The organism is Providencia sp. PROV197, assembly GCF_028479625.1.
Lineage (GTDB): Bacteria > Pseudomonadota > Gammaproteobacteria > Enterobacterales > Enterobacteriaceae > Providencia > Providencia vermicola.
In genome coordinates this window covers 57,672-150,956 of the sequence record NZ_JAMPNZ010000024.1, presented here as the reverse complement: position 1 = coordinate 150,956, position 93,285 = coordinate 57,672, and the positions used below count along the sequence as shown (strand labels likewise).

Sequence of the window (93,285 nt, the reverse complement as noted above, 5' to 3'; positions counted from 1 at the left end):
TTTAGGGGCGTAGTTCAATTGGTAGAGCACCGGTCTCCAAAACCGGGTGTTGGGAGTTCGAGTCTCTCCGCCCCTGCCAGTTACCAATTAAGTAATAATAAAAGAAGTATCTATTGATAACCCGGTTATATTAATCGGGTTTTTCTTTATCTAAATTTTACGAACACCCTTTCATTATTGCTCCTTGTTTATTATTACCACTCTTGCTTTCTTCAAATTCTCACAGAAATGCTATTAATTATCACTTTTTAGTGATTGATATATAATCAAATTACTCCATCGTATTAGTATGATACTCGATTCTTACTTATCTCTCTGGTCAGTTATATTTGAATATCAAGGACAGGGGCGATATCAGAATAAAGAAATCCGCGCTTCTGCATTTTGCTAAAAGGATTCAGAAAATTAAATTAAGGGTAAGGGTGCGATTGGAGTTAGTACGCCCTTATTTATCAATAAAAACCTATCTTAGGCTCTATTTTAATAGCTTTTGAGTTCACCTTAAGCAGATAGAATATGTTTTAGGGTATTTAATACCATCATCGAGAAACAGAATGAGCAAATAATTCATTTTGCTTAATTAGTTTCGTGCAACGGCGCATTTTTTATTGGTGTTTTAATTAATTGATTAATAAGAGCCTGTTGATCATTTTTTTGTAACCATACGGCATAGAGTGGCTTACTTATAGGGGATTCTGACAGCGTTTTTAGTGCAGGATATTGATGTATCCAATGTGCGGGTAAAAATGCCGCTGAAAGCGATACAGGAAGTAATTGACGGGTAATATGAGCGGATGTCGTGATCATCACTGGTGTATCATCTTGAGTTAGTGCAGATTCATTTTTTGGATGAAAATCAGCCCCCCACTCTAGTTTTATGTAATTGTAATTTGTCAAAGCAATATTTTTTTGTGAAGCCATTAGTTGCAGCTCGATAGTTCCAATAATCGTACTTTCGAACTCATCCATTTTTGGCGGCTCAGTGGCAATTAGCAAATCTAATTCTCTTGAGTGTAGCTGTTTTACGAGAGACTGTCGGGTCGACACTCGAGCTTCTAATCGTAATTCATCATGCTGAGTATAAAGCGCTTCCACCCAGTCAGTGAGGTAGCCTTCCCATAGAGAAGCGGTAGCACCGATTGAAAGCTCTGTATGCTGTGATGCGTGAGAAATTTCTTTTTTGGCTTGTAACCAGGTGTTCATCAACGATTCAGCATACGGTACTAATCGCTCACCAGCGGCGGTTAATCGAATATTATTTCTATGGCGAGTGAATAAACTGGTGCCAAGTTGAGTCTCTAACTGTCGGATACGAAAGCTGACAGCAGATTGCGTTAAGTAGAGTGATTCAGCTGCTCTACCAAAGTGCCTAGTCTTGCTTACCTCTAAAAAAGTTCTCAATAACTCGCTGTCCACATACATCTCCAATTATTTTTGTCGTGATGATTTAAATGTTTTGTTTTACAGATTGTCAATGCTGTCTAATACTCCGCGCCATATAGAGTTTGACTGCAATAAGTTAGGAGTGTGTCAGATGGCAGATAGCTTCATCACGACTAATCGTTTTTTTGATAATAAGCATTACCCACGTGGCTTTTCTCGTCATGGTGATTTCACCATTAAAGAAGCTCAGTTGCTTGAACGCCTAGGTCAAGCTTTTAACGAGCTTGATACAGGTAAACGTGCTGCACAAACTGACGAGGAAAAACTCTTCGTTGCTGTTTGCCGCGGTGAGCGTGAGCCAGTTACTCCAGAAGAAAAAGTTTGGGTAAAATATTCTAGTCGTATTAATCGTCCAAAACGCTTCCACACGCTATCTGGCGGTAAACCACAGATAGATCCTTCGGAAGACTATACTGATACAGATGACTAATATCACCATCGTATAAGATAAGGGACTTCGGTCCCTTTATTTTGTACGGTGGAGCATATTTTATTTCTCCTCTCCTCAGCTTACTTGTTTTTGCAAATGAAGCAATAACTTATCCATTGCTCTGTAGCCAAGAGCCTCTAATAAATGCACCCGTTCAATATTTGAGCATTCCTTAAGATCTGCAATGGTTCGAGAAACCTTTAAAATCTTATGCCAAGCTCGGATAGAAAGACCTAATTTGTTTAGTGCATGTTCTAAGAATAAAGCGTCTTTAGAGTTGAGAGCGCAAAACTGTGTCACTTCTCTCGATGTTAGTAAAGAATTGATTTTCCCTGCCCGTGCTAACTGTTTATTTCTTGCGTCAATGACGCGCTGTTGTATTTGCTCGCTAGTTTCTCCTTGAGGGTTTGGGGTGCTGAGTGAACCTATAGGCAACAAAGGAATTTCAATGGAAAGGTCAAATCGGTCCAAGAATGGGCCTGATATGCGGGAAAGGTAACGTAGAATAGATATTGGTGAGGAACGGCTCATTGCACCTTGATAATGCCCTGTTGGACTTGGATTTAGTGCGGCAATAAGTTGAAAATTGGCAGGGTAACAGACTTTTGCTTTTGCCCTAGAGATACTAATTTCTTTTGACTCAAGAGGTTCTCTTAATGAATCTAAGACAGCACGGCTAAACTCGGGTAATTCATCTAAAAATAAAATACCGTGATGAGCGAGTGATATTTCCCCTGGTTTGGGAAGTGAGCCACCACCGATTAGCGCTGCCACTGATGCACTATGATGAGGAGCTCTAAATGGCCTCATTGGCCAATCTATAGCACTTTGAGTAGCTTGACTTAAACTATGTAGCGAAGCGACTTCTAGTGCTTCCTGAGGCGTAAGAGCGGGTAATAGTGTAATGAGCCTGCTAGCTAACATTGTTTTACCTGTTCCAGGAGGCCCTAAAAGGAGTAAATGGTGTCCTCCTGCAGCACAAATTTCAAGTGCTCGCTTACCCTGTTCTTGGCCAATAATATCGTTGATGTTATCTTCATTTTTAGCTGATGGGGGTGGTTGATTTATCTGGTAGTTAAACTCAAGCTCATTGTTTCCATTAAAATAATGGCAAAGTTCTAGCAGAGAACTTACAAACTGAACGCTTTTATTGGGTAATAAATTTAATTGATGCCGATTTTTAGTTGAAATGATTAATATGCGTTGTTGTTTTAATGCGGCTTGTGCCGCAGGAATAGCACTATTGACGTAACGAATATCACCAGAAAGTGCCAGTTCACCTAAAAATTCATGTTTTTTTAATGCATCATGTGGGATCTGGCCTGATGAGGCGAGTATCGCAATTGCAATAGCAAGGTCGTAGCGACCACTTTCTTTTGGTAAATCAGCGGGTGCTAAATTTACCGTTATTTTTTTTGCGGGATATTCAAACCCACTATTGAGTAGCGCACTCCTGACTCTATCCCTGGATTCTTTGACGGCTGTTTCGGGTAAACCGACTAATGTTAGCCCTGGAAGCCCATTACTAATATGAGCTTCAACAGTGACAAGTGGTGCTTCCATGCCTATCGAAGCTCTAGTGTAAACAATCGCTAGTGCCATAAAACCTCCGATATAAATAACAGAGTAATATTCTGTTAAAAACTAGCTGATATTTAATGGATGAAAATACTATTTGCGAAGCCACTCGATAATTTATTTGTTTAGTGACTTAGCTGTTTCATTTTTTTGGGGGGTGCTTTGAGGGGTTGGTATATCTCGGCTTGATGTTTTTTTTGTCATTGTGCATTTTGATAAAGCATTGGATACGCTAAAGAAAAAATAATCAATTGGGAGAAGTGAGATTGAACCATTTTTATTAAAAGGTTATGGGGGATACAGCTGATTATGCTATCTAATTCATGGGTAATTACTGCTTTCTTACTATTCTTATAGCATATTGTTCTGTTTTTTACTTAACTGCATGAATTTATTTAAGATAAATATTTTGATAATAAATAACCTAAATAAAAGTTGTCAAAATGATTTTAAAATGATACCTCTTTAATAAGGACAACAAATAAAGTTAAAAAAGTAAAACTCATGAACGCATTTATCCAAGCAGTTAGCCTAATTATTATTAGCGTGGTGGTGATTATTATCCCACCGTGCGGGGCTGCACTTGGACGACGAAGGCTAAAATAACAGCCAGATCTTACGAGAACCCCGCACCGAAAGGCGCGGGGTTTTTTTTGACACAAATTTTGTTAATCCAAAAAAATATACAAAACATAATAAATACAAACAGATAAAAAGTAGGCAGACAGGAGAAAAGCATGAACGGAGCACAGTGGTTGGTTCAAGCGTTGCGAACTCAGGGAGTTGATACGGTTTTTGGCTATCCTGGGGGAGCAATTATGCCAGTTTATGATGCATTGTATGATGGGGGTGTAGAACATTTACTGTGTAGACATGAACAAGGTGCGGTTATTGCAGCAATTGGATATGCACGCTCAACGGGTAAAACGGGAGTTTGTATCGCGACATCAGGCCCTGGTGCAACAAACGTTATAACAGGATTAGCAGATGCATTGTTAGATTCTGTTCCCGTTGTCGCCATTACTGGTCAAGTGGCTTCTGAATTTATTGGGACGGATGCTTTTCAGGAAATTGATGTTTTAGGTTTGTCTCTGGCTTGTACAAAACATAGCTTTTTAGTTGAATCGATAGAAGATTTGCCTCGCATTCTTGCTGAAGCTTTCGCAATCGCAAATAGTGGGCGTCCAGGACCTGTACTGATTGATATTCCGAAAGATATTCAGCTACAACACGCAGAGCTATCACCGTTCTTAATGCCAGTAGAGCAAGAAATGTCATTCCCTGAGATTGAGATACAGCAAGCGAGAGCATTGTTGGAACAATCAGAAAAACCCATGTTATACATCGGTGGTGGTGTAGGGATGTCGGGTGCGGTTTCGGAGTTAAGGGAATTTATCGCCTACACTGGCTTACCCTCTGTTTCAACATTAAAAGGGTTAGGCGCGCCAGATCCAGCAGATGAAAATTACTTGGGAATGTTAGGCATGCATGGCACGAAAGCCGCTAACATTTCTGTTCAACGCTGTGATTTGCTTATCGCCGTCGGAGCACGTTTTGATGATCGTGTCACTGGGAAATTAAATACCTTTGCACCAAATGCCAAAGTCATTCATATCGATATCGACCACGTTGAATTGGATAAATTGCGCCAAACCCATGTAGCCTTACACGGTGATGCAAAAGTGTTATTGCCAAAGTTAATGCTGAAAAAAGCCATTGCACCATGGCAAGCCGAGGTTCAGCAGCTGAAAACAGAATTTGGTTGGCGTTATGACCACCCAGGTGAACCTATTTATGCACCACTCTTATTGAAACAACTGTCCGATAAAATGAAACCGAACACGGTTGTTACAACGGATGTAGGGCAACATCAAATGTGGTCAGCGCAGCATATTACGGTGGATGCCCCTGAAAATTTCTTAACATCAAGCGGTTTGGGCACGATGGGTTTTGGTATTCCCGCTGCTATTGGCGCGCAAGTAGCGAGACCTGAAGATACCGTTGTTTGCGTATCTGGGGACGGCTCGTTCATGATGAATGTTCAAGAATTAGGCACCATCAAACGCAAACAATTGCCTGTCAAAATTCTGTTATTGGATAATCAACGCTTAGGCATGGTTCGCCAATGGCAAGAGTTGTTCTTTGAACAACGTTACAGCGAAACGATATTAACAGATAACCCCGATTTTGTTGCTTTAGCCAGTGCGTTTGGCATTAAAGGGCAGCGTATTACGGATAAGTCGCAAGTAAATGCAGCATTAGATGAATTATTGAATAGCGAAGGTGCCTATCTATTACAGGTATCAATTAATGAATTAGAAAACGTCTGGCCGCTGGTTCCACCAGGGGCGAGTAATGAAAAAATGATGGAGAAACCATTATGATGCAACATCAACTCTCGATATTGGCCCGTTTCCGTCCTGAGGTTTTAGAGCGTATATTAAGGGTCACTCGCCATCGTGGATTTAAGATAAATGCCATGAATATGGGACAATCATCAGATGGCGATAATGTTAATATTGAACTGACTGTAAGTAGTCAGAGGCCGTTAACCCAGCTTTGCGCTCAGTTAACGAAGCTTTCCGACATTACAGAAGTTGAAGTGCTACAACAAGAATCACGACTATTACGCACACAAAGTGCAATGTAAGGAAGATTAAAATGACTAAGAAAGCTGACTTTATTTGGTTTAACGGTGAAATGACGCCATGGGCTGATGCAAAGGTTCATGTTATGTCTCATGCTCTGCATTATGGTACATCAGTGTTTGAAGGCGTCCGTTGCTATGATTCTCACAAAGGGCCTGTCGTTTTCCGCCACCGTGAGCATATGCAACGTTTGCACGATTCTGCAAAAATTTACCGTATGCCTGTCAGCTATAGCGTAGAAGAGTTAATGGAAGCGTGTCGTGCGACTTTACGCAAAAATAACTTAGTCAGTGCGTATATCCGGCCATTAGTTTTTATTGGTGATGTTGGCATGGGGGTTAACCCACCAGATGGTTATAACACTGACGTCATCTTAGCTGCCTTCCCGTGGGGTGCTTATTTAGGTGAAGAAGCCCTAGATCAGGGAATTGATGCGATGGTTTCTTCATGGAATCGCGTTGCACCGAATACCATTCCTACTGGCGCAAAAGCAGGTGGTAACTATTTATCATCTTTATTAGTGGGTAGCGAAGCACGTCGTCATGGTTATCAAGAAGGTATCGCTTTAGACGTTCATGGGTATCTCTCTGAAGGTGCTGGGGAAAATATTTTTGAAGTGAAAGATGGAATTTTATATACGCCTCCGTTCACATCATCTGCATTACCAGGTATTACTCGTGATGCGATCTTAACCTTAGCAAAAGATATGGGTATTGAAGTCCGTGAGCAAACACTATCACGTGAATCTCTCTACCTTGCGGATGAAGTCTTTATGACGGGTACTGCAGCAGAAATTACCCCTGTACGCAGCGTTGATGGTATCCAAGTAGGTATTGGTCGTTGTGGCCCAGTGACTAAACAAATTCAACAAGCATTCTTCGGTTTATTTAATGGTACAACGGAAGACAAATGGGGCTGGTTAGATCCAGTAAACCCTCAATAACTAAATTGAAATAGATGTTACAGGCGGACGTTCCCCGCCTGTTTTTAAACACGGGAGTTAAAGATATGCCTAAGTACCGTTCAGCAACAACAACACATGGTCGTAATATGGCGGGGGCACGCGCATTGTGGCGAGCAACTGGAATGACCGATGCTGATTTTGGAAAACCCATTATTGCAGTTGTTAACTCATTCACTCAGTTTGTACCTGGTCACGTACATTTACGCGATCTTGGCAAACTGGTTGCAGAGCAAATTGAAAACGCAGGCGGCGTAGCGAAAGAGTTTAATACAATTGCGGTTGATGATGGGATTGCCATGGGGCATGGCGGAATGCTGTATTCCTTACCTTCCCGTGAATTAATTGCCGATTCTGTCGAGTATATGGTTAATGCACACTGTGCGGACGCTATGGTGTGTATTTCTAACTGCGATAAAATTACCCCAGGTATGTTAATGGCGTCATTACGTCTTAATATCCCAGTTATTTTTGTTTCTGGCGGTCCGATGGAAGCAGGGAAAACCAAGCTTTCAGACCAAATTATTAAATTGGATTTAGTCGATGCGATGATCCAGGGGGCAAACCCGAATGTGAGTGATGCAGATAGCGAACAAATCGAACGTTCTGCTTGCCCAACCTGTGGTTCATGCTCTGGTATGTTTACGGCTAACTCCATGAACTGCTTAACTGAAGCATTAGGGTTATCTCAGCCAGGTAATGGCTCGTTATTAGCGACTCACGCTGACCGCGAGACCTTATTTATCAACGCAGGTAAACGTATTGTCGAGCTAACGAAACGCTATTACGAAAAAGATGATGAAAGTGCGTTACCTCGTAATATTGCCAATAAAGCGGCGTTTGAAAATGCCATGACCCTTGATATTGCGATGGGGGGCTCGACGAATACCGTTCTTCACTTGCTGGCAGCAGCACAAGAGGCTGATGTTGATTTTACGATGGAAGATATTGACCGTTTGTCTCGTCAAGTTCCGCATTTATGCAAAGTGGCACCAAGCACACAAAAATACCATATGGAAGATGTTCACCGTGCAGGTGGGGTTATTGGTATTTTAGGGGAGCTGAGCCGCGCAGGCTTACTGCAAGAAAATGTCACTAATATTTTAGGGCTGACTTTCCAAGAAACATTGGCGCAGTATGATGTCATGCTGACGAAAGACGAAAGTGTTAAGTCTATGTTTTCCGCAGGCCCTGCAGGTATTCGTACCACCAAAGCATTCTCACAAAATTGCCGTTGGCCTTCGCTGGATACTGACCGTGAAAATGGCTGTATCCGTAATATTCAGAATGCTTATAGTTTGGATGGTGGTCTTGCTGTCTTATCTGGAAATATTGCGGAAGATGGCTGTATCGTCAAAACAGCTGGGGTTGATGAGGGTAGCTTAACGTTCCGTGGCCCTGCAAAAGTATTTGAAAGTCAAGATGATGCAGTTGAATCCATCTTAGGCGGTAAAATCGTTGAAGGTGATGTGGTAGTGATCCGCTACGAAGGGCCAAAAGGTGGGCCAGGCATGCAGGAAATGTTGTACCCAACGTCCTACCTGAAATCAATGGGCTTGGGTAAAAGCTGCGCGCTTATCACTGATGGCCGTTTCTCGGGTGGTAGTTCAGGTTTGTCTATTGGCCATATTTCGCCAGAAGCAGCCAGTGGCGGCTTATTAGCTCTGGTTCAAGATGGTGATATTATTGATATCAATATTCCAAAAAGAACGATGGTGCTGGATGTCAGTGAAAGCGAACTTAACCAACGGCGTGAGGCGGAATTAGCCCGTGGTGATAAGGCCTTTACTCCACGCGATCGTCAGCGCGAAGTGTCTTTTGCACTGCGTGCCTACGCTTCCTTAGCAACTAGTGCAGACAAAGGCGCTGTGCGCGATAAGTCAAAATTAGGGGGCTGATGTGGCAGCGGCAAAACCATTACCCGCAGCACCTACAAGTGCTGATTATTTAAAGGCGGCGCTGAGTGCGCCAGTCTATGAAGCGGCTCAAGTTACGCCGCTTCAGCAAATGGATAAATTATCTGCACGTTTAGGCAATACAATTTTAGTTAAACGTGAAGACAGGCAGCCTGTACACAGTTTTAAGTTACGTGGGGCTTACGCCATGATCGCAACGTTAACGGAAGAGCAGAAAGCCAAAGGCGTTGTGACGGCATCAGCGGGGAATCATGCTCAAGGTGTCGCCCTGTCGGCAAGCCGTGTGGGTGTTAAAGCCAAAATTGTCATGCCAGTGGCAACCGCGGATATCAAAGTGGATGCAGTTCGTAGCTTTGGTGGTGAAGCCATTTTACACGGTGCAAACTTTGATGAAGCAAAAGCGAAAGCGATCACGATGGCGGCAGAAGAGGGATATACCTTTGTCCCGCCTTTTGATCACCCATCGGTAATTGCTGGGCAAGCCACTATTGCGCTGGAATTATTACAGCAAGACGTGCATCTCGACCGTATTTTCATCCCTGTTGGCGGGGGCGGTTTAATCGCGGGTGTGGCGGTTATCATCAAACAATTAATGCCTGAAATTAAAATCATTGGTGTCGAAGCGGAAGATGCAGCGTGTTTGAAAGCGGCGTTAGAAGCGGGTCACCCCGTTGATTTACCTCGTGTCGGGTTATTTGCGGAAGGTGTCGCAGTTAAACGTATTGGTGATGAAACGTTTAGATTGTGCCAACAATATGTCGATGATGTCATCACTGTGGATAGCGACTCTATCTGTGCAGCACTGAAAGATATTTTTGAAGATGTTCGCGCAATTGCAGAACCATCAGGCGCTTTAGCACTGGCAGGGCTGAAAAAATATGTCCAACAACATAACATCAAAGGTGAGCGTTTAGCGCATATTTTGTCTGGTGCGAACATGAATTTCCATGGGCTGCGTTATGTATCTGAGCGCTGTGAGATTGGAGAACAACGCGAAGCGCTGTTGGCGGTGACGATCCCTGAGGAAAAAGGCAGTTTCTTACGCTTTTGCCAGCTATTAGGCCACCGTGCAATCACGGAGTTTAATTACCGTTATACGGATGTAGACCCTGAGCGTGCCTGTATTTTCGTTGGGGTGCGCTTAAGTGGTCGTGATGGTGAACGTGCAGAAATTATCCAAGAACTCAGAAGCAATGGCTATGATGTTGATGATTTATCTGATGATGAAATGGCGAAGCTTCATGTACGTTACATGATTGGCGGTCGACCATCTAAACCGTTAGATGAAAGACTGTATAGCTTTGAATTTCCAGAGTCTCCAGGAGCGTTACTGCGATTTTTAGAGACGCTTGGAACCCACTGGAATATTACGCTTTTTCATTACCGCAGCCATGGCACGGATTATGGACGAGTGCTGGCGGCATTTGAACTTGCGGGGCCAGAAGTGCGCTTTGATAGGCACCTTGATGCACTAGGATACGAATACCACGACGAGACGGGCAATCCTTCTTTTCGTTTTTTCCTAGCGCCACAAGATAGTCAAAAAACCTTAGATTGAGTTGTCTGGGAGTAGCTCCCAAAATGCTTTAATTAGTGGCTCACTTAGGCGTTTGCTTAATAGGCAAACGCCGAGTTCGAAGGGTTCCACCATTGAAATATTGTCGAGCTGTGAGATACGGCTACGGACAGGCTCAGGACTATTATCCACAACGACACTTGGGATCAACGCGATACCACAACCAAGTGCAACCATAGATACAATCGCTTCATGGCCAGACACGGTGGCGTAAATCACAGGGTTATTGATGTGATGGCGGCGAAACCATAATTCGATACGTTTTCGTGATGGGCCATGTTCTGGCAGGATAAACGGTACCGTTGACCAATCAGGTTCTGCTTCAGTCACCATCGAACGTACAGCACAAGGCAGTGATGGTGCAATGAGCACCAATGGGATTTCACCAATTTTTGTGAAACGCACATTGTCGGGTAAACGCTCAGGTTTGCCTGCAATACCAAGGTCTGCCTCATGGGTTTCCACTTTTTCTACCGCATCCGCGGCATCGCCAGTGGTGAGCTTTATTTCGACTAATGGGTGCAAAGCACGGAATTTATCTAAAACTTGTGGTAAATGACTGTATGCGGCAGTGACTGAGCAAAAAAGATGCAACTCACCACTGAGAGATGGGCTTTGTTGGTTAAGGGCATGCTGCAGTTGCTGATATTGCAACAAAGTTTGCTGGGCAAATTGTTTTAGGTGCTCCCCTGCTTGTGTGAGTTTTACCGAACGATTATCACGGACAAATAATGGGTGACCCAATTGCTCTTCTAGGCGCTGGATTTGTCGAGAAAGCGTTGAAGGGCTGACATGCATGGCTTTAGAGGTACGGCCAAAGTGGCAGCTCTGTGCTAAATGCAAAAAAAGTTTCAGATCACGAATATCCATTTTGCCCTCGGATAAAGTCATTAACTACGTTGCGAATATTGCAACATTGTATTGTTAATATATCAATTTAAGCAATGCGAAACATCGCATATAGTAAATCCATAAACGCTTAAAAATAAGCGACAGGCAAATTGATTGCCTGACATAACGAACACAACAGAACAATGGAGTATGACAATGGCAAATTATTTTAACACATTGAATTTGCGTGAGCAGTTAGCTCAGTTAGGCAAGTGCCGCTTTATGAAACGTGAAGAGTTTGCGGACGAAGCTGGCTACCTGAAAGGGAAAAAAATCGTCATCGTCGGTTGTGGTGCACAAGGTCTGAACCAAGGCCTGAACATGCGTGACTCTGGTTTAGATATCGCTTATGCATTACGCGCAGAAGCGATTAGTGAAAAACGTGCTTCATGGCGCAAAGCCACTGAAAATGGCTTTAAAGTGGGTACGTATGAAGAATTGATCCCAACGGCAGACTTAGTTGTTAACTTAACGCCAGACAAACAACACTCTACCGTTGTTCGTGCTGTTCAGCCTATGATGAAACAAGGTGCAGCACTGGGTTATTCACACGGTTTCAACATTGTTGAGGTTGGTGAAGAAATCCGTAAAGATATTACTGTTGTGATGGTTGCACCAAAATGCCCAGGTACGGAAGTTCGTGAAGAATACAAACGTGGTTTCGGGGTTCCAACTCTGATTGCTGTTCACCCAGAAAATGACCCGAAAGGCGAGGGGATGGCGATTGCTAAAGCATGGGCGGCTGCCACAGGTGGCCATCGTGCAGGTGTTCTGGAATCTTCATTTGTTGCGGAAGTTAAGTCTGACCTGATGGGTGAGCAAACCATTCTGTGTGGTATGTTGCAAGCAGGTGCATTACTGAGCTACGACAAAATGGTTGCAGACGGTGTTGAGCCAGGCTATGCCGGTAAATTGATTCAATTTGGTTGGGAGACTATCACAGAAGCGCTGAAACAAGGTGGTATCACGCTGATGATGGATCGTTTATCTAACCCTGCGAAAGTCCGCGCATATGCGTTGTCTGAGCAACTGAAAACCATCATGGCACCACTGTTCCAAAAACACATGGATGACATTATTTCAGGTGAGTTCTCATCAACAATGATGGCTGACTGGGCAAATGACGATAAAAACTTGCTGACATGGCGTGAAGAGACAGGCAAAACAGCATTCGAAAATTACCCTGAATATGCAGGCAAAATTGCAGAACAAGAATATTTTGACCATGGCGTTCTGTTAGTTGCGATGGTTAAAGCGGGTGTTGAGCTGGCGTTCGATACGATGTTAGAAGCGGGTATCTTAGAGGAATCAGCATACTACGAGTCTCTGCATGAACTGCCACTGATTGCGAACACCATTGCGCGTAAGCGTTTATATGAAATGAACGTGGTTATTTCAGACACGGCGGAATACGGTAACTACCTGTTCTCATTTGCAGCTGTGCCGATGCTGAAAGACTTCATGACCAAATTACAAGCGGGCGATTTAGCGAAGCCAGTTGCTGATAATGGCACAGACAACGCGCAGTTACGTGATATCAATGAAGCAATCCGTAATCATCCTATCGAGAAAATCGGTAAGACGTTACGTGGTTATATGACGGATATGAAGAAGATTTCAGTTGGAAGTTAATTTTTCGTCGCTCTTCGCGTGATAGGTGCGTTGGCTACACTCGGTTACCCAAGTCACATACTCATGTATGCTCCTTGGGATAACCTCCTTTGCCGCCTTCCTCTAACACGAATAGCTTAGAAAAAGAACAATGCAAAAAATTTTTTAATGAAAGCCGTATAACAAAGTGTTATGCGGTTTTTTGTTTTTTATTGTATTCAAGCTGAAAAAATAGGGCGGGTGCGTTGGCTATACTCGGTTACCCAAGTCACATACTCATGTATGCTCCTTGGGATAATCTTATTTGCTTCCTACCTAGAACGCGAAATGCTTTGGATAATCATCATATTGTCTATAGTAATAGCTTAGGAAAATATATTTTTAATATAGCGACATTATTCTGGTGAATAGTGTAGTTTCTTTAATTAGATCTTTGAGGAAATAACTTTAGCGTACGTGTTAGTTGGATTGAAGTTGGCGATAATGAGTGACTCTTGAGTCTCGCTGGCTTCAGCCATTAATATGCCATGGTTATCCCAAATAGCACTTCTTCCTGTGCCGAGGAATGAACCAGATACGCCGCAATAGTTTGCCATAATGACAGGAACCTGATGGTTTTTAGCGTAATTTTGTAATTTTTTCGTGTCAGCGTCATAGCCATTGGCTGTAATCAATACAGAGCTTAAGTAAAAAGAGGCACCTTGATTGATGGTATCATCGGCGTGCTTTTCATGATTAGTATCTGCACATATTGCGAGTCCTAGCTGGTTTCCTTGACAATCAAAAGTGCATATAGCTGTACCTGGCGTGTAGCATTTGTCTTCCCCTGGATGTAGATAAATTTTGCTGTAGTGGAAAGTAGCTTGATGAGGAGAAAGTACGAATAACCCTATTTGCGGCTGATCTTTTCCTATATTAATCGGTGCACCGGCAATAATCGTTATATTGTATTGATCAGCGAGTATACGTAGTGCTTCTAGCCTTGGGTCATTGTCAGTGAAGGCTAATTTTTGTGCGACATCATGTTCATAGCCTGTTAAAGATAATTCAGGAAAAATAATGACATTAACCTGATTTTTGATTGCTTGAGTGATGAGCCGTTGGTGGATTTGGATATTACTACTAACATCTCCATTGATGGGAGCAAATTGTGCAGCGGCAATGATGAAATCGTTTTGCACCAAATATTCCTTAACAGATGTAATGAGCAGAAAAGTAATTATATGTGTATAAAACTAAAAATACACAACCAGGAATATGCTGGCTATAGGGAGCACTAAAATTCTCATTATAGTAACTGCTCAAGACTTTATGGTGTTTCTGCTATAATGCGTTTTTCAGTCTTCTTTGTATGAAAGAGTTCCCATGCGATTAAACCCAGGCCAGCAACAGGCAGTTGAATTTGTCGATGGCCCTTGCCTTGTATTGGCAGGGGCTGGATCAGGTAAAACCCGTGTTATTACCAACAAAATTGCACACTTGATCCGCCAATGTGGTTATCAACCACGGCAAATTGCTGCTGTCACTTTTACCAATAAAGCCGCGCGGGAAATGAAAGAGCGTGTGGCACAAACATTAGGTAAAAAAGAAGCGCGTGGGCTCATCATTTCAACCTTCCATACATTAGGTTTGGAAATTATTAAGCGTGAATATAAAGCATTGGGTATTAAAGCCAATTTTTCGCTGTTTGATGACCAAGACCAAATGGCATTACTTAAAGAACTGACGTTTGATTTACTTGAAGAAGACAAAGATCTGCTACAGCAGTTGATCTCTTCGATCTCAAACTGGAAAAACGATCTGATCTCACCACAACAAGTTGTTGGGCAGGCACGAACGGAAAAAGAACAGCATTTTGCGGAGTGTTACCGTCGTTATGAATTACACCTAAAAAGCTGCAACGTATTGGATTTTGATGATTTAATCAGTAAGCCAACGCTTCTATTATATCAAAATGAAGAAGTACGAGAGCGCTGGCAGCAAAAAATTCGTTATTTGCTGGTGGATGAATACCAAGATACCAATACCAGTCAATACCAACTTGTTAAGTTGCTAGTGGGACAACGCGCTCGCTTTACGGTGGTTGGGGATGATGACCAATCTATTTATTCATGGCGTGGCGCAAGGCCGCAAAACTTGGTGCTACTTAGTCAAGATTTTCCTAAGTTGAACGTGATTAAGCTTGAGCAAAATTACCGCTCTTCAGGCCGAATATTAAAAGCGGCGAATATCCTAATTGCAAATAACCCTCATGTATTTGAAAAGAAACTCTTCTCAGAGCTGGGCTACGGTGCGCCGTTAAAAGTTTTAACGGCAAACAATGAAGATCATGAAGCAGAGCGGGTGATTGGTGAGCTCATTGCCCATCACTTTATCAACAAAACGGAATACAAAGATTATGCGATTTTATATCGAGGTAATCACCAGTCGCGCATTTTTGAAAAAATGTTGATGCAAAACCGTATTCCATATCGTATCTCTGGCGGTACTTCATTTTTCTCACGTCCTGAGATTAAAGACTTACTGGCTTATTTACGAGTGTTGACTAACCCTGAAGATGACAGTGCTTTTTTGCGTATTGTGAATACCCCACGTCGGGAAATTGGCCCAAAAACGATTCAAAAGCTAGGGGAATGGGCGAACCAACGGGGAAAAAGCTTATATCAAGCCAGTTTTGATTTAGGGCTAGAGCAAACCCTAAAAGGAAAAGGATTAGAGGCATTACAACGGTTTACCCAGTGGATGGACAGTATTGTTCGAACGTCAGAGCGGGAGCCGTTGATTGCGGTGCGTGATTTACTGCGTGAAATGGATTACGAAAGTTGGTTGTATGAAACATCAACCAGCACTAAAGCTGCTGAAATGCGTATGAAAAACGTCAACCAATTATTTACATGGATGAGTGAAATGGTTGAGGGGGATGAACTAAACGACCCGATGACGCTTGGCCAAGTAGTCACGCGTTTTACATTACGCGATATGATGGAACGTGGCGAAGATGACGAAGAATCAGATCAAGTTCAGTTAATGACATTGCATGCATCAAAAGGCCTTGAATTTCCTTATGTTTTTTTAGTCGGTATGGAAGAAGGGTTACTGCCTCATCAAAGCAGTATTGACGAAAACAATATTGATGAAGAGCGTCGCTTAGCGTATGTGGGGATCACTCGAGCACAAAGAGAGTTGTTTTTCACTCATTGCCGTGAGCGCCGTCAATATGGCGAATTAATTCGACCTGAGCTTAGCCGTTTCCTACTTGAATTACCGCAAGATGACCTTGAATGGGAGCAACAGCGAAAAGTGGTAAGTGCCGAAGAGCGTATGCAAAAGGGGCAATCTGCACTAGCTGATATCAAGGCGCGTTTAGGACTAAATAAGAAAAGCGAGCCATAATCATTTATTGAGCTTCCACACTAGAGTGACTCTAGTGTGGAAATAATTAACAATTTGAACTGTTACGTTCTTCCAATTCTAGCATCCAATTTACATAACCTTGCCATTGCACTTCCTGTTGCAGGTTTTCTGCTCGCAGTGGATGTTCAGATAACCAGCGATATGGCAACACAATCGTGAGTCTATCTGCATTTGCATTTAATCTTAAAGCAGGCAATGTGTCATCACGTCGTCGGCTTGCAAAAATAATGGCTAATCGAAGTAAACGGCACAAACAATAGGCTTGTTGCATCGGTAGTGCATTTTGTTGGCTAAGCGGCGCTAAATCGACGGGGCCTTGTTGATTTTTTAATAAAGCCGCCAATAGCCGTTTTTGTGCAGGGGTATAGCCAGGTAAATCCAAGTGAGTGATCAAATAGCTGGCATGTTCAGAGCCTTTGCGAAAATCAACACTTAGGCCAATTTCATGCAACGCACATGCGCTTGATAATAAATCACGACAGCGGGTATCGAGTTGCCAATCTTTCGCCACTTGCAGATAAAAATATTCGGCTAACTGACGAACGCGGCTAGCTTGTTCGATATCGACTTGGAAACGACGCTGGATATTGCGTACAGTGCGAGCGCGAATATCTTGCTCAATCGGCAGTTCTAACATGCCATAAACGAGCCCTTCCCGTAGAGCACCGCCTGCAAGTGTCATACTATCAATATCTAGCGCTTCAAAAATGGCAATTAAAATGGATAAGCCGCTTGGAAATACTAAAGCACGCTCGAAGGTTAAACCTTCAATTTCAAGCTCTTCAAGTTTTTGGCATTGAATGGCTTTGCGTTTTAGTTGCTGCAATTTAGGCAATGTAATAAGTTCATCCATGCCTTGTGCAATCATAATTTCTTGGATTGCTTGTACAGTACCTGATGCGCCAACGCAGATTTTCCAGCCGTGAGCTTTTAAGGTATCGGCAACGGGTTCGATAACCTTCCTTGCGGCTGCTTGTGCGGCTGAAAAATTGTCTTCTGTTAAGCTTCTATCACTGAAATAGCGCTCAAGCCATGTCACACAGCCCATCTCAAGGCTATAGAGCTGCTGTGCTTTTGCGCCAGTTCCTGTTACAAGTTCAGTGCTTCCCCCTCCAATATCCACCACCAAGCGTTGGTCGGGGCCGCCTGTCGTATGTGCAACACCTTGATAAATTAAGCGGGCTTCTTCTTCCCCTTGAATGACTTTAACGGGATTTCCTAGGATATTGCTGGCTTTTTCGATGAAAATATCGGCATTTTTCGCTAAGCGTAGTGTTGCAGTCGCGACCACACGAATTTGTGTTGTCGGAATATCTTGTAGATGTTCCGAAAAAAGTCGTAGACATTGCCAACCACGTTCCATCGCTTGTTCAGAAAGGTGATTGTTTTTATCTAACCCAGCAGCAAGACGGACTTTTCGTTTAACCCTAGAAATAACCTGTATGCTGCCAGCGGTTTCACGTACGACAAGCATGTGAAAACTGTTAGAACCTAAATCGATAGCAGCATAAAGAGAAGAAGATTTCAGCATAGCGTTTTTACTCAGCCTGGACGTTTATGGTTATTACGCGGACCATTGTGGCGGCGCGGTGCATTTGAATTGCGGCGCTGGCCTCCAGGGCGTGGGCGATGACGACGTTTAGGTGCGGGTAAGTCACTTAATAATGCATCGCTGTTATATTTACTCACTGGAATCGAATGTTGAATGTATTCTTCGATTGCAGGCAAGTTAAGTGCATATTCTTCACAAGCTAGGCTAATTGAATTACCACTTTCCCCTGCACGACCAGTGCGGCCTATACGGTGAACGTAATCTTCACAGTCGTCAGGTAAATCGTAGTTAAAGACGTGGGTCACTGATGGAATATGTAATCCACGTGCAGCGACGTCCGTTGCCACTAAAATATCCAGTTGGCCCTGTGTAAATTGTTCTAAAATACGTAAACGTTTTTTCTGTGCCACATCGCCAGTCAGTAAGCCAACACGGTGACCATCGGCCGCTAAATGTGCCCAAATGTCATCACAACGGTGCTTAGTATTGGCGAAAATGATGCAACGCTCAGGCCACTCTTCTTCGAGAAGAGTCTGAAGTAAACGCATTTTTTCTTCATTTGAAGGATAAAAAAGCTCTTCTTTAATGCGATGGCCCGTTTTTTGTAAAGGCTCAACTTCAACATATTCAGGGTTATTCATTTGCTCAAAGGCGAGTTCTCTCACGCGATAAGACAGTGTGGCAGAAAATAACAGATTTAGTCTGTCAGCGGCCTCTGGCATACGACGGAATAACCAACGAATATCTTTAATAAAACCAAGGTCGTACATGCGGTCAGCTTCATCAAGTACAACGACTTGAATGGCGGCTAAATCTACATGGCCTTGTTTCGCATAGTCAATAAGACGGCCAGTCGTTCCTATGAGGATATCGACACCGTTTTGTAACACTTTTAGCTGTTCATCGTAGCCATCGCCACCATAAGCGAGCCCCATTTTCAGACCCGTATATTCTGCCAACTCTTTGGCATCAGAGTAAATCTGAACAGCGAGTTCACGAGTCGGTGCCATCATGAGTGCACGTGGCTGATTCGCTTTTTTCCCTTCAATAGCAGGGTGAGTTAATAGATAATGAAACGTTGACGTTAAGAATGCTAACGTTTTACCTGTACCTGTTTGCGCTTGTCCCGCAACGTCTTTGCCTTCGACAGTGAAAGGCAATGTTGACGCCTGTATAGGCGTGCAATAATTGAAGCCTTTCTTGTTCAGAGCTTCAATGACTTTAGGGTGCAATGCGAAGTCGGAAAACTTCTTTTCTGTCAAGTGTGCTTTACTCATAGTATGTTAGAATATCAGTTAACGGTTGGTTTACGAAAGTGTATCTTTTGAAATAAAGCATACTGCTGCCAATAATGTTACACTAAGTCTGCAAAAAGATGATTCTTTGGAGTACAACATGAGCGACAAAATTATACATATAACTGATGCAAGCTTTGAAACTGCAGTTCTGAAATCAAATTCACCTGTTCTCGTCGATTTCTGGGCAGCATGGTGTGGTCCTTGTAAAATGATCGCGCCTATTCTTGATGAAGTTGCTGAAGAATATACAGGCAAATTGACCATCGCAAAACTGAATATTGATGATAATCCAGCTACTGCTCCAAAATACGGAATTCGTGGTATCCCGACATTATTATTATTCAAAAATGGTAGTGTAGCAGCGACAAAAGTTGGTGCATTATCTAAAACGCAACTGAAAGAATTTCTAGACGAAAATCTGTAAGTTATCGTTATATGTGATCTAAAACGTTTAGCGGCGTATCTATTTTATCAAGAGAGTCGCTAGACGTCCTCATCTAAGCATGATAAGTTATCACTATTCCTCGTGTAGCACCCGTATGAATTACTCTGTATTCCATTGCTCTTATCTTATATATCAAGCTAGTTAGTTCAGTATTTTAATGATTTTTGATTATCAAAACTAATGGCACAATGATTTTAAATATGAAAACTGAGAACATAGACATTGAGTTAAGCACCCGCTAGATTCAATATTGTTGTTTCACATGAATTTTTCATATACCTTAAAGATAGTGCATAAGCAGTAGTATGACATAAGACGTTGTTAAGTCTTCGGATGTAAAAACGTATCGGGAAAAATTTAGTGTGCAGGGAATGTGTTTTTAAATGCGAAGCTGAACCTAAATTTGCGATCTTGGGATAGATGTTGTCCTAAATGTACAAAAAACTATTGCTAATGTTGCGTGTGTTTCTAATAATATGCCAAACATCGTTCAGATGAGCTATGGTCATATGTTAAAACAGATTTAGCAGTGGCTAGCACAAATTTTTATGCATTGTTGTTGGCTTTATTGAGTTGGCTACCAACAGGGCAGTTAAGTTAAACTGGCACTTAATAAATAAGTTGCCGTCAATTAACGTTCATAGTTCGAGAATTACCCCGAGTTAAAGAACCCACCATTATGAATCTTACCGAATTAAAAAATACGCCAGTATCAGAATTGATTACGTTAGGCGAAAATATGGGGCTAGAGAACTTAGCCCGTATGAGAAAGCAGGATATTATTTTTTCCATTTTGAAGCAGCATGCGAAAAGTGGTGAAGATATTTTCGGCGATGGCGTACTGGAAATATTGCAGGATGGATTTGGTTTCCTCCGTTCCGCAGACAGTTCTTACCTCGCAGGTCCCGATGATATCTATGTTTCTCCTAGCCAAATCCGCCGTTTTAACCTACGTACAGGTGACACCATTTCAGGAAAAATTCGACCTCCTAAAGAAGGCGAACGTTATTTTGCTCTCCTGAAAGTCAATGAAGTTAACTTCGACAAACCTGAAAACGCACGTAGTAAAATCCTTTTCGAAAACTTAACACCATTACATGCAAATAGTCGTCTTCGCATGGAACGTGGTAACGGTTCAACAGAAGATTTAACGGCGCGAGTTTTAGACTTAGCTGCACCAATTGGCCGTGGTCAACGTGGGCTGATTGTTGCTCCGCCAAAAGCAGGTAAAACGATGTTGCTGCAAAATATTGCCGCTAACATTGCACACAATTATCCAGATTGCGTTCTGATGGTTCTGTTGATCGATGAGCGTCCTGAAGAAGTAACAGAAATGCAGCGCTTAGTTAAAGGTGAAGTTATCGCTTCTACTTTTGATGAGCCAGCTGCGCGTCACGTTCAAGTGGCTGAAATGGTTATCGAGAAAGCAAAACGTCTGGTTGAACATAAAAAAGACGTCATTATCTTACTCGACTCCATTACACGTCTTGCTCGTGCGTATAACACCGTGGTTCCTTCATCTGGTAAAGTTTTAACAGGTGGTGTGGACGCAAACGCCTTACATCGTCCTAAACGTTTCTTCGGTGCTGCCCGTAATGTCGAAGAAGGTGGAAGCCTGACAATCATTGCAACTGCACTGGTTGATACAGGTTCGAAAATGGATGAAGTTATTTACGAGGAGTTTAAAGGTACAGGTAATATGGAACTGCACCTTTCTCGTAAAATTGCGGAAAAACGTGTATTCCCAGCGATTGATTACAATCGTTCTGGTACGCGTAAAGAAGAATTACTTACTTCACAAGACGAACTGCAAAAAATGTGGATCCTACGTAAAATTATTCATCCAATGGGTGAGATTGATGCGATGGAATTCCTCATTAGTAAGCTCGCAATGGCAAAAACTAACGAAGAGTTCTTTGATTTTATGAAGAGAGCTTAGTTGTTTTGGTTTCTAGCTTCAACGAAAGGTGCCTACATGGCACCTTTTTTTGTGCGTATATCACATCATGATATATTTGAATTAAAATCTTTTTGAAAATCCATCACTCATATTAATTTGATAGATTAGTATCTAATTTTAAGATGAGAGTATTGATAATAAGTATTGTTGGAGTAATTCAATGCTGTTTATCGGGTTTACTATTTTGACTGAAATTAGTTTTTTGGTTTATTAAAAGATGTGGGGTGTCGTGAAGGCTACTAATTGATTAACACTATTTCAGTGTATTGCTTTTATGGCATGCATCTTGCAGCTATTAAGTATAAAATGTGTCAGATTCCATTATTGAATGAGCAACACGAATAAAGTGTGTTTTTTAATAATGTTACAGTTATCTCTTTATGAATATAGATTCGTCTTATAGTAGATTTTATTACTGAGATGATAATGCAGTAGCGATTGCATTTTTATCGGCATTCGCCAATAAAAGTTTAGTATTGATAGTTAAATAAAAATATTAAGAGAGTCAAACAGTGGACACCATACACTTTGTAACCAACCTCTTCTACGTCTTCTTGTTTTCGTTAGTTTTTATTTTCTTCGCCCGTATCGTTGCGATAAAAATCGGGTTAGTTGATAAGCCTAACTTCAGAAAGAAACACGTAGGGCTTATTCCTCTTGTTGGGGGAATATCCGTTTTCTTTGGGATCTGTTTTGCATTTTATATCACAGAGGAATATATCCCTCATAAGTGGTTATACATTGCGAGTGCTGGGTTATTGGTTTTTATCGGTGCATTAGATGACCGATTTGATATTAGCGTGAAGTTAAGAGCAGGGGTTCAGGCGATTGTCGCGGTCGTTATGATGACAGCTGCAGGGCTTAAACTGGAATCATTGGGTCATGCTTTTGGCCCGTGGGAATTAGTATTGGGTCCGTTTGGTTATATTGTCACTTTATTTGCAGTATGGGCGGCGATAAATGCCTTTAATATGGTGGATGGTATTGATGGGTTACTTGGCGGGCTTTCTTCTGTTTCCTTTGGAGCACTAGGTTTCTTACTGTATCAAAATGGTAACTATGCATTAGCATTTTGGTGTTTTGCTTTTATTGCAGCTATTCTTCCTTATATCCTTTTAAATCTAGGTGTATTAGGCCGTCGATTTAAAGTCTTTATGGGGGATGCGGGAAGTACTTTAATTGGGTTTACGATTATTTGGATTTTGGTGGCTTCAACACAGGAAGAGGTTCACCCAATCAACCCAGTTACAGCACTATGGATTATCGCAATCCCTCTGATGGATATGGTTGCAATTATGTATCGTCGAATCCGTAAGGGAATGAGTCCGTTTTCTCCAGACCGTCAGCACATTCATCATTTGATTATGCGCTCAGGTTTTACACCAAAAGGGGCTTTTGTTCTGATTACGTTGTCAGCCGCATTTTTAGCTTGCATTGGTATTATCGGTGAACGCTTAGCATTTGTACCAGAATGGGTAATGTTGGCATTATTTTTGCTTGTATTTATGATGTATGGTTATTGCATCAAACGAGCTTGGAAAGTCGCCCGTTTTATTAAACGAGTTCGACGCAAAGCGCGCAGGGGTGCAGTACGGTAACGAAAAAACGAAAATAGAGGTTCTGTGCAGTGAATAACTCAGAAACACAACCGAGTCAGCATCAAACACCAATAGAGCCAGAGTTGGATATCCGCGGTTTATGCCGCTCCTTGTGGCAAGGAAAAGTTTGGATCGTTGCATTTGCCGTGATTTTTGCGGCAATTGCATTGGGAGCATCCTATTTTATGCAGCCCAAATGGAGTGCGACAGCGATTACGGATTTACCAACTGTAAATAATTTGGGAAGTTATTACTCTCAGCAACAGTTTCTGCGCAACCTCGATTCCCGTATTAATAGTACTGGGCAAGAAGGGCAATTGCCGACAATTGCAAAAGAAGCTTATCAAGAGTTTACTAAGCAACTCGGCTCTTACGATACCCGCCGCCAATTTTGGTTGAGCACAGATTATTACAAGCAACGGTTAGAAAATGATCCAAAAGCGGATGCTGCATTATTGGATGAGCTCATCAATGATATTGAGTTTACACCCGCTGATGAAGTGAAAAATCTAACGGATAGTATTAAATTAGTGGCTGAAACATCAACAGACGCAAACCAGTTGTTACGCCAATACACGCAATTTGCGAATCAACGTGCAACCGCGAATCTGAATGATGAAATTAAAGGCACTTGGGCAACTAAAATGCAATCAATGAAAGCGTTGGTTAAACGTGAAGACATGGTGGCAACTGCCGCTTATGAAAGACGATTAAACGCGTTGGAACAAGCACTAAAAGTTGCTGAAAAACAAGGTATTGTGCGTAATCAAAGCGCAACACCAGTCGATGAAATCCCTGATTCTAAAATGTTTATGTTAGGCGCCCCATTATTACAGGCACAAATTGAAACATTAAAAGCAACGGGCCCAGATCATGACTCAGATTATGACCAAAACATCGCAATGTTATCAACATTAAGCGTTGGGCCTACTCTCCAAGATAATTTTCAAGCTTACCGTTATTTGCGTACGCCTGAAGATCCTGTCAAACGTGATAGCCCACGTCGAGCCTTTATGATGGTTCTATGGGGCGCTATAGGGTTATTAGTGGGTGCCGGAGTGGTACTTTCTCGCCGCCGTCCATCTTGATTTTGGGATAAGCCACTGACACATTTATCAGTGGCTTGATAAAGTCATTAAGCTTAAATAAGCAGCACACTGCAAAAGATAAATATAAGAGAGTCATCGTGAAAGTATTGACTGTATTCGGCACTCGACCAGAAGCCATCAAGATGGCGCCGTTAGTTCATGCACTGGCGAACGATGCTGATTTTGAAGCAAAAGTTTGTGTCACTGCACAACATCGTGAAATGCTTGATCAAGTACTGAAATTATTTGAGATCACACCCGATTACGATCTCAACATTATGAAACCAGGGCAAGACTTAACGGATATTACCTGTCGTATTCTTGAAGGGCTGAAAAGTGTTTTTGCCGATTTCCAGCCTGATGTTGTTCTTGTTCATGGCGACACTGCAACTACTATGGCAACGAGCCTCGCTGCGTTTTACCATCGTATTCCTGTTGGGCATGTTGAGGCAGGGTTACGTACGGGGAATCTTTATTCGCCATGGCCTGAAGAAGCTAACCGCAAAATTGCGGGGCACTTAGCGATGTATCACTTCGCCCCAACAGAAAACTCACGCCAAAATTTATTAAAAGAATCGATCCCTGATAGCCACATTTTTGTGACTGGCAATAGCGTGATTGATGCGCTGTTATGGGTGCGAGATAAAGTCATGAGCGACCAGCACATGATGGAAAAGTTGGGTGCAAACTACCCATTTATTGACCCTAATAAGAAAATGATTTTAGTGACAGGCCACCGCCGAGAAAGTTTTGGTGGCGGTTTTGAGCGTATTTGCCACGCATTGGCTGACATTGCTCAGGCTCACCCAGATGTACAAGTTGTTTATCCTGTGCATCTGAATCCAAATGTGAGTGAGCCTGTAAAACGTATTTTGCATAATATTGATAATATTATTTTAATTAGCCCTCAAGAATATCTTCCATTTGTCTACTTAATGAATCATGCCTACTTGATTTTGACTGATTCAGGGGGAATTCAAGAAGAAGCGCCTTCTCTCGGTAAACCCGTTTTAGTCATGAGAGATACCACTGAGCGACCTGAAGCCGTTGACGCAGGTACAGTTCGTCTTGTGGGAACAGATACACAAAAAATTGTTAACGAAGTTAATCGGTTACTGACAGATGATGCGGAATATCATGAAATGAGCCGCGCACATAACCCGTATGGGGATGGTCATGCTTGTCAGCGTATTCTTACAGCATTAAAAAGTAATCAGGTGAAATTATGAGTTTTGAAACTATTTCTGTTATTGGCCTTGGTTATATCGGTTTACCAACAGCAGCAGCCTTCGCATCACGTAAAAAACAGGTTGTCGGTGTGGATGTTAACCAACATGCGGTGGATACTATTAATCAAGGGAAAATCCACATCGTGGAACCTGAACTTGATATCGTGGTGAAGAAAGCCGTTGAAGAAGGTCATTTGAAAGCTTTTACAAAGCCACAGCCTGCCGATGCTTATTTGATTGCTGTTCCAACACCATTTAAAGGTGATCACGAACCCGATTTAGCTTATGTCCGTTCTGCGGCAGAGTCGATTGCGCCTGTGCTGAAAAAAGGTGATTTAGTGATCCTTGAGTCTACTTCTCCAGTAGGTACAACGGAGCAAATGGCACAGTGGATGGCGGAAGCTCGCCCAGATTTAACGTTTCCACATCAAGCGGGTGAAGACGCGGATATTGATGTTGCTTACTGCCCAGAGCGTGTATTGCCAGGGCAAGTGATGGTCGAATTAATTAAAAATGACCGTGTTGTGGGCGGCATGACACCGAAGTCTTCACTGCGAGCGAGTGAGTTATACAACATTTTCCTTGAAGGGGAATGCGTGATCACCAATTCAAGAACCGCAGAAATGTGCAAATTAACGGAAAACAGCTTCCGTGATGTTAATATCGCATTTGCGAACGAATTATCATTAATTTGTGCAGAGCAAGATATCAATGTGTGGGAGCTGATCAGCCTAGCAAACCGCCACCCGCGCGTGAATATTTTACAACCAGGCCCTGGTGTTGGTGGTCACTGTATTGCCGTTGACCCATGGTTCATTGTTGCTCAAAATCCGAAACAATCACGTTTAATCCACACCGCACGTTTAGTGAATGACGGCAAGCCAATTTGGGTCGTTGATCAAGTGAAAGCGGCTGTTGCGGATTGCTTAGTGGAAACAGGCAAGAAAGCCAGCGAAGTGACGATTGCGTGTTTTGGGCTTTCGTTTAAACCGAATATTGATGATTTACGTGAAAGCCCAGCAATGCATATCACTAAAATGGTGGCGAACTGGAACCTAGGTAAAACTTATGCGGTTGAGCCACATATCGAAGAATTACCAACATCGCTGAAAGGCATTTCTGAATTAGTTTCAATTGAAAAAGCGGTGAATGAAGCGGATGTGATCCTGATGTTAGTTGACCACAATGTTTTTAAAGGCATTCAAGGTTCAGCAATCCCACAAAAATGGGTTGTGGATACAAAAGGAGTCTGGCGTTGAAACGCATTCTAATCACTGGAGGTGCGGGGTTTATTGGCTCCGCAGTGGTGCGTCATATTATTGAGAATACGAACGACAGTGCGATTGTGATTGATTGCCTGACTTATGCAGGCAACCTTGAATCCCTCGCGCCTGTCGCGAGCAGTGAACGCTATGCGTTTGAGCAAGTGAATATCTGCGACCGACAAGCACTTGACCACGTTTTTGCTCAATATCAACCCGATGCTGTTATGCATCTGGCGGCGGAAAGCCACGTGGACCGTTCTATTGACGGTCCTGCCGCTTTTATTGAAACCAACATTGTGGGTACTTACACACTGTTAGAAGCCGCGCGTCATTATTGGTCTGCGTTAGATGAAGGGAAAAAAGCGGCATTCCGTTTCCACCACATCTCGACAGACGAAGTATACGGTGATTTGGATGGTCCTGAAGGTTTCTTCACAGAAACAACACCTTATGCGCCAAGCAGTCCATACTCTGCCTCTAAAGCATCCAGCGACCATTTGGTGCGTGCGTGGCAAAGAACTTATGGTTTGCCAACGATGATCACCAACTGCTCAAATAATTATGGGCCATATCATTTCCCTGAGAAATTGATCCCCTTAATTATTTTAAACGCCTTAGCGGGCAAACCACTGCCAGTGTATGGCAAAGGTGAGCAAATTCGTGATTGGTTGTTTGTGGAAGATCATGCACGCGCTTTACATTTGGTGGCAACAACGGCGCAGCCAGGCACAACGTACAATATCGGTGGGCATAACGAACGCCGTAATATTGAAGTTGTTGAAACCATTTGTGAGCTGCTGGAAGAGTTGCATCCGCAAAAACCACAAGGTGTAGCACATTACCGCGATTTAATTACTTATGTGAAAGACAGACCTGGTCACGACATGCGCTATGCTATTGATGCAGCAAAAATTGAGCGTGAATTGGGCTGGAAACCTGAAGAAACTTTCGAGTCTGGTATTCGCAAAACAGTGTTGTGGTATTTGAATAACGAAACGTGGTGGCGTCGTGTACAAGATGGCTCCTACGCAGGTGAACGCTTAGGCCTTGGCAATTAGGTGAAACCATGAAAGGTATTATTTTAGCGGGGGGATCGGGAACGCGTTTACACCCAATTACCCGTGGTATTTCTAAACAATTATTGCCTATCTATGATAAGCCAATGATTTATTACCCGCTTTCTGTCTTGATGTTAGCGGGTATTCGCGAAATTTTAATTATTTCGACTCCCGATGATTTACCGATGTTCAAGCGCCTATTGGGGGATGGACATGAGTTTGGTATTGAACTGAGTTATGCAGAGCAGCCATCACCAGATGGATTAGCACAAGCCTTTATTATTGGTGAAGAATTTATCAATGGTGATAGCTGTTGTTTAGTCTTAGGGGATAACATTTTCTTTGGTCATTCGTTTAGCCCGAAACTGAAATCAGTCGCAGAACGCCCCCATGGGGCAACGGTATTCGGCTACCAAGTCATGGACCCAGAGCGCTTTGGTGTGGTGGAGTTTGATGATAATTTTAAAGCGTTATCTATCGAAGAAAAACCGACAAAACCGAAATCAAACTGGGCGGTAACAGGGTTATATTTCTACGACTCTCAAGTGGTTGAATTTGCTAAGCAAGTCAAGCCATCTGAACGCGGTGAATTAGAAATTACGTCTATCAATCAAATGTATTTAGAGCGCGGGCAGTTAAATGTTGAACTGCTTGGCCGTGGTTTTGCTTGGTTGGATACGGGCACCCACGACAGCTTGATTGAGGCAGGTACATTTGTACAAACCGTTGAAAAACGACAAGGTTTTAAAGTTGCCTGCTTAGAAGAAATCGCATGGCGTAATGGTTGGCTAACCGACGAACAAGTCGCAGCTTCCGCGCAGCAACTGAAGAAAACCGGTTATGGGCAATATTTAGAGGATTTACTCCGTGTCCGTCCGCGCCAGTATTGATGGTTTGCAGTGGGAGAGCGACTTCTTTCATCGCTCAACCGCAAAATTAAATTTCTCGGGGGAGAACCTCGAAACTGTCCTTGCTTATCAAATGGATGCGTACGATATCATCCAAGCCAAGGTTGCAGCATCTGAAACGTTATTGATTGATGACTTAACCAGTATGGGGTTTGCATTTGTCGAAGGTGAAATTGATTTTGCCCTCACTATTGGCACAGAAAATGCTTATCTAAAGGCGGGGTTAACGGTGGCAGATAGCATCGTTGCGGCGCAAGTGGATGACGTCCCTTTACTGCAACAAGCAGCTGCCTCTGTCTTTAGTAATAGCCGTTTTCGCGCGCCTTGGTATCGTGAAGGGGACAGCGGGCGGTTTTACGCGTTGTGGATAGAAAAAGCCGTGCTTGGTACGTTTGACCATACTTGCTTATTAGTCAAAGACGCCTCTGACCGCATTTTAGGTTTTGTGAGTTTGCGCCATATTGATGATGATACTGCACGCATCGGGCTTTTAGCGAAAGTACCTGAAGCGCAAGGGCGAGGAATAGGTCGCAAGTTAATGTCTGCGGCATTCGACTGGTGTGTGCAACACCAAAAAAGACAGTTAAATGTTGCCACCCAAATCAGCAATGTTGCGGCATTAAATCTTTATTCACGTAGCGGTGCGGCGATTGCCAGTACCGCCTATTGGTTATACAGGGGACAACATGATTCCATTTAATAAACCACCCGTTGTAGGCACTGAATTAGAGTATATGAGACAAGCCATGGAAAGTGGCAAGCTGTGTGGTGATGGTGGTTTCACAAAACGTTGTGAAGAGTGGATGGAAAAACGTTTTAATTGCCCAAAAGTGCAGTTAACACCATCTTGCACCGCGTCATTAGAAATGGCGGCAATCCTGATTGATATTAAGCCTGGCGATGAAGTGATCATGCCGAGCTTTACCTTTGTATCAACCTCAAACGCATTTGTTCTGCGCGGCGCGAAAATTGTGTTCGTTGATATCCGTCCAGATACGATGAATATTGATGAAACGAAAATCGAAGCGGCGATTACTGAGCGTACGCGTGCGATTGTGCCTGTTCACTACGCAGGGGTTGCCTGTGAAATGGACACCATCATGGATATTGCCAAAAAACATGACCTATTCGTCATTGAAGATGCGGCACAAGGCGTGATGTCAACCTATAAAGGCAAGGCTTTAGGGACAATTGGCCACATTGGTTGTTACAGTTTTCATGAAACCAAAAACTACTCTTCCGGTGGGGAAGGTGGCGCGACGTTAATCAACGATAAAGACTTAATCAGCCGTGCTGAAGTGATCCGTGAAAAAGGGACAAACCGTAGCCAATTCTTCCGCGGACAAGTGGATAAATACACATGGCGTGATATCGGTTCAAGCTACCTGTTGTCTGATTTACAAGCGGCTTACCTGTGGGCTCAATTGGAAGAAGCAGACAAAATCAACGAACGCCGTTTATTGCTATGGAAACGTTACTACGAAGCGTTGCAACCGCTGGCGGATGCAGGCCGTTTAGTATTAGCGACTGTGCCTGAAGGTTTAGTGCACAACGCCCATATGTTCTACATCAAATTGAAGGATGTGGAAGAACGTACTGAATTCAATGAGTTTATGAAATCTCACGGTATTTTAACTGTATTCCACTACGTTGCACTACACACAAGTCCTGCGGGGCTGGAGTTTGGTCGCTTCCATGGTGAAGACAAATACACTACGAAAGAAAGTGACCGACTGGTGCGTTTGCCGATGTTCTACAACATGACGGATGCAGAACAACAAACAGTTATCGAACAGATTAAGGCGTTCTTTGCCTAATGTCGTTAGCTAGAGCCTCTGTTTGGACTGCTGGGTCTACCCTGATTAAAATCGGGGCAGGCCTGCTTATCGTTAAATTACTGGCGATTGCATTTGGCCCGAGCGGTGTTGGGTTGGCGGGGAACTTCCGCCAATTGATCACCGTTCTGGGTGTATTGTCTGGTGCGGGGATTTTCAATGGTGTCACAAAGTATGTGGCAGAGCACCATCAAGACCCCGTCAAGCTTCGTGCTGTTTTAGGGACATCATCAACGCTAATCCTCGGCTTTTCAACGCTGTTAGCCATTGTTTTCTTATTATTCAGTGGTGCTATTAGTCAGGTATTATTTGATAGTCCTGATTACGCCTCTGTGATTTATGCTGTGGCTTTTATTCAGATGGGGATAGCCTACGCAAACTACTTTTTAGCCATCCTAAAAGGTTATCGAGACGCATCGGGTAACGCTCAAGCTATCATTTTAGGGAGCTTAGTGGGTGTTGTTGCCTATTATTTGTGCTATACCTTGGGAGGATATGAAGGTGCGCTTGCAGGCTTAGCCCTTGTACCAGCCTTAGTTGTCCTGCCCGCAGGCTTGATGATTATTCGCCGTAAACAATTTGCACTGTCAATGCTTAAACCCGCGTGGGACAAAGCCATTGCAACGCATTTAGGTAAATTCACTGTTATGGCGCTATTAACGTCAGTGACATTACCTGTTGCTTATATCGTGATGCGAAATCTATTGGCGGAGCGTTATAGTTGGGATGATGTCGGGTTATGGGCGGGGGTTAGCACCATTTCAGATGCTTACTTGCAGTTTATTACCGCATCATTTTCAGTGTATTTGCTGCCAACACTTTCCCGTTTACAGCATAAAAGCGAAATTTCATCTGAAATTATCAAAGCATTAAAATTTGTCTTACCCGCTGTCGCGGTGGCCAGTTTTATGGTTTGGCTCCTGCGTGATTTTGCCATTTGGCTGCTATTTTCTGAGAAGTTTACAGGAATGAGAGACCTTTTTGCTTGGCAATTGGTGGGGGATGTCCTGAAAGTTGGCGCATATGTGTTTGGTTATTTGGTGATAGCCAAAGCCGCATTGCGTTTTTATGTTCTGACAGAAGTGAGTCAATTTGTGTTGCTGATGGGTTTTGCTCACTGGCTTATTCCTGAGCATGGCGCAGTTGGTGCGACACAGGCCTATATGGCTACTTATATCGTATACTTTATTTTATGTTGTTGCGTATTTTTGATTTACCGTAGGCGAGCATGACAACCTTAATACATGTACTGGGATCGAACCTCCCACACCATAATCAGACGGTTTTGACGTTTTTTAATAGCGTAATTAGCCAGGAAATGGCGCCGTCACAAAAACTGCATTTTATGGTCGTAAGCGATGATGCGAGGCTTGCTGACGCTTATCCGCAGCTCGAAATTGATATTTTTGAGAGTAAAAAAGCCATTGCAAATAGTGTGATCAAGCGGGCGAAAGCAGATCGCCGTACCCGTTTCTTCTTCCATGGGCAATTTAATGCACCGATTTGGCTGGCACTGTTATTTGGCCAAATCAAACCTCATCAATTTTGGTGGCATATCTGGGGTGCGGACCTGTACGAAGAATCCAATTCACTGAAATTTAAACTGTTTTATGTTTTACGCCGCTTAGCGCAAAAAAAAGTTGGGCATGTTTGTGCGACGCGTGGCGATTTATGTTATTTCCACCAGTCGAACCCGAAAGTGCCTGCTTCAGTGCTGTATTTTCCAACACGGATGGATCCTGCTTTAACGATAAGCGAACGTAAGCCACGTGAAGGCGAGCAATTGACTATCTTGCTCGGTAACTCAGGTGATCGCTCTAATCGCCATGTAGAGGCTCTGATTGCGATTAAACAGCAGTTTGGTGATAAGGCTCGCGTGATTATCCCAATGGGGTATCCTGCGAACAACCACGTTTATATTCAACACGTGGAAGACGCGGCAAATAGCCAATTTGCAGCGGGCCAGGTAGAAATCCTTAAAGAGCGTATGGAATTCAGTGATTATCTTAACGTGTTGAAGACCTGCGATCTCGGCTATTTCATTTTTAATCGCCAGCAAGGTGTTGGGACGGTTTGTTTATTAATTCAATTTGGCATCCCATTTGTGATCAGCCGCCAAAATACGTTTTGGCAGGATTTAACGGCACAAAACGTGCCTGTATTTTTTTATGGTGATGAATTGACGACCTCGCTGGTGGATGAAGCGCAGCGTCAAATGGCTTTGTTGGATAAAGCTAATATCGAATTTTTTGCTCCAAACTTTACTGAGGGGTGGAAAACCATTCTCAGTATCGCGGAGGGGCGAGCATGACGCTAATGGAGTTAGGTGGCTTAGCGTTGGTCTACCTGATATCAATCATCTTTATTGGCACTTTGCTCTATAAAGAGTTTTTACGTGTCCGCTTTAACTTCAACATTTTCTTTTCAATGTTGTATTTATTGACATTTTATTTTGGTTTTCCGTTAACCTGCGCCTTAGTGTTCCAGTTTGATGTGGCGGTTGTGACAGCCGATTATCTCTTGTATGCGCAGCTTGCGGCGACCAGTTTTTATGCCATTTATTACGTGGCTTATAAAACGCGGCTATCGCGCAAAGTGGAGACTTCACGGCGTGCGCTGTTTAGTATGAACAAAGTCGAAACCAATCTCACTTGCATGTTATTAATCGCTATTGCGGTAGTGACGGTAGGTATTTTCTTCATGCAGAACGGTTTTTTACTATTCAAGCTGAAATCCTACAGCCAAATTTTCTCCAGCCAAGTTTCAGGGGTCGCATTGAAGCGGTTTTTCTACTTCTTTATTCCTGCCATGCTGATTGTGTATTTTCTGCGACCAACACAAAAACGCTGGATTTTCTTCCTTGTCAGCACCGTAGCTTTTGGTTTTTTAACCTATGTTATTGTGGGTGGGACAAGGGCGAATATCATCATCGCTTTCGCACTATTTTTATTTATCGGTATCGTCAGGGGGTGGATCACTCTGTGGATGCTGGGTGCGGCAGGTGTCGCCAGTATTGTTGGGATGTTCTGGCTGGCATTAAAACGCTATGGCTTGGATGTGAGCGGCTCCGAGGCGTATTACACTTTCTTATACCTGACTCGAGATACGTTCTCGCCATGGGAAAACCTCGCTTTATTACTCAGCCATTATGATGAGATGGATTTCCAAGGACTTGCACCGATTATTCGTGATTTTTATGTGTTTATCCCATCGTGGGTATGGCCAGAGCGACCAGATACCGTACTAAACTCGGCGAACTACTTCACTTGGGAAGTGCTGAATAACCATTCTGGATTAGCCATTTCACCGACTTTGATTGGTTCATTAGTGGTGATGGGTGGGGTGATTTTCATTCCGCTCGGTGCAATCGCGGTGGGGTTGATCATTAAGTGGTTTGACTGGATTTATGGCATGAGTTTGCAAGAGCCAAACCGCTATAAGGCCGCGATTATGCAGGCATTTTGCTTCGGTGCGATTTTTAACATTATCGTATTAGCGCGTGAAGGCGTCGATTCTTTTGTCTCACGGGTGGTTTTTTTCTGCTTAATTTTTGGGTTATGCCTGATTCTAGCAAAACTCCTGTATTGGTTATTTGAAAGTGCGGGGCTTATCCGCACAAAAACAGCTTCTTTTTTAAGAAGCCAACAACGTGAAAGTCGTTAAGGAAGCATCATGGAACCGTCATCAACTCAATCTTCATCTGTTCCTCAGTATTCGATTCGTGGACATAATATTTGGGGCTTCAAAGATATGGCCCACTTTTTGAATTATTTGTTTGCGAATGGTGAAACCAAAACGGGTACTTTGGTCGCGATTAATGCGGAAAAAGTGATGATTGCGGAGAAAGACACCGCGTTAAATACCTTATTAGGCCAAGCTGAATATCTGTACGCAGACGGGATCAGCATTGTGCGCGCTATTCGCCGTAAATACCCAGAAGCTCAGGTTTCCCGTGTTGCAGGTGCAGATTTGTGGGAAGGACTGATGGAAAGAGCTGGGCGCGAAGGTACGCCTGTATTCTTAGTCGGTGGTAAGCCAGAAATCCTCGAACAAACCGAAAGTAAACTGCGCGCTCAGTGGAATGTGAACATTGTTGGTTCGCAAAATGGCTATTTTACCGCCGAAGACCGTGGTGCTTTGTTTGAACGCATTCATGCGAGTGGCGCTAAAATTGTCACAGTCGCGATGGGGTCACCAAAGCAAGAACTCTTTATGCGTGATTGTCGCGTTATTCATCCAGACGCACTGTATATGGGTGTTGGCGGGACTTACGATGTTTTTACAGGTCACGTGAAGCGTGCTCCGAAAGTGTGGCAAAACTTAGGCTTAGAATGGCTATATCGCTTATTATCACAACCTTCACGTATTACTCGTCAGTTTAAATTACTGAAGTTTTTAGGCTACTATTATGGCGGTAAGCTGTAAGTTTATTTCCGAGTAATAATGTATTGATAAAGCGGGATTTTTCCCGCTTTATTTTTGTTTACTTATTAGGTTTTTTATCTTTCCTTGCTGATTGTAAAATCACTCAGTGGCGTATTCGCTGGTCTCTTTCCTCAAATATTTCTATAATTCATCAAAAATAAATGTAGATCATGGTTTTTCTCTATAATTTGGGTCTATGACATGCTTTTCAGTCGACAAGTCGGCTGTTTTTAATAAATTACAGTAATTATGACTAATTTCGTTCCAATTCACGCTGTGGTTTAACGATAATAATTGATGACAGGGGTATTTATGGGGAATCCACAACAGGGACTTCAGCGCGGGTTAGAAGCTCGGCATATTGAGCTTATTGCGCTAGGTGGAACAATTGGCGTTGGGCTATTTATGGGCTCAGCCAGTACGCTAAAATGGGCAGGGCCTTCCGTACTGCTCGCATACATCATTGCGGGTATTTTTGTTTTCTTCATCATGCGTTCCATGGGTGAGATGCTGTTTCTGGAGCCTGTCACTGGGTCGTTTGCTTCTTTTGGTTATAAGTATCTGAGCCCATTTTGGGGGTGCCTCACCGCATGGGGTTACTGGTTTATGTGGGTGGCTGTTGGGATCTCAGAAATTACCGCCATCGGTGTTTACGCCGAATATTGGTTCCCAGATGTACCTCAGTGGATATTTGCCATTGTTGCCGTGGTTTTAGTCGCATTGGCCAACCTTGCCGCCGTTCGTTTGTATGGCGAGTTAGAGTTTTGGTTTGCGATGATCAAAGTCACCACCATCGTGGTGATGATCCTGATTGGTTTAGGGTTAATTTTTTTTGGCCTTGGGAATAACTTCGAGCCGATAGGGCTGGCTAACCTGACGGAACATGGTGGCTTCTTTGCTGGGGGCTGGAAAGGCTTTTTATTTGCCTTGTGTATCGTTGTGGCTTCCTATCAAGGCGTTGAATTAGTAGGGATCACCGCAGGCGAAGCGAAAAATCCGCAAGTCACGCTGAAAAAAGCGATCAATAACATTTTATGGCGCATTCTGATTTTTTATGTTGGTGCGATTTTTATTGTTGTTACCTTATTTCCGTGGACTGAAGTCGGGCAGCAAGGGAGTCCATTTGTCTTAACGTTTGCGAAAGTGGGGATTGTCTCTGCGGCAGCGGTGATCAACTTTGTAGTACTCACTGCGGCGCTGTCTGGGTGTAATAGTGGGATGTACAGTGGCGGTCGTATGTTGTACGCATTAGCGCAAAATAAGCAGCTTCCCAGCGGGCTACTGAAGCTCACAAAAAACGGAGTTCCTGCACGTTGTGTTGGTTTTACAATACTGTGTCTCGTTGCAGGCTCTAGCTTGAATTATATTATTCCAAATCCAGAAAAAGTGTTTGTGTACGTGTACAGCGCAAGCGTTTTGCCAGGAATGGTACCATGGTTGGTCTTGCTCACCAGCCAAATTCGTTTTCGCCAGCAAAATAAAGAACAATTAGTGGGACACCCGTTTAAATCAATTTTATTTCCATGGGTCAACTATGCGACGTTACTCTTTTTGGCCTGTGTATTAGTGGGCATGGCGATAAACCCAGATACACGGATGTCATTAATTGTCGGAGCACTCTTTTTAGGGGCAGTTTCCCTGCTTTATTTTTTAATTCAGGCGTTAAACGGCCGCAGTAGAAAAGCCTAGGCAAGATATTTTCTCGGCGCTTTTATGGGTGTCGAGCAAAAAAGAGGGCAAAAATGCTCTCTTTCTCGGCGAAATGGATAAAAGGCAAGCAATCGATATTTTTATTTCAAAAAGGACTAGACAGCGGGTAGATAAATCCGTACTATCCTCTCCCGCAACGGCGTTAAGCGCCCGTAGCTCAGCTGGATAGAGCGCTGCCCTCCGGAGGCAGAGGTCTCAGGTTCGAATCCTGTCGGGCGCACCAGTTTTAGCACGTCGCTACGGTTGGCAAAATGACGTTGTATGTAGTATGATAGCAACGCTTTGAAAAAAGTGAAGTTATGGTGGCTATAGCTCAGTTGGTAGAGCCCTGGATTGTGATTCCAGTTGTCGTGGGTTCGAGTCCCATTAGCCACCCCATTTTTTTTGTGACATTGCGAGGGTGGCGGAATTGGTAGACGCGCTAGCTTCAGGTGTTAGTGTCCTATGGACGTGGGGGTTCAAGTCCCCCCTTTCGCACCACGAAAAAAATTAATGTGAAGCAGTACATTTCGGCGAGTAGCGCAGCTTGGTAGCGCAACTGGTTTGGGACCAGTGGGTCGGAGGTTCGAATCCTCTCTCGCCGACCAATTTAAAGAACCCCGCTTAATAGCGGGGTTTTTGCATTTTTAACCCGATGTTGATTTTTTTATACTCACTGTTGGACGAGCTTGCTCGCTATCTTTTAAACCCCTTCTTTTCTGTTCCTTTTGAGTGCATGCACGTCATTAATTCGCTATATCACACCATAATCTTTAACGCATTGTTTTTTATGTAAAAAATAAGTGTCGTAATTTTTATACAAACCCATACTTCTGTGTCGCCAAAAAGAGACATTTTACCTATTGATTTATAAGGTTAAATTTATAAGTGAGTTAAGGTGTCTCTATATTGAGACAAAGAAATACGCTTTCATTCATGCTAAAGGTTAAAAAAAGTGAGGTGAAGGGAGCGTGCAAATTTTCTGGGTTCAAAATACCCCGTAAAACTAAGATATACAGAAACGTTAGGAATAGCAGGGAAAAAATAGGATGATGGAAAAAGTTGGCACGCATCCTGCATTATTAAATATGTAGATGCTCATCTCACTTCTTATGATAGCAATGCTTCATAAACCCAGAGATGACGCAAAGCCGATTATCGGTGCCTATTGTCCAACTTAGATGATCAAGAGCTCATCCTCTTACCATCAACGAACGGGCGAAACGTTGAGTGAGGCACCATCCGTCTGTAGACCTGATTGTATTTTACACCTGCCTAGTGCAGGTGTTTTTTTTGCATTTTTTATGGTAGGCCTCTTATTTATAGGAATAAGAGGCTGAAATCAAATAGGAAGACTAATTTTTACCTTTGCTAAACCATTTGCTGAGCCAGCGAGTAATGTAGGTATAACAAAGAATAATAAACGTAATGATGAAAATATCTTTACTGAGGTCTTCAGTATTAAAGCCGATGATCATGATAAAAACAAAAGGTGATAAAACTAACAGAAGTAGGTCAAAAAAGATTTGCAAACGGTTTGGTGTCGCGATAATCCAGCGCCAAATAGCTTTAACTACATTCATATATATTTCCTAAATTCATTCAAGGCAAAAATGCATATAGTGTTTTATACACTATGTGTTTGTTTTATGACATAGCTGAACTTGTTTTGTTTGCAATGAATTGATTATGTTTTTTAGCGATAGGCATTTCTTCATGCGGTATACCGACGATAATACTTTATTTGTCTTTTTTAGATATTAATGGAGTCACAAAGTGGGGCGAAATGACCCTTTTTGTCAATTTATCGGCAGTTAGAGGACGAAATAAAAACGCCACTTCAGAGTGTGGCGTTTTTATTTTGAGGAATAACTAAGTGCGTTCTTGTTTCAAGGAATGCGTTAGGGCTTCTTGGCGGATCTTAGCGGCTTCGTTTGGTTTATGTAGCTTATCGTAGGTATCGGCGAGCCATGAAGCATCTTGAACATCAAAGCGTTGTGCTAAAGCTGCTTTGAAGTAGGATTCTGCTTTTTCCCATTGGGCATTATGTAACGATAAAACTCCTAGTGTGCTGTTTAATAAAGGTGTGGCACCATTTTGTTTTTGCAAATGCAGTAACGTTTTCTCAATAGCTTCAGGGTGATCGCTGTTAACTTTTGGTATTAACAAGAGTAAGCGCTCATCATATTGTTGCTTTAAGCCATCAATAATCATTTTCTCTGCACTTTTGGTATCACCACACTCAATCAAGTGTTCAGCCAAGAAGGCTTGAAGTGCGGTTTCATGGCGGACACGGCGAGGTTGTGATTTCCACCAATCTTTAAGGCCATCACTTCCACCTTCAGCCATACATTGGTTCATTAACCCTTTGTAAGCTTTAAGTTTTAATGCATCAAGCTCGTCTTCATTATGAAACTGAACTTTTGCCATCACGGGAAGTAATTCGATTAATGCTTGGTAAGCGCCTGAACGTAAGTAAGCTTGTTCGGCAAGGCGTAGAACTTCGGGATGCCTTGGGGCTTTATCAATTAGTTTATCGATACCATTACGGGCAGCGTGGACTTCACCTTCAGCAAGCTGAATACGCACACGGCAAATATCGACAGGGAGTTGGTCACTACCAGCGGCTTCAGCCGCGCGGTCTAAATACTGGTGAGTGCGGAACTCATCACCACGTTGCTGCGCCGCTTCAGCGGCCATCAAATAGTTAATCACCGGCTGCTGAGAGAAATCAGCGTGCTTACTCATCAGCTTTTCAACTTGCTCAAAATCACCTTCAGCTAATTTCAGCAATGCTTTTTGAGTTTGAGTGTGGGCTTTATGGTATTTACGACCGCTTACCCATCCTTTCGTGCGTGAAGTGGTGCTCATAAAACGGCGATAACACCAACCAAGGAATAGCAGTACAAATTGCAGCAAGATGAAGCCTAAAACTAAACTCGTGACGCTGGTAGTGATGTCATAATTATCTGTACGAATAAAGACATACCCTTGGTGACCTGCCAAGAGAGGCCCTAAAATCACACCTGCAATTAGGACTAGAAAGAGGATTAATACTTTAATCATCATTACCCCCTATTGCCCGCAGGCTCTGCGGATTCAAAAGGGTGCTCTGTATCCGAAGTTTGTGCATCCGTAGCAGGCACTGCATCTTCCGCGGCTTTTGTCGTGTCTTTTACCGCTTCAGCTGCTGCATCAACTGCGCCATCAGTCGATGGGCTTGTTTCAGACTGTGAAAGCAAACTGCGAACGCGTGTTTGCATCAGTTTTTCCAGCTTTTCTTGGCTTTCGAGCGCCTCTGGCATGTCAACATCAATAGGTTGATTGATGAGCTCATCAATGGTGGATAAAAAAGCTTTCGTAGCTGGCGCCTCAGTATCAAAATAAGCCCTTACCCAGGTAGAAGCTTGTTCTAATGACTGTTTATATGTTTCTTCTTGGTAACGAGGAACAGCTTGAGCGGCAATTAAAAGCTGAGAACGAATATTTTCACGTAAATAAATATCTTGGTTTGGTGCTAATAATGGTGCTTCTGAACCATCACGTGCTCGGACCGTAATAAAGTCACTGGTGAAGCTTTTCCAACTACGTGACAAGTTTTGTTTCCAATCGGAAATATCATCACTCACGTCACTGTTATTGTCGTCTGTTGCATCACCGCTGTTTAAATCCGCGAGACGTAAGTTATCAACTTCATTACTGAGCTGGTTTAATTTTAAGATAATGCCGTCATAGTCAATTTGGTTAATTGCAGCCAGTTTTGCCATGTCATTATTGATGGATTTACGAATATCAAGCAGGCTTGGGTCGTTCATTTCCGCTAAGCTGGAGTCTGCGCTTTTTAGTAAAACAGCCGCAGTAACAGGATCATGATCATTCCACAATTTACGGCCAGCCATTTTTACCATGAAATCCGCTTGGGCGATTAACCAGCTTTTGACATCGGTACTTGAAAGCGCCGTAACATGGGCTTGCAGCTCCTGCATACGGCGATTTAGTCTGTCTTCGTATTCAAGTGCATGATTTTTGATATCTTTATTTGCGGCAATTAAAGCATCTACACGTTGCCTATCTGAGTTTTGCTGGTCAATTAAATCACTTAGCTGCTGTTTTAGTTCATTGTTTTCATTGACTAATTTTGCATTGCTTTGCTGAGTGAAATAATAGAGACCACCACCAATGGCGATGATAACCGCAATCGCAATAATCCCGCCTACGAGACCAGAACGTTTTTGTTCCGAAGAGGGCTTAGTTCCGCGATGAACTGTTGATTTTTCATCTGTTTTTGGCGTCACCGTCTCGGTTGTTTTATCGTGTTCCGTCATAAATTAGCATCCCATATCGGTTGAGATTAATGCTTTAATTAAAGCATTATTATCTGCGCTATTCGCTACACAGACCTTCTGCCATCCACTTTGGCGGGCGAGATCTGCAATCCGTTCACTGACAACAAGCAGGCGGCGGGAAAACCACCATACCCGATATTCATCGGTGATTAATTCTTCAAGTAAGGCTAACATTTGCCCGCTGGTGATCACGACATCAGTAATATCGGTTTGCACCCATTTCTGATTGAACTGTGTTTTGTCGTAATGCACTGGCAACCTTGTGTAACATTCGCAATAATCAACGTGGGCACCACGTGAGCGTAATGTGGATGCGAGAAGCTCTCGCCCACCATTTCCCCTCAATAAAAGGGCGCGTTTACCCTCTAAAAATTGGAGTTCAGGAAGCGTTAGAAGTACTTCGCTGGTTTCCCCATGTTCAGCCCAACGTGCTATTTGCCCAGTCGTGTGCTGAAAATACTGCCCAGTAGAACGACCTATTCCATAGTAAGATAACTTATCAGACCAGCTACGTCCTATTTGTTCAAGTGCTAAATTTGCGTACTCGACTGCATTTTTGGACAAAAGAAAGACCAGATCGTTCGTTTCTAAGGCATCTAGCTGGGTCGTTAAGGTATTGAGCTCAGCACCTGGCCCAATACAAATTAAAGGAGCAGCATAAGCTTGCCCACCCATTGAGGTAATTGCCGTTATCAGCTCTGAACCAGCGGGCTCAGGGCGTGTGACAAGGACTCTCATGCAGGTGGATTTCCTTTATAGACCTCAGCCAAAATTTCTCTCGCGCCTTGTGCTAACAGCTCTTCAGCCAGTGAAATACCTGCTTGGCTAGCCTCTTGTGGCGCGATAAGGCGTTCACCGCGAATAATTACGCTACCATCTGGCGCACCGACAAGGGCACGCAACCAAATTTTATCATCCTGCCAAATCGCATAGCTACCGATAGGCACTTGGCATCCGCCTTCTAATCGCATATTCATCGCACGTTCGGCAAGTACACAAATAGAAGTATCATCATCGTTGAGTACCGCAAGTAACTCACGGGTTACCACATCATCCAAGCGACATTCAATGCCAACAGCACCTTGACCAACAGCGGGTAAACATTGTTCAGGTTCGAGCGCAGTACGAATACGCTCTTCAAGCCCTAAGCGTTTCAAACCAGCAACGGCGAGGATAATGGCATCGTATTCGCCGTTATCAAGTTTTGATAATCGTGTGCCCACATTACCGCGTAAATCACGAATGACTAAATCAGGGCGAAGCTCTCTGAGCTGGCATTGGCGGCGTAAGCTTGATGTGCCAACGATACTGCCTTTCGGCAAAGCGTCAATATTGTCATATTGGTGAGACACAAAAGCATCGCGAGGGTCTTCGCGTTCACAAATAGTGACTAAACCAAGCCCTTCAGGGAATTCAACGGGTACGTCTTTCATTGAATGAACGGCAATATCAGCACGTCCTTCTAATAGTGCAAGCTCTAGTTCTTTAACAAATAACCCTTTCCCACCGACTTTTGCCAGTGGGGTATCAAGAATGATGTCACCCTTTGTGACCATTGGGACAAGTTCAACCTGTAAGCCAGGGTGAAACTGCTCTAATTTGTCTTTGACAAAGTGCGCTTGCCATAAGGCGAGAGGGCTTTTACGCGTTGCAATACGCACGATATTTGTTGATGTCATTTTGCTGTTTTCTCTGGCGAAAATTGCCGTGTATTAACCATACAATTGGCATTAGTTTTAACATGTTAAGGATTTTTTTTCCAGTTGGGCACAAAATCGCCATTCAGATTATTTGTAACAGATTTATATTTGTAATCATGATGCAGGAAAGTGATTCAAAAGATGATGACTTGAGATAGCTATTCGATTATTTTTTTAGCTTATCGTGCTATTTATTGAGTTGGCAGGAGGGAAGGCAGTATAAATTTGTGTTGAAGCGTGCAAGCACAGGCTCTGTGCGTATTGTACTTAATATCGTTTTGAATTGTTGCTTTATTAAACAATTCACGTGAGTGATATTATTCCATTGAAAAACAAGGGATATTCTATCGAGTTAAAAAATAAAAAGTCTTTTTATACAATATGTTGAAAAGCATTTTGTATCAAAAATAAGCGTATAAAATTATGTGATCTACTTTACCCTTTTGCTCCAAGGTGTTAAATTGATCACGTTTCCGACAATTCATTTGAAAACTTTTTTAAATCTATCTCTATCTGTTGGGTGCTGGGAAATTTCCAGATTTGTATTACATTCATTACAGTCAGGCGTAACCTTTGTATCTCTATATTGAAACCTTAAAGCAAAGACTTGATGCGATAAACCAATTACGGTTAGAGCGCGCGACGGCGTCTATGAGCGAGACTTTTTCTCAGGTTTATAGTTTGCTGCCAGTCTTGTTTCATTATCATCATCCAATGATGCCTGGTTTTATCGAAGGTAGTGTGCCCCATGGTGTGTGTTTTTTCTCCCCAGATACAGAACAGATGAAATGGTTAGGGCAATTTGAACGCTTCTTACCTATTGATTCAAGTGCAAATGGTGAATTACCTATCACTGGAATTTATTCGATGGGCAGCACATCTTCTGTTGGGCAGAGCCACTGTTCTGATATTGATGTGTGGGTCTGTCATCCTTCATGGCTCGATCACGAAGAAAAACGTTTTTTGCAAAAAAAATGTACATTAATTGAGCAGTGGGCAGCTTCTTTAGGTATTGATGTCACTATCTTTTTAATCGATGAAAACCGTTTTCGTCATCATGCGAGTGGGCATATTGGTGGGGAAAACTGTGGCTCAACGCAGCATATCCTGTTATTAGATGAATTTTATCGCACAGCAGTGCGCATGGCAGGAAAACGTTTGCTATGGACGATGGTGCCTGTCGAAGAAGAGCAACATTACGATGAATACGTTATTGGGTTATATGCACAAGGTGTGTTGACGCCCAACGAGTGGTTAGATTTAGGGGGGTTAGGTGAGCTATCTGCTGCTGAATACTTTGGCGCTAGCTTGTGGCAGCTATATAAAAGTGTCGATTCCCCTTATAAGGCCGTCCTGAAAAGTATTTTGCTCGAGTCTTATTCTTGGGACTATCCGCATGGTAAATTGCTGGCAATGGAATTTAAACGCCATTTACATGCAGGTGAAATTGTTAGCTACGGTTTAGATTCATACTGTTTGATGTTAGACCGTGTTACGCGTTATCTCACTGAAATCAATGATTCTACCCGCCTTGATTTGATCCGCCGCTGTTTTTACCTCAAAGTCTGTGAAAAACTCTCTGAAGACGATGGCAACGCCTGCTCTGGTTGGCGCCGTGATGTGTTATCTCAACTCGTTGAGTCATGGGGATGGAGTGCGGAACGTTTAGCATTACTTGATTCGCGTAATCAATGGAAAATTGAACGGGTTCGTGAAGCGCACAATGAGTTACTCGATACGATGATGCAAAGCTATCGAAACCTTATTCGTTTTGCTCGTCGAAATAATTTAAGTGTTAGTGCGAGCCCACAGGATATTGGGGTATTAACACGTAAGTTATATGCGGCTTTTGAAGCCTTACCAGGTAAAGTAACATTGGTGAATCCACAAATTTCACCTGATTTAAGTGAATCTCACTTAACTTTTATTTACGTACCTGCAGGGCGCGCGAATCGCAGTGGTTGGTATTTGTATAACCAAGCTCCAAATATTGACGCGATTATTGGTCATCAGCCTCTTGAATATAACCGCTACTTGAATAAGTTGGTGGCGTGGGCGTATTTCAACGGGTTACTCACTGAAAACACGCAAGTGTATATGCACAATGGGAAATCCCAGTGTGATGAGCGAAAACTGCTTGAGTTAATGCATGACGTTTCCAGCCACTTCCCGATCCGTTTGCCTGCACCTACACCAAAAGCGTTGTATAGCCCATGTGAAATTCGCCACCTTGCCATTATCGTTAACTTAGAAAAAGATCCAACGCAGGTTTATTCTGAACAAGTGGTACACGTGGATTTCAGAAAGCTTGATATTTTCAGCTTTGGTGAGACACAACAATGCCTTATCGGCAGTATTGACTTGTTGTACCGCAATTCATGGAATGAGGTGAGAACTCTGCATTTCAGTGGTGAGCAGTGCATGTTAGAAGCGTTAAAAACCATCTTAGGTAAGATGCACCAAGATGCGGCACCGCCTGAAGCTGTTGAAGTTTTTTGTTATAGTGAGCACTTGCGTGGTCTGATTCGTACTCGTGTACAACAGTTAGTTTCTGAGTGTATTGAGTTGCGTTTATCCAGTAATCGCAATGATCCAGGGCGCTTCAAAGCGTTGCGTATTGCGGGTCAAACATGGGGGCTGTTTTTTGAGCGCCTAAACGTTTCTGTACAAAAACTTGAAAATGCGGTCGAATTCTATGGTGCAATTTCGCATAATAAATTGCATGGTTGGCCAGTAAAACTGCAAGCAAAAAGTGATAATCATTTACCTGCAGTCGTTGATGGCTATGCAAGTGAAGGTATTGTGCAGTTTTTCTTTGAAAACACACCAGACAATACGGGCTTTAATATTTATGTTTTAGATGAAGCAAACCGTGTTGAAATCTATTCCCATTGCGAGGGGTCAAAAGAAGACTTAGTGCGTGATGTGAGTAAGTTTTACTCCTCTTCCCATGACCGTTTCACCTATGGTGCAAATTTCATTAATTTTAACCTACCTCAATTTTACCAAATTATTAATCAAGAAGGTAAAAACCAAGTGGTGGCGTTCTCTGGCGCGACATGGCCGTTTGGTACAGAAGACGACAGTGATGAAACTGGGCATGATATGCGCTCAACGCTATTAGGGCAGCAACAAGCGCACTATTATTAAAGGTGGGTTGGTTCTCAATAACTAACAGGTTACCGTTTCTTAGAAAGAAAATGGCTCTTGGCTTTGAAACGCGATAGCCTCTGCTAATTTTGCTTTAAACTCATGACCAGAGCGGTCACAAACCCAATTTCCATCTTGGTAATCATAGTGATACCCACCTTGTTTGGTCGCTAACCACATCTGGTGAAAGGCTTCTTGCTTATTAATAATGATCTTGCTGCCATCTTCGAAGCTCAAGGTCATCACGCCGCCATTAATCTCACAATCAATATCGGCATCGCCGTCATAATTGTCTAAATGCTCTTCAATTGTGCTAAGCAGCGTTTCCGCTAGCTGGTGAAATTCACTATCATTCACGGTTAAGTTCCTGTTTGCTCACAATTATTTAATTGAAGTTATTATTGTTAATTGAAATTATAGGGGGGAACGAGCGGTGAGGGAAGCCCTTAAAATTTTCAGATTAAATTTAGCCTAAAGTATATAATGTCAACATGCTTGATAAACGGACGTGATTTGCGGGTTCACTCCTGCTATTGTGTAAAAATATCAGATGTCAAAAGTGAGTATTACAGGCGAAAAAGAATGAAAAAAAGTTTAATTGGGCTGAGCGCACTTGTTGTTTTATTTACCCTTTCTGGCTGTGGCTTAAAAGGCCCACTTTATTTCCCACCAGAAGAAAATGCTGCACCTACGCAAGCGTCTGATGTGCAACCTAGTGCCCCAAGCAGCTCGGCAAAAGAGCCTGCCCAAGCAACTAGTCACCAGTAAGTTGTCGCTATGGAGCGTGAAATGCAATTCTCTAAAATGCATGGCTTAGGCAATGACTTTATGGTGGTTGATGGAGTAACCCAAAATGTGTACTTCTCCCCAGAAATGATTTGTCGCTTAGCCGACAGGCATACAGGGGTTGGCTTTGATCAGCTTTTGTTGGTCGAAGCGCCTTATGATCCTGATCTCGACTTCCATTATCGTATTTTTAATGCCGATGGTAGTGAAGTCTCACAATGCGGTAATGGGGCGCGTTGTTTTGCACGTTTTGTTCGTCTTAAGGGCTTAACTAATAAGCAAAAAATTAAAGTTAGCACCCAATCTGGACGTATGACATTAACCATTAATGAAAATGATGATGTTAGCGTTAATATGGGTGAGCCTGATTTCGAGCCGCAAAGAGTTCCATTTCGCGCTGTTAAAGAAGAAAAAACCTATATTATCCGCGCTCAAGAACGTACAGTATTATGCGGTGTAGTTTCAATGGGTAACCCACATTGCGTTATTCAAGTGGAAAGCATCCATACTGCAGAAGTCGAAATTTTAGGACCTGCACTTGAAAGTCATGAGCGTTTTCCTGAGCGTGCTAATATTGGTTTTATGGAAATAGTTAGCGCAGAGCATATCCGTTTGCGTGTTTATGAACGTGGTGCAGGGGAAACTCAAGCGTGTGGTAGTGGTGCGTGTGCCGCCGTTGCTGTTGGGATTTCTCAAGGTTTATTGGCTAAGCGAGTCAGAGTTGATTTACCAGGGGGTTCCCTTGCTATTTCTTGGGATGGACCTGGAACGCCTTTGTATATGACGGGCCCTGCGGCACATGTTTATGATGGAGTGATCCACGTCTAATCTTGAAAGGGCTAAGAGGATAGTATGGATAAAACTGAAAAAGCATCGGAACAAATTCATCAAATGGATGAACATGGTGTGATGCAGTATTTAAAGGACAATCCTTATTTTTTTCTGCGCCATCCAACGCTTGTTGAGCAAATAAATGTTCCTCACGTAGTGAACGGAGCGGTTTCCTTGCCTGAGTTAGTGATGAGCCGTCAACGGATCAAAATTAAACAGCTCGAGCAAGACATCCGTTTTATGGTTGAACAAGCACATGAAAATGTGGAGCTTTTTGATGAGTTATTACTGCTGGTGATTGAAATGTCATCATCAAAAAGTTTACAAGAAATGCTACAAGCGCTGAATCGTTGGGCAAAAAAACTCGGTTTATCAGGTGCTTCGGTTCGCTTATTTAGTGATAGCTGGCGCTTGTCAGCCCCCCTCGATGCGCATCAATTAGTCATTTCCCGTCGCGTTTTTGAACCTGTGAGGATTCAACGGTTTGGCGAACGACGCAATTACCTTGGTCGCTTAAATGGCCCTGAAATTCAGTTGTTATTACCTGATGCGTTGAATGTCGGCTCTGTTGCAATTTCACTATTTGGCCAGCATGGTGAATCGGGAATGGTCATTTTTACTAGTCGTAATCGTGAACATTATCAGCATGGTATGGGCACCGTCATGTTAGAAAAAGTCGCGCAAATTCTTCCGAGGTTATTATGCCAATGGATAGAGCGCCTGTAGGGGTTCAGCCAGAAGGGCTGATGATCCAAATTGAAGCCTTTCTACGTTACCTGCGTGTTGAGCGTAGATTAAGTCCTGTAACGATAACAAACTATCGGCGTCAGCTTAGTGTCATTGTTGAAATGCTGGTTTCGTTGAAAATTGATGAGTGGCAGAAACTCGATACTACGTTAGTTCGCAACATTGCAGCAAAAAGTCGAAAAGCTGGCCTTCAAGCAGCGAGTATGGCGCTACGGCTTTCTGCCTTAAGAAGTTTTTGTGATTGGATGGTTCATCAAGGTGAACTGCCAGCAAACCCAGCAAAGGCGATTCAAGCGCCGAAGGCCAAAAAACGCCTACCGAAGAACATGGATGTGGATGAGGTTTCCCAGCTTCTCAATATGGACAGTGGTGATCCACTGGTTGTTCGAGACAGAACCATGCTCGAAGTGATGTATGGTGCAGGGCTGCGTTTGTCGGAACTGGTCGGGTTAAATCTCCGTCATCTTGATTTAACAACGGGTGAAGTCTGGGTGATGGGTAAAGGCAGTAAAGAACGCAAAATTCCACTGGGGAAAACAGCCGTAAGTTGGTTACAGCGCTGGTTAGAAATGCGCGAATTGTATGAACCAGAAGACGACGCCGTATTTATTTCTACTCAAAGTGGCAAGCGAATTTCTAATCGAAATGTTCAAAAGCGGTTTGAACAATGGGGTATCAAACAAGGGGTTAATAGCCATATTAACCCGCACAAATTACGCCACTCTTTTGCGACACATATCCTTGAATCAAGTGGTAATTTACGTGGAGTGCAGGAACTTTTAGGGCATGCGAACTTATCGACAACACAAATTTATACGCACCTAGACTTCCAGCACTTAGCAAACGTTTATGATGTGGCTCATCCGAGAGCAAAGAGGGAGAAACCTTAATGCATTTTTACCGTCCGCTATCGCCAATTAAAGCGATTACGTTTGATTTGGATGACACGCTTTACGATAACCACCCTGTTATTGATAAAACGGAAGAAGAAGTTTTACGTTTTGTGCGTGAATACGACCCACAATTCAATCATTTTAGTAACGATGATTTATATGCTTTTCGTCGTTTAGTGGAAGAACAAGAACCTGAAATTTTCCACGACATTTCACGTTGGCGCTGGCTTTCATCGAAAATGATGTTTTGCCATTATGGTTATTCGCGGGAAAACGCCGAAAAAGGTGCGGATGATATTATGGCGCATTTTACCTATTGGCGTAATCAAATAGATATCCCTGAATCAACACACAGAACATTAATTCAGCTCGCTGAGAAAGTCCCACTTGTTGCTATCACTAACGGCAATGCACAGCCTGAAGCGTGTGGTCTGGGTGAGTATTTTCAGTTTGTTTTAAAAGCTGGTCCCGATGGACGTTCCAAGCCTTTTTGTGATATGTACCGATTAGCGGCACAGCGCTTAGATATCGAACCACAATTTATTTTACATGTGGGGGATAATTTACTCACTGATGTTGAGGGGGCGATTAATAGTGGTATGCAAGCTTGCTGGATAAACCCAAGTCAAAAAACACTGATGGAAGAAAAAGACGTGCGTTTATTACCACACGTTGAAATTTCCCAGTTGGAATCTCTCTTATCATTGGTATAATCATTTTTCATGTATAAAAACACAGTGGTGTTTGCCACTGTTTTGCTTTGATGGTAACTATGGACGTCTCTTATCTGCTTGAAGGTCTAAACGACAAACAGCGCGAAGCGGTTGCAGCCCCGCGTACCAATTTACTTGTTCTTGCGGGAGCAGGGAGTGGGAAAACGCGCGTATTGGTACACCGAATTGCATGGTTGATGTCCGTTGAAAATGCTTCACCTTTTTCAATTATGGCGGTGACATTTACCAACAAAGCCGCGGCTGAAATGCGTCATCGGATCAATCAATTGATTGGAAATAGTGAAGGCGGCATGTGGATTGGTACATTCCACGGTTTAGCACACCGTTTGTTACGCCAACATTATATGGATGCGAATTTACCGCAAGATTTTCAAATTTTAGATAGCGATGACCAATACCGGTTAATTCGTCGCTTGCTTAAAGCGATGAACCTTGACGAAAAGCAATGGCCTCCTCGCCAAGGAATGTGGTACATCAATGGCAAAAAAGATGAAGGCCTTCGTCCGCAACATATTGAAAGTTATGGTAACCCTGTTGAGGCAACATGGTTAAAAGTCTACCAGGCTTATCAAGAAGCGTGTGACCGCGCAGGTCTGGTGGATTTTGCAGAGTTGCTGTTGCGCGCCCACGAGTTATGGCTGAATAAACCCCATGTGCTGCAACATTATCGTGAACGTTTCACCAATATTTTAGTGGACGAATTCCAAGATACAAATAGCATTCAATATGCATGGATCCGTGTGCTAGCGGGTGAAACGGGCAAAGTCATGATCGTTGGGGATGATGACCAATCAATTTATGGCTGGCGTGGTGCGCAAGTTGAAAATATTCAGCGTTTCCTCAATGATTTTCCAGGTGCAGAAACTATCCGTCTTGAACAAAACTACCGTTCAACTAACAATATTCTAAAAGCCGCAAATACGTTAATTGCCAATAATAGCGACCGTTTAGGGAAAAATTTATGGACTGAAGGCGGAGACGGCGAACCGATTTCTCTTTATTGTGCATTTAATGAATTAGATGAAGCTCGTTATGTCGTTGGGCGCATTAAACAATGGCAAGAAAATGGCGGTGCTTTACAAGATTGCGCCATGTTATACCGTAGTAATGCCCAATCTCGTGTACTTGAAGAAGCCTTAATTCAAAGTGCGATGCCGTATCGTATTTATGGTGGGCAGCGCTTTTTCGAGCGCCAAGAAATTAAAGATGCGCTGTCCTATTTAAGGTTGATTGCTAATCGTAATGATGATGCTTCGTTCGAGCGAGTCGTGAATACGCCTACGCGTGGGATTGGTGAACGTACATTAGATACAGTTCGCCAAACTGCACGTGACCAGCAATTAACATTATGGGAAAGTTGCGAGTACTTACTTCGTGAGCAAGTCCTTGGTGGTCGCGCAGCGGCTTCTATCGAACGTTTTTTAGAGCTTATTGATGCGCTAGCGAAAGAAACCCAAGATATGCCATTACATGTCCAAGCGGATAGAGTGATTAATGACTCAGGCCTACGTGCAATGTATGAACAAGAAAAAGGTGAAAAAGCACAGGCTCGAATTGAAAACTTGGAAGAGCTCGTCAATGCGACTCGTGATTTCAGTTATCAAGAAGAAGACCAAGATCTCATGCCATTACAGGCTTTTTTATCTCATGCTGCACTTGAGTCAGGTGAAGGGCAAGCAGATGTAAGCCAAGATGCCGTTCAATTAATGACTCTGCACTCTGCCAAAGGTTTGGAATTCCCCGTTGTCTTTATTGTGGGAATGGAAGAAGGGATGTTCCCAAGTCAAATGTCGATGGATGAAAGCGGTCGTTTAGAAGAAGAGCGCCGATTAGCTTACGTCGGTATCACCCGAGCCATGGAAAAGCTCACCATCACGTATGCAGAAAGCCGCCGTTTATATGGCAAAGAGGTCTATCATCGCCCATCGCGTTTTATTGGTGAGCTACCAACGGAATGTGTGGAAGAGGTTCGTCTTCGGGCTACAGTTTCACGTCCTGTGAGTCATCAACGCCTTGGTACACCTATCAGCCAAAATGATTCAGGTTATGCTTTAGGGCAGCGTGTGATGCATCCAAAATTTGGTGAAGGCACGATTATTAACCTTGAGGGAAGTGGTGAGCATTGTCGCTTACAAATTGCGTTTCAAGGTCAAGGGATTAAGTGGCTGGTGGCTTCTTATGCAAGGTTAGAGAACTTATAGGGCTATTTTATTGGTATCAATACTGTCATATATATTTGGTAGTATTGGTATTTTTTAATAAATACACATCATAAATGCGTTAATTGAGATAATAAAAAGGTTTTATAGTATTTATATTAAACTTACATTTTTCTTTACTATATTAATACTATATTAGTATGTTATTTCTATATGAGATAATATTTTAATATCAAGTTTGGTTGTCAAATTTGATTGTCAAAATATTTATTAAGGTAATTAATATGGAAATTAATTTTAAGAATAATAATGCTAAGTATGAAAGAATCAGTGAATTGATGCAGTCAGTAGAAAATAGAGTAAATAGAATGAATAATTTGGAGAAATCGATAGGTAATGATTTTAATCAAATTATCAGAAAAAATCAGTCTAGTACCTCTGAATTATCAAATAAAATTATAAATGGCCTAATGAATAAATCTTTTGTAATAAATGGTAAGGTTATTTCACATAAAAAAACAGTTAAACAACTGGCGCAATTAGTTTCAAAAACAAAAGAAATGATCTCAGAGGATCAAAATTCTTTTTCTAACCATTATTCAAATGATAACGACTTGGGCGATAATAATAGTGAATTCAATAAGTGGATAAATAAAGGTGACCATCGTGTTGTTAATGATACTGTGACTAATAATCTACTAGAGTTTAAGGTATCACACAAATTTATAGTGCCATTAGGACAGCAGACGGTAAGAAAGATTGTTCAACTAAACAGTGAGTCAATACATATTAATAAGGCAGTAGCTGAAATCAAGCGGTTACAGCAAGAGCTAATTAGTGATTATCGACAAGAAAAAAGAGATGTGATTGCAAAGGTGATACCTACAGAGGGAATCAATAAAGCTGCTCAATTGGTCAGTGAGCAAATCACTAGCTTCAATCCAGCTCAAGAAGCTAGCTCCGTGGTAGAGACATTAGTCGGTGCTCAACACAGAACACCAGTACCCGTTGCATCCCATCGCTGCATGGGAAGAACAGCCTCGTGTGGAGTAACACACTAACGGCCATTTTATAAATTTATTGAGATAATACATTAAAAACAAGGTCCTCACTCAGGTGAGTATCTTGATTCAAAATTTTGATGATAGCAGTTAGTTAATATACTTACCTTATGAAAAATAAAGATTTTTTTGGTAGAATACTTTGATGCAATAGTTTAATCCATAAGATTCAAGTTTTTAATTTTATTTTTTTCTCTTTTTGCCGTATAAAGTTTTACCGAATAACCTTCCTAACATTCATCATGTCAATTCATAAACTTATTGATTCACTTTCCTCACAAGGTTGGTATGTGTGGGATGATTTTCTGACCCTGTCAGATACCCAAAAAATAAAACAATGTATACCAAATACATTGCAAGATGCGCGTATTGGGCATCGAGATTCATTACAAAGCAACAAAGCGGTTCGCGGTGATCAAACCGTTTGGTTAGAACCAGAGATGGGAACCCCCATTGCTTTTTATATGGAAAAAATGGAGGAAATACGGCAAGCACTAAATTGCCAACTGTATTTAGGATTGCGGGACTTTGAAACTCATTTTTGCCGTTATCCCAATGGTGGTTTTTATAAAAAACACGTTGATAACCCTAGAGGTGCTGGTCGTCGTAAGGTAACAACAGTTTTATATATGAATGAGTTATGGAAATTAGGGGATGGTGGTGAATTAGTTGTTTTTGATAAAGAAGATAATCATTTGTTTAAGTTAGAGCCTTTAGCGGGAAGAATGATCTTTTTTATGTCAGAAGAATTCCCTCATGAAGTACTACCTACAGAACAAAAACGTGAAAGTATAGCAGGTTGGTTTTTAACTGAAAAAATTCTCTAGCATATACCCCTCTATGCCGCCTCTGAAAGGAGGCAGGCAGTTAACTGTTCATTCGATAATGAAATAGATGTTGAATTCCTGAATAATTTGGTTATTTTAATTTTGCCATTTACATACGGCTATAAATAACGACTAATTTATCATTAATTTAAATAGAAATTATAAGGATGGATTAAGTTATGAATTTATTTTTTAATAGAGATAAGTATCTAAATATTTTAAATGAAGAAAAAGAATATCGAAAAGAACTTGAAGACTTAATCGGTTTTAATAAAAAACAAATAAAAGATGAAATTAAATCAGATAATAAAGATGAGAATTTAATTAACTATCTTGAAGCAGAAAACAAAGATTATCAAGTGACACTCGATGCGGTGAATAAAAAAATAGAAGAAATTGAATCAGCTTTTGAATTAATTTATCACACATCTTATGACTTTAAAAATGAGTTAATGAATAATGGCTTTGTTCAGCAATCAAGCAGTGATGTAATGCTAAGAGAGCAAATAGCCAGTTTTCCATTACAAGACGGGGTCACATTGGGTGGAACAGAAAGTTCTATTGCAAGGCAATCTGTAGAGACATACTCGATGTTGTGTAGAGCATAGTTAAGTTTGTCCAATTAGCCACCCTATAAATCAAGGGTGACTAATTTTTATTTTATATCAATCGCTTAAATTCTTTACCTTCAAAGATAATGGTCGCATTTCCTCTCTCAATTTGGTAATGAGAAAGATGGCGCTGCTTATCCAATGCATTTAATTGTTGTGATTGATGCTCATTAAGCTTCCATTGTATCAACTGTTTAGCCAATTTTTTGTTCGCATGTTGGCTACGTTCAGATTGAACTTTTACGGTGATCCCCGTTGCAACATGCCTTGCTCTAACAGCAGATGAGGTTTTATTCACATGCTGCCCTCCTGCGCCTTGAGCTTTAGTGAATTCAAATTCGATTTCATTGTCTTCAATCGGTTGAATTGGTGAAAAAGTGGTCACACTCATAAACCAATTTTTTCGTTTGTGGCGAGGGCGTAAAGGGCTCTGGCATTGCCATTGCACTGTTCCACACCAAGTTTGGAGTAGCTGCTCTGCATGCTCTCCTTCAAGAGAAAGCAAAGCGGATTTTAACCCATGTCTGGAGGGGACTGACTCTAGAATATCAATGGTTACCCGAAGACTTGTTGCTTCTTGTAAAAAACAGGCTAGGGCTTTTTCAACCGCAATGCAGCATTCTGCAGGGCCTTGTGCAGAGGAAAATTGTAATAACATAATTAACATTCTCCACTGGTTTTATACGTGATAACGGGCTTTAGCCGAGCCACGACCTGAATAACACCCATATTCACCATACTTTCAATCACGGTATCAATAGACTTATAAGATTGTGGGGCTTCTTCGTAAATCAACTGTTTATTTGCACAAATAACACGACTACCTAATGCAGTTCGAGAGAGCTGAAGCGGTGTATAACGGTGTGATAATCGTCCTTTGCATTCAGTTCGCATCCACTTGCGACCCGCGCCATGAGCAAGAGAATTAAGACAAGCTTCATTCGGCTGAGGGGCGACTAAATAACTGTAATCCCCTCGTGAGCCTGGGATTACAACAAAACCACGATCAGAAGGCGTTGCGCCTTTACGATGAAGCCAGCCATCAATCCCGTTGATATTATAGGGCTCAACTAAATTATGGTTGATATCTAAGCTCAGCTCCCCTGTTGCTTTAACTTGTTGCAACAGGCGTAAGCCAATTAAACGTCGGTTTACCTGTGCAAAATTGAGTGCACACTGATGCGCATGTAGGTATTCTTTTGCATCATCAGAGTCTTCATAAAGTCCGTTGTGGCTGTGACGTTCCACATGTTGACGTAAGATAGTTTGCCCTAAACCACGGGAGCCACTGTGAACGAGTAACAGTAACTGTTGTTTATTTAAACCGCTTTCGGCAAATAATTTAGGCTGTAATATTTCATCGATTGATTGAAATTCAGCAAAATGATTACCGCCACCAATAGAACTTAGTGATGCCATAAAATCATGTGATTGCATGTCATTAGGGACATGCTCATCAAGCCATGCTAACGGGGCGTGGTCTGGCATTTCAGAAAGCTGTTTTTCCAGTTTATCGAGGTTAACTTTAGATTTTTTGATATCTGTTTGAAACAAACTCATTCCGCAGCCAATGTCATTGCCGACAAGGGCAGGGTAGAATCGTTTGGCGGAAAAAAATGCTGCACCAACTGGGTATCCACGGCCAGGATGGAGATCTGGCATGCCAACAACGGATACCATATCAGGTAAGTTAGCAGTAATTTGTAATTGTTGGATTGCTTTACTTTCAATCCATGTTGCTTCTGTGGCGATATAACTCACGTGTTCGCTCACAGAATGAAAGGTATTGCCCATAAGTCATTAACTCATTTCTAATTAAAAAATAAGGTAAATTAGCAGGCAAAAGTGGATAGAAAAAATCTAGTACTGAGTATGCCCGCAAAGAGTGTGATTAGTTGTTGTCATGATAAACCTCCTTGCAGTTTGTTATTGAATAGAAAACGCTGCGGATATTATCGAGATATATTTTTTTTTGCAAGCGTTATTTTTTTATAATATCTAAATCAAGTGTTTTGAATAAATGCTTTTCTGAGATTAAATGTGCGTAAAATATAAAATTTTGCTACTTTACTGTTGGGTGATTGAGCCTTTCTGGTTCAAGTAACTTATTTTGGATCAGAAATGAAAAAGCCCCGTTGTTATTATTCACCAACGAGGCCCAATCCAAACCTAGACAGTTAGAGTTGTGCCTCTTAACAATTAAGAGGTCAAGGGAAATGAGCAAGTTCGCAGTGATTGCGTTTATATCGGCGTGTATTACCGTGTTAGGTATTTCGTTATTAATACGCGACAGAGTATGTTATGTCGTGATTAGTCATGGAAATACGGTTGTTCAGACAATATTTTCTTACGAAGAATAATGTTGTATTACGAAGGCGTTAATTCTCTCGTAATTTATCTTTTTAATTGTGTTAGGTTTTGGAATTAAGCACTCAATTAAAAACACCCCAAGGTTTTATTTAATCCATGGGGTGTTTATTTTGTCATCGCTTTATTTTAAATAATTAAATAAAGACAACTACTAAGCAATATGAACCGTTTTTCCGCCGATAATCGTACGCAGTACTTTTACATTTTCAATATCATCCGCAGGGATTTCAAATACATTACGATCCAATACAATCATATCTGCGAATTTACCTGCTTCTAATGAACCAAGGACGTCTTCTCGGTGCTGTGCATAAGCCGAGTCAATCGTTGCGCTGCGAAGAACTTCAGTCACAGTCAGGTTACGGTCATTATCTAGTCGTGGTGCTTGTTGGCCATTAATATCACGGCCTCGGCGTGTTGCTGCAACTTTTAAGTCATACCACTCATCAAAGTCATCGATAGGCCAGTCGCTACCAAATGCGACAACTGCACCAGCATCAACAAATTTAGCGATTGGCTCTAATTGCTCAAAACGTTCTTCACCCAGCATATTCTTTTCAAATGCAGCCAACTCAGGTGTTGGTGCTGCCCACTGGAAAGACAAGCAAGCAATGGTTTTTAAGCGAGCAAAGCGTGCGTAATCATCCGCATGAACAAGTTCGTTGTGTGCTAAGCCTGGGCGAATATCTTTTTCAGGGTGAGCTGCACGCATTTTTTCGATGGCATCTAAAACAATCGAAACGGCACCTTCGCCAACGGTATGCAAGTGTGGGTCATAGCCTGCCGCTGCAATTTTTTCCATTAGCTCATCGAGGATTTCAGCGGTGAAATAGAGGTCGCCATAGTTGTCGGTTTCAACCCAATTTGGTGCATCATCGGTACCTTGGTTAATGCGATAAGGCTGTAATAATGACGCCGTCATGGTTGGAAATTGCATCACACCATCGACAAACATCTTAATATTATTTAAACCGATACCTGGTGTTGGAGTCCAATCAGCTTGGTGCCATTTTTTAGCGAAAGCAACCGCTTTATCAACTGCAGCAGCAACAGAGGCCACATTAGGCGTTTCATCTGGCGTGATTTCACGAGCCGCTTGGAAACGAATTGTGAGGTCACCGCGTTGTTGTAATTGTGCAAATGCCTCGAGTTGTTGCTCAGAAACTCGGGCGTCCATCACCATGGTAACACCTTGCTGATTAAGCACTTTTTGCACGAGCTCTGCAACTTCAATCGCTTGGTCATCACGAATAGAAGGGATACTATCAGCAGCACGCATCGCAGGGGCATCTTCTAAAATACCGTTAAGTTCACCATTTTCATATTTACCAATTTTACCATCTGGTGGCTCAGGGGTGTCTTTGGTAATACCGAAGAGCTCGAGAGCACGGCTATTGGCAAGCAATGTATGGCAATCGTTCGAAAAGAGCACGACAGGGCGTTTGGTATTCAGTTTGTCCATGTCTTCGCGGTACATATCAATACCTGCGGGGACCATGCCTTGGCGTAACCAAGCAGTGACTTTTAACCAATCATTTTCACCCGTACGTGGGTCTTTATCTAAGTGATCTTGTACACGTTCGAGAATTTGATTAATGGTCAGTGATTCATAGTTTAAATGGCAGCCGAATAATTGAATTCCCCCCCAAAAAGGGTGCATATGGCCATCAATGATGCCAGGCATCATCATTTTGCCTTCTAAATCGATACTTTCCGTTTCTGGCCCAACGTATTGATGAAGCTCATCAGACGAGCCTGTGGCTAAGACATAACCATCACGAACAGCAATCGCATCAACGATGCGGTCTTGAGTATCTGCGGTATAGATATAACCGTTAAAATAAATAACGTCAGCAAATTGATTATTCATTGTAAACCGTCTGTATCAGTGGCGCTTGAGAAGAGCCAGAGCTAAAAAAACAACGGGGAAGGCTAATGCTTTCCCCGTAATCATTTATTAGGCTTTGAATGATTAGTTAATAATCATCTCAGTTTCATCGTCAGAAATTGCAGGTGGACGACGAGTAAAGCCATGGGTGAGCAATGCCAAATAAACGGCACCTGCTGCTAACCACCATAAACCGACCTTAAAGGCTTCGCTATCAAGGCTTGTCCATAACCATAAGGTGAGAACAACACCAATGGAAGGCATGATAAGGCAGGTAATCATTTTTGTATTATCTAATGACGCTTTGCGATCAATATAAAAATGCTTAATGACCGATAAGTTCACGAAGGTGAATGCAATAAGGGCACCAAAGCTGATCATCGAGGCGACCATGCTTAAAGACAGTACTAGCGAAAGCAAGGACGCAACCGCAACAAAGATAATTGAATAAATTGGTGTATTAAGCCTTGGGTGCAAATAAGCAAACAGTGAACGAGGTAGTACACCCTCACGGCCCATTGCATAGAAAATCCGCACGATACTGGCTTGTGATGTCATCGCAGAAGCAAAAACACCAATCACATAAGCGGTAATAAAGCTGGATGCCATCATCGCACCGCCAACTTGTTTCATCACCGCAAGGCTAGCAATATCTGTATTCGGAATGAAATCTTGCCACATTGGGTACACTAAATGCGCACCATAGGAAATAACCACAAATAAGGTACCAGCGATAAATACAGTGTATAAAATCGCTTTTGGTAATGCGTTACGTGCATCTTTGGTTTCTTCCGCCATGGTTGAAATCGCATCAAAGCCTAAGAATGCTAGACATAAGACGGCGGCTCCCGCAAAGAGTCCTGGTACTTGATCTGCCATGACTGTAATTGGCGCTAATAAGGCATCAGTATCCAATACAAATGATGTTTTAAAGCTTAAGTATAAAAACACGCCAATAAACACAATTTGCATCAAAATGATTAGCATATTCATTGAGGAAACTAACTTAATTCCCAAAATATTCATAATGCTAACAATAGTGATGGTACTGCAAATAATCACATACATTGGAATATCAGGGAAAGCTTCATGAACGAAGATCCCAATGGCAATGTAGTTGATGATCGGTAGAAATAGATAGTCGAGCAATTGTGCCCAACCCACTAAAAAGCCGAGTGTGCCGCCAAAGGTTTTTTGCACATAAGAATAGGCCGACCCCGAAAGTGGGAGTGCGCTAGTCATACGACAATAGCTCATAGCAGTGAAGAAGACGGCAGCTAATGTAATTAAATAAGCGACAGGGAGATGCCCTTCACTTAATACAGTGACTTGCCCATAGGTGGTGAAAATCCCGAGTGGCACCATATAGGCCAGCCCGAAAAAAACTAACGCAGGAGTGGTCAGTACGCGTTTCATTTGAACGGTATTCTGTTGCATTTTGAAGCCCTTCCCAAAAGCCCTTAACAACGTCAACTCTGTCTGAATGCACAGGCGGAGTGAACCTAAAATGCAGCCGTACTCGTCATACTTCGAATCACAACGTTGTTGGCTTCGCGCGTTCGCCTAGTTGTGTTTCCGAATTATTTAGAGCCTTACCGCTACATGATTGTATTAAATTAAATTTTAGAGCCGGCTGTATTCAATTTCAGAAAACCTCGCACCAGGACATCTTAAATTGAATGTCATCGTGCGCACTTTAATGAAACGTCAGTGATGAATCGGACCATCACCATCCGCTGGGGTGAATACAAACGGCGTACAATATAATTACCAAGTTCCTATTAAGCAATCATTAATTGAAAAAAATAAACAACTACTTTTATTTCAATAAGTTGTTTAGTAGATGAGATATTAATTGAAGTGAATTTAAGGTAAGTTAAATAATAATCATTTTAAGAAGAAAATCAAGCTTAATTAGTCGGGTCTAACTATTTGATTTTTATGTCATATTGTTGGTAATGGAAGAGAGGTAAGGATATTTAATGATAATTAATCTATTTTATTTACGGTTATTTAAAATAAAAGACATAGGACATTGAAAATTAAATTCATGAAATCTCTTTCATTAATTAAATTAATTGTTTTGGTTCCATATAATGAAACACCAACACCGATTTAAATATAAAACGGACGCTGGTGTTTGAGTTTAGGGCTAATGAACAGCTAATTGAGATACAAAAATACAATAAGCGTTATTTTTTTCTCAGTTTTTGTTGAGTATATAATGCATCTAATGTAAATAAAATTAATGCAACCCAGATAAAACCAAAGGTGATTAGCAACTCAGATGTCATGACTTCGCCATACATAAACACTGCCAATAAGAACATAATACTTGGCCCCATGTATTGGAAGAAGCCTAATGTTGATAGTCTTAAATGATTAGCCGCTTCAGTAAATAACAGTAATGGCACCGTAGTAATAACCCCAGCAGCAATTAATAATGCATTGAGATGCCAATCATTCATTGCCATATTGCTAGTCGGACTGTCTGCAAAGAATAACAGGAAGATAATGCCGACAGGGAGTAACCAAAGTGTTTCAAAGGTCATTCCAATTTGTGCATCAACCCCTAATTTTTTACGTAATAATCCATAAGTTGCGAAGGTTACAGCAAGACTTAAGCCAATCACGGGAACAGAACCGAATTGCCACAATTGGATTAAAACGCCAGTTAAAGCGAGACCTACGGCTATCCATTGCATGCGGCGGAAACGTTCTTGCAGAAATAGCATCCCAAATAAGACGTTAACGAGCGGGTTAATAAAATAGCCAAGGCTGGCTTGTAGCATATGACCGTTATTGACAGCCCAAATATAGATCAGCCAGTTACAGGCAATCGTGGTTGCGGTAACACCTAAAATTAATATTTTCTTTGGTTGCTTGATAACTTGGCGTAGATAACTCCAGTGCCGTGTTACAGTTAATAACAAAAGCATAAAGAAAAATGACCAAATAATACGATGAGTCAGGATTTCTTCTGCGGGCACTTCTTGGATGCTTTTAAAATAAATAGGGGCGACACCCCAAATAAAATAGGCGCCTAAGGCACATAACACGCCTTTGGTAGTATTTTGCTGGCTCATTGTTGGCTCTGAAATTGAATTAAAGACAAAAAAAGAAACTTATACAGAGATAACGAGCCGTAGATTATGCAGATCATGCGGCTCGATTTTTGATGCTTCTAATGTGACATTGCTCATGTTTTTTTACAAGCTATTAGTTTACTAGGTAACTAATTATTTACAAGATTGGTTTATCCTACGAGATAAGTTGCCGTTGCCGTTGCAATATGTTGATTATTTTCATTATGTAATTCACAACGCGTGACAGCAATCTTATTACCATCCCGCAATAAGCTTGCACTCGCTGTAAATACTTCTCCGCGACCTGGACGCAAATAATCGACACGTAAATCAATGGTGCCCATGCGAGACATTTTATCGACAATTTCAGAATGAGTGAGCGGATTAATGCGCTGTAAAATGCGGTTAATGCACACCATCCCGCCAGCAACATCCAAAATAGAAGCAATCACGCCACCATGTAGAATATTTTGCGTAAAATTGCCGATCAACTCTTGGCGATTCTCAATAGTGAGTTGAACAAAATCATCGTTAATGTGTGCCAGTTTAATACCGATTAGCTGATTAAAAGGCATTTTATAGATAAATGCGTGGCTCATTAGCTCACTGGCTTCTTCTAAAGAATAAGTACGGTCATTCATCGGTTTCATCCCTTAAATAATATGTAAATAGAACGTTAACATTATGTATTAACTATGTCTCTAACAAACATATGAATAATCTTTCAACAGCAAAGCAGTTTTGTGTGTAAAATAGGACAAACTTTATTTTTATGACACTGAAAATAGGAATGACTAATGCGCGCTTTACCGATGTTGATAAGTGCAGTGCTCTGTTTTTGGTCTGCTTCACTGTTTGCTACTGAAAATACGGATGTTCAAGCTGATCAGAATATAAAGGATAACACGCCAATTCGCGGTAGCATTATTTCTGGTTTATTGCAAAATTATGATAATCCATTTGTTTTGTATCCTTATGAATCTAATTACATTATTTATACCTATACCTCTTCGATGAATAAAAACGCAATCTCCAGTTATAACTGGGGTGATGATGCGTTAAAGGATGAAGTTAAATTTCAATTAAGCTTAGCATTTCCACTTTGGGCGGGTATTGCTGGGGATGACTCTATTTTAGCGGTTTCGTATACTCAGCGTTCTTGGTGGCAGCTGAGTAATAAACAAGAATCCTCCCCTTTTAGGGAAACTAATTACGAGCCCCAAGTATTTGTCGGTTGGTTAACTGATTATCAATTTGCAGGCTGGACCCTACGTGAATTTGAAACGGGTTTTAACCATGAATCCAATGGTCGCTCTGACCCTACATCCCGCAGTTGGAACCGTATTTATGCACGAGCCATGGCGCAAAATGGAAATTGGCAGGTTGATCTCAAACCGTGGTATCGCATTCATGAAAGTGAAGGCAGTGATGATAACTCAGACATCACAAAATACATGGGATATTACCGTGTAAAAGTCGGCTATGCGTTGGGGGACAGTGTCTTTACTACTACTGGTCGTTATAATTGGAATACAGGGTATGGTGGTGCAGAATTAGGTTGGAGTTATCCAATCAGTAAACATGTGCGATTTTATACCCAGTTATTTAGCGGTTATGGTGAGTCAATGATAGACTACAATTATCGCCAAACACGTTTTGGTATTGGTGTTATGCTAAACGATATGATGTAGTTTAGATTCCCCATCGCCCCATATTATCTGACAAGGCTAAATTGCCGTGTCATAAACCAACAATTTCGCTGCTCACATGGGCAGCGACTTGTTTTAGAAATAGAGGAAGTTTGTGTCCACTGCTTGTGTCATTAACCAACTTTCACTGGCTGAAAACGTGCTTAATAGCACGTTTGGTTATCAGTCATTTCGTCCAGGCCAAGATGCGGTCATCGGTGCTATTTTAGATAACCGTGATTGTTTAGTATTAATGCCAACGGGTGGTGGAAAGTCCTTGTGTTATCAAGTCCCTGCGCTTGTAAAGCAAGGCGTGACGTTGGTGGTTTCACCGCTTATTTCCTTGATGAAAGATCAGGTTGACCAACTACGTTTGCATGGTGTGAATGCGGCCTGTTTAAACTCATCTCAAACTCCGTTAGAACAGCGTCAAATCATGGAGTTATGCAGCAGTGGTGAGATCAAATTGTTGTATGTTGCCCCTGAGCGGCTATTAACTGATTATTTTCTCAATCAGCTTTCAAGCTGGGACATCACGTTATTAGCGGTGGATGAAGCTCACTGCATTTCTCAATGGGGACATGATTTTCGGCCTGAATATCGTGCATTAGGGCAGTTGCGCCAAGCGTTACCCAATGTGCCTGTTATGGCACTAACCGCAACGGCCGATGAAACCACACGAACCGATATTATCCGCTTATTGGAACTCCATGATCCACTCGTTCATATTAGTAGTTTTGATAGGCCGAATATCCGTTACACCTTGGTCGAAAAATATAAGCCTTTAGATCAGCTTTGGTTTTTCATTAAAGGCCAAAAAGGCAAAGCAGGTATTGTTTATTGTAATAGCCGTAGCAAAGTGGAAGAAACCGCGGAACGTTTGCAAAAACGTGGATTAAGTGTTGCAGCTTACCATGCAGGGTTAGATAGCCAACAGCGTGAGTGGGTACAGGATGCATTTTTAAAAGATAATTTACAGATTGTCGTTGCGACAGTTGCATTTGGTATGGGGATAAACAAATCAAATGTCCGTTTTGTGGCGCACTTTGATATCCCACGTAATATCGAGGCTTACTACCAAGAGACTGGGCGAGCAGGGCGCGATGGTGTTGAAGCTGAAGCTGTCTTATTTTATGACCCTGCGGATATGGCGTGGCTGCGTCGTTGTCTTGAAGAAAAACCCGCAGGCATGCAACAGGATATTGAACGGCACAAACTTAATGCCATTGCTGCCTTTGCTGAAGCGCAAACTTGTCGTCGCTTAGTTCTACTTAACTACTTTGGCGAAAACCGTCAGCAGCCTTGTGGTAACTGTGATATTTGTTTAGACCCACCAAAGCAATACGATGGGTTAATTGATGCTCAAAAAGCACTTTCTTGCATTTATCGTGTTGGTCAGCGCTTTGGTATCGGCTATATTGTTGAAGTATTGCGCGGGGCAAATAACCAACGCATTCGTGATTTAGGCCATGATAAATTACCTGTTTATGGTATCGGCAAAGAGCAAAGCAATGAACATTGGATAAGTGTGATCCGTCAATTGATCCACTTAGGGATGATCACTCAAAACATTACTCATTTTTCTGCGCTGCAGTTAACGGAAGCGGCAAGGCCCATTTTACGCGGGGAATCTGCGTTACAGCTTGCCGTACCACGGGTTTTAGTCACAAAAAGCCGTAATCAGCAAAACAAAGTTTACCATGGCAACTATGATAAGAAGCTGTTTGCCAAACTGCGAAAATTACGTAAGTCGATAGCAGATGAGGACAATATCCCGCCATTTGTAGTATTTAACGATGCTACATTAATCGAAATGGCAGAACATGTTCCGACAACTTCCGCAGAATTGTTGCTAATTAATGGTGTTGGTGAACGCAAACTGGAGCGTTTTGGCGAGTCGTTTATGACTCTCATCCGAGACCACCTTGAAGGTTATGAATGAATAAATAAGGAACTGTAGGATGACGCCTGAAAGCCTAAAAAAGCGCTGGTTAACGCGAGAAACTCAGTTTTCAGCTTTTGCGAATGGTCCGCTTTTAGACTTCTGGCAGCGTCGTGAAGAACTGCATTTTCAGGGCGTCGATGATATTCCTATCCACTATGTTCGTTTTATTCATCCGAAGCATCATAAAGCTATTGTCATTTCTCCTGGTCGTAGTGAAAGCTACATGAAATACCCTGAAGTGGCGTATGATTTTTATCACTTAGGTTATGATGTTTTTATTCTTGATCATCGTGGGCAGGGGCGCTCGGGGCGCATGTTAGCGGATCCCCAAAAAGGCCATGTCGAAAAATTTACTGATTATATCGATGATTTTGAAAAGTTTATTGAGTTAGAAGTCAGATATCGCCACTATCTGAAGTGTTATGCATTGGCGCACTCAATGGGGAGTGCCATTTTAGCGGGGTATTTGCTGCGGGACCATGTGACCTTTGATGCAGCCGCGTTATGTGCACCAATGATTGGTATCAATTTACCGATGCCACGTTGGATGGCCAGTTTTATCGTTGATAGAGCCGAATCACGTGAGAGTGTGCGTAATGATTACGCCGCTTCAACGGGCAAGTGGCAACCTTTACCGTATTTAATCAACGTATTAACCCATAGTTCAGAGCGTTATCGGCGCTATTTACGTTACTATGCGGACTACCCTGAATTGCGACTTGGTGGCCCAACATACCACTGGTTGCGTGAAAGTTTTGCGATTGGTGATGCGCTAATTGCAAAAGCGGGAGAAATTGATGTACCACTGATGGTGTTAGAAGCAAGTGAAGAAAAAGTGGTCAGCAATAAAGAGCTACAAGCTTTTTGTCAAAGTCGGCAAAAAGCGCAAATAGGACGAGAAGAAAAATTACCCCTCATTATCGAAGGGGCTCACCATGAAATCCTATTTGAAGTGGATGCATTAAGGGCCATGGCACTCAATGCTATCTGTGATTTTTTTGACCAGTATTAGTTAGGGTTCGAATATGAAATATCCGTTAGTGGCTTCCGATTTGGATGGGACACTGTTATCGCCCAACCATGATTTAACGTCTTATACTAAAGACACCTTAAAACAACTCATTACAACACAAGATGTCCGTTTTGTGTTTGCAACGGGTCGCCATCATGTGGATGTTGCACAAATCCGTGATGGGTTAGGCATTGATGCCTATATGATTACCTCGAATGGGGCAAGGATCCATAATACCAATGGGGATTTAATTTTTGAGCATAATGTGGATGCTGAAATTGCGCATGAACTTTGTTTGATGGAATTTGATAATCCAGAACTTATCACCAATTATTATCACGGTGATGACTGGTTTATTAACCGAGAAAGCCCTGAGCAAAAAGAATTTTTTAAAGAGTCAGTTTTTAATTACCAGTTATTTGATCGCCATGACTTTGCAACATCTGAAGTTTGCAAAGTCTATTTCACGAGTGAAGATCACGATTTGCTGGTGGATTTACAGCAGCGCATTCAAAACCGTTGGCAAGACCGCGTGAATGTCACGTTTTCTCTACGCAGTTGCTTGGAAGTCATGGCGGGAGCGGTTTCTAAGGGAGAGGCTCTCAAGCAGGTTGCGGCGCTACATGGCTTAATGGCCAATGACAGTATTGCGTTTGGCGATGGCATGAATGACAAAGAGATGCTGACTGTCGCAGGAAAAGGCTGCATTATGCAAAATGCCCATCAATTACTTAAAGATGCCTTACCACAAATGGAGGTCATTGGTTCAAATGCGGATGACGCCGTTGCACGTTATTTAAGGCATCAATACCTTAATCAGTAACAATCTATTTTTATGATATAAATAAGCCAGATAGACCCCATGTTTGTCTGGTTTTTTTGTATTTCTGGATTAAAAATCAGAATAACCCGTGTGTTATGCAGCGAAACGTGCTTTTTGTGAAAATTAGGTCACTTTTCCTATTTTTTCCTACTTAAACTGAATTTACACTAGGGGAATGGGTGTTTGAGTCGATATTAATGGATAGCACTGTGTTCACAGTTAGCAGATTGCACTGTTGAGGGTTCCTTAGGATGAAAAAAGTTGCGTTAGCACTGTTGTTGGGTTCTGTTTGTTTTAGTTCTGTTTTAACGGCTAAGCCTGTTGTTGCTCCGACAGCGGCTTCATCAACACAGCAGCCTACCCTTGAGGAAATCACACAGTTAGCGCAAAAAGGTGACCCAAACGCTCAATTTCAACTGGGTGAACGTTATTTCAAAGGCCAAGGTGTTTCCCAAGACTCTAAAATTGCTGCTGAGTGGTTTATTAAGGCTGGAAACCAAGGTAACTCTGATGCTCAGTTTCGGCTAGGTACCATGTTTGTGAATGGTTTTGGCGTTCGCCGCGACTATGACAAAGCGATGCTGTGGTATGAACAAGCTGCAGATAACGGCGACACACGTGCAGAAACCAATATGGCAATGATGTATGCGCAAGGCCTTGGTGTGACGCAGAATTTAGAAAAAGCGGCATTTTGGTTTAGAAAGGCAGCACAAGGTGGAAATGTGATCGCACAATTCCATATTGGTCAAATGTATTCAATTGGTAGTGGTGTTGATTTAGATGATGAAAAAGCCGTGTTCTGGTTTCGCAAAGCGGCTAAACAGCAAGATGCTAAATCTCAAGACCGCCTTGGCGTGATGTATTCTGAAGGTCGAGGTGTGAAAAAAAACCTATCGCAAGCTTATGCTTGGCTGTCAACCGCGGTGTATAGCGGTAATGCGGAAAGTCATCGCCTACAAAATAAAATCGCCGCTCAATTAAGCTCAGCGGAACTGGAGCAAGCACAAAAACTGGCAGAAGGTTATATCAAGTCTTACGGGCATAAAGCGGGTTAATTCTTATTGATTAGCGGGAGAACAACTGGGCTCCCGCCATGATGATTATGGACACAATAAGGTAGCCCCAACTCAATCGGTAAAAGCGGTTATATCCCCACCCACGTCGGATCTCTAGTTGCAATGGCTTTGATGAAAGCTTGGCTGCAAGCATTCGAAATACCCCAATATAAACCAGGCAATAGATTTGCCAGAGATAGAGAGTGTTGAAAGCGAATGCCTTTCCAATAATTAATAAGATAATTAATGGGATCAAAAAGAAGAGAATCGACCCAACCCGTTCGAGTTGAGTGATCCGCAATATAATACCTTCGTCTTTATCATTTAAACCTTGCGCCATAATACGGTTTACAGCTCACCAGATTTACGTGAAGGATTACGCGCAGAAAGGTTGTTAGTTGCACTTTGCAGCGAGTTATCGCGTACATCCACCCTTGCTTGGAATGGTGGAAACGGCAAGGTAATGCCTTGTTCTGCGAAGGAGGCCAAGATATTTTGATGAATTTCATGGCGAGCGGGTAAACGGTGCCCCATTTCTGCTGCATACACCCGCAATTCAAATATTTGAATACCTTGTTGCAAATCAACCAAATAAACCTCAGGGGCTGGGTTGTCTAAGATCATTGTGGAGCGTTTTGCCGCACGCAAAATTGTATTGGTGACTAGTTCGCTATTTGCATCAGATGGTGCAGGGATAGTCATCACGATACGAGTGACGGTGTCGGAGAGCGACCAGTTGATAAACTGCTCAGTGATAAAGGCTTTATTTGGCACGATGATTTCTTTTCTATCCCAATCCGTTAAGGTCGTCGCACGGGTGTTGATCTTGGTAATGCTGCCCGTTAAGTTGCGGATTGTAACGGTATCGCCAATACGGATAGGCTTTTCGAATAGGATCATCAAACCTGAAATAATATTGGCGAAGATCTCTTGTAAACCAAAACCAAGCCCAACCCCCATCGCAGCAACTAACCATTGCAGTTTTGACCATTCGATCCCTAACATTGAGAAACCAACAATCGTGCCAATGATCGTAATGGTGTATTTCGTCAGTGTGCTAATGGCGTAGCCAGTACCTGGTGTTAAGTCCAAATGCTGTAATACGGCTAATTCAAGCAATGCAGGCAGGTTTCTTACCAACTGTGCGGTGACAATAATCGTTAAAATCGCAATAAAAATGGATCCCATCGTAATCGGCTGCACGGTGTCCACACCGTTGACAGTGGAGGTCACATCCCAGAGGCGAATATTTTCAAGGAAAGAAAACGCCGTATGCAATTCAGACCACAGCCAAATTAAGGAAACCAAGGCTATCATGGTTAAAATTGAGCGCACTAGGCCAACAGATTGGGTACTAATAGTATCAAGGTCGATAACCTGTTCCTCGATATCAATATTCCCTTCGCTACTGCCGCTTGATTGCGCATTATCGTCTTCCCCTTTTGCTCGTTGTGCGAGGATTTCAGCACGGCGCTGTTTCGCACGTTCAAAGGCCAGTTTACGGCGCTGCATCGACATCCAACGGCGAATGGTGTGATAGACAATTAAAATCACAAACCAAATCGCTACAGAGGTTTCTAAGCGAGCAAGTAACGCTTGTGATGTGGAGAAATAGCCGAGGATAGAGAAAAATGCCGCCACAATTGGGGCAAGCAAGATCATCCACCATAGGCCTTTATTAACAACATTATCCCCTGAACTGTGCCTATCCAAATAGAGTGGGATCTGAGAACGGCGTAAGTTATTGGTGATTAAGCTTAAAGCGATACAGAGGAAAATAAAGCAGAAACGGCCGACACTGGCAGCGAACTCGCGGTCGCTATAGTGTTCGAAGGTAATAATTGACATAACCAATGGAACAATGACAAATATCGCCATACGGTAATAACGCATCGCCCGTTTTACCGCGTCTTTATCCCAGCCAAAATGCGCAATAAATAAACCTGTTGGACGAGAGAACGTTTCACTGATCATAAATAGCCATAATAGCGGTGTGGTCGCGCTGACACCATAACCAATGGCGGCTGCCATCGGATATTGCCATGCGCTCTGTAGCCCATAACCAATAGCAGACCACATCATGGGTAATGGCAGAGCCACGATAATTGACCAAAAGATAGTTCTGATAGTCAAATAAAAGCGGTCTTGCGTCACTTTACCGATACGTAAACTGGAGCGATCAAGAAAGGCTTGATAATGCTTGCGTGTACTTACGCTGAAGATAACCAAAATGATAGAACCCAAAAGATACAAAAAGGTATCTTGCGTGGTGAGCATCACATTTAGTGCACCAGCGACTTGGGAAAGCGTATCCAGAGATAGCAACTGTGTAATATCAGTAACTAATAAGACTGGATATTTAATATTAATAGGGGGGACATCAGCCACCCAGAATAGATAGCGGTTTGAGGCATCTTTGACTTCTTTAAGCGCATCAGTGAGCTGCCCTGTAGCCACATTGAGCTTAGTCAGTTCCAACATTTCGGCATCAAGGCCTGAAATCAATGAGGTAAGGAGCTCTCGGCGAGTTTTGATCAGCGATTGATATACTTGAACTTGCGCTGGGTTGAGGGCATGTTCAGTTTCTTGCTCGGTGGTATCAATTTTACCTAATCTATCAAGGGCATCTTCGTAATTTAAGCGCTGAACACGTAAATCTGCCATTTCGCGGTCTAGCTGTTGGCTTTTGGGAATATCTGGCAAGCGAGATAATTGTGTTCTTAGAGCTTCACCAAGGGTACTTGAACTGCTGATCCACTGAGCTTGCTCACGGATTGTTGTCAGCGCTTGGCGTGCATCGCGAATGCTGGTGGACATTTCGGTTTGACTGGTATTAATCGCACTCATACGTTGAGCTTGCTGAGTCAGCTCCTGAGACATCTTGCGGTTAATATCTAATTCTTCTTTTAAGAAGGGGGTCAGCTCTCCTTGAGCAGCCAACATTTCCGTGTGTTCTAGCGCCAAAATTGCTTTTTGCTGGCGCTGAGTATTCTGGAAGTCACGTAGGTTTTGTAGCTCAAGTTCCATGCGTTGATAGCGTTTTTTATACAGCTCCAACGTCAGGCGTGAAATTTCTTGGCGGTTATTGGCGGAAAGCTGCGCCATTTCCAGTTCGTTTACTGTAGATTTGCGAGCACTTACTTCGGCTTGAGCCAAGGTATATTGGGCATCAGCTAAAGGTGTTGATGCAGTACTTAACGACTGGAAGCGGGATGTTGCTTCCGTGAGTAAGCGCCTTGCTTCAGACAATTGTTGAGGCAAAATGCTCAATGATTCACTGATTTCACGGCCTTTATCTTGTTCCTGCTGTGTTAAACGGCTTTGATCTAGTAATTGGCTACTTAGTTGGATAATGCGTTGCTCAAGTTCACTTAAGCTAATTCCAACAGGGATAGGGGCAGGTTCATCGTTTTCATTAAGTAATTTTTGGCGTATTTCTTTGATAATTTTAGGGAAGTTATCAATGGCTTCTTGGTAAGACTTTACTTTGGCATCGGAATCGCGGGTTTCGCTCATCCAATTGAGCGCACCTTGCAATGCTTGCGCAATTTCCGCGTCTTTTGGGTTGGTACTCGATTCAAGTTGTTTGAGCTCCTGTTTAATCTGTGCTTCATCCTGCGATGCTATGGGCGCCGCAACAGAAGAAAAAGCGATTAACAAGCTAAGTACAAAACTGATAATCAAACGCACAGTGAGGAGCTCCTTCAAGGACATAACCGTAAATTAAACGCCGACAGATTCGTTATGAGTCTCAACCGAAACCGTCTCGGCGAGTAATTCACCCATGCGTGTTGCATAGCCAGGGATGAGTGATGAATTAAAGGTCACTTTGTTTGGTTCAAACAAGTTAATGACGGTAGAACCTAACTTAAACAGGCCCATTTCTTCCCCTTTTTTCAGGAAAACAGCACCTTCAGAATTTAATTCAGGGTAAACCCAACGTTTGATTACGCCTTCTCGGCAGGTATTTACACAACCACTCCAAACCGTTTCAATGCTACCCACAATAGTGGCACCGACTAAAATTTGCACCATCAGACCAACAGGGGTATCAAAGACACAAATTAAGCGCTCATTACGGGCAAACAGGTTTGGGACGTTTTGTGCCGTTAATGGATTTACAGAGAATAAATCACCTGGAACATAAATCATCTCTTTAAGTAAGCCATCGCAAGGCATGTGGACGCGATGATAGTCACTTGGCGAAAGATAAGTGGTAATGAATTCACCGCCACGAAAACGCTCTGCTAATTGGTGTTGACCTGCCAGTAAGGCTTCAACGGTATAGTTATGGCCTTTTGCTTGGAAAATTTGGTCATCATGAATAGAACCTAATTGGCTCACTGCGCCGTCAGCTGGCTGTGCTAGTTGGTTGTCTTTTTCAACAATTGGGCGAGCGTCTTCTTTGAGTAGACGAATAAAGAAGTCATTAAAGGTTGCGTATGCGGTGAGTTCGCTTTTTTGCGCTTCATTCATATTCACTTTATAGGCTTTAGCAAATAGTTTAATTGCCCATTGCGTCATAAACCCAGCATTGCGACTTGCAAACCAGCCTGCAAATTCAGTAAGGCATTGTTTTGGAAGCATATATTGCAAGCGAATTTTAATTTTGTCTAGCACGTTAACCTCTGATTTTTAAAGGTATGTTAGCGAAAAGGCCGCTATTGTACACAGTTTACTCGTTGTATTTCAAACTGTCGCGTTAGGGGCTATTACCCAGCGATAGCTTGAACTATTTAGCGCAAATTAGCGTCAATTAGAGCAAAGAATTGAGTAATAAAATTGTAAGTACTTACTAACTTCATTTCTCTTTTCCAGTGAAATTGCCGCGCGGCTTCACTTGTTCCATGCTTTCTAAGATGCGATGGTAATTTTCAAAGCGCGATTCTGCAATTTTGTTTGTTTCTACGGCTTCACGTAACAAACAACCTGGGTCATCTAAATGTTTACAGTCACGGAATTTACAACCGCCAAGGTAATCTTTAAATTCGACAAATCCTTTCGTCACTTGTTCCGTGGTTAAATGCCACAAACCAAATTCACGAACGCCAGGGGAGTCAATCACATCGCCACCGAGTGGGAAGTGGTATAAGCGGGCAGTCGTTGTGGTATGTTGCCCCAGACCTGAGTTATCTGAAACATCGTTAACTAAAATGGTTTCTTCGTTATGCGGGAGCAATGCATTGAGTAGGCTGGACTTACCGACACCTGATTGACCCACAAATACTGAAACTTTCCCTGCTAGCGCGTTAGTAAGTGCTTCCATTCCTTCATTAGTATGGCTGGAGACTTCTAACACTTGGTAGCCAATTTCGCTGTAAATTGTCATCAAGTCGCTCACCCACTCACGGTTTTCGTCATCAAGTAGGTCAACTTTGTTAAGGACGATAATCGGTTGAATGCCAATTGTTTCGCAGGCGACAAGATAGCGGTCGATAATATTGAGCGAAAGTTCTGGCAAAATTGCAGAAACAACGACAATTTGGTCGATGTTTGCAGCGATTGGTTTCAAACCATCGTAATAATCAGGGCGAGTAAGTACAGAGTGGCGCTCATGAACAGCTTCGACAATGCCATTAACCTTGATCTCAGTTTGTGTATTCAACGCAGGGCGCCACACCACGTTATCCCCTGTGACGAGGGATGAAATAGTTCTGCGCAAATTACAGCGTTGAATGGTGCCGTCGTTCGCTTCAATATCAGCATGTTGCCCAAAGCGGCTAATGACTAAGCCTTCTTGTGCTTCACCTAATTGGCTATCATCGATTTCAACTGTTTTTTGTTTTTTCAGTCTTTTTTGATGATTTTCTTGAACTCGGCGCTGTTGGCCTTTCGAAAGTTTCTGTTTAGCCACCTGTCCTCTCTTCACTATTGGCTGTCGTTGGAATATCACTCACGCATTAAGGCATGAAGAGTGCTATCATACCCTAACTTCACAGAATGCAGTTAGGGTATATCATGCAAAAGAATGAGAATAATTTAATTTGGATCGATTTAGAAATGACTGGCCTCGATCCCGTTCGTGATCGCATTATTGAAATTGCGACCATTGTAACAGATAGCCATCTTAATATTTTAGCAGAAGGCCCTGTGATTGCAGTTCATCAGACGGATGAGCAACTTGCTCTGATGGACGAATGGAATGTGAATACGCATACAGGAAGCGGTTTAGTTGAACGTGTACGTAAAAGCACAGTAAGCGAACGTGAAGCTGAGCTAGCCACGATTGAGTTTCTTGAGAAATGGGTGCCTAAAGGTGCATCGCCAATTTGTGGTAACAGCGTTGGGCAAGATAGACGCTTCTTATTTAGTTATATGCCTGAATTAGAAAGTTATTTTCATTATCGTTATTTAGATGTGAGCACATTGAAAGAACTTGCTCGTCGTTGGAAGCCTGAAATTTTAACGGGTTTTTCGAAGAAAAATACCCACCAAGCGCTTGATGATATTCGCGAATCAGTCGCTGAGCTGGCTTATTATCGAGAAACATTTATCAAAGAATAAATGTTGAATTAACGAAGGTGCCGCCCTTGAGGCGGCTTTTTTGTCTTTAAATATGATACTGCATTACACATTGCATTACATTTGTCATTACATCACCCTAACAGTAGATCCTGAAAGGAGATTATGATGAGTACTATACAAATTAGAGTTGATGAACAGCTAAAAAAAGATGCGTATCAAGCATTTAATAAATTAAACCTTTCCCCATCCGAAGCGCTAAGGCTATTTCTCCGTTATGTTGCAGAGAATGAAAAGCTTCCGTTTTCTGAGGTTTCTATTGTTGTGAGTGAGGCGGATGAAGATGAGGATATTTTAGCTGTTGTGCGTAATCGTTTAAAAAAACCAGCTAAACGAATAAGAGTGAATATTGATGATATTTGATATTGCATTTGATGGCGTGCTTTAAGGGAATGGAAAAAGCTTGATTGCAGTATCTGAGAACAATTTAAAAAGAAGTTAAAAAAATTACAATTAAACCCTTACATAGAATCTTTGCGGTTACACGGTGAGTTATCGAATTGCTATAAAATCAAATTAAGGGCATCAGGGGTTCGCCTTGTGTACCAAGTTATTGATGATGAAATTGTTATTTTTGTTGTCGCAGTTGGTAAAAGGGAAAATGAAAAGGTTTATAAATCTGCGACCAATAGGCTGATATAAATATTATCGTTGAGTAAGTTACCAATGTTAATGTATTGAAATCAGGTTTTTACAACGTGTGTTGATAAAATCACCATTGTGACTATTTTGTCGACAAACGAACAAAAAAATAAAAATTTTGAGTGCAAAGGCTTGCTAGTCTCTGAATTTTTCGTATAATGCGCTCCCCGTACCGATGAAGTTTTTGTAATAATATCGGCGCGGAAAACATCCAGAAATGGTATGCGGGAATAGCTCAGTTGGTAGAGCACGACCTTGCCAAGGTCGGGGTCGCGAGTTCGAGTCTCGTTTCCCGCTCCAAGCTTTCTTGATGTTTTAGCTAAAACACTATTTTCGTGATGCGGGAATAGCTCAGTTGGTAGAGCACGACCTTGCCAAGGTCGGGGTCGCGAGTTCGAGTCTCGTTTCCCGCTCCAAACTTTCTTAGTGTTTTAGTAAAATTGCAGTACCCACCAAATGCGGGAATAGCTCAGTTGGTAGAGCACGACCTTGCCAAGGTCGGGGTCGCGAGTTCGAGTCTCGTTTCCCGCTCCAATCTCTTGTTTATACCATCTAAATTTTTTCTTTGTAATTTCAATCCAAATGATATTTTAGTATTAAAGCATTAAGTGGAATTACTAATTTCATCTAACGGTTTTTTGTACGTAATTTTATTGTTGGTACCCTTGCTAAGCTAGGATCCACAAGCCTTCGCCGATCTTTCTTGGATCTAATTTGGATTTTTGCTTGCATTCAACTACGGGTCACCATAGAATAGCCACCCCTCAGTAATAGGGCATTCTAAAGGTATTTATGTCCTTAAGGTAAAAGTTTAAATAATAAACAAAAAGGTGTTTTTTATTTAACTCAGGCAAATTTTCGTTTTAACCTAGTTTTTTGGCAACTTTTTTCGAGTAGTTAACGTAAAATCAGCATTTTTCTTCACAATTCAGCATCAAAAAGTTATCCACAGCTTGTTGAGTTGCGACCCATCTATATGCCAATTTGAAATAACTTATTGCACAGAGTTATCCACAGGCTAACTTCACTATTCTATTCTTACTGTCAGGTAAAGATAATCAGAACTCTTATCTGTAACTCATTGATTTATAGTCGATGAATTTATTTTTTGAAAATGTGCTAAGCACAACTTGCAAATTCTTTACCTATTGTCTGCAAAGCGATTTTTTATTTTATTCACATCGATTTGACAATTATAGATTTCAGTTATATAGCAGGCCTTTTTTTAGGCGTCGCGAGGTAAACCTTTAGTAATCGCCCGTACAAGGCGTTTTTGTTGTGAAGTTTGAATTGTCACTTGGTTCTCAAGACGTCGGCTAAGCTGTTGTTGTATAGACCAATGAAAGTGCTCGTCTAACATTTCATTGATCCCCAACCTATTTTTTAATGCAAGCACAATACTATCTTGATAAGGCGCATTGCCCAGTGCGACACTGATGTTTCTTAACCATTTAATATAGCCAATACGGCGGATTGCAGAGCCTTCGGTTACCTTCAAAAACCTGTCTTCATCCCACGAAAATAATTCAAGAAGCTCTGGCGTATGCAGCGCTTGCCTTGGGCTAAAATCTTCTTCGTCAGTCAGCTGTGAAAAACGGTTCCATGGGCAAATTAATTGGCAGTCATCACAGCCATAAATTCGGTTACCCATTAATGGACGAAACTCTTCAGGTATCGCGCTATCGAGTTCAATTGTTAAATAGGAAATACAGCGTCTTGCATCAACAGTATAAGGCTCAACAATGGCGCCTGTTGGGCAGGTTGTCATACAGGCAACGCAGCGGCCGCAGTCATCTTCAATGGGTTTATCGACAGGAACAGGTAGGTTGATCAGCAGTTCTCCAAGGAAAAACCACGAGCCTGCTTCACGATTTAATACCAATGAGTGCTTTCCAGTCCATCCTAGGCCAGCTTTAACGGCAAGAGGCCGCTCTAAGATTGGCGCAGAGTCAACAAATGGACGAAAATTAAGATCCTCAACGATTGTACCATCCGCAAGGAGCGCCCCATCAAATTCACGGCAGTAAGCTAAAATACGATCTGCAAGGGCTTTTAAGCGTTTTTTTAATAGCTTATGATAGTCGCGACCAAGGGCGTAGCGGCTAACATACCCGAGCTCAGGGTTATTCAGTGTGCTGGCAAACGCCGCTTTGGCGGGCAAATAGTTCATGCGAACACTGATGGCCCGTAAAGTGCCAGGATGGAGCTCATGGGGACGTGCCCGCATCATTCCGTGGCGGTTCATCCATTCCATTTCACCGTGGTATTGCTTGTCGAGCCATGCCTGCAGTTTGGGTTCTTCCGCGGACAGGTCAGTATCGCAGATCCCCACCTGTTGGAAGCCTGCTTCAATGCCCCATTGTTTGATAAGTTGAGCGAGAAGGTTGAGATCGAGAAATGCTGCCATCAGATCCTGTCACAGTAAAATAAAACGGCTGGCACTCTACCATGGAAGCGGTTTTTTCTCAAAATTGATGAAAAGAGTGCCTTTCGGTGTTCAGATCTATTATAAGATATTTCTGATCTGATAGTTTCAGCAATGTTAATTAAGAAAAATGACGGCGCTTAGGTTAATATAGTCAATGGTATTTGGAAGAACTGAAACAGGCTTCCTCTCGGATACTGATAACAGTCATTAGACAATAATTTGGCGACACAGCCCATCAATAATGCCACAAAAGAACACTATGAAAGAACGTAGAATACAACTTGCTGATGAAGCGCAAACTGTTGCGCTTGGTCGCGCAATTGCAGGTGCTTGCCATCAAGGTGTGGTAATTCACCTGTATGGTGATCTCGGTGCGGGAAAAACCACGTTTAGTCGTGGTTTCTTACAAGCTTTGGGTCATCAAGGCCATGTAAAAAGTCCAACTTACACACTGGTTGAACCTTATGAATTAGCGGATCGTTATGTTTTTCACTTTGATCTCTATCGTCTAGCAGATCCTGAAGAACTTGAATTTATGGGTATTCGTGACTATTTTTCTGAAAACTCGATCTGCTTGGTTGAATGGCCGCAACAAGGTAAAGGTTTTTTACCTGAAGCGGATCTTGAGCTCCATCTCACATATCAAGATGAGGGGCGTCAGGCTCACATCGTTGCTTTGTCTGCAAATGGGGAGTCGTTGTTAGAAGCATTACCCCAATTCTAAGGAACTTATTGCTCATGTTGAATGCATCAATGCACAGAATAACAAGAAAGGGTTTTTTGGCGGCTTTTGTCCTTTTTATGCTTTCATTCGCATGGCTTTTTGCTATGCAAGCACAAGCCGCAACACTGTCTAATATTCAAGTGAATAATAGCCCATCACAAGCTGAGGTCACACTAAGCTTTATTGACGGTAAGCCTGATTACTCTTATTTTCCCTTGCATTCACCTGAGCGACTGGTTGTTGATGTAAAGCAACGAGGTGAGATCCTTGGCTTGCCACTAAAAGTGCCTGCAGGGGATTTGGTAAAAGTGGTGCGTTCAAGCCAACCTTCTGATAACCAACATAAACGTCTGGTGATGGAGCTATCCCGCGTCGCAAAAACCAAAGCTGTTTTAAAGCAAGTGGGTGGCGAATATCAATTAGTTCTGACGATTTCAGCAGGTAACTCAACCAGTTCAACGTCATTTAATCGCACCAATAATAATGTTGCTCCTGTGGTCAATAACACACAGGACAAACCGTTAAAAATGAATAATCCAGCGCCTGTTTCAACGCCTGCCCCTGTAAAATACAAAAATATGCCTAAAGGCAGCAAACAGGTGGTGATCGCTATTGATGCGGGGCATGGTGGTAAAGACCCAGGCGCGATTGGGAAAAATGGTTATAAAGAGAAAGATGTGACTCTGAGTGTTGCGAAAAAACTCTATCAGCGTCTTGAAGCTGACCCTATGTTCAAACCCGCTATGACGCGTGATGGCGACTACTTTATTTCTGTTAGTGGACGTTCCGATGTTGCTCGTAAAAAAGGCGCGAACATGTTGGTATCCATCCATGCGGACTCAGCACCTAACAGCAGCGCACGAGGTGCCTCTGTTTGGGTATTATCAAATCGTCGTGCAAATAGTGAGTTAGGTAGCTGGTTAGAACAACGTGAAAAACAATCTGAATTATTAGGCGGTGCAGGGGATGCGCTCAGTGGTGCAGATCCGTATTTAAGCCAAGCAGTATTGGATTTGCAGTTCGGCCACTCTCAGCGCGTGGGCTATGATGTCGCTGTTCAAGTTATTCAGCAATTGAGAAAAGTGGGTAATATCCATAAAAAAACGCCAGAGCATGCCAGCCTTGGGGTTCTGCGTTCTCCCGATATTCCCTCAATCTTGGTTGAAACAGGCTTCATCAGTAATGCAGCGGAAGAGCAACTGCTCAAATCCAATGAATTCCAAGATGCAGTGGCTGAGGCCATTCACTTAGGATTGCGCCAATATTTCCTTGCGAATCCGATTCAAGCTGCACCTAAATAAGGAATTGAGCGATGGCAATACATATTCTCTCTCCTCAATTAACGAACCAAATTGCGGCGGGTGAGGTGGTCGAAAGGCCTGCATCTGTCGTAAAAGAGCTGGTTGAGAACAGTCTTGATGCCAAGGCAACACGCATTGATATTGATATTGAGCGTGGTGGAGAGAAACTGATCCGTATTCGTGATAATGGCTGTGGGATTAACAAAGATGAATTAATCCTCGCCCTTGCGCGCCATGCGACCAGTAAAATTGCGACGCTCGATGACCTTGAAGCCATTATGAGTATGGGCTTTCGCGGTGAAGCATTAGCGAGCATCAGCTCTGTTTCACGATTAACGTTGACATCAAAACCCGCGGAACAAACCGAAGCGTGGCAGTCTTACGCTGAAGGGCGGGATATGGAAGTCACAGTAAAGCCTGCAGCGCATCCTAATGGTACGACGGTTGAAGTCCTCGATCTCTTTTATAATACCCCTGCAAGGCGCAAATTTATGCGCACTGAAAAAACCGAATTTGGCCATATTGATGAAGTGGTTCGCCGCATTGCATTATCGCGCCCTGATGTGTCTATTAATTTGACTCATAACGGAAAACTGGTGAAACAGTACCGTGCTGCCCATGATGAAGTGCAGCAAGAAAGGCGGCTTGGGACTATTTGCGGTACCGGCTTTATGCAAGGCGCATTAGCGTTATCTTGGGAGCACAGCGACCTGGCAATTAAAGGCTGGGTGGTTTCCCCATCGAATACTCCTGTGAGTGAAACTCAGTATTGCTATGTGAATGGACGGATGATGCGCGACCGGTTAATTAACCATGCTATCCGCCAAGCATTTGAAGGCTATTTAGAAGACAATCAACAGCCCGCTTATGTCTTGTATTTAACCATTGATCCGAAACAAGTGGATGTAAACGTCCATCCAGCGAAACATGAGGTACGTTTTCACCAAGCGCGGTTAGTACATGATTTTATTTATCAAGCCGTACGTACAGTACTCCTTGAAGCGGCATCAATAAGTGAATTACCAGGAATAGAGCCAGTACATGCTGAGCTCGAAAACCGGTCTTCAGCAGGAGGGAATTATTTTTCTTCCCCAACACCAACTTCGAAACCAAATTATACCGAATCATTGCCACAGGCTGAGAGAACCACTCGTGAACCGCAGGTCGCTTATAAGCCTGCAACCACGGCGACATCGAGTTCTTCCCTGCCCAAATCCGCATCACAATTCGTCGGGAATGTAGAGCAGAAAAACTACGGTACTAACTACGATAAAAAAGCGGGAGACCTTTACCAAAGCTTGATGTCAATTCCAGTTCCTGAAACGGAGAAAAAACCGCTTTTTCCTGAACGCCAACCTGTCGATACGTCTCAAGTTTCTTCACAACCTGTAGCAAAAAATGCGGATAACTACCTTTTTGGTAAAGTATTGACAATTTACTCAAAAAACTTTGCATTAATTGAGTCTTCGTTGGGACTAATCCTGTTATCCTTAACGGAAGCTAATTATTTATTGAAATTAGCGCAATTGTCGCCAGAGGGTGAAAACCTCAAGCCACAACCTCTTTTGATACCGCTAAAATTGTCACTTAAAAACGATGAAATAGAGGTTTTACAGCGGTACAAGGAACAATTGGCAATATTTGGTATCGAAGCCACGATATTTCATGGAAAAGTAACAATTCATACGGTATCGTTACCATTAAGAACACAAAATTTATCGCAACTTTTTTCAGATTTGATCGGTTTTTTATCGACAAAAGAAAGCATCACACAACAAGATATCGCACAATGGCTAGCCAAAGCGGTTTCACAGGTGAAAACAGAAGAAAGTTGGAGTTTAGCACAGGCTGTTCAGTTGCTGGCTGATGTTGAGCGGATTTGTCCGCAGTGGGTAAAAAATCCCCCACCAACATTATTACAATTAATTAATTTACAATCCGTGGTAGCTACACTAACAAATGAGTGATTTAGTAACTCAGAAAAAACCTGATGCAATATTCCTTATGGGGCCGACTGCTTCAGGTAAAACCGCTTTAGCGATAGAACTTCGCAAGCATTTGCCTGTGGAAATTATTAGTGTCGATTCGGCGTTAATTTACCGTGGAATGGATATTGGTACAGCAAAGCCAACAGCCGAGGAACTCAGCCAAGCCCCTCATCGTTTGATTGATATTCTCGATCCAGCTCTACCTTATTCTGCTGCTGATTTTCGTCGTGACGCATTAAAAGTAATGAGTGAGATTACTGCTCAGGGTAAAATACCGTTACTTGTTGGCGGTACTATGTTGTATTTCAAAGCATTGTTAGAAGGACTTTCACCATTACCTTCTGCTGATGCAAATGTGCGCACCCAAATAGAACAGATAGCGCAAGAACATGGATGGAGTGAAATCCATCGCCGTTTAGCGGAGGTCGATCCTGTTGCTGCGGCTAGGATCCATCCTAATGATCCACAAAGATTATCCCGTGCTTTAGAGGTATATCTCATTTCAGGACAAACTTTGACTGAAATGACACAAACAGCAGGGGAAGAATTGCCTTATAATGTGTTTCAGTTTGCTATTGCGCCACAAGATCGTAAAATTTTACATGAACGCATAGAACAACGCTTTCATCTGATGATAGACGCTGGTTTTGAAGAGGAAGTCCGTGCTCTTTACCACCGAGGTGATTTACATGTTGATCTTCCCGCCATTCGTTGTGTGGGCTATCGGCAAATGTGGTCATACTTGGACGGCGAAATTAGCCATGATGAAATGGTTTATCGGGGAATTTGTGCAACACGCCAATTGGCAAAACGCCAGATTACCTGGTTAAGAAGCTGGGATAATGTTCAGTGGTTAGATAGTGAGCAACCTCAGCAGGCGCTTGACACAGTTATGCAGGTAGTACGTGCATAGGACTGATGTTTGTGTACAATTAGAACGTTAAGCGCAATTTTTGAGTAGTTACTTTTGGAATCATAAAGATTCTCTTTTAAAAACAACAAAATAAGGAAAACATAGAATGGCTAAGGGGCAATCTTTGCAAGATCCGTTCCTGAACGCATTACGTCGTGAAAGGGTTCCGGTCTCTATTTATCTCGTTAATGGCATCAAATTGCAGGGGCAAATTGAATCTTTTGATCAATTTGTCATTTTATTGAAAAACACAGTTAGCCAGATGGTTTATAAGCACGCTATCTCTACTGTTGTCCCTGCACGTCCTGTTTCTCACCACAGTGGCACAACAGGTGGTAGCGCAGGTAATGGTAATTACCATTCGGGTGCACCTGCATCGCAGGATGGCGAAGTAACTGAGTAAGTTTGTACGCTAAAAGACAAGGAAAGCATGGGTAGGGAGACTGTACCTGTGTTTTCCTTTGCAATTATTGTTTAGCCTAAGAGGTTGCACCTTGTTTGATAGGTATGAAGGCGGTGAGCTTGCTGTGTTAGTCCATGTCTTTTTTTCCCAAGAAAAAGACGTTGATAATCTGGCAGAGTTTGAGTCACTCGTGACGTCTGCTGGGGTAAAGCCAGTACAAATAGTCACAGGCAGTCGTAAGGCACCTCACCCAAAGTTTTTTGTTGGGGAAGGAAAAGCTGAAGAGATAGCCCAAGCCGTTGAGGAAAGTGGCGCAGATGTGGTGTTGTTTAATCACACGCTAAGCCCTGCTCAAGAACGTAATCTCGAAAGGATTTGCCAATGTAAGGTGGTTGACCGTACAGGGGTAATTTTAGATATATTTGCTCAACGGGCGCGTACGCATGAAGGTAAACTTCAAGTTGAATTGGCACAGTTACGTCATTTATCCACTCGCTTAGTGAGAGGATGGACACACCTTGAGCGCCAAAAAGGCGGGATTGGTTTGCGTGGTCCTGGTGAAACTCAACTTGAAACAGACCGTCGGTTATTAAGGGATAAAATCAAACAGATTTTATCGCGGCTTAGCCGGGTAGAAAAACAGCGTGAACAAGGGCGTCAAGCGAGAAGTAAAGCGGATATTCCGACAATTTCTCTCGTGGGTTATACCAATGCGGGTAAATCGAGTTTATTTAACCGTATGACGTCTGCAGATGTTTATGCTGCAGATCAGCTATTTGCGACACTTGACCCAACGCTTCGCCGTATTAATGTCGAAGATGTCGGTGTTGTCGTTTTAGCAGATACCGTGGGTTTTATTCGCCACTTACCACATGATTTGGTTGCCGCATTTAAAGCAACCCTGCAAGAAACTCGTGAAGCAACGTTACTGCTGCACGTTATCGATGCAGCAGATGCTCGCTTGGATGAAAATATCCATGCGGTTGAAAGCGTGTTGGAAGAAATTGAAGCGGATGAAATACCAGCACTTTTAGTGATGAACAAAGTTGATATGCTGGAAGATTTTGTCCCGCGTATTGACAGAGATGAGGATAACAACCCTGTTCGTGTCTGGGTTTCGGCGCAAACAGGTGAAGGTATCCCATTGCTGTTACAAGCATTGACGGAACGCCTTTCTGGTGAAATCGCACATTATGAATTGCGTTTACCACCAAACGAAGGTCGTTTGCGTAGCCGTTTTTATCAACTCCAGTCAATCGAACGTGAATGGTTGGAAGATGACGGTTCAATCGGCCTTGAGGTGCGTATGCCAATGGTGGATTGGCGACGTTTGTGTAAACAAGAGCAGCAATTATCTGACTACGTGGTTTAACAACGTAGCCAGGCAATGGAATTGATATTAAGAGACACACAAACTCAGCATACTTCCAGTGTGTTGAGCGGAGCTCTTAGCCCTGAAAATCAATCATAAAGAATGGAGCTAAAACATGGCGTGGAATCAGCCCGGTAATGACGGACAAGACCGCGATCCGTGGGGAAGCGGCAATAAAGGCGGCAACTCTGGCGGAAACAAAGGTGGTCGAAAACGTGGGGCTTATGATCTCGACGATCTCTTTCGTAAAATAGGCAGCAAGCTAGGTGGGAACAAAGGCGGCAACGGTGGTGATGGCGATAACAAACAGCCTTCACAAATCAGTGGTCGTTTAGGGATGTTAGCACTTGCTGCTATTGTAGTTGTCTGGGCAGGTTCAGGCTTCTACACCATCAAAGAAAGTGACCGTGGCGTAGTGTTACGTTTTGGTGAATACAGTGGTATTGTTGGGCCAGGTTTGAACTGGAAGCCAACATTCATTGATAGAGTCGTGCCTGTCAACGTAGAAACTGTACGTGAGCAAGCGACTAACGGCATGATGTTGACGTCAGATGAAAACGTGATCCGCGTTGAAATGAACGTTCAATACCGTGTGACTGACCCTGCGCAATATTTATTTAGCGTGACTAACCCAGACAACAGTCTGCGTCAGGCGTTAGACAGTGCTGTGCGTGGTGTTATTGGTCAATCTGCCATGGAGCAAGTATTGACTACGAATCGAGCCTTTATCCGTGATGTGACACAAAAAGAGCTTGAAGCGACAATTGCACCATACAAAATGGGTATCACACTGCTGGATGTCAACTTCCAAGCAGCGCGTCCACCTGAAGATGTTAAAGCAGCATTTGATGACGTAATCTCAGCAAGGGAAGAAGAACAAAAAACTATTCGTGAAGCGCACGCTTATCGAAATGAAGTTCTTCCACTGGCAAAAGGTAACGCACAACGCCTGATTGAAGAAGCCGAAGCGTATAAAGCGAGTGTGGTCTTCAAAGCAGAGGGTGAGGTCGCAAGCTTTGCGAAAATGCTACCTGAATACCGTGCAGCACCAGAAATTACTCGTGAGCGTCTTTACATCGATACGATGGAGCGTGTGTTAAGTAATACACGTAAAGTTATTGCGAATGATAAGAGCAACAGCATGTTAGTGCTGCCGCTTGACCAAATCATGCGTGGTACAAATTCAGATGCGGCTTCAACATCAAAAGTTAATCCGTCAGCAAGAATGGCGACGCCAAGCATTAATTCGTCATCATCTGCTGCAACGCCTGCACAGCCAAACAGCGCTGTTCGTGGTGATGCTGTTAGAGTAGGGAGACAATAATCATGCGTAAATCGCTAATTGTTATCGTTATTGCCATCTTGGCAGTTGCATACGCATCTATCTTTATTGTTCCTCAAACTGACCGCGGCATTGTATTGCGTTTTGGTAAGGTTCTGCGTGATTCTGAAAACAAACCGATCATTTATGAGCCAGGTTTGCATTTCAAAGTGCCATTTATTGAAACTGTGAAAATGTTAGATGCACGTATTCAGACATTGGAAATCCAAGCTGACCGTTATTTGACAAGCGAAAACAAAGATTTAATGGTGGACTCCTACCTGAAATGGCGTGTTACTGATTTCAGTCGCTACTATGTAGCAACTGGCGGTGGTAACCCATATCAAGCAGAAACCCTGTTAAAACGTAAATTTAGTGACCGTTTACGTTCTGAGTTTGGTCGTTTAAGCGTTAAAGATATCATTACTGATTCACGTGGTCGTTTAACCGTTGATGTACGTGATGCCTTGAACAAAGGTACTGCAATTGATGATGCGACAAAAGAAGCTGATGCAGCGATTGCGGATGCCGCAGCACGTGTTGAAAAAGAAACTAACTTGAAGCCACTGGTTGTGAATGCAAACAGTATGGCGGCGTTAGGTATCGAAGTTGTCGACGTGCGTATTAAACGTATCGAACTGCCAAACGAAGTTTCTGAAGCTATCTATGCACGTATGCGTGCAGAGCGTGAAGCGGTTGCACGTCAGCACCGTTCACAAGGTCAAGAAGAAGCGACTAAGATCCGTGCGGTTGCAGATAAAACTGTAACTGAAACACTGGCAGAAGCAGAGCGTACCGCGCTGACCTACCGAGGTGAAGGCGATGCAATGGCAACAAAACTGTTTGCTGATGCATTCAACCAAGATCCAGAGTTCTATGCGTTTATTCGTAGCTTGCGTGCTTACGAGCAAAGCTTCAAGAGTGGTGAAGACGTGATGGTATTAAGCCCAGACACAGACTTCTTCCGCTTCATGAAAGCACCAACTAAGCTTCGTGCAACAGATTAATAAATAATCAGACTAAGTTGCGTGCAACCTAGCAAAATAACTGTTAATCTATTAAAGAAAAGCCCGCTTCGGTGGGCTTTTTTTCGCCTGTCGTTTTAAGTATAGGATTTTTCAGGGAAAATTTAAGCTGCTCAACTGGTTACATTCATTTTGGGTTTACGGCAGAAATAAAAATACCATTTAACTTGCTTTCCAGAAAAAAATTTTAGTAATGCCAAAATATCACTGGAACAGTTCATTTTTGATGGTAGAATTCATTTTTAAGCAACCGAGTGTATTTCGAAATGGGTAAGAACGTTGTCGTACTGGGCACCCAATGGGGTGACGAAGGGAAGGGCAAGATCGTCGACTTGCTGACAGAGCGCGCTAAATATGTAGTTCGCTATCAGGGCGGCCATAATGCTGGCCATACGCTTGTTGTAAACGGTGAAAAAACCGTTCTCCACTTAATTCCATCCGGTATTCTTCGTGAAAATGTCATCAGTATTATCGCTAATGGCGTTGTTCTTGCGCCTGACGCATTAATGAAAGAGATGAAAGAATTGGAAGACCGCGGTGTTCCAGTTCGCGAACGCTTACGTCTTTCAGAAGCATGCCCACTGATCCTGCCTTATCATGTTGCATTAGATAACGCCCGTGAAAAAGCACGTGGTTCCAAAGCGATTGGAACAACGGGTCGTGGTATTGGTCCTGCTTACGAAGATAAAGTTGCTCGTCGCGGCTTACGTGTTGGTGACTTATTCGATAAAGCAACTTTCGCAGAAAAATTAAAAGAAATCGTCGAATACCATAACTTCCAACTCGTTAATTACTATAAAGAACCTGCTGTTGATTATCAAAAAACACTGGATGATATCATGGCAGTGGCCGATATCCTGACAGGCATGGTAATCGATGTGTCTGATCTGCTGTACAAAGCAAGCCAGAACAACGAATTTGTGATGTTTGAAGGTGCACAAGGCACATTATTGGACATTGACCACGGTACTTATCCGTATGTAACCTCTTCAAATACCACCGCGGGTGGTGTTGCAACAGGTTCTGGTTTAGGCCCTCGTTATGTTAATTACGTACTGGGTATTATCAAAGCTTACTCAACACGTGTTGGTGCGGGTCCATTCCCAACCGAATTGTTTGACGAAGTGGGCGAATTCCTGCGTGAAAAAGGCCAAGAATTTGGTGCAACGACGGGTCGTAAACGTCGTACTGGTTGGTTAGATATCGTTGCAATCAACCGCGCGGTACAAATCAACTCACTGTCAGGTTTCTGCATGACTAAACTGGACGTTTTAGACGGTTTAGAAGAAGTGAAAATCTGTGTGGGCTACCGTCGTCCAGATGGCAAAGTGCTTGAAACAACGCCTTTAGCTGCGGATGAGTGGGATGGTTTAGAGCCAGTTTACGAATCCATGCCAGGTTGGAAAGAAACCACTTTTGGTGTGAAGCAAAGAGAATTACTGCCGCAAGCAGCGCTGAACTACATCAAACGTGTTGAAGAATTAACGGGTATTCCTGTTGATATTATTTCAACTGGTCCAGATCGTTCTGAAACAATGATCCTGCGTGACCCGTTTGACGTTGAGTAATAACATTGACTGCGCCTAATACAGGCGCAGTTTTTTTACTGCTTTACCTCCCTCCGCGATGCAACTTCTTTGATAAAACAGTCAAAATTCCCCATAATGATTGAACTAAGTTACTTTTGTGTGCAGATTCTGTGCAATTAGATGCATATTTGCGATACGTAATACGCTAAACTGTATTTATGAACACATAATTTATTTGCATGCTATATTTTGTGCATAACCAAGTGGGATTTAGGTTCAAATTAGGTTATTTGCAATTAAAATACGTGAGAAAATTTTCGACCAACTCATTTTGGTCGTATAAGTAAAAGCCAAAATTTTGAGGTGATTGTGCAACTGACGAGTTTTACCGACTATGGATTACGAGCGCTTATTTATCTGGCTTCTCTGGGTGAAGGGAAGATGACCAGTATTACAGAGGTGACGGACGTTTATGGCGTTTCACGTAATCATATGGTTAAAATTATCAATCAGCTCAGTCATTTAGGTTATATAAAAGCCACTCGTGGTAAAAATGGCGGGATTACACTAGGGCAACCAGCAGAATCAATTCGTATAGGGGATGTTGTTAGAGCATTAGAACCCCTAACCCTTGTTAATTGTAGTGGTGAGTTTTGCCACATAACACCTGCGTGTCGTTTAAAAGGTGTGCTACACCAAGCAATACAGCAGTTTTTACAAGAACTTGATCAATATACGCTGGCGGACATGGTGAAAGATAACACCCCGCTCTATCAATTACTGCTTGATTAATATTCGCAGTAGTTATGAATTCTGATGACAACGGAGGTAACGATGTCACAAGATCCTTTTCAGGAAAGAGAAGCAGAAAAATACGAATCCCCAATTCCAAGCCGAGAATTCATCCTCGACTTAATCTCGAAACGTACTGCCCCAGCTAATCGCGAAGAAATCGCCCAGTTACTCAATCTTTCTACGGAAGATGAATTAGAAGCTTTACGCCGCCGTTTAAGAGCAATGGAACGTGATGGTCAACTCGTGTTCACACGCCGTCAATGTTATGCATTGCCAGAGCGTTTAGATTTATTAAAAGGAAAGGTTATTGGCCATCGCGATGGCTACGGCTTTCTGCGTGTTGAGGGTAAAAAAGAAGATTATTATTTATCTCAAGATGAGATGAAACGTGCGCTGCACGGCGACGTGATTTTAGCACAGCCATATGGGCAAGACCGTAAAGGTCGTACTGAAGTGCGCGTGGTTCGCGTATTAGAGCCAAGAAACAACCAAATTGTAGGCCGCTATTTTATTGAGTCGGGCATGGGGTTTGTGGTGCCAGATGATAGTCGTCTTAGTTTTGATATCTTGATCCCGAAAGACCGTATTTGCGGTGCTCGCATGGGTAACGTGGTGGTTGTTGAGTTAGTGACTCGCCCACAACGCCGTTCTCAAGCAGTCGGGAATATTATCGAAGTGCTTGGGGAAACCATGGGAACGGGTATGGCGGTTGAAATCGCGCTGCGTACTCACGAAATTCCCCATTCATGGCCGCCACAAGTTGAAAAACAAGTCGCTGATTTAAGTGAACATGTGCCTGAGTCTGCGAAAAAAGGGCGTATGGATTTGCGTGATTTACCATTGGTCACTATCGATGGTGAAGATGCTCGCGATTTTGATGATGCTGTTCATTGTGCGCCGAAAAAAGGCGGTGGCTGGCGTTTATGGGTCGCAATTGCGGATGTTAGCTATTATGTACGCCCGCAAACATCGTTAGATACTGAGGCGCGTAGCCGTGGTAACTCAGTATATTTCCCATCTCAAGTTGTGCCGATGTTGCCTGAAGTTCTTTCTAATGGCCTTTGCTCATTGAACCCAGGGGTCGATCGCCTGTGTATGGTGTGCGAAATGACGGTATCGGCCTCAGGGAAGCTGTCTTCCTATAAATTCTATGAAGCAGTGATGAATTCCCATGCAAGGTTGACCTATACAAAAGTATGGAAAATCTTGGAAGGTGATGAAGAACTGCGTGAACATTACAAAGCATTGGTTCCACATATTGAACATTTACATCAGTTATACAAAGCATTAGATGCGGCACGAATTGAGCGTGGGGCGATATCCTTTGAATCGGAAGAGGCGAAATTTATTTTTAATGCAGAGCGCCGTATTGAAAGTATTGAACCTGTCGAGCGAAATGATGCACACAAATTAATTGAAGAATGCATGATTTTAGCTAACATTGCGGCGGCTAGATTTGTGGAGAAAAACGAAGAGCCTGCGTTATACCGTGTGCATGATCGTCCAAAAGAAGAGAGCGTAATGAATTTACGTTCAGTATTTAGCGAGTTAGGGCTCACATTGCCTGGTGGTATGAAGCCAGAGCCAAAAGATTATGCACAAGTGATGAATGAAGTGGCTGAGCGCCCTGATCACGAATTGCTGCAAACCATGATCTTGCGTTCGATGAAACAAGCGATTTATGACCCTGAAAACCGCGGTCACTTTGGTCTAGGGCTGAAATCGTATGCGCACTTTACCTCGCCAATTCGTCGTTATCCTGACTTAACGTTGCACCGTGGTATCAAATATTTGTTGGCAAAAGAATATGGCCATTCAGATAAGCGCTGGACAGAAACAGGCGGCTGGCACTCTGATATGGACAGCATGTTGCAACTGGGTGAACACTGTTCGATGACAGAGCGTCGTGCCGATGAAGCAACGCGCGATGTGGCTGACTGGTTGAAGTGTGACTTTATGCAAGACCAAGTGGGTCAAATTTTCACGGGGTTAATTACCAGTGTGACAGGCTTTGGCTTCTTTGTTCGCCTCAATGACTTGTTTATTGACGGTTTAGTACATATTTCTACCCTTGATAACGATTACTACCGTTATGATGCTGTCGGCCAGCGCTTAATTGGTGAATCATCAGGCACGACCTATCGACTTGGTGATGAAGTGGAAATTCGTGTGGAAGCGGTGCATATGGATGAACGCACCATTGATTTCGCGTTAATTTCAACAACTCGTAAAGCGAAAGCCCCAGGCAAAACTGCACGGGATAAAATGAAGCAAGAAGTAAAAAATGCTACGCGGCCAGCTCGCCGTAAAGCGCAAGGGAGCAAAGATAAAAACTTCGAGCCTGATTCTGCATTTCGCCGTTCTGAGAAAAAAGGGAAAAAAAGCGAAGCACAAGCTGATGCAAAAGGGAAAGGAAAGGGAAAAAAACCTTCCGATAAAACTAAGAAAATTACAGCAAAACTAAAAGCAAAACGCGTTGCGAAGAAATCCTCAAAACAAGAGGGCTAATATTTTTGCTAGCGTAGTGCTTTGTTAATTAACGAAAGTGGCGTGTTTGCGCCACTTTCCTCATTTAGATTAAAACATAAGACTGTTATGAGCGAAATTATTTACGGTATTCACGCAGTGAAAGCCTTGCTTGAGCGTTCTCCGCAACGCATTAAAGAAGTGTATATCCTAAAAGGGCGTGAAGATCGCCGATTGATGCCTATCGTGCATGAAATTGAAGCACTAGGCGTTGTTGTCCAAGTCGCGAATCGCCAGTGGATGGATAGCCAAACTGAAGGTGCTGTTCACCAAGGGATCATTGCGAAAGTATTACCAGGTAAGCAATACCAAGAAGGTGATTTGCCCGATTTATTAGAAAGCACACCGTCACCATTTTTACTGGTACTTGATGGCGTGACGGATCCCCACAATTTAGGGGCTTGTTTGCGTAGCGCAGATGCAGCAGGTGTGCATGCAGTGATTGTTCCGAAAGACAAATCGGCGCAATTGAATGCAACTGCAAAAAAAGTAGCTTGCGGTGCGGCAGAAAATGTTCCTCTTATTCGTGTGACGAACCTAGCAAGGACATTGCGCTTATTGCAAGAATACAACGTATGGATTGTGGGGACGGCGGGTGAAGCAGACCATAATTTATACCAAAGCAAACTGACAGGCTCTATCGCATTAGTGATGGGCGCAGAAGGTGAAGGCATGCGCCGTTTAACCCGCGAGCATTGTGATGAATTAATCAGCATCCCGATGGCAGGTTCAGTCTCCTCTCTGAATGTGTCAGTGGCGACAGGGGTTTGCTTGTTTGAAGCCGTACGCCAGCGCTTACCTGTTTCAGGTGAAAAATAATATTTGTGTAAAACTGCATCCATCTCTTGAGTTTTATCTCAGGGGTGGGTATAGTTACGCGTCAATTTTTTAGCCGCACTCAACAAGTTCCTTGCCTCCGCGGGCCGCGGTTAACCCAGACAGGAGGCTAATAATCCGTAAGGAGCAACTACTAATGCGTCATTACGAAATCGTTTTTATGGTCCATCCTGACCAAAGCGAACAGGTTCCGGGCATGATCGAGCGTTACAGTGCAGTAATCACTAACGCACAAGGTCAGATTCACCGTCTGGAAGACTGGGGCCGCCGTCAACTGGCTTACCCAATCAACAAACTGCACAAAGCTCACTATGTTCTGCTGAACGTAGAAGCACCGCAGGAAGCGATTGATGAGCTGGAAACTAACTTCCGCTTCAACGATGCCGTTATCCGCAGCATGGTTATGCGCTTAAAACACGCAGTAACAGA

78 protein-coding genes, 8 tRNA genes and 1 pseudogene (1 of these 87 cut by a window edge) are annotated in these 93,285 nt (G+C 42.6%); 64 read left to right on the top strand and 23 right to left on the bottom strand.

The window, feature by feature from the left end; translation table 11 throughout:
• Positions 1 to 3: 3 nt before the first annotated feature.
• Positions 4 to 79 (top strand) — tRNA-Trp (locus PR808_RS14930).
• A 497-nt stretch (positions 80 to 576) separates the two neighbouring features.
• Here PR808_RS14930 and hdfR read toward each other — a convergent pair.
• A complete protein-coding gene (gene hdfR, locus PR808_RS14925) occupies positions 577 to 1,422 on the bottom strand; it encodes an HTH-type transcriptional regulator HdfR (RefSeq protein WP_206083047.1) in 846 nt (281 codons plus the stop codon).
• Positions 1,423 to 1,534: 112 nt separating this feature from the next.
• On the opposite strand from hdfR, the gene PR808_RS14920 reads away from it, so the two are divergent.
• Complete coding sequence (locus tag PR808_RS14920) at positions 1,535 to 1,873, top strand: DUF413 domain-containing protein (RefSeq protein WP_206083048.1); 339 nt, start codon at positions 1,535 to 1,537, stop codon at positions 1,871 to 1,873.
• 75 nt (positions 1,874 to 1,948) lie between these two features.
• Here PR808_RS14920 and PR808_RS14915 read toward each other — a convergent pair whose 3' ends face one another.
• Positions 1,949 to 3,475, bottom strand: coding sequence for a YifB family Mg chelatase-like AAA ATPase (locus PR808_RS14915; RefSeq protein ID WP_206083050.1), 1,527 nt, complete (start codon positions 3,473 to 3,475; stop codon positions 1,949 to 1,951).
• A gap of 480 nt (positions 3,476 to 3,955) precedes the next feature.
• On the opposite strand from PR808_RS14915, the gene ilvL reads away from it, so the two are divergent.
• The 6 genes from ilvL to ilvA all read left to right on the top strand — a co-directional run bounded on the left by ilvL (position 3,956) and on the right by ilvA (position 10,534).
• Positions 3,956 to 4,057: an ilv operon leader peptide gene (gene ilvL / locus PR808_RS14910; RefSeq protein WP_071524553.1), complete on the top strand. Its 102-nt coding sequence runs from the start codon at positions 3,956 to 3,958 to the stop codon at positions 4,055 to 4,057.
• A 131-nt stretch (positions 4,058 to 4,188) separates the two neighbouring features.
• The gene (gene ilvG, locus PR808_RS14905) at positions 4,189 to 5,835 is read left to right on the top strand and encodes an acetolactate synthase 2 catalytic subunit (RefSeq protein ID WP_206083052.1); all 1,647 of its coding nucleotides are present in this window, start codon (positions 4,189 to 4,191) and stop codon (positions 5,833 to 5,835) included.
• Positions 5,832 to 6,101, top strand: a complete 270-nt coding sequence (gene ilvM, locus PR808_RS14900) for an acetolactate synthase 2 small subunit (RefSeq protein WP_206083054.1) — start codon at positions 5,832 to 5,834, stop codon at positions 6,099 to 6,101. Before ilvG ends, ilvM begins: the two co-directional genes overlap by 4 nt.
• Positions 6,102 to 6,112: 11 nt before the next feature.
• On the top strand, positions 6,113 to 7,042 hold the full coding sequence (locus PR808_RS14895) for a branched-chain amino acid transaminase (protein WP_206083055.1): 930 nt from the start codon (positions 6,113 to 6,115) through the stop codon (positions 7,040 to 7,042).
• Between the two features lie 65 nt (positions 7,043 to 7,107).
• Positions 7,108 to 8,958: a dihydroxy-acid dehydratase gene (gene ilvD / locus PR808_RS14890; protein WP_206083056.1), complete on the top strand. Its 1,851-nt coding sequence runs from the start codon at positions 7,108 to 7,110 to the stop codon at positions 8,956 to 8,958.
• 1 nt (position 8,959) lies between these two features.
• Positions 8,960 to 10,534: a threonine ammonia-lyase, biosynthetic gene (ilvA, locus tag PR808_RS14885; RefSeq protein ID WP_272539563.1), complete on the top strand. Its 1,575-nt coding sequence runs from the start codon at positions 8,960 to 8,962 to the stop codon at positions 10,532 to 10,534.
• On the opposite strand, the gene ilvY is transcribed toward ilvA, so the two are convergent.
• Positions 10,526 to 11,422: an HTH-type transcriptional activator IlvY gene (gene ilvY, locus PR808_RS14880; RefSeq protein ID WP_206083058.1), complete on the bottom strand. Its 897-nt coding sequence runs from the start codon at positions 11,420 to 11,422 to the stop codon at positions 10,526 to 10,528. The genes ilvA and ilvY overlap by 9 nt on opposite strands.
• 177 nt (positions 11,423 to 11,599) lie before the next feature.
• Here ilvY and ilvC point away from each other — a divergent pair, with 177 nt between their 5' ends.
• Positions 11,600 to 13,075, top strand: a complete 1,476-nt coding sequence (gene ilvC, locus PR808_RS14875; protein ID WP_206083059.1) for a ketol-acid reductoisomerase — start codon at positions 11,600 to 11,602, stop codon at positions 13,073 to 13,075.
• A 404-nt stretch (positions 13,076 to 13,479) separates the two neighbouring features.
• On the opposite strand, the gene PR808_RS14870 is transcribed toward ilvC, so the two are convergent.
• Positions 13,480 to 14,235 carry a carbon-nitrogen hydrolase family protein gene (locus PR808_RS14870; protein WP_272539562.1) on the bottom strand — a complete coding sequence of 252 codons (756 nt, stop codon included), beginning with the start codon at positions 14,233 to 14,235 and terminating at the stop codon, positions 13,480 to 13,482.
• Positions 14,236 to 14,419: 184 nt separating this feature from the next.
• Here PR808_RS14870 and rep point away from each other — a divergent pair, with 184 nt between their 5' ends.
• Positions 14,420 to 16,447, top strand: coding sequence for a DNA helicase Rep (rep, locus tag PR808_RS14865; RefSeq protein WP_206083062.1), 2,028 nt, complete (start codon positions 14,420 to 14,422; stop codon positions 16,445 to 16,447).
• Positions 16,448 to 16,493: 46 nt separating this feature from the next.
• Here the strand turns inward: rep and gppA are convergent, their stop codons facing one another.
• Positions 16,494 to 17,999: a guanosine-5'-triphosphate,3'-diphosphate diphosphatase gene (gene gppA / locus PR808_RS14860; RefSeq protein WP_206083064.1), complete on the bottom strand. Its 1,506-nt coding sequence runs from the start codon at positions 17,997 to 17,999 to the stop codon at positions 16,494 to 16,496.
• Between the two features lie 11 nt (positions 18,000 to 18,010).
• On the bottom strand, positions 18,011 to 19,297 hold the full coding sequence (gene rhlB, locus PR808_RS14855) for an ATP-dependent RNA helicase RhlB (RefSeq protein ID WP_206083066.1): 1,287 nt from the start codon (positions 19,295 to 19,297) through the stop codon (positions 18,011 to 18,013).
• 118 nt (positions 19,298 to 19,415) lie between these two features.
• Between rhlB and trxA the strand changes: the two genes are divergently transcribed.
• The 19 genes from trxA to PR808_RS14760 all read left to right on the top strand — a co-directional run bounded on the left by trxA (position 19,416) and on the right by PR808_RS14760 (position 37,426).
• Entirely contained in the window at positions 19,416 to 19,742 is a 327-nt protein-coding gene (gene trxA, locus PR808_RS14850) for a thioredoxin TrxA (RefSeq protein ID WP_206083068.1), read from the top strand.
• 700 nt (positions 19,743 to 20,442) lie between these two features.
• Positions 20,443 to 21,702 (top strand): transcription termination factor Rho, encoded by a 1,260-nt coding sequence (gene rho / locus PR808_RS14845; protein WP_206083070.1) that lies wholly within the window; start codon positions 20,443 to 20,445, stop codon positions 21,700 to 21,702.
• A gap of 533 nt (positions 21,703 to 22,235) precedes the next feature.
• Positions 22,236 to 23,321, top strand: a complete 1,086-nt coding sequence (gene wecA / locus PR808_RS14840; RefSeq protein WP_206083072.1) for a UDP-N-acetylglucosamine--undecaprenyl-phosphate N-acetylglucosaminephosphotransferase — start codon at positions 22,236 to 22,238, stop codon at positions 23,319 to 23,321.
• A gap of 29 nt (positions 23,322 to 23,350) precedes the next feature.
• Positions 23,351 to 24,409: an ECA polysaccharide chain length modulation protein gene (gene wzzE / locus PR808_RS14835; RefSeq protein ID WP_047755910.1), complete on the top strand. Its 1,059-nt coding sequence runs from the start codon at positions 23,351 to 23,353 to the stop codon at positions 24,407 to 24,409.
• A 98-nt stretch (positions 24,410 to 24,507) separates the two neighbouring features.
• On the top strand, positions 24,508 to 25,638 hold the full coding sequence (wecB, locus tag PR808_RS14830; protein ID WP_206083074.1) for a non-hydrolyzing UDP-N-acetylglucosamine 2-epimerase: 1,131 nt from the start codon (positions 24,508 to 24,510) through the stop codon (positions 25,636 to 25,638).
• Positions 25,635 to 26,897 (top strand): UDP-N-acetyl-D-mannosamine dehydrogenase, encoded by a 1,263-nt coding sequence (gene wecC, locus PR808_RS14825; protein WP_272539561.1) that lies wholly within the window; start codon positions 25,635 to 25,637, stop codon positions 26,895 to 26,897. The genes wecB and wecC overlap by 4 nt, the downstream gene beginning before the upstream one ends.
• Positions 26,894 to 27,961 carry a dTDP-glucose 4,6-dehydratase gene (gene rffG, locus PR808_RS14820; protein WP_272539560.1) on the top strand — a complete coding sequence of 356 codons (1,068 nt, stop codon included), beginning with the start codon at positions 26,894 to 26,896 and terminating at the stop codon, positions 27,959 to 27,961. The genes wecC and rffG overlap by 4 nt, the downstream gene beginning before the upstream one ends.
• An 8-nt stretch (positions 27,962 to 27,969) precedes the next feature.
• Positions 27,970 to 28,851, top strand: a complete 882-nt coding sequence (rfbA, locus tag PR808_RS14815) for a glucose-1-phosphate thymidylyltransferase RfbA (RefSeq protein ID WP_272539559.1) — start codon at positions 27,970 to 27,972, stop codon at positions 28,849 to 28,851.
• A complete protein-coding gene (rffC, locus tag PR808_RS14810) occupies positions 28,829 to 29,569 on the top strand; it encodes a dTDP-4-amino-4,6-dideoxy-D-galactose acyltransferase (RefSeq protein ID WP_206083079.1) in 741 nt (246 codons plus the stop codon). Before rfbA ends, rffC begins: the two co-directional genes overlap by 23 nt.
• On the top strand, positions 29,556 to 30,686 hold the full coding sequence (gene rffA / locus PR808_RS14805) for a dTDP-4-amino-4,6-dideoxygalactose transaminase (protein ID WP_206083080.1): 1,131 nt from the start codon (positions 29,556 to 29,558) through the stop codon (positions 30,684 to 30,686). Before rffC ends, rffA begins: the two co-directional genes overlap by 14 nt.
• A complete protein-coding gene (gene wzxE, locus PR808_RS14800; protein WP_272539558.1) occupies positions 30,686 to 31,936 on the top strand; it encodes a lipid III flippase WzxE in 1,251 nt (416 codons plus the stop codon). The genes rffA and wzxE overlap by 1 nt, the downstream gene beginning before the upstream one ends.
• Positions 31,933 to 33,015, top strand: a complete 1,083-nt coding sequence (locus PR808_RS14795) for a TDP-N-acetylfucosamine:lipid II N-acetylfucosaminyltransferase (RefSeq protein WP_206083082.1) — start codon at positions 31,933 to 31,935, stop codon at positions 33,013 to 33,015. The genes wzxE and PR808_RS14795 overlap by 4 nt, the downstream gene beginning before the upstream one ends.
• The gene (gene wzyE, locus PR808_RS14790; protein WP_206083083.1) at positions 33,012 to 34,367 is read left to right on the top strand and encodes an ECA oligosaccharide polymerase; all 1,356 of its coding nucleotides are present in this window, start codon (positions 33,012 to 33,014) and stop codon (positions 34,365 to 34,367) included. Before PR808_RS14795 ends, wzyE begins: the two co-directional genes overlap by 4 nt.
• Positions 34,368 to 34,376: 9 nt before the next feature.
• Positions 34,377 to 35,129: a lipopolysaccharide N-acetylmannosaminouronosyltransferase gene (wecG, locus tag PR808_RS14785; protein ID WP_206083085.1), complete on the top strand. Its 753-nt coding sequence runs from the start codon at positions 34,377 to 34,379 to the stop codon at positions 35,127 to 35,129.
• A gap of 312 nt (positions 35,130 to 35,441) precedes the next feature.
• On the top strand, positions 35,442 to 36,818 hold the full coding sequence (gene thrP / locus PR808_RS14780; protein WP_206083087.1) for a bifunctional threonine/serine APC transporter ThrP: 1,377 nt from the start codon (positions 35,442 to 35,444) through the stop codon (positions 36,816 to 36,818).
• A 167-nt stretch (positions 36,819 to 36,985) separates the two neighbouring features.
• Positions 36,986 to 37,062, top strand: a tRNA-Arg gene (locus tag PR808_RS14775).
• Positions 37,063 to 37,141: 79 nt separating this feature from the next.
• Positions 37,142 to 37,217, top strand: a tRNA-His gene (locus tag PR808_RS14770).
• 16 nt (positions 37,218 to 37,233) lie between these two features.
• Positions 37,234 to 37,319: transfer RNA gene (locus PR808_RS14765), tRNA-Leu, on the top strand.
• 30 nt (positions 37,320 to 37,349) lie between these two features.
• Positions 37,350 to 37,426, top strand: a tRNA-Pro gene (locus tag PR808_RS14760).
• Between the two features lie 747 nt (positions 37,427 to 38,173).
• Here PR808_RS14760 and PR808_RS14755 read toward each other — a convergent pair.
• The 5 genes from PR808_RS14755 to hemC all read right to left on the bottom strand — a co-directional run bounded on the left by PR808_RS14755 (position 38,174) and on the right by hemC (position 42,843).
• The gene (locus PR808_RS14755) at positions 38,174 to 38,401 is read right to left on the bottom strand and encodes a hypothetical protein (RefSeq protein WP_206083089.1); all 228 of its coding nucleotides are present in this window, start codon (positions 38,399 to 38,401) and stop codon (positions 38,174 to 38,176) included.
• Positions 38,402 to 38,690: 289 nt separating this feature from the next.
• Positions 38,691 to 39,884 (bottom strand): protoheme IX biogenesis protein HemY, encoded by a 1,194-nt coding sequence (gene hemY, locus PR808_RS14750; protein ID WP_206083090.1) that lies wholly within the window; start codon positions 39,882 to 39,884, stop codon positions 38,691 to 38,693.
• Between the two features lie 2 nt (positions 39,885 to 39,886).
• Positions 39,887 to 41,143 (bottom strand): uroporphyrinogen-III C-methyltransferase, encoded by a 1,257-nt coding sequence (gene hemX / locus PR808_RS14745; RefSeq protein WP_272539557.1) that lies wholly within the window; start codon positions 41,141 to 41,143, stop codon positions 39,887 to 39,889.
• 3 nt (positions 41,144 to 41,146) lie between these two features.
• Positions 41,147 to 41,902 (bottom strand): uroporphyrinogen-III synthase, encoded by a 756-nt coding sequence (locus PR808_RS14740; RefSeq protein ID WP_206083094.1) that lies wholly within the window; start codon positions 41,900 to 41,902, stop codon positions 41,147 to 41,149.
• Positions 41,899 to 42,843: a hydroxymethylbilane synthase gene (gene hemC, locus PR808_RS14735; RefSeq protein WP_272539556.1), complete on the bottom strand. Its 945-nt coding sequence runs from the start codon at positions 42,841 to 42,843 to the stop codon at positions 41,899 to 41,901. The genes PR808_RS14740 and hemC overlap by 4 nt, the downstream gene beginning before the upstream one ends.
• Before the next feature lie 594 nt (positions 42,844 to 43,437).
• Between hemC and PR808_RS14730 the strand changes: the two genes are divergently transcribed.
• On the top strand, positions 43,438 to 46,014 hold the full coding sequence (locus tag PR808_RS14730; RefSeq protein WP_206083099.1) for a class I adenylate cyclase: 2,577 nt from the start codon (positions 43,438 to 43,440) through the stop codon (positions 46,012 to 46,014).
• A 39-nt stretch (positions 46,015 to 46,053) separates the two neighbouring features.
• Here PR808_RS14730 and cyaY read toward each other — a convergent pair whose 3' ends face one another.
• Positions 46,054 to 46,371, bottom strand: a complete 318-nt coding sequence (gene cyaY / locus PR808_RS14725) for an iron donor protein CyaY (protein ID WP_206083101.1) — start codon at positions 46,369 to 46,371, stop codon at positions 46,054 to 46,056.
• Between the two features lie 225 nt (positions 46,372 to 46,596).
• Here cyaY and lptM point away from each other — a divergent pair, with 225 nt between their 5' ends.
• The 9 genes from lptM (at position 46,597) to PR808_RS14680 (ending at position 54,660) form a co-directional block, all read left to right on the top strand.
• A complete protein-coding gene (lptM, locus tag PR808_RS14720; RefSeq protein WP_206083103.1) occupies positions 46,597 to 46,782 on the top strand; it encodes an LPS translocon maturation chaperone LptM in 186 nt (61 codons plus the stop codon).
• 21 nt (positions 46,783 to 46,803) lie between these two features.
• Positions 46,804 to 47,628, top strand: a complete 825-nt coding sequence (gene dapF / locus PR808_RS14715) for a diaminopimelate epimerase (protein ID WP_206083105.1) — start codon at positions 46,804 to 46,806, stop codon at positions 47,626 to 47,628.
• Between the two features lie 24 nt (positions 47,629 to 47,652).
• Positions 47,653 to 48,357: a DUF484 family protein gene (locus tag PR808_RS14710; RefSeq protein WP_206083107.1), complete on the top strand. Its 705-nt coding sequence runs from the start codon at positions 47,653 to 47,655 to the stop codon at positions 48,355 to 48,357.
• Positions 48,339 to 49,268 carry a tyrosine recombinase XerC gene (gene xerC / locus PR808_RS14705; RefSeq protein ID WP_206083777.1) on the top strand — a complete coding sequence of 310 codons (930 nt, stop codon included), beginning with the start codon at positions 48,339 to 48,341 and terminating at the stop codon, positions 49,266 to 49,268. The genes PR808_RS14710 and xerC overlap by 19 nt, the downstream gene beginning before the upstream one ends.
• The gene (gene yigB / locus PR808_RS14700) at positions 49,268 to 49,984 is read left to right on the top strand and encodes a 5-amino-6-(5-phospho-D-ribitylamino)uracil phosphatase YigB (protein ID WP_206083109.1); all 717 of its coding nucleotides are present in this window, start codon (positions 49,268 to 49,270) and stop codon (positions 49,982 to 49,984) included. Before xerC ends, yigB begins: the two co-directional genes overlap by 1 nt.
• A 59-nt stretch (positions 49,985 to 50,043) precedes the next feature.
• The gene (gene uvrD / locus PR808_RS14695) at positions 50,044 to 52,206 is read left to right on the top strand and encodes a DNA helicase II (protein ID WP_272539555.1); all 2,163 of its coding nucleotides are present in this window, start codon (positions 50,044 to 50,046) and stop codon (positions 52,204 to 52,206) included.
• Positions 52,207 to 52,448: 242 nt separating this feature from the next.
• Positions 52,449 to 53,225, top strand: coding sequence for a hypothetical protein (locus PR808_RS14690; protein WP_272539554.1), 777 nt, complete (start codon positions 52,449 to 52,451; stop codon positions 53,223 to 53,225).
• Between the two features lie 242 nt (positions 53,226 to 53,467).
• A complete protein-coding gene (locus tag PR808_RS14685) occupies positions 53,468 to 54,052 on the top strand; it encodes a 2OG-Fe(II) oxygenase (protein WP_272539553.1) in 585 nt (194 codons plus the stop codon).
• Between the two features lie 179 nt (positions 54,053 to 54,231).
• Positions 54,232 to 54,660, top strand: a complete 429-nt coding sequence (locus PR808_RS14680) for a hypothetical protein (RefSeq protein WP_272539552.1) — start codon at positions 54,232 to 54,234, stop codon at positions 54,658 to 54,660.
• A gap of 52 nt (positions 54,661 to 54,712) precedes the next feature.
• Here the strand turns inward: PR808_RS14680 and prfH are convergent, their stop codons facing one another.
• Both prfH and PR808_RS14670 read right to left on the bottom strand, forming a co-directional pair.
• The gene (gene prfH, locus PR808_RS14675) at positions 54,713 to 55,321 is read right to left on the bottom strand and encodes a peptide chain release factor H (protein ID WP_272539551.1); all 609 of its coding nucleotides are present in this window, start codon (positions 55,319 to 55,321) and stop codon (positions 54,713 to 54,715) included.
• Between the two features lie 2 nt (positions 55,322 to 55,323).
• The gene (locus tag PR808_RS14670; RefSeq protein WP_272539550.1) at positions 55,324 to 56,457 is read right to left on the bottom strand and encodes an RNA ligase RtcB family protein; all 1,134 of its coding nucleotides are present in this window, start codon (positions 56,455 to 56,457) and stop codon (positions 55,324 to 55,326) included.
• 422 nt (positions 56,458 to 56,879) lie between these two features.
• On the opposite strand from PR808_RS14670, the gene PR808_RS14665 reads away from it, so the two are divergent.
• Positions 56,880 to 57,023, top strand: coding sequence for a Hok/Gef family protein (locus PR808_RS14665; RefSeq protein WP_272539549.1), 144 nt, complete (start codon positions 56,880 to 56,882; stop codon positions 57,021 to 57,023).
• Between the two features lie 161 nt (positions 57,024 to 57,184).
• Here the strand turns inward: PR808_RS14665 and PR808_RS14660 are convergent, their stop codons facing one another.
• From PR808_RS14660 to PR808_RS14645, 4 genes are all read right to left on the bottom strand, one after another.
• A complete protein-coding gene (locus tag PR808_RS14660) occupies positions 57,185 to 58,903 on the bottom strand; it encodes an amidohydrolase (RefSeq protein ID WP_272539548.1) in 1,719 nt (572 codons plus the stop codon).
• 102 nt (positions 58,904 to 59,005) lie between these two features.
• Positions 59,006 to 60,358: an APC family permease gene (locus PR808_RS14655; protein ID WP_225820626.1), complete on the bottom strand. Its 1,353-nt coding sequence runs from the start codon at positions 60,356 to 60,358 to the stop codon at positions 59,006 to 59,008.
• Positions 60,359 to 61,113: 755 nt separating this feature from the next.
• Positions 61,114 to 62,007 carry an EamA family transporter RarD gene (gene rarD / locus PR808_RS14650; RefSeq protein ID WP_206083128.1) on the bottom strand — a complete coding sequence of 298 codons (894 nt, stop codon included), beginning with the start codon at positions 62,005 to 62,007 and terminating at the stop codon, positions 61,114 to 61,116.
• Positions 62,008 to 62,177: 170 nt separating this feature from the next.
• Positions 62,178 to 62,648, bottom strand: a complete 471-nt coding sequence (locus tag PR808_RS14645) for a thioesterase family protein (RefSeq protein WP_206083130.1) — start codon at positions 62,646 to 62,648, stop codon at positions 62,178 to 62,180.
• Positions 62,649 to 62,804: 156 nt separating this feature from the next.
• On the opposite strand from PR808_RS14645, the gene pldA reads away from it, so the two are divergent.
• From pldA to PR808_RS14620, 5 genes are all read left to right on the top strand, one after another.
• Positions 62,805 to 63,698, top strand: a complete 894-nt coding sequence (gene pldA / locus PR808_RS14640; protein ID WP_206083132.1) for a phospholipase A — start codon at positions 62,805 to 62,807, stop codon at positions 63,696 to 63,698.
• 112 nt (positions 63,699 to 63,810) lie between these two features.
• Complete coding sequence (gene recQ / locus PR808_RS14635) at positions 63,811 to 65,637, top strand: ATP-dependent DNA helicase RecQ (protein ID WP_272539547.1); 1,827 nt, start codon at positions 63,811 to 63,813, stop codon at positions 65,635 to 65,637.
• A 19-nt stretch (positions 65,638 to 65,656) separates the two neighbouring features.
• Positions 65,657 to 66,652, top strand: coding sequence for a lysophospholipase L2 (gene pldB / locus PR808_RS14630; protein ID WP_206083136.1), 996 nt, complete (start codon positions 65,657 to 65,659; stop codon positions 66,650 to 66,652).
• A 13-nt stretch (positions 66,653 to 66,665) separates the two neighbouring features.
• A complete protein-coding gene (yigL, locus tag PR808_RS14625) occupies positions 66,666 to 67,475 on the top strand; it encodes a sugar/pyridoxal phosphate phosphatase YigL (RefSeq protein WP_206083138.1) in 810 nt (269 codons plus the stop codon).
• 251 nt (positions 67,476 to 67,726) lie between these two features.
• On the top strand, positions 67,727 to 68,530 hold the full coding sequence (locus PR808_RS14620) for a tetratricopeptide repeat protein (protein ID WP_272539546.1): 804 nt from the start codon (positions 67,727 to 67,729) through the stop codon (positions 68,528 to 68,530).
• Positions 68,531 to 68,540: 10 nt separating this feature from the next.
• On the opposite strand, the gene PR808_RS14615 is transcribed toward PR808_RS14620, so the two are convergent.
• The 4 genes from PR808_RS14615 to rsgA all read right to left on the bottom strand — a co-directional run bounded on the left by PR808_RS14615 (position 68,541) and on the right by rsgA (position 74,384).
• Positions 68,541 to 68,870 carry a hypothetical protein gene (locus tag PR808_RS14615; RefSeq protein WP_206083142.1) on the bottom strand — a complete coding sequence of 110 codons (330 nt, stop codon included), beginning with the start codon at positions 68,868 to 68,870 and terminating at the stop codon, positions 68,541 to 68,543.
• Positions 68,871 to 68,878: 8 nt separating this feature from the next.
• Complete coding sequence (gene mscM, locus PR808_RS14610) at positions 68,879 to 72,220, bottom strand: miniconductance mechanosensitive channel MscM (RefSeq protein WP_206083144.1); 3,342 nt, start codon at positions 72,218 to 72,220, stop codon at positions 68,879 to 68,881.
• A gap of 33 nt (positions 72,221 to 72,253) precedes the next feature.
• Positions 72,254 to 73,150 (bottom strand): archaetidylserine decarboxylase, encoded by an 897-nt coding sequence (gene asd / locus PR808_RS14605; protein ID WP_206083146.1) that lies wholly within the window; start codon positions 73,148 to 73,150, stop codon positions 72,254 to 72,256.
• 181 nt (positions 73,151 to 73,331) lie between these two features.
• The gene (gene rsgA / locus PR808_RS14600) at positions 73,332 to 74,384 is read right to left on the bottom strand and encodes a small ribosomal subunit biogenesis GTPase RsgA (RefSeq protein ID WP_206083148.1); all 1,053 of its coding nucleotides are present in this window, start codon (positions 74,382 to 74,384) and stop codon (positions 73,332 to 73,334) included.
• Positions 74,385 to 74,488: 104 nt separating this feature from the next.
• On the opposite strand from rsgA, the gene orn reads away from it, so the two are divergent.
• From orn to PR808_RS14570, 6 genes and pseudogenes are all read left to right on the top strand, one after another.
• Complete coding sequence (orn, locus tag PR808_RS14595; protein WP_206083149.1) at positions 74,489 to 75,034, top strand: oligoribonuclease; 546 nt, start codon at positions 74,489 to 74,491, stop codon at positions 75,032 to 75,034.
• A 126-nt stretch (positions 75,035 to 75,160) separates the two neighbouring features.
• Positions 75,161 to 75,415 carry a type II toxin-antitoxin system RelB/DinJ family antitoxin gene (locus tag PR808_RS14590; protein ID WP_272539545.1) on the top strand — a complete coding sequence of 85 codons (255 nt, stop codon included), beginning with the start codon at positions 75,161 to 75,163 and terminating at the stop codon, positions 75,413 to 75,415.
• Positions 75,405 to 75,694, top strand: a pseudogene (locus PR808_RS14585) (type II toxin-antitoxin system RelE family toxin). Before PR808_RS14590 ends, PR808_RS14585 begins: the two are co-directional and overlap by 11 nt.
• A 224-nt stretch (positions 75,695 to 75,918) precedes the next feature.
• Positions 75,919 to 75,994 (top strand) — tRNA-Gly (locus tag PR808_RS14580).
• 40 nt (positions 75,995 to 76,034) lie between these two features.
• Positions 76,035 to 76,110: transfer RNA gene (locus PR808_RS14575), tRNA-Gly, on the top strand.
• A 42-nt stretch (positions 76,111 to 76,152) separates the two neighbouring features.
• Positions 76,153 to 76,228 (top strand) — tRNA-Gly (locus PR808_RS14570).
• A 691-nt stretch (positions 76,229 to 76,919) separates the two neighbouring features.
• Here PR808_RS14570 and queG read toward each other — a convergent pair.
• Positions 76,920 to 78,101, bottom strand: a complete 1,182-nt coding sequence (gene queG / locus PR808_RS14565; protein WP_272539544.1) for a tRNA epoxyqueuosine(34) reductase QueG — start codon at positions 78,099 to 78,101, stop codon at positions 76,920 to 76,922.
• 280 nt (positions 78,102 to 78,381) lie between these two features.
• Between queG and tsaE the strand changes: the two genes are divergently transcribed.
• From tsaE to rpsF, 13 genes are all read left to right on the top strand, one after another.
• Positions 78,382 to 78,846, top strand: a complete 465-nt coding sequence (tsaE, locus tag PR808_RS14560; RefSeq protein WP_206083153.1) for a tRNA (adenosine(37)-N6)-threonylcarbamoyltransferase complex ATPase subunit type 1 TsaE — start codon at positions 78,382 to 78,384, stop codon at positions 78,844 to 78,846.
• A gap of 14 nt (positions 78,847 to 78,860) precedes the next feature.
• Positions 78,861 to 80,147: an N-acetylmuramoyl-L-alanine amidase AmiB gene (gene amiB, locus PR808_RS14555; protein ID WP_206083155.1), complete on the top strand. Its 1,287-nt coding sequence runs from the start codon at positions 78,861 to 78,863 to the stop codon at positions 80,145 to 80,147.
• 11 nt (positions 80,148 to 80,158) lie between these two features.
• On the top strand, positions 80,159 to 82,114 hold the full coding sequence (gene mutL, locus PR808_RS14550; RefSeq protein WP_272539543.1) for a DNA mismatch repair endonuclease MutL: 1,956 nt from the start codon (positions 80,159 to 80,161) through the stop codon (positions 82,112 to 82,114).
• Positions 82,107 to 83,048 carry a tRNA (adenosine(37)-N6)-dimethylallyltransferase MiaA gene (miaA, locus tag PR808_RS14545; RefSeq protein WP_206083157.1) on the top strand — a complete coding sequence of 314 codons (942 nt, stop codon included), beginning with the start codon at positions 82,107 to 82,109 and terminating at the stop codon, positions 83,046 to 83,048. Before mutL ends, miaA begins: the two co-directional genes overlap by 8 nt.
• Positions 83,049 to 83,154: 106 nt before the next feature.
• Positions 83,155 to 83,451 (top strand): RNA chaperone Hfq, encoded by a 297-nt coding sequence (gene hfq, locus PR808_RS14540; protein WP_206083158.1) that lies wholly within the window; start codon positions 83,155 to 83,157, stop codon positions 83,449 to 83,451.
• A 91-nt stretch (positions 83,452 to 83,542) separates the two neighbouring features.
• Positions 83,543 to 84,823, top strand: coding sequence for a ribosome rescue GTPase HflX (gene hflX, locus PR808_RS14535; RefSeq protein ID WP_206083159.1), 1,281 nt, complete (start codon positions 83,543 to 83,545; stop codon positions 84,821 to 84,823).
• A 115-nt stretch (positions 84,824 to 84,938) separates the two neighbouring features.
• Positions 84,939 to 86,147 carry an FtsH protease activity modulator HflK gene (gene hflK / locus PR808_RS14530; protein WP_206083160.1) on the top strand — a complete coding sequence of 403 codons (1,209 nt, stop codon included), beginning with the start codon at positions 84,939 to 84,941 and terminating at the stop codon, positions 86,145 to 86,147.
• A gap of 2 nt (positions 86,148 to 86,149) precedes the next feature.
• Complete coding sequence (gene hflC, locus PR808_RS14525; RefSeq protein WP_225820591.1) at positions 86,150 to 87,151, top strand: protease modulator HflC; 1,002 nt, start codon at positions 86,150 to 86,152, stop codon at positions 87,149 to 87,151.
• 284 nt (positions 87,152 to 87,435) lie between these two features.
• Positions 87,436 to 88,737 (top strand): adenylosuccinate synthase, encoded by a 1,302-nt coding sequence (locus tag PR808_RS14520; RefSeq protein ID WP_206083163.1) that lies wholly within the window; start codon positions 87,436 to 87,438, stop codon positions 88,735 to 88,737.
• A gap of 330 nt (positions 88,738 to 89,067) precedes the next feature.
• Positions 89,068 to 89,490: a nitric oxide-sensing transcriptional repressor NsrR gene (gene nsrR / locus PR808_RS14515; protein WP_206083165.1), complete on the top strand. Its 423-nt coding sequence runs from the start codon at positions 89,068 to 89,070 to the stop codon at positions 89,488 to 89,490.
• A 42-nt stretch (positions 89,491 to 89,532) separates the two neighbouring features.
• Positions 89,533 to 92,001: a ribonuclease R gene (rnr, locus tag PR808_RS14510; protein ID WP_206083167.1), complete on the top strand. Its 2,469-nt coding sequence runs from the start codon at positions 89,533 to 89,535 to the stop codon at positions 91,999 to 92,001.
• A gap of 87 nt (positions 92,002 to 92,088) precedes the next feature.
• The gene (gene rlmB / locus PR808_RS14505; protein WP_206083169.1) at positions 92,089 to 92,838 is read left to right on the top strand and encodes a 23S rRNA (guanosine(2251)-2'-O)-methyltransferase RlmB; all 750 of its coding nucleotides are present in this window, start codon (positions 92,089 to 92,091) and stop codon (positions 92,836 to 92,838) included.
• Between the two features lie 154 nt (positions 92,839 to 92,992).
• On the top strand, positions 92,993 to 93,285 hold the 5' portion of the coding sequence (rpsF, locus tag PR808_RS14500; RefSeq protein ID WP_206083778.1) for a 30S ribosomal protein S6. 103 nt of this gene lie beyond the right edge of the window; only the first 293 of its 396 coding nucleotides appear in the window; it begins with the start codon at positions 92,993 to 92,995; the stop codon falls past the right edge of the window.

Bases quoted from the DNA above. Each gene is read 5' to 3' on its own strand.
- gppA (WP_206083064.1), bottom strand. From the start codon at position 17,999: ATGCTGAAATCTTCTTCTCTTTATGCTGCTATCGATTTAGGTTCTAAC.
- PR808_RS14615 (WP_206083142.1), bottom strand. From the start codon at position 68,870: ATGGCGCAAGGTTTAAATGATAAAGACGAAGGTATTATATTGCGGATC.
- ilvL (WP_071524553.1), top strand. From the start codon at position 3,956: ATGAACGCATTTATCCAAGCAGTTAGCCTAATTATTATTAGCGTGGTG.
- PR808_RS14655 (WP_225820626.1), bottom strand. From the start codon at position 60,358: ATGCAACAGAATACCGTTCAAATGAAACGCGTACTGACCACTCCTGCG.
- rhlB (WP_206083066.1), bottom strand. From the start codon at position 19,297: ATGAGTAAAGCACACTTGACAGAAAAGAAGTTTTCCGACTTCGCATTG.
- PR808_RS14670 (WP_272539550.1), bottom strand. From the start codon at position 56,457: ATGGGCAATACCTTTCATTCTGTGAGCGAACACGTGAGTTATATCGCC.
- ilvY (WP_206083058.1), bottom strand. From the start codon at position 11,422: ATGGATATTCGTGATCTGAAACTTTTTTTGCATTTAGCACAGAGCTGC.
- uvrD (WP_272539555.1), top strand. From the start codon at position 50,044: ATGGACGTCTCTTATCTGCTTGAAGGTCTAAACGACAAACAGCGCGAA.
- wecC (WP_272539561.1), top strand. From the start codon at position 25,635: ATGAGTTTTGAAACTATTTCTGTTATTGGCCTTGGTTATATCGGTTTA.
- pldB (WP_206083136.1), top strand. From the start codon at position 65,657: ATGACGCCTGAAAGCCTAAAAAAGCGCTGGTTAACGCGAGAAACTCAG.
- rarD (WP_206083128.1), bottom strand. From the start codon at position 62,007: ATGAGCCAGCAAAATACTACCAAAGGCGTGTTATGTGCCTTAGGCGCC.
- orn (WP_206083149.1), top strand. From the start codon at position 74,489: ATGCAAAAGAATGAGAATAATTTAATTTGGATCGATTTAGAAATGACT.
- hfq (WP_206083158.1), top strand. From the start codon at position 83,155: ATGGCTAAGGGGCAATCTTTGCAAGATCCGTTCCTGAACGCATTACGT.
- rnr (WP_206083167.1), top strand. From the start codon at position 89,533: ATGTCACAAGATCCTTTTCAGGAAAGAGAAGCAGAAAAATACGAATCC.
- thrP (WP_206083087.1), top strand. From the start codon at position 35,442: ATGGGGAATCCACAACAGGGACTTCAGCGCGGGTTAGAAGCTCGGCAT.
- hflK (WP_206083160.1), top strand. From the start codon at position 84,939: ATGGCGTGGAATCAGCCCGGTAATGACGGACAAGACCGCGATCCGTGG.
- rlmB (WP_206083169.1), top strand. From the start codon at position 92,089: ATGAGCGAAATTATTTACGGTATTCACGCAGTGAAAGCCTTGCTTGAG.
- wzxE (WP_272539558.1), top strand. From the start codon at position 30,686: ATGTCGTTAGCTAGAGCCTCTGTTTGGACTGCTGGGTCTACCCTGATT.
- PR808_RS14795 (WP_206083082.1), top strand. From the start codon at position 31,933: ATGACAACCTTAATACATGTACTGGGATCGAACCTCCCACACCATAAT.
- PR808_RS14920 (WP_206083048.1), top strand. From the start codon at position 1,535: ATGGCAGATAGCTTCATCACGACTAATCGTTTTTTTGATAATAAGCAT.
- hflC (WP_225820591.1), top strand. From the start codon at position 86,150: ATGCGTAAATCGCTAATTGTTATCGTTATTGCCATCTTGGCAGTTGCA.
- xerC (WP_206083777.1), top strand. From the start codon at position 48,339: ATGGATAGAGCGCCTGTAGGGGTTCAGCCAGAAGGGCTGATGATCCAA.
- rep (WP_206083062.1), top strand. From the start codon at position 14,420: ATGCGATTAAACCCAGGCCAGCAACAGGCAGTTGAATTTGTCGATGGC.
- rfbA (WP_272539559.1), top strand. From the start codon at position 27,970: ATGAAAGGTATTATTTTAGCGGGGGGATCGGGAACGCGTTTACACCCA.
- PR808_RS14895 (WP_206083055.1), top strand. From the start codon at position 6,113: ATGACTAAGAAAGCTGACTTTATTTGGTTTAACGGTGAAATGACGCCA.
- ilvC (WP_206083059.1), top strand. From the start codon at position 11,600: ATGGCAAATTATTTTAACACATTGAATTTGCGTGAGCAGTTAGCTCAG.
- ilvM (WP_206083054.1), top strand. From the start codon at position 5,832: ATGATGCAACATCAACTCTCGATATTGGCCCGTTTCCGTCCTGAGGTT.
- PR808_RS14915 (WP_206083050.1), bottom strand. From the start codon at position 3,475: ATGGCACTAGCGATTGTTTACACTAGAGCTTCGATAGGCATGGAAGCA.
- PR808_RS14680 (WP_272539552.1), top strand. From the start codon at position 54,232: ATGAATTTATTTTTTAATAGAGATAAGTATCTAAATATTTTAAATGAA.
- PR808_RS14665 (WP_272539549.1), top strand. From the start codon at position 56,880: ATGAGCAAGTTCGCAGTGATTGCGTTTATATCGGCGTGTATTACCGTG.
- PR808_RS14740 (WP_206083094.1), bottom strand. From the start codon at position 41,902: ATGAGAGTCCTTGTCACACGCCCTGAGCCCGCTGGTTCAGAGCTGATA.
- hemX (WP_272539557.1), bottom strand. From the start codon at position 41,143: ATGACGGAACACGATAAAACAACCGAGACGGTGACGCCAAAAACAGAT.
- ilvD (WP_206083056.1), top strand. From the start codon at position 7,108: ATGCCTAAGTACCGTTCAGCAACAACAACACATGGTCGTAATATGGCG.
- dapF (WP_206083105.1), top strand. From the start codon at position 46,804: ATGCAATTCTCTAAAATGCATGGCTTAGGCAATGACTTTATGGTGGTT.
- PR808_RS14520 (WP_206083163.1), top strand. From the start codon at position 87,436: ATGGGTAAGAACGTTGTCGTACTGGGCACCCAATGGGGTGACGAAGGG.
- hdfR (WP_206083047.1), bottom strand. From the start codon at position 1,422: ATGTATGTGGACAGCGAGTTATTGAGAACTTTTTTAGAGGTAAGCAAG.
- pldA (WP_206083132.1), top strand. From the start codon at position 62,805: ATGCGCGCTTTACCGATGTTGATAAGTGCAGTGCTCTGTTTTTGGTCT.
- tsaE (WP_206083153.1), top strand. From the start codon at position 78,382: ATGAAAGAACGTAGAATACAACTTGCTGATGAAGCGCAAACTGTTGCG.
- amiB (WP_206083155.1), top strand. From the start codon at position 78,861: ATGTTGAATGCATCAATGCACAGAATAACAAGAAAGGGTTTTTTGGCG.
- PR808_RS14620 (WP_272539546.1), top strand. From the start codon at position 67,727: ATGAAAAAAGTTGCGTTAGCACTGTTGTTGGGTTCTGTTTGTTTTAGT.
- lptM (WP_206083103.1), top strand. From the start codon at position 46,597: ATGAAAAAAAGTTTAATTGGGCTGAGCGCACTTGTTGTTTTATTTACC.
- prfH (WP_272539551.1), bottom strand. From the start codon at position 55,321: ATGTTATTACAATTTTCCTCTGCACAAGGCCCTGCAGAATGCTGCATT.
- rho (WP_206083070.1), top strand. From the start codon at position 20,443: ATGAATCTTACCGAATTAAAAAATACGCCAGTATCAGAATTGATTACG.
- yigL (WP_206083138.1), top strand. From the start codon at position 66,666: ATGAAATATCCGTTAGTGGCTTCCGATTTGGATGGGACACTGTTATCG.
- rffA (WP_206083080.1), top strand. From the start codon at position 29,556: ATGATTCCATTTAATAAACCACCCGTTGTAGGCACTGAATTAGAGTAT.
- mutL (WP_272539543.1), top strand. From the start codon at position 80,159: ATGGCAATACATATTCTCTCTCCTCAATTAACGAACCAAATTGCGGCG.
- PR808_RS14710 (WP_206083107.1), top strand. From the start codon at position 47,653: ATGGATAAAACTGAAAAAGCATCGGAACAAATTCATCAAATGGATGAA.
- PR808_RS14690 (WP_272539554.1), top strand. From the start codon at position 52,449: ATGGAAATTAATTTTAAGAATAATAATGCTAAGTATGAAAGAATCAGT.
- ilvG (WP_206083052.1), top strand. From the start codon at position 4,189: ATGAACGGAGCACAGTGGTTGGTTCAAGCGTTGCGAACTCAGGGAGTT.
- queG (WP_272539544.1), bottom strand. From the start codon at position 78,101: ATGGCAGCATTTCTCGATCTCAACCTTCTCGCTCAACTTATCAAACAA.
- PR808_RS14660 (WP_272539548.1), bottom strand. From the start codon at position 58,903: ATGAATAATCAATTTGCTGACGTTATTTATTTTAACGGTTATATCTAT.
- PR808_RS14590 (WP_272539545.1), top strand. From the start codon at position 75,161: ATGAGTACTATACAAATTAGAGTTGATGAACAGCTAAAAAAAGATGCG.
- trxA (WP_206083068.1), top strand. From the start codon at position 19,416: ATGAGCGACAAAATTATACATATAACTGATGCAAGCTTTGAAACTGCA.
- PR808_RS14685 (WP_272539553.1), top strand. From the start codon at position 53,468: ATGTCAATTCATAAACTTATTGATTCACTTTCCTCACAAGGTTGGTAT.
- hemC (WP_272539556.1), bottom strand. From the start codon at position 42,843: ATGACATCAACAAATATCGTGCGTATTGCAACGCGTAAAAGCCCTCTC.
- hemY (WP_206083090.1), bottom strand. From the start codon at position 39,884: ATGATTAAAGTATTAATCCTCTTTCTAGTCCTAATTGCAGGTGTGATT.
- PR808_RS14755 (WP_206083089.1), bottom strand. From the start codon at position 38,401: ATGAATGTAGTTAAAGCTATTTGGCGCTGGATTATCGCGACACCAAAC.
- wecG (WP_206083085.1), top strand. From the start codon at position 34,377: ATGGAACCGTCATCAACTCAATCTTCATCTGTTCCTCAGTATTCGATT.
- wzyE (WP_206083083.1), top strand. From the start codon at position 33,012: ATGACGCTAATGGAGTTAGGTGGCTTAGCGTTGGTCTACCTGATATCA.
- yigB (WP_206083109.1), top strand. From the start codon at position 49,268: ATGCATTTTTACCGTCCGCTATCGCCAATTAAAGCGATTACGTTTGAT.
- miaA (WP_206083157.1), top strand. From the start codon at position 82,107: ATGAGTGATTTAGTAACTCAGAAAAAACCTGATGCAATATTCCTTATG.
- PR808_RS14645 (WP_206083130.1), bottom strand. From the start codon at position 62,648: ATGAATGACCGTACTTATTCTTTAGAAGAAGCCAGTGAGCTAATGAGC.